Origin of the sequence: Gordonia sp. ABSL11-1, assembly GCF_030315685.1 — a bacterium.
Classification (GTDB): Bacteria; Actinomycetota; Actinomycetes; order Mycobacteriales; family Mycobacteriaceae; genus Gordonia.
The window spans coordinates 56,823-172,165 of the sequence record NZ_JASXSI010000009.1; the positions used below are offsets into that span (position 1 = coordinate 56,823).

Sequence of the window (115,343 nt, forward strand, 5' to 3'; positions counted from 1 at the left end):
ACACTGTCGTCGCCGGGCTCGCTGAGATGCACCTTGAATGCGTCGGCGAGCACGCGGGAGATCAGCCATTCGTCGCCGGCGCCGACATCCGTCCCGGCCGCGACCGTGACGCCCGAGGCGACCGTCCGACGCCACGGCATCGTTCCGGAGCCGAGGAACTGTTGCGACACAGGGCAATGTGCGATCGACGTGCCCGTTTCAGCCATGCGGGCGAGCTCTTCGTCGGTGCAGTGGACCGCGTGTGCCATGATCGTGCGCCGACCGAGCAGTCCGGCACCGCCGACGACGCTGCCGGGAAGGAAGCGGCCGTCGTACGTGTCGAGGTAGTTCTTGACGCCGAAAGTACCTTTGACCAAGTCGATCTCGCCGGTCCCCGGCCGGTTGTTCTCGTTGAGATGGGTGTGCACGTACACCCCGCGACCGGCCACGTCGGCGTAGAGTTCGCCGAGCGCGGCGAGCGTCTCGGTGGTCACCGACAACGAGAACCGCGGCACGATGGCCACCTGCAGCAGCGCCGTGGCGACATCCCCGGAGTCCTTGGCGTGCCATCGATCGATCTCGTCGGCGGTGAGCTCGATGGCGGCGGACTCCGACGTCAGCAGCGGTGCCGCCGACTCGCCCCCGACGGTCTGGATGCCGTGGCCGCTGACCAGGCGCAGGCCGGTGCGCTCGGTCTCGGAGAACAGCGCGTCCTGAGCATGCGGGAACGCGGATCCGAACACCATCGCAGCGGTGGTTCCGACGGCGACGCGGCGAGCTGTGAAGTCCCGCGCGGCGCGCGCCGCGAACACGGGATCGGCGAGCCGGGCCTCGGCCGGGAAGATGCAGTGCTCCAGCCACTCCAGCAGCTGCCCACCGCCGTACGCATCGACCGAGTAGGTCTGCGGGAAATGGATGTGGGTGTCGACGAAGCCCGGGATCAGGAACGCGTCGCCGTGGTCGTGGACCGTCTCCTCGACGACGCCATCGGGGCCGGCTGCGCTCGGTCGTCGGTCGCGCGGCCCGCAGTAGATGATCGTGCCGGTGTCGTCGACGACCAACGCGCCGTCGGGAATCCATGCCAGCGCGGTATCCGCGTCGGTGACGGTCGGTCGTCCGGCCACGTGGAAGATCCGGCCGAGGTGGGTGGTGGTCACCTGGAAACGAAAACACACGACGACCGGATCGGCCGGGTGAGCGATCGGCGCACGCGTGGGTAAAATCGGACACGGCGTGCCGGGGACGCCTCCGATGTCGACCGAAGGGTGATGAAGATGAAGCGCAGGATCTCTCTGGCCATTGCAGGTGCGGCCGTAGTGGCGGGTGTCGGCTCGGCCGTCGCACCGACTGCCGGTGCCTCCCCGCTCGAACCCCATCCGGTCATCAGCGCCGGATCGGTCACGTTCTGCATCAACATCCCGCTGGGACCGTTCAACATCAGCATCTGCTGACCACAGCGCCCTCCTTCCGGACAAGCGTCCCTGACATCCGCCGTCGAGGAGCGAATGGATGTCGGGCGCGTCCATGTCAGCTGGGGCAACCCCGAACCGGTGGGCGCTTTACCGGGTCGAATTCTCGGGCGCTTCTCCGGGGCGGTCTCCGCGGTGCCTTCCGCCGGCTCACCCGTTGTGGGCGATCTTTGGTCCCACACGCGCATTCGAACCCGCTCACACTGCGCGCGTGGTGGACTTGATGCGACGTCGATCGAGGAGACACGTGTGGGTTCGGTACTCGGAGAAGTGCTACCGCTGGCGCGGGTGTCGCGATCTCGCCCATTCCGATCATCGGTGCGATCCTCATGCTGCTGGGCAAACATGCCCGCACCACCAGCATCGGCTTCGCCGTTGGCTGGGTGCTGGACATCGTCATCGCCACCACGATCTTCGTATTCCTCGGCGGCACCATGGGTGATTCGACGTCGACCGGCGACGCCTGGATCAAGCTCGGACTGGGAATCCTGCTGCTGATCGTCGGGCTGCGTCGGTGGCGCGGACGAGGCGGTGAGCACACCCCGAAGTGGATGCGGGCGATCGACGAGATGCGGCCGCCGACCGCGCTCGAACTCGGGTTCGCGTTGTCGGCCATCAACCCCGAGAACCTGATCATGTGTGTCGCAGCCGGAGTGAGTATCGGGGGTAAGGGCATCTCCGGGTTGGGATGATCGCCCGGACAGCAGCAGGGGCCTCCCGCGAAGGAAAGCTCCTCGCTGCCATGCCCGACTGGTGCTGGGTCAGGGTGTGACCAGGGCGAAATCCGGGTCGGGCGAATCGAGATGGTTCGCCATTTCCGTGAACAACGACGCCTCGCCCTCGACGGTCACCGAACCGTTCTCGATGGCGGCGCTCAGATCGGCGCCGGCGAGGAGCAACCCGACAAGGACGGGCTTCGTCAGGGTGAAGGTCGCGTCGGCCGCCGTGGTGGCCTCGTCGTCGAGATCGAAGTGGACGAGGAGGCCGTTGCGGAGTTCGGAACGGTGACGGATGTCTTGGTCGGTGATCACCCAGTCGAGGGTGATGTGCGCGTCCCAGCTGGCCGGACCGTCGACGCGCAGGGCGATCGCATCGAAGAGTTGCTCGACAGACAGTGCTGCGATGATGTCGGGAGCTGCAGCCGTTGTCGGCGTGCCGACGCGACCGTTGCGCAACTCGTAGGCACCCATCAGGAAGAAGTTCCGCCACGTGCCGTTTTCGGCGCCGTAACCCAGCTGTTCGAGCGTATCGGCCTGTAGGTCACGCGCCGCGGCGTTCTCCGGGTTCGCGAAGATGACATAGTTGAGAACGGTCGCCGCCCAGCGGAAATCGCCGGCATCGAACGATCCCCGGGCTTTTCGGACGGCCTCGTCGGCACCGCCCATGAACTCGACATGCCGTGTGGCGGACTCGACCGGCGGATGCTCCCACAGATGGGCCGGATTGCCGTCGAACCATCCCATGTACCGCTGATAGATCGCTTTGACGTTGTGGCTCACCGAGCCGTAATACCCATGGGTGTGCCAGGCGTTGGTCAGTGCAGGAGGCAGCTGGATGTCCTCGGCGATCTCCAATCCGGTTCGGCCCTGGTTCAATTGACGCAGAGTCTGGTCGTGCACGTAGCCGTACAGGTCGCGCTGCTGCGCGAGGAATTCGGTGAGTTCGTCGGTGCCCCAGGTGGGCCAGTGATGCGAGGCGAACAGGACGTCCGAGCGGGAGGCGTATCGGTTGATGGCCTCGGTCAGGTACTTCGCCCACACGTGCGGGTCGCGGACTAGGGCGCCGCGCAGGGTGAGAAGGTTGTGCAGGGTATGAGTGGCGTTCTCCGCCATACACAATGCCCGCATCTGCGGGAAGTGGAAGTTCATCTCGGCTGGCGCCTCGGTGCCCGGTGTCATCTGGAACTCGATGGTGACGCCGTCGACGGTCTCGGTTTGTCCGGTCGTCGAGATGTCGAGGGTGGGCACGATCAGCGTGGGTGTCCCGGTCGATGTCGACTGGCCGAGACCGGCGCCGACGGCCCCGCGTGGACCGCGCGGAAGAGCCGCTCCGTACATGTACGCTGCTCGACGGCCCATTGCGGTTCCGGCGTAGACGTTCTCGGCCACCGCGTGTTCGACCATGCCGACCGGTGCGATGACGGCGCAGTCGCCGGCATCGACAGCCTCCTGCGTGGTCACACCTTTGACGCCGCCGAAATGGTCGATGTGCGAATGGGTGTAGATGACGGCCGCGACGGGCCGGTCCCCACGCTCCTGGCGGTAGAGATTCAGGCCGGCGGCCGCGGTCTCTTCGGAGATCAACGGATCGATGACGATCACGCCCGTGTCGCCCTCGACGATCGTCATGTTCGACAGGTCGAGCCCCCGGATCTGATAGATGCGGTCGGTGACCTCGAACAGGCCCTGCCGGGCGACCAGTCCGGACTGGCGCCACAGACTCGGGTTGGCGGTGGGCGGGCAGTCCTCGGTCAGGAAGCCGAATTCATCGCAGTCCCAGACCGTGTCGCCGGAAGACCCGGCGACGACCGGAGGGTCGAGTTTGGCGATGAGACCGCGGTCGGCGGCGGTGAGGTCGCGGGTGTCGTCGAACGGCAGGAACGACGTCGCAGCCGAGATCGATTCGGTCACTGTTGGAGTTGCCTCACGCGGGCTCCCCATGGAGATCACCTCTGTTGGTCGTCGTGGTGTCCGGCACCGGACACGTCCATTGTCCAGCTTTCGGCCGGTCCGCGTGGGCCACCGGTCGGATGTCTCTGGCAGTTCAGTCGGCGGACTCGCGGGCCCCGACGGTGTGCACCACGACGACCTGCGGATCCAGAAGGCGGAGGTCTTGGACGCCCGCTCGCCGGACCGGAGGTCCAGACGATCGACGAGTTCCGGGAGGGTGCGCCGTTGTCCGGCGGGAATGAGTGTCAGCATCGCGCGCAACCCTTCGTGCGACGGCGATCGCACCGCGATCGCGTGCCGCGGTGTCCTGGTGCCGGGCACCATCGAAACCCGATACCGCGACACATTTCCTCACCCGCAACGAACGATATTCCGTTCGCCGGGCCTGTGGCGACAAACCGCGTCGTATTCTCGACGGGTGACGGCACCAGCGGCACAAGTCGACGACGGAATCGCCCCGGCCAGCGCCCCGATAGTGCTGGCGGCACTGATCCTGGTGGCCGGGGTCGCCAACATCAATCTCGCGGTGGCCAACGTCGCCTTGCCCGACATCGGCAAGGATCTCGACGCGAGCTCCACGCAGCTGAACCTCATCGCGGTCGCGTACTCCCTGGGCTTGGCGGCGTCAGTGCTGTACTTCGGTGCACTCGGGGATCGGTACGGGCGCAAGCGCATGCTGGTCATCGGTATGTCGCTGTCGATACCGGCGTCGCTCGTCGCCGGATTCGCCCCCAATTTCGAGGTGCTGTTCGGTGCCCGGGTCGTCGGCGGCATCTCGGCCGGCCTCGCCTATCCGACGACCCTGGCGATGATCACCGCGCTGTGGTCAGGTGTCAAGCGCACCAAGGCGATCGCTGCGTGGTCCGCGTTCGGTGCGGCGATATCGGCGTCGGGACCGGTCATGTCCGGTGGGCTGCTCGAGGCGTTTTCCTGGCATTCGGTGTTCCTGGTGACAGTGCCGCTGGCGGTCCTCGCGCTCGTCGGCTCGTGGTGGCTGGTGCCGAGTGACAACGGGGACACCAAAGCGTCCGTCGACAATCTCGGTGGCGTCGTGTCGATCATCCTGGTGGGGGCGACGATCCTCGCGCTGAACTTCGCACCGCTCGGGGACAAACGCACCGCTGTGCTGATCCTGACGGGCATCGCCGTCGTCGCGGCGATCGTGTTCGTCATACGGCAGTTGCGCGTCCGGGTGCCGTTGTTCGATCTGCGGATCGCGCGTCGACGAACGTTCTGGGTTGCCGCGATCGGCGGTCTCATCGTCTTCGGCACGTTGATGGGCGCGATGTTCATCGGGCAGCAGTTCCTGCAGAACGTGCTCGGGTACTCCACCCTCGAGGCGGGTACGATGATCATCCCGGCGGCCGCCGCCATGGTCGTGGTCGCGCCGCGATCGGCAAAGATGGTGGAGGCGAGGGGTTCTCGCCTTACCTTGCTGACCGGATACTTCTTCATCGTGTTGGGACTCCTGCTGGCCTGGCTCACCTGGGATGAAGGGGCGTCGGTCTGGGTGGTGACCGGGGCGTACCTGTTGATCGGAATCGGTGTGGGCTTTGCCGGGACGCCCGCGTCGCACTCGCTGACGGGTTCTGTGCCCGTAGAGAGAGCCGGCATGGCGTCGAGCATGTCCGACCTTCAGCGCGACCTCGGGGGCGCGATCATGCAGTCGCTCCTCGGCGCCATTCTCACTGCGGCGTATGCGAAGTCACTGTCGGCGACCATCGCCGCGTCGCCGCACGCCGACCAGGTGACCAGCGAAACCGAATCCGCACTCACGAAGTCGTTCTCCAGCGCCGAGGTGCTCACCGAGCGGTATCCCCAGTACGCTCAGGAGATCATCTCAGCCGCGCGAGATGCGTTCGTGGACGGCGACACCCGCGCCTACGGTGCGGCGATCATCGTCGTGCTCATCGGTGCGGTCGTGGTGTTCTTCGGCTACCCGAAGCGCGACGACGAACGGGCGGCGATGGAGCGGTACGCGAAGGAGCGGTTGAGCGGGTAGGCCCTTCGTGACGGTCGCAGGCTCCCTCCTCAAAGGCCGGGTGCCTGATCCTTGAGGGGGAGCCTGCGAGCGGTTGTCGTGATCCCTGAGGAGGGAGCCTGCGACCGTCATGAAGGTCCCATCCCCATGTCCGTTTCACTCGATTCCTGGTCGTTCGACCGACCCCGAAAACTGTCGACTCCTGTTGTGCACCACATCTAACCTGGCAAAACAGCTTGACAGTGCTGTAAGGCACGCGCTAGTTTGCGAGTGGCCCAGATCACACATACCGGGATCGGGCCCGCGGATCGCCGCCGGCGATCCGAAGCACAACCGGTAACTTGTAGGCCCTCCCGGGCTGATCTGTCGTGCCCGGGGTCGGCGGGAAAGGCATGTGAGAATGCGTAGGAGAACTGGTCGGGTTCTCGCAGCGGCGGTCGCCGCAGCGTGTGTTTTCTCCGTTGTCTCGTGTAGCAGCGATGACAGCGGATCGAGCGGCGACAGAAGCGCCGTGGAGGAGAGCGGCGTCAAGGCCGCCGGTGATCCGATCAAGGTCGGACTGTTCAACCCGTCGAAGGGTCCCGCGACGCAGGCCGGCGTGAGCACCGGCAAAGACGCTGCGGTCAACTACATCAACAATCAGATCGGCGGCATCAACGGCCGCCCCATCGAGGTCGTCGACTGTGGGATCGACCAGACCGCACCCGAATCGACCATCGCCTGTGCGAATCAGTTCGTGCAGGCCGGTGTGGTCGCAGCGATCGACGGGTACAACTCGGAATCGCTGGCCGCGGTACCGATTCTGACGTCGGCGAAGATCCCGCTCGTCGGGCAGATCCCGTTCAACACCGCCACCGGCGCCAAGCCCGACAACCGTGTGTACTTCGGTCCGCCGCCCGCGGCGTTCCTGGTCGGGTTCATGCAGTCGCTCAAGGCGGCCGGCAAGGACTCGCTCACACTGGCGAATGCCGATCTGCCGCAGGCCCATCAGGTCTTCGACGGCCTGCTCGCGCCCCTCGGCAAGCAGCTGGGTATCGACGTCAAGAGTGTCTACTATCCGCCGACGGGACCGAACTTCACCGCCCTGGCAACAACTCTCGCCGAGGGCAATCCGGCGGCAGCCGGTCTCATGACGGCGCCCAACGACAACACCTGCACCAAGCTGTCGCAGTCGCTGCGATCGGTCGGCTACAAGAACACCATGTTCATGGCCGCCTGCACGGAGTTCATCGACACCATGGGCACCCAGGCGGTCGGGGCGCAGACATACTCACCCGGTTGGCAACCGCCGGCGAAGGATTCGGCTCCGGAACCGGCCAAGTCGAACCTGGCGATCGCCGAGAAGTACATCGATGACGCCGACGGCGCAGGTGGGTTCTACGCCTACGGCGCGTTCTCCACATTCGTCGACTTCGCCAACGGGCTCAACCAGGCCAAGGTCACCGACCTCACCGGGCCCAACGTGTTGAACGGACTCAAGGGTCTGACGGACTTCCAGAGCTTCCTGGGGCCCAAGCTGACCTGCAACAAGCCGACGTCACCGAACTGCACCACCGAGATGCTGCTGTTCGAGGTCACCGGTGACAAGACCACCAAACCGGTCGGCGGCGGGTTCATCACCCCGAATCCCGCTGTGCTGAAGCTCATCCCGGGTGCCGCGTAGCACCTCGAGCTCTGCTGTGAGGTAAAGAGCCGGGTCGGGCGGGCCGCTGGACAGCGTCCGCCCGACCCGCATCACCGTTCACCACTCACCGCGCCGCCTGAGCGCGCCGATCGATCGGTTCGGGTATGGGTCAATTCCTGCAGTTCGTGTTCCTCGGTCTCTCGACCGGCGCCGTGTACGCCGTGCTCGCCTCGTCGCTGGTGGGCGTCTACGCGGCGACCGGCATCATCAACTTCGCCCAGGGTGCACTGGGCCTGTGGGCGGTCTATGCCGTCGCCGCCCTCCGCACCGACGGCAGTCTCGTCCTGCCGATCGGCACGATCGGCCTCGGCAGCGCCGACGAGCCCACCCCCATGGGGCTCGCGATCACGATCGGTGTGCTCTCCACCGTCATCTGGGCGGTGCTCGCGCACTATCTGGTGTTCCGTCCGCTGCGTCAGGCGCCCGTGCTCGCGCAGGTCGTGGCCTCCGTCGGATTCATGCTGTTCCTCCAGGCCCTCGTCCAATTGCGTTTCGACACAGAGAATCTCCTCGCACTCGCCGTCCTGCCGGACAAGACGGTCGAGTTCGCCGGCGCCGTCATCAATGTGTCCGACCTGATCCTCGCCGGCCTCGCCATCGCGATCGCGGCGCTCTTCTGGGCCTACTTCCGGCTCACCAGGCTCGGCGTCGCGACCCGGGCCGGGGCCGAAGACGAACTCGCGGCGCGCCTTGTCGGCTACTCGCCGGATCGGCTCGCCGCCATCGTCTGGGTCCTGACCGGTGCCGCGACCGGCCTGATCGTCATCCTGGCCGCGTTCACCATCGGCCTGAATGTCACCAGCTACACCTTCTTCGTCATCCCTGCACTGGCCGTCGCGCTGCTGGGTCGCCTCACGTCGTTCGGGATCGCCTGCGCCGGTGGACTCACCCTCGGTGCGTTCCAGGCGGTCATCACCTGGCTGACCACCAAGGACTGGTGGCCGGAGTGGGCGCAGGCCGGGCTCGGCGACGCGGTGCCGTTCGTCGTGATCGTCGTCGCGCTGTTCCTGATGGGCGGTCGCATCCCGTCACGCGGGTCCCTCGGAGAGGTCAAGATGCCCGCGGTGCGCATCCCGCGAATCCGCCTCGTCCCGACCGTGGTCACGCTGGCCGTCGTCGTCGCCGCGATCCTGCTGACCTCGGGCACCTGGCGATTCGGGGTGGTCACCTCGATCATCCTGTCGCTGATCACATTGTCACTGGTGCTTCTCACCGGATACCTGGGTCAGATCTCGTTGGCCTCCATGGCATTCGCAGGTACCGCCGGATTCGCACTGTCGAAGCTGACGGTGAACTGGAACGTACCGTTCCCGTTCAGCATTCTGTTCGCGGCACTGATCGCGACCGCCCTGGGCGTCCTGGTGGGCATTCCCGCGCTGCGGATTCGCGGCGCACAGCTGGCGGTCGTCACGCTCGCTGCGGCGATCGCGATCCAGGGCTTCGTGTTCAACAACCCCGAGATCACCGCGTACGAGGGCAACATGATCACCGATCCCACGCTCTTCGGCTTCGACCTCGGTGTGCGCGACGGTACCAATCTCGTCACGGTGCGCTTCGCGCTGATGGTGTTGATCGTGGTGGCCGTGGCGACGCTCATCGTCATGCGGTTCATGTCCGGGTCCACCGGACGCGCCTTCCTCGCGGTGCGCTCCAACGAACGGGCGGCGGCATCGGTCGGCATCAACGTCGCCGCGACCAAACTCCTCGGATTTGCGTTGTCCGCCTTCCTCGCCGGCGTCGGTGGCTGCCTCATCGGATACAGCCGTGGCCAGCTCTCGGCCGGGTCGTTCACGGTGATGGTCGGACTGACGCTGCTCGCCATGACCTACGTCGGCGGCATCACCTCGGTCTCCGGCGCCTTCCTCGCCGGAGTGATCGGACCGCTGGGTGTGGGATACGTCTTCCTCAACCAGACCCTCGACCTCGGTGAGTACTACGAGATCATCGCCGCCGGTGGACTGCTCCTCATGGCCGTGCTCAACCCCGTCGGCGTCTCCGGCGCGATCGCCGAACTCGCCGAACGATTCCGACCGCGGACTCGACCACGACCCGACGGGCCCGGAGCGGCCACACCAGCCGTCGCGCCGACGACATCGAAGGCAGGACTGAATGTGTGACACCCTCGGCATCGATGCCACCTCTGCGACAACGACTCCGCTGCTGCAGACGCGCGGCCTGACCGTGCGCTACGGCGGGGTCACCGCCAACGCCGACATCGACATCTCCGTGGAGGCCGGCGAGATAGTCGGACTCATCGGACCCAACGGCGCCGGCAAGACCACGTTCGTCGACGCGGTCACCGGGTTCGCGCGGTCGACCGGCCACGTGGTTCTCGACGGCACACGGATCGACCGGAGGGCCCCGCACCGCCGTCGCAACGCCGGGATGGCCCGCACCTGGCAGGCCGGTGAACTCTTCGCCGACCTCACCGTCGCGCAGAACCTGGCGGTCGCGGTACAGCGAGTCGGGTTGCGCGCCTTGATCTCCGACGTCATCTCCGGCTCCCGGCCGCCCGCGGGCGTCGTCGAGCAGGCGCTCGAGGTCGTCGGGCTCAGCGAGGTGGCCGACCGTCGACCCAACAAACTGACACTCGGACAGCAGAAGCTCGTCGGTGTGGCGCGGGCACTCGTCGGCGGCACCCGGCTGCTCCTGCTCGACGAGCCGGCGGCCGGCCTCGACACCCATGAAAGCCGGGACTTCGGCGCCGAGTTGCGGCGGATCGCCGCGACCGGGATCGGCATCCTGCTCATCGACCACGACATGTCATTGGTCCTCGACGTCTGCGATCGGCTCTACGTCCTCGACTTCGGCCGGGTGATCGCGTCCGGGTCGCCCGCGGAGATCCAGGACGATCCCGCCGTCGTGGCCGCCTATCTGGGAAGTGCCGAGGTCCAGGCCGATCCCGACGCGCTCGCGCCGACCACCGAGGACACCGCCACCGGAGAGGACGCCCGATGACCAACGCCACTACGCCCGACGCGTCGACTCACGGTGCCGTAACACCCGACGCGGTCCTGACCTTCGACGGCGTCACCATCGGACACGGCGGTGTTCCGGCCGTCCGCGACTTCTCCGCTTCCGTACGGCCGGGCGAGATCCTCGCGCTGCTCGGACCCAACGGTGCCGGCAAGACGACGACTCTGCTCGCGGCCGTCGGCGCGCTGCCGACGATGTCGGGATCGATCACCGCACTCGGTCACGCCATCGACGGGCGCGTCGAACGCAACGCCCGGCGTGGCGTCACACTCGTGCCCGACAATCGCGGTGTGTTCCACCGCCTGTCCGTGTCGGACAATCTGCGCCTCGCCAAACGCAAGGGCGGCGGCAGCGTCGACGCCGTCTACGAGCACTTCCCGAAGCTGCAGAGCCTGCGCGGCCGGCGATGCGGCAACCTCTCCGGCGGCGAACAACAGATGCTCGCGCTGGCCAAGGCGCTGCTCACCAAACCGTCGGTGCTCCTGATCGACGAGCTGAGCCTCGGTCTGTCGCCGATCGCCGTGCAGGATCTGCTGCCCCGGCTGCGGACCATCGCCGACGATCAGCAGATGGCTGTGGTCCTGGTCGAGCAGCACATCGACTTGGCGCTCGGGATCGCCGACTCGGCGATCGTGCTGCATCACGGGCGCGTCGCGTTGCGAGGCTCGGCGAGCGAGCTCCGGGAGCGTCGGGATACCGTCGAGGCTGCCTACTTCGGCCGGCTGGGTGGTTCGAACAGCGTCGGCTGAGGTTCGTCGGGGGGCGCCACCACGACCCATGACCGGTCCGGACAGGCCGGCCCACGACGTTCAGCAGGAGACCACTGTGACGAAGTCCGGACGAGCCGAGGGTTCGCGACGGCGTGCACGAGGGCGCAGCACCCGCAACCGGCCGACTGACGATCAGTTGCTCGACGCCGCGCGTGCGGTGATCGCAGAAGTCGGGGTCGAGCGGTCCACGATGGACATGATCGCCGAGCGGGGCGGGACGACCCGGGTGACCCTGTACGCGCATTTCGGGTCGCGGGACGCATTGGTGGAGAAGGTCGTCGAACGTGAGCTGGCTGAGTTCACCGAGTGGATGTTCGCCGCTTACGACGACACCACCGACGTGGCCTACGGTGCCCGCGCGCGTCATTCGGTGGAGGCGACGTTCGAGTACGCCCGCCGCAATCCCGAGGGGTTTCGCATTCTCCTCGGTCATCGGCAGGAGGCCGAGGATCCGGGGCGTCGGCTGTATCAGACGCTGGAACCAAGGGTGGCTGCGCGGTTGCGGGAGAACTATGCGACTCGTGGTGCCGAGATCGCGGCGAGCGCGGACACGCTCGCGTCGTTGTTGATCGGGATCAGTCTTGATGTCGCCTATCGTGCGCTGATCGTCGATGACGCGGACATCGATGCTGCGTGTGAGGTGGCGGTCACGGCGACGATGGCAGTGTTGCGTGATGTGCGGCCGGATCAGTTGCTGGCGTTGGATGCGTCGTTGGGGAAGGGGTGAGGGGGTGGGATCCCCCCTCACTCTCTGACGGCTAAGGAGATGACCACTCGAGGCTGAGCAGGGACATTGCTTTCTGGAGAATGGGATCGTCGGCGTGGATCGGGGTGTGGTCGAGGACGTCGATATGGGGGCTGATCTCGGGATCGCCGCTGCGTTCGTACAGCGCCCACATGCGCAGTTGGTCGCCGTGGCGCGAGTCGAACTCAATCCCATCGAGGGCGCGTCCTTCGCGATCGGTCAGGGCATATATCCACCGTGAGATGGCCTGAGTGAGTCCGCGGGGGCGGCCGTCCCGGAGGGCAGCTGTGTCGAGGTCATCGAGACCGTATCGAATCGCCCGACGCCGGAATTGAGCTCGCAGCGTTGCGAGACTCTGCGTGCTGGTTGGAACCGCAAACTGTCCAGTGAGCGCACCACTGCCGAGTATCCGGGCACTGCACCATGCCCGGGGGAGTCGTCCGGGAGGCAGCGAGGGATAGTTGGTCTCATCGTCGTCCACCGCAATCTCGGCGAGGTCGGCGATCAGCTGCGGACTGGGTCGAGCGAACGCGAGGACTTCGAGGTAACAGGCGAGGGGAGTGTGCGCGCAGTACAAAGTGCGCCACACGCCTTCTGGATCATCCCAACGGCCGGCGAATCGGCCGCCGGTGGCGTACTCCCATGGCGTCCATGCCCAGGGGTTCGGTGCGTATCCGATCCGATATGTGACAGTGCCGACGTGGACTGCTGTGGCCAGCAGGCCGTGCGGGGTCTCGATCGTCGAGGCGTTGGCTTGACTCATCCCACGGCAGCGAATTGGCGGGCAGCTGCGAGGATCTTAGGTCCGATGTCTGCCAGATCCCCGTCACGCAGGAGGAGCGCTGGTGCGCGGTCGTCGAGGACCGGGTTGAGGCCTTGAAACCACGCTTGGGCGACTCCGGGAGTGTCGCGTTCGGCGATGAGGCGCGCGGCGCGGTAGGCGATGCGGAGCCGCTCAACGTCTTCAGGATCGGCGATGGCGCGGGTGCCTTCGGCCCACTGCCGGACCGCCCGAGTTTCCTTCACTCGGCCCAGGTAGGCGACGAGTTTTGCTCCCAGTAACTCGCGCAATGCGGTCACCAGTTCGGGCAAGGTCATACGTGCTGCGTCGGCGTAGGCGGCCAGGTCGGGCCGGGGATGTGCTGCAGTCATTGATTCATCACCTCTCGATCACACTATAGATCCCATGTAACTTTCCTGCCATCTCGATCCTGATGACGGGCATCTCTGGGGCATCCGAATGACGTCGCGCGTTCGAAATGGGAACATACACACCGTTATTAGCACTGCAATGACTGACTTCGTGCACGCGGTGCACATCTGGTTTCAGGGCATGAGGGTTCCGGTTTCTCGGAACGGAATGCGGCCACTCGGCCTCGCCCCTCACCCCCGATGCCCACCTACCTCGATCAGCAGCACTCCGGCGATGATGAGCCCGATCCCGACCAGCATCGTGCGGGTGAGTGGTTCATGGAAGAGGATGCGGGAGGCGATGGTGGTCAGCGCGACTCCGGCCGCGGCCCAGATGCCGTAGGCGATGCCCAGTGGCATCCCGGCTCGCAGACTTCCGGGGAGTGCGACGAAGGCGAGGACGTAGCCGACGGCGACCACCGCATAGAAGATTCGTCGTCAGCCGGCGGCGACCCTCAAGGAAACGGTCGCGACGACCTCGCTGACAATGGCGCAGACCAGGAGGAGGTATTGCACGGCTACGCTCCCGGCCCGTCGTCGACGCTCTCAGTCACCGAGGCCGGGCCCGTGTCCGAAGTGGCTCGGTCCGAGCCGGTTTCGACGAGCAGCACGCCTGCGACGATGAGGGCGATGCCGACACCCATCACGACGGTGAACGATTCACCGAACAGCACGGTCGAGAGGACGGCGGTGGCGGCGACCCCGGTGGCGCCCCAGATGCCGTAGGCCACACCGAGTCCCATGCCGGTCTTGAGGACCAGTGTCAGGAAGACGAAGGCGGCGGCATACCCGGTGACAACGACCGCGTAGAGGGCGGGCACGGTCGCGGAACCCTTGAGCGACAACGTGGCTGTGACCTCGCAGACGATCGCCCCGAGGAGATACAGCCCCGTCACCGGTTCACCCGAACTCGGCCGCGACCGCAGCGGCCCGCCGCAACTGCTCGGGATCGGAACTGGTCGGGATGAGTTGAACCTCGTCGGTGCCGATGTCAGCGAAACGTCGGAGGGTTGCGGCGAGCTCGTCCTCGGTTCCGGCCCATCCGGTGGTCGGCGCGATGGCGTCGACGAAGTCGGCGGGAATCCAGTTCATGTAGTGACGGAGATGGCGGTGCACCTGCTCGTGCGGACCGTCGCCGTCATCGCCAGTGCCGAGCGCGAACCAAAACGACGTGGCCAGGTGGGGTGCCGGATTGGCGGCGTCGGCCCACGCGGCGCGGGCGACGTCGAACAGTTCGTTCTGTTTGGCCAGATCGAGGTCGAGGGTCACCCCGGCGACGCCGCTCGCCCAGGAGGCGGCGTTGCGGATCGTCTTGGGTCCCGTGGTACCGACGTGGAGTTCGGGTCCGCCCGCCTGCACCGGACCCGGGCCGACCGGCAACACCGATTCGGTGATCTTCTCGCCGGCCCACACGCGGCGCATGATGTCGACCCGGTCGGCCATGCCGCGGATGTTCTGGGTGCCGGTGTCGGCGCCGACTGCGTGGTAGTCCTCGTGGCGCCCACCGATGCCGAGGCCGACGGTGAGCCGACCACCGCACAGCATGTCGCCGGTGGCCAGGGCCTTGGCGAGCATCACCGGGTCGTGCAACTGCGGTACGACGACGGTGGTCACCAGCCGAACGCGATGCGTCCACGCCGACAACGCGCCGAGCAGGGTGAGGGCGTCGGGGTTGTCGAACGCGATGCGCTCACCCCAGCAGAGCGAGGAGAACGGGCCGTCGTCGATCTCGGTGGCCCAGGTCCTGAGCAGGTCGGCGTCGAGGCCGGGTTCCATCACCGGCATGGTCATTCCGATGCGCATCTGCGAGTTGTAGCACGCCGGGACGTCCGGGCGGTTGCGGTGTCGGGTCGGGCGGTGTTCAGCGTTTGTCGAGGAGGAACAGGTGTTCGGTCACGTGGGCGCCGCGGCCTCGCAGGTTCCGGCTGCCGCGGAAGGTGTTGTAGCGCGACCGGAACTCGGTCACGGTGCCGAGGGCGGAGAGGATCTCGAGCATCTGCGCGGGAGGGATGAACCCCTCGTCGTTGAACGAGACAATGAGGAATCGGGCGTCGAGCGCGGCCGCGAGGTCGGCGAACAGGGTGGCCGACTCCCGGCGGACGTTGTAGCCCGACCTTTTCCAGTCGACCGGAATGCCGGACACCGGGCTGATCTCGGTGGGTCGCCGGTGATCTACCAGGAGATTGAGCATGAAGTAGTTGGAGCCGTAGGGATGCTGGTTGTACGGCGGATCGAGGTAGGCGAGGTCGACGGGGCCGACGACGTCGGGCAGCGCGTTGGCGTCGATCTGCAGCACACGCTTGGCGGCGTCGTGGCGACTCAGCACGGGTGGCGTCAGTCGGATGGCGCTGAGGATGCGCACCAGGGCGTCGTCGCCGGAACCGCCGAAGCGCCCGACGCCGGTGAGGCGATCCTTGTGGAATCCCTTGAAGATGCCGGAGGTGTTCGCGTGAATCGAGGCGGCAGAGAGCAACGGCGCCAACAGGTATGGCCGATACCGGAGGTCCGTCTGTTGGATGAGGGTCGCGTACGCGTCGAGTCGTCGGGCGTTGTCGCGGGTGTAGAAGACGCGTTCGCCCGGGCGGATGGCGAGGTCATCGGCCGGCGCGTACAGATCCTCGATGAACCCGCCGACCGAGAACCCGTCGTCGACGGTGGCGTTGATCCGGTCCATCAGCGACGCGACGGTAGCGAGGTCGACGTCGGACCGGTTGGTGAGATGACACTCGCTCATCACCCGTGCATACGACTCGAGATCGTTGGCGATCACGGTGTGGGCCCGTGATTTCAGTAGCCGGGAGACGACGCCACCGCCCGAGAAGGCGTCGAGCACGGTCATCGTGCGACCGAGTTGCGCCTGGACCTGCGCGGCGGCCCGATCGATGAGGGGGAGCAGGGCCCGCTTGTTGCCGATGTAGGTGAGGAGGTGATCGGACAGGAAACGCGGATCCTCGCGCGCGACAACGCTCATCGTGGTCGGCTCGGGATTGCGGTTCACCTGCGTGGTCACCTCGCAGCTCGGCAGATCGTCTGGGGGACTGCGACCTCATCGTCTCACGAGGAGGCACTCGTCGGGGTGCGGTCGGCCGGTTGCGTCGTCCGCGACCGTCCGGCCCGGTACAGCCGCCCATAGCTGCTGTACCAGAGCCATTCGAGCGGGCCGCGATCGAATCGCCGGAGCCACAGCCGTGAGAGCACCATCAATACCACGGAGATGCCGAGGAACAGCCCGATCGTCGCGGGCACGACCGTGGTCGGGTCGAGGCGTGCGGCCAGGCCGAGTCCCCACCCGTAACAGATGGCGCCGGCCAGTGCGTTCTGGAAGACGTAGCAGCTCAACGCCGTCCGGCCGATTGGCGAGAGGGCGCGGCCGAGTCGCCCGGGTGACCGGCCGTCGGCGTGGAAGGCTGCGATCGCCGCGAGAATCCCGAGTGCGGCGATCGGCGCGAGCAGGTAGCGGCCGAAGATCAGACCGGCGTCGCCGCCGCTGATACCGACGACGAGGTCGAGCGGAAACGCGACGCCGAGTCCGACGATCATCATCCGCCTCCGCAGCCTGCCGGCCGACGGTACGCGTGTCGTCGGCTCGAGGACGCCTGCCCGCAGGAGGGCGGCGCCGACGAGGAACAGCGCCACCGACATCGGCAGGATCAGGACGACCTCGGCGCGGAACAGCGAAATGTGCTCGGCGCGGAACGCGACCAGATCGAGGAACGAGCCGTCGGCGTACGGATTGGGGGACAGCGGTTGTGCTGGTTCGGTCGGCGGGGCGGTCGCGAGCGCGGCGACGATCAGCGTCAGCAGCAGCACGTGGATCGCCGCGGCGATGATCAGCGCGACGCGCTGTCGTCGGAGGGTCGTCGACAGGATGAACGCCACGATCAGGCCAGTGACCGCGTAGCCCATCAGGACGTCGAACTCGGTGAAGAGGAAGTAGTTGACCGTGCCGTCGACGAAGAGGAGTGCCGCGCGCCACGGATAGCCGCCGGGCCATGATTCGCCACGACGTTCCGCGGAACGTTGCTGGATGGCGAGTCCGATGCCGAACATGATCGTGAGCAGCCCGAGGAACTTGCCCTGGGCGAGTTGCTGGAGGATGTCCTGGACCGCGGCCCACGCTCCGGTGGCTTCATGCGTGCCGTTGAGATAACCGACCAGACCGTCGACGTTCGTGAAGATCCAGATGTTGGTGGCCAGCGTCCCGAGGATGGCGACGCCACGCAGGACGTCCAGGGCGGCAAAGCGTCGGGATGGCCCGGTGGGCAGGTTCGTCACGGTTCCTCCGTCGTCGGCGGGAGTCGTCCCGAAGTACGTCCAGACCGATCTTGGTGACACAACTGTGTTGGCAACGCGGCCTAAGCTAGCACAGTTGGGTTACCATGCGGAAGTGCCGAAGCTGATCGATCACGATGCCCGACGAGCCGAGATCGCGGAGGCGCTGTGGCGGGTGGTGCTCCGCGAGGGAGTGTCGGGGGTGTCGATCCGGGACGTCGCCGCCGAGGCGGGGATCTCCGCCGGGTCGTTGCGTCATGTGTTCGCCGACAAGGAGGAGATGCTCGCGTTCTCCATGCGCTTGATCTATCTGCGAGTCGGGGAGCGTGTCGTCGCGCATGGGTCTCTCCGCGACCCCCTGCGGCGCGCGGAGGCGATGCTGTCGGAGGTCCTGCCGTTCGACGATGTGCGCCGGGTCGAGATGCACGTGAACCTGGCGCTGGTCACCGATGCGGTCGCGCATCCGGGGCTGGCCGAGGCCGGGCTCGAGGCGCACGACGGTCTGCGGGCGCTGTCTCGGCGGGTGCTCACCGACCTGAGCGACCACGGGCTCGTCGACGCGCGGCACGACCTGGAGGCGGAAGCGATGAGACTGCACGCTCTTGTCGACGGGCTGGCGGTGCATCTGCTGCTCGGGCACAACGACGCGCCCGCCCGGGTGCGTCGGCTGGTCCGGGATCATTTGGGGTCGTTGCGCTGAGGGGTCCGCCCGCAGATCCCGCCCTTCCGGAACCGCTCCGCCGGAAAACCGCCCCAGGCAAACGCCCTCCGTAGCGTGGCCATCGACGCATTGTCGACGGGTTCCCTACGGAGGACGCCTTTCCGGGGCGCTTTTCCGGGGACGGCCCCGGCGGGCCGGCGAGGTGCGCCGGCCGGGCCTGCCCGGGTAGTCGCTACGACACGGCCGGCTTCTGGCTGACGCCGAGTCCGATGTCGACCGTGTTGCGCTGACCGGCGACGACCTTCACCTGAACGGCCGCGGGCTCATACATGTTGGCGACCAGCGTGAACTGGGCGTCGGTGAGACCCTCGATGCGGTAGCGGCCGTCGGCGCCGGTGGTGGCCGAGGCGACGATCGTCTGCTCGGGTCCGATCGCCGACACGGTGGCACCTTCCAGCGGCGTTCCGTCGGCGGTGCGGACCGATCCCTGGACGCCGCCGATGGCGAGCAGCACCAGATCGATGTCGGCGCGTGGGGCGCCGTCGATCGTGACCAGCTGGCTGGTCGGCTGGTAGCCGGGAGCGGATGCGGTGACCGCGACGGTGTCCCCGCCCGAGAGGCCGGTGATCGCGAACCGGCCCTGGGAGTCGGCCTGTGCCTGTGTGACAACGGCTCCCGACTGATCGGTGACGATCAGGCTCGCCGCCAGCGGACGCTGCGCGTCGCGGACGGTGCCGTGCAGTGCCGAGCCGCCGGCGAGGGCGAAGTCCCGGCGGAACACCAGGTCGCCGACGACCGAGACGGTGAGTGCCCGCGGTGAGCGACTCGGAGCGGTCGCGATGACCGTGTAGGTGCCGTCGTCGAGACCGTGCACCGCGTAGGACCCGTCGTCGTGGACCGACGCGGCGCCCGCCTGATGTCCGCGCACATCGGTGACGGTGACGGCGGCACCAGGCAGCGGAGTCCCGTCGCCGGTGGTGATGCGGCCGGCGATCCGCGGCCGATCGACCTGCGACTGAGCCGAACCCGCCGACGTCAGGCTGTGGCGCGCACCCGGCCGGGGCTCGTCGATGAGCTCCGATGGTGTCCCCACCCCGGCGTCCGCGGCGACCGCGGCCAGTTCCGCCCCGACGGTCTCCGGGGAATCGACCGCGTCCTTGGACGATCCGGTGAACAGCGATGCGACCGCACCGAGGATGCAGCAGATGAGGGCGAAGGTGAACGCCGCCGTCAATCCGTCATGGAACGGATCGCTGATCAGGTGCGGGAAGAAGTCCAGACCGGTCAGGTGATCGACGCTTGCCTGCGGAAGACCCTGCAGCGCTTGGCCGCCGACTTCACGGATGGGGTTGTAGCCGAGGAACGCGGCGAACAGGATGCCGACCGTCGGCAGATGCGCGATGCCGTCGGCGGGTGCGTTCGGCATGCCGTTGGCGGTCAGGCCGCCGAACATCGCGTCGGGCAGATGTGCGCTCAGCCCGGCGATCATCAGCGAGAAGAACAGTCCGATCGACAACACCATGGCCGCGTTCTGGAATGTCGTCATCATGCCGGCGCCCGATCCGCGGGAGGTGATCGGCAGGCTGTTCATGACCTCGGCGCGGTTCGGGGAGGCGAAGAGCCCCATGCCGATTCCGTTGATCAGCATGACCAGTGCGAACACCCAATAGTCGAAGTCCACGGGCATCGCGATGAGGGCCGCGAACGTGCCCGCGGTGATCGCCATGCCGGTCGTGGTGAACCACTTGGTACCCAGCTTGTCCGAGAGCGCTCCGGAGATGGGTGCGCTGAGTAGGAAGCCGATCGTCATGGGCACCATGTAGATTCCGGCCCACAGCGGCGTGCGCGAGTAGTCGTATCCATGCTGCGGCAACCAGATGCCCTGCAGCCAGATGATCAGGATGAACTGCAGCCCACCGCGTCCGATGGAGGCCATCAGGTTCGCGATGTTGCCGAAGGTGAACGAGCGGTTCTTGAACAGCGACAGCTCGAAAAGCGGGCTGGCGACCTTGGTCTCGATGATGACGAACGCGGCCAGGACGATCACGCCGCCGATCAGGCCGGTGAGCACCCACGGATTCGACCATCCCATGTTGGAGGTGCCGTAGGGCTGGATGCCGTAGGTGATCGCGATGAGGATGGCGATCAGGCCGACGGCGAAGGTGATGTTGCCCCACCAGTCCATCTTCGCCTTGCGGCGCTCACCGGTGTCGTGCAGCTTCAGGTAGGCCCAGATGGTGCCGACGACACCGAACGGCACCGACACCAGGAAGATGAAGTGCCACTGGATCGGTGCCAGCACACCGCCGATCAGCAGGCCGAGGAACGAGCCGGCGATGGCGGCGACACCGTTGATGCCCATGGCGAGTCCGCGCTGGTTGGCGGGGAAGGCGTCGGTGAGGATGGCCGAGGAGTTGGCCATCAGGAAGGCGCCGCCGACGCCCTGGACGATGCGCCAGAAGATGAGCCAGATCGCGGCTTCGCTGCCGTCGAACCAGGTGATGGCGAGGAAGATCGAGGAGACGGTGAAGATGGCGAAGCCCATGTTGTACATGCGGGCCCGGCCGAACATGTCGCCGAGTCGGCCGAAGCTGACCACGAGGACGGCGGTGACGACGAGGAATCCCATCATCATCCACAGCAGGTAGCTGGTGTTCTGCGGCTCCAGCGGATTCAGGTGGATGCCCTTGAAGATGTCGGGCAGGGCGATCAGGACGATCGACGAGTTGATCGTGGCGATCAACATGCCGAGTGTGGTGTTCGACAACGCGATCCACTTGTAGTTGGGACCGAGTTCGGTGAGCGATTTCTGACGCGAGCCGCGGGCCGACTCCGGTGGAGTGGCCCGTTCCGCTTCGGCGACCGAATGATTCGACATGACTGCCTTTCGGATCAAATGAGTTCTAGGTGAAATTCGGGGGGACCGCTGTGCGATGTGACCGTCAGGGTTGGACGCGGACGGCCTGGATGTCGAGGCTGACCGTCGCTGTCCCGCCGATCTGGGCGACGCCGGTGATGAGCTTGTCGTCGAAGCTGATCCCGAAGTCGGCCCGCCGCAACGACCCCGTCGCGCGGAAGCCGGCGCGGTGTCCGCCCCACGGGTCGTCGACCTCGCCGAGGTAGGTCAGCTCGAGCGTCACCGGGACCGCGGTGCCACGCAGGGACAGCGTCCCGTCGAGCGTCCACGACTCGTCGGTGCCGGGACGTACCCGGCCGGCGCGGAACTCGGCGATCGGGTACTGCTCGACGTCGAAGAACGAATCCGACCGGAGGTGGTCGTCGCGGGTCCGGTTGTCGGTGTCGATGCTGGCGGTCTTGATCTCGGCCAGCACCGACGACTGCTCGATGTCGTCGGCGACGACGATCTCGCCGGTGAAGTCGGTGAAACGTCCACGGATGGTGGCGATCCCGAAGTGACGCACGCTGATCTCGATGGCCGAGTGTCCGTTGTCGATCGCCCATCGGCCGGCCGCCGGAACGGGTGCACCGCCGGCGCGGGCCGCGCTGATCTCACCCAGGCTGACAGGTCCGGCGCCGGAGACGACGGCGACCCGCGCCGTCGGCTGGTAGCCGTCCGCGGTGATGACGACCGTGTAGGTCCCGGACTCGAGATCGCCTGTGGCGACGGCGCCGTCGGAGTTGCTCCGCGCGATCGCCTGCTGCTCGCCGGTCTGCGACATCACCGTCATCACGGCGTCGCCGAGGGGGCGCCCGCCGGTGGTCGCGACTCGTGCCGTGATCGTTCCCCTCATGCCTGCCCCCTTGCGCCGAGGACGAACTCGTGCGAGACGACGCGCCCGGCCTCGATGTCGATGGTGTCGGCCACGGGCGCATACCCGTTGGCGATGACGGTGTAATCCCCCGGTGCCAGATTGGCGAACAGATAGCGGCCCGCGTCGTCGGTGAGTGTGCTCGCGGACATCTCGCCCTCGTCGTTGAGGAGCGCGACCTGACTGTGCGCGACGGGTGCACCAACCCCGGCGCCGGCGCCGTCGGAGATCATTCCGCCGAGTTCGGCGGCCGTGTTCAGCACGACGTCGACGGTGGTGCCGCCGGTTCCGGCGACGGTGACCGTCTCGGCAACGGGATCGCATCCCGGTGCGGTGACGATGACGGTGTAGGTGCCGGAGGTGATCCCCGCGGCCTCCCACCGCCCCGCGGCGTCGGTGACGGCGGTGGCGGTGACCTGGCCGGTGTGGTCGGCGACGGCAACGGTCGCCTTCGCGACGGCCTCTCCGGTCGCCGACGTCGTCACGCTGCCGTGCAGGGCGGCCATCGAGGTGAGCACCACCTCGATGTCGATCGGGGTGCTGCCGACCGTGACCGTCACCGCCGACGGCTCGTGGCCGGCCGCCGAGGCGACGAGAACGTAGTGTCCCGCGGCGACCTGGACGACGAACGTTCCGTCCTCGTGCGCGATGGACCGTGCGGCCTGGCGTCCGCTCGGGTCGATGACCGTCACCGTGGCGTCGGTGATCACGCGACCGGACGCGCCCCGGATGACCCCACGGATCACGCCGCCTGCGATGTCGCGGGACGGTGTGACGCCGTCGCCGTCATGGTGGCCGTTGGTCTCGGGCTGCATCAGGCTCCCCCCTCGGTTGGTGTGTTCTCGGTTGTCGTGGTGCTCGCAACGGCTGACGGGTGCGGTGTCAGGTCGCACAGGGTGTCCGCGAGGAGCCGCATCGACCGTTCGACGCAGGCGCGGTCACGGGCGCCGAGTCCGTCGAGCGCGCGCTCGAACAGCTGGGACGTGCGCGACGACGCTCCCTCGATGTGGGCGACGCCCTCGTCGGTGAGGGCGAGCAGGCTGACGCGTCCGTCGTGTTCGTCGGCGGTCCGCACGACCATGCCCAGTCGCTCGAGTGAGGCCACCACCCGCGACATCGTCGGTGCCGCGACGCGCTCACGGTCGGCGAGTTCGGTCGCCCGGATCGGCGCATGCTGGGCGATGGTCCACAGTGCCGACATCTGACCTGCCGACAGCGGTCCGTCGTGCGATTGCGTCCGGACTGCACGTCCGATCCGGATGAGGTCCCGATGTACCGCCGCGGCGCCTCGCAGGGTCGTCGTCGTGGTTACCGCCGCAGGGGCGGTCACCGTCGGACCGTCCGCGAGTCCCTGGGCCATCGGGCATCGCTCCCTTTGCCAATCGTTTACTTAGCAACACTAAATTAAAATTACTTAGTCAGACTAAGTGATTTCAGACCCGGGAGACGACCCGAGATGGTGTGAGTTGGGATACATTGCGGTTGAAAAGCCGGTCAAATCAGGCTATTTCCGACATTCGGGGCGGCCCTTCGAGACGCTCGCGCGCGCTTCTCGGGGGTCGGGCTCGGGGGTCGGTGACTGCCGAGTGTGCCCTCGATCTCGCCGACTGTGCCCTGTTTTTCGCCGATCGGGTCGCGTTCTCTCGCTGATCGTGTCGAGTGGACCCGATCGGCGACAGCGAGGGCACAGTCAACGAATTCGAGGGCACGGTCGGCGAATGCTGGGGCACGGTCAGCGGGACGGGATAGATGCCCACGGCACAACGCTCGTTGAAGCGAGATATCAACAGAGACAAAAGCTTTGACCCGCTGACAGCGCGCGTTCCGTACTGTACGGTCTGCACTATGCGAAAGAATCTTCTCGGTCTCATACCTGTCATCGGTGCTGCTGCCGGGCTCGGATTCGGGGCCGGCACCGCCAGTGCTGCATTACCTCCCTTCGAGCTGTCGGAAGGAGCTGTCGGCGGAACGTCGCTGACCGTGAACGTGACCCGCGACGACGCCGGCGGAGCTCCCTACGTGTGCATCGGTGTGGCCAAGCAGCAGGGCCTGCCCGACGGTGTCAACGTCTCCATCCCGAGCAACCCGACACTCGTCGGGAGCGGGACCACCGGTGTGCGGATCGCTCCGGTCAGCCCGACCACCGACTACACGGTCACGGTCACCTGCACCGGCCTCGGCGGCGTCGCCAGCGAGTCGATCGACGTCACGACCACCACCGGTGGCGGCGGTGGCGGGGGCACTGGCAGCCTCAGTTTCTGACCATCCCCCGTCGGAGCTGCATAGCATCTGCGCGCATGGGAAAGAAGTCGAAGGAGTCGGCGAAGGCGCATTCGACGAAGCACGGGCACGGGCTTTCCGATCAGGGCCCGGTCGGTGCGGTCGCCGGCGAGAACGACTCTGCGACAGCGCCTCCGACGAAGAGCCAAGGAGTACCGCGAGCAGCTGAAGGTGCTGCACGCGGAGCTGGTCGCGATGCAGGAGTGGGTGAAGTCCGCCGGCGCCAAGGTGTACGTGCCGGTGAGGTCGTCATCTTCGACCGCAGGTGGTACGAGCGCGCCGGCGTCGAGCGTGTGAGGAGCTTCTGCACCGAGGAACAGTCCGAGCAGTTCCTCGCCGACTGCCCGGAGCTCGAACGGGCCGTCGTGCGGTCCGGTGTCATCCCGATCAAGTGCTGGCTCGAGGTGAGTGAGGATCAGCAGACCCTGCGGCTGCAGCGTCGTATCGAGGATCCGCGCAAGTACTCCGAAAGCTGTCGCCGATGGACGTGAAGTCCTACACCCACTGGGACGAGTACACCCGCGCCCGCGACGACATGTTCCGCTACACGGACATCGGATGGGCGCCCTGGTATGTCGCGCGCACCGACGACATGAAGCGTGGTCGGCTCAGCATCATCACGCACCTGCTCGACCAGATCCCGTACACGCCGCTCGAGGCCCCGGACATCGAACTGCCCCGAACGCAAGCGGAGCGGGTACGTCAGTCCCCACCTCGCGGTGACCCAGATCCCGACGCCCTTCTGAGGCCGGTGGCGGGGCGGCTCAGGCGAGCAGTCGCCACAGCCCGATCAGACCGACGACGACGATGATCGCGCGGAGCGCTGCCGGTGACAGTCGTCGTCCGTACCGTGCGCCGATCACCCCGCCTGCCAGGGAGCCGACCGCGATCACACCGGCTGCCGCCCAGTCGATCCGGTCGAAGGCCACTGCGGTGTACACGAGCGCGGCGACGACGTTGACGACCAGCGACAGCAGGTTCTTCGCGGCGTTCATGCGCTGCAGGTGATCCGGCACGACGACACCGAGCACCCCCATCAGCAGGATGCCCTGCGCAGCGGTGAAGTAGCCGCCGTAGATGCCGACTGCGAACGTCCCGGTCACCATCACCGCGATCCGCGGACCGCTCGGCGCCGGTGCGTCGTGTCCGTGGCCGACCGATCGCAGGCCGACCCATTTCTGGATTCTCGGCTGCGCGACGACGAGGATCAGGGCCGCGACGAGCAGCACCGGCACGATCGCCTCGAACACCGTCTCGGGCAGGTGCAACAGCAGCCAGCAGCCGACCACCGCGCCGGTGAACGACGCCGGGATCTGCCAGCGCAGCTGCGGCCACTGGCCCTCGAGCTCGCGACGGTAGCCCCACGTCCCCGAGACACCGCCCGCGACGAGGCCGATCGCATTGGACATGGTCGCGGTCACCGGCGGCACACCGAAGGCCACCAGCGTCGGGAACGTGATCAGTGTCCCGCTGCCCACCACGGCATTGATCGCGCCCGCCCCAACCCCCGCGAGGAGGACGGCGATCAGTTCCCAGGTCGTCACACCTGTCGAGGGTGCCCGGCCTCTCCCGCGGTCGGATCACCGGGGTCGTCGTCGGATCGGTCGGACTCTGCCGGACGATTCGCCGCCAACGCCCTAAGCTCGGTGTATGAGCACCACTGACGAGGTTGTCGAACAGATCCTGAGCACCTACGACACGATCACCGTCGTCGGTGCGAGCGTCAATCCGTCGAAGGCGGCCAACGAGGTCCCGGCCTACATGGCCGAGCACGGCTGGCGGATCATCCCGGTCAACCCGCATGCCGACGAGATCGTGGGGCAGAAGGTGTACCGCACCCTCGCCGACATCCCCGAGCAGGTCGGCCTGGTCGACGTGTTCCGTCCGTCGGAGGATGCGGCCGAGGTCGCGCGGCAGGCCGTCGCGGCCGGTGCCTCCGCGCTCTGGCTGCAGTTGGGCATCCGGTCACCGGAGGCGCGTGCCATCGCCGAGGAGGCCGGCCTGAGCTACGTCGAGGACCGCTGCCTGATCATCGAACAGCGTCGCACCGGCCTGACGGCGCCGACGGCCCCGACGGCCTGACGGCCGACCGCCCGCGGCACGAGCTGATCGGGGACGCCTCCCGTGCATTTCGAGACCGCCGACATCACCGGCGACCGACTCCCGCTGTTCCTGCTCTTCTTGTCGTTCGTGATCACCTTCCTGACGACACGGTTGATCACCCGCCTCATCCGCGCGGGCAAGGGTCCCTTCAAGAACAATGTGCGAGGCGGAGTGCACATCCACCACGCGGTGCCCGGCATCATCCTGACCGTCGCCGGCGCATTCGTCTCGGTGGCCGTCGACGGCGCGCGGCCCGGCGCGGAGATCAGCGCGGTCATGATCGGCATCGGGACGTCGCTGGTGCTCGACGAGTTCGCGCTCATCCTGCATCTCGAGGACGTCTACTGGTCGCGCGAGGGACAACTGTCGGTGCAGGTGGTGTGTTTGACGATGGCCGGGCTGGGGCTGTCGGTGCTGGGGCTGAACCCGCTGCGCTCCGACGCCGACGACACGGTGACGATCGGACCCGTCGCACTCTCGGTGAATCTGCCGATCACGATCGCGTGCCTGCTCATCTGCGTGGCCAAAGGGAAGTACTCGACGGCGGCCATCGGCGCGTTCATCGCGCCGGTCGCCTGGGTCGGCGCGATTCGGCTCGCCCGACCGAGGTCCCGGTGGGCGCGCAAACGGTATTCGACCGAGAAGCGTGAGCGCGCGCGAGTTCGTGCCGAGGCCTTCGACAAGCGTTATGGCTCTTGGGGTCTCGACGTCGAGGATTTGGTCGCGGGGCGCCCGACCGACGACGGTCAACAGACTCAGCCCGCTGCGGCCACCTGAGATCCGCCGTCCCCGAACGCGGTCCGGGCCAGGTCCAGGAATGCCTCGACGGCGGGACCGGCCGTGGCGCGCGACACGAATCCGAGGGACGCGCGATCGTCGACGCCGCGGATGGGTCTGCCCAGCACGACATCCCCGCGGTCGGCCACGAGCGACTCGCTCAGGATTCCCACTCCGAGTCCGCACACGACGAGCTCGATCACGGCGTCGGGCGACGACGCCTCCAGCGTGGTCCGCACATCGCCACTGCCGCGGTCGAAGGCGGCCCGGATGCCGGCACCGCGCGGCAGCCCGACCACCGTGGCGTCGCGCAGATCCCGCAACGACACCGTCGATCTCGCCGCCAGCGGATGACCATGCGGGATGACCGCGACGACACGCTCCCGGATGACCGGGAACTCCGCGACACCGGCGGGGAGATCGCCCGCGTACCCCGCGAGCGCGACGTCGAGCTCACCGCGCATCACCCGCTCGACGAGGAGGTCGGACGCGGCCTCGGTCAGCGACAGCCCGACGCCGGGGTGTGCCGTCCGGAATTCGCCGAGTGCGGCGAACAGCGGGCGCACCGTGCAGCCGTCGACCATACCGACCGCCAGGTTCCCGCGGAGCACCTGATTGACGTCGGCGACCGCCTGCCGCACCGACTCGGCGGCGGCGAGCGCGTCTCGGGCGGCCGGCAACGCGGCGCGCCCCGCCTCGGTGAGGGCGACCCGACGTCCGGCGCGATCGAACAGGGCTGCACCGAGCTCACGTTCGAGTCCCCGGATCTGTGCGCTGATGTTGGGCTGGGTGGTGTGGACGCGAGTGGCGGCGCTGGTGAAGTTGGCGTCGGTCGCCACCGCGACGAAGTACTCGAGCTGTCTCAGGTCCATAATTGGTGATGATACTTCGCATGGTTCGAATCAGTTGGACTTCTCATTTCGCGGGCGGCATTCTCGAGGAAGAGCACGAGTTGAAGACCAGGAGAGTCCCGCTGCGTGCGGGAACCGAACCGAAGGAGATGTCATGACCGACGAGAAGTCCGTACCCGTGGCGACGGCGCCCGAGGAGATCACCCGGCTGTTCGTGGAGTTCTCGAACGCAGGTGACGCCGATGCCGTCGCGTCGCTCTACCACCCGGACGCCGTCATGGCCTACCCGCCGGGGCAGGTGACCCGAGGTCGCTCCGAGATTCGCGAACTGTGGGCGTCGGTGCTCGCACACCGGCCGACGTTCACCCCCGAGGAGCCGCTCCCGACACTGTATTTCGGCGACGACCTGGCCCTGACCTCCACGCCGCCGCGGGATGGTGCCGGCGCGCGGGCGCAGGTCGTCGGCCGTCAGGACGACGGCTCATGGGTGCGCATCATCGATCAGCCGGAGTTCCAGACGCCCACCGCGTAGTCGCCCGGCACACCGATGGCGCACCAATCAATCGCGCGCGATCAAAGTTGTAGACTCGGCGTCACGACCGCGGACGACGAGGAGTGTGCGAACGATGACGGGCAAGGTGACGACGGACCCATCCGTCGGTGACCACGCACTCGGCGACAACCCGCTGCTCCTCGAGAAGCAGGTGTGCTTCGCGCTCGCCGTCGCCAACAGGTCCGTTCTCAAGATCTACCGGCGGCTGCTCGAACCGCTCGGGCTGACCCATCCGCAGTATCTGGTCATGCTCGCGCTGTGGGAGCAGTCGCCGCGCGCGGTCAAGGACATCGGGCAAGTGCTGCAACTGGATTCGGCGACACTGTCGCCGTTGCTGAAGCGGCTCGAGACCGCGGGGCTCGTCGTCCGGCAGCGCCGAGGCGACGACGAACGCAACGTCGACATCGCGTTGACCGGTCCGGGCCGTGATCTGCGGACGCAGGCGTTGGGAATCCCACCCGCCGTCGTCGACGCCCTCGGGGTCGACCTGGCCGATCTCCAGGAGTTGCACTCCGTCCTGACTCGGGTCAATGCCGCGGCGGTGCGTGCCGATTCGCGCTGAGCTGGGTACCCGATCGTGTCGTGACGACGAGAGGGCTGTGGGCGCACGCGCACGGTGCTAGCGTCGGACAGAGGTGTCGTCGATCGCCCCAAGGAGGCAGATCATGACCTCTTCTCGCGTTCTCGGTTCTCGCGGTCGTGCCGGATCGATCACGGTCGTCGCGCTGCTCGCGGTGCTGCTCGGAGTCGGTGCGCTCGCCGCTCCGGCCAACGCCCAGATCGACATCAAACGCGGTCAGACCGGCGGTGTCATGCTCGCCAAACAGGCGGACTGCCGGCTGTCGCCGAACGGACTCACCGCCCGCGACGCACAGTTCACCGTCTTCGCGCCCGGACGCACGACGGGCGCGAACGTGCGCACCAGGGTCGTGCGTATCATCGACGGCACGGCAGTGCAGATGCCGGGCACCCGCTGGTCGGGCTGGCAACAGGTCCTGCCCGCCAAGCCTGTCCAGTTCCGCGGCGGATACGTGTGGACCGGCAAGGTCCGCGCACGCCTCGAAGTCGCGCACCTGGTCGAATTCTGGGGTCTGCGTGGCGGATTGATCGGTGCCACGCTCGCCGTGCAGAACCGGTATCTGACCACCCAGAGCAGCGCACCGGACTTCGGTTCACTGGGCCCCTGGCTGCCGGTGCAGCGGTACTGCCAGACGCCACGTCGCTGACCCGAACGCGGACCTCCGGGGCCTCCTCGGCGTCGGGGACTATGGTCGACCCATGGGAACGATCGCAATCGTCGTCATCGTGATCACCATCGTGGTCGCGCTGTTCATCCTCGGCGGCGCGGTGTGGTTCGCCTGGGATTCGGACAAGCGGGTCAAGACGTTCGCGCGCTCCACCGACCTGATCCCCGGCAAACCCGGACACGCCCCGGAGGGCTGGACGTCGGCCACGTCGACGGAAGCGTTGCTGCACCAGCGGATCCGATACGCGATCGCCGATGTGCATGCCAATCCGGCGATCCCGCACGACGGTGATCTGGTCGCGGCGCGAGACCGGCTCGACGACGCCGTCTTCGACCTCGACGACAAGCTCATCGCCACCGCCGATCTGTCCGACGACGACGACAAACGCGCCCGCCTGTCGTCGGCCGAGTCGGCGGTCGTCGTGCTCGAAGAGCTCCCGAAGAAATTGTGGGAGGCACCGAAAGACACCCAGCTCACCGACCTCGAGAAGGTGACCGCAGCGCTCGCCCGCGTCTGATCGGGCACGGCTGCCCGACTGGCGCGCAGGCCCACTGATGGCCGACGGCTCCCACGGCCACGACGAACCGGCCGGCGATGCCGGCGTCGACGATGACCTCCTCACCGGCCGCACGCTCTGGGTCATCCTGCTGCTGGCCGTGATCGCCGGGGCCGTCGCGGGTTTTCTCGGCAGCGCGTTTCGGTGGCTGCTCGAACACATCGGCGCCTGGCGTGGCGAGCTCGTCGAGTGGTCGCACGGCCACTCGGCCTGGGCGTGGCTGGTTACCGGTCGCCGTGTCCGCTGTTGCCGCCGCGATCGCACGATGGCAGCCGCTGTCGGCGGGCAGCGGCATCCAGCACGTGGAGGCCATCGACCGCGGTGAGGACACTGTTCGCGACCATCGTCCGCGCGCCGTTCACCGGGCTCGTGCTGGTGATCGAGATGACCGCGGTGACCTCGGTGACGATCCCGATGCTGGTGTCCGGTGCGATGGCGGTGGTCATCGCGTCGCTGCTGCGGTCCTCACCGATCCACGACGCCTTACAGGTGCGGATGCTCGAGCGTGGTGTCGGGGGCGAGCGGGATCAGGCGTCCTGATCGGCCAGGTCGATCAGCTTCTGCACGGTCTTCAGATTGCGGCCGGTGCCCTGCACGCCCAGTCCTTTCGCGATGACGGGCGCGGTGAGCTTCGAGACGCCGGCGCCCTCGTCGTACCGGATGTGCAGGTCGTTGCCGATGACGGTGAACTCGTCGGAGCCGAACTGTCGGTCGGCGAAAGCCGCCACCTTCTCGGCGGACGGCGTGCCGGTCAGACAGTAGACATAGGAGAACTTCGGGTCCTGGATCGGGAACGGATGTGCCTCGAGGGCGGTGGCCAGCTCGTCGCGTGAGCGGCTGATGACCTCGCGGGAGTAGCCGAACCGCTCGGTGATCGCCTTCTCCAGGGCGTGGTCGAATGTCGTTGCGGCACCGGATGGTTCGCACAGCAAGTTCCCCGAGGCGATGTAGGTCGAGATGTTGGTGGCGCCGAACTCCGCGGCCATGGCGCGAAGATCGGCCATGGGGAGCTTGGCGCCACCGACGTTGACCGCACGGATCAACACCACGCGACGCGGCATGGTCCTCCTCGGTCGGTGCGGGTCAGATGACCGTCGGACGTGGTGGCGGATCCGGTTGTGGAGGGCCGGGATTCGGCGGGCCCGGGTCCGGCGGTGGGGGAGCCGGGATGGGTGGCTCCGGCGGTGGTTCGGGGATCGGCTCCGGTGCCGGCATCGGATCGGGCGGCGGCTGCGGGGGAGGGACTGGCTGGCCCATGATCACTCCTCACTGAGCGGGAGGCCGACGACGTTGCTGGCCGCCGGTGGTGGGATCGGCCCACCTGCCCGACGTTACGCCGACGATCGCGGTCCGGCCACGTCATACGTCAGATGTGTCACCAGCGGAGTGGCGCGTGCCGACGTCGGTGTGAGCGTCACCTCCTCGAGGCCGTCGAAGAGGTTCTCGCCGGCGCCGGCGACGAACGGCGCCACGTGCAACCGCAATTCGTCGACGAGTCCGGCGATCAGATACTGGCGCAGCGTCTCCGTTCCGCCGGCGATCGAGATCGAACCGTCGTCACCGACGACATCGACGGCGCGCGCAAACGCGTCCTCGATACCATCTGTGACGAAATGGAAGACGGTGCCGCCGTCCATCTCCAGTGGATCACGCGCGTGATGGGTGAGGACGAAGACCGGGGCGTGGTACGGCGGTTCGGGCCCCCACCACCCCTTCCAGGCGCCGTCGTCCGGCCATTCGCCCCTGATCGGACCGAACATGTTGCGGCCCATGATGTACGCGCCGTGTCCGAGGATCGCCTCGATCTCCGAGGCATTCTCGTCGGCGGCGTCGAACATCCACCGGTGCGCCTGCTCGAACCCGGTGCCCATCGGGGTGTCCTCGGTCTGGCCGGGTCCGGCGCCGTATCCGTCGAGCGAGATGGCGATGTCGGCGGTGACTCGTGGCATTGATCCTCCTGCGGTCGATGGTCCGTCAGGTCAGACTCGCGACGCGCCGCAAAGTCATCGGTGTCGACGCGGTGAATCCATGACGCGGGTCAGCGGACCTTGGCCAGGTCGGTCTTGATCAGCATGACGTTGTAGTCGTCCCACCGCGACGCGACGAAATACAGCATCTGCCCCGTCGCCCGCGGATGGATGTACGGCGCGTACAGACCCTGGGTCTGGGCGGCCGGCACGATCACCTTCGGGCCGCTCCACGGTCCGACCGGGGTGGGCGAGGTCCGCAGCAGGATGCTCCCGGCCTGTTCCGAGAGCATCACGAACCGGCCGAGATAGCTGTTCCAGGCGACCGAGATCTCGCTCATCGGTTGCCGCACGATCGGCGTGGCGTCGGCCGGGCGCCTCGACCACGCACCGCCCCGGAAGTACTCGTAACGATCGAGATTCAGGATGTCGGCCGGACGGGCGCGGGACACGAATGCGGCACCGAATCGACCGTTCGGGGTCCCGTACTGATAGACGTAGCGCCCGGACCGTAGGAACGCCCCCATCTGGAATCGGCCGTGCCCCTGGGCGACCTGACTCACGCCCGGCAACGAGAGGTCGACATTCGCGCGGATGGTCCGGTTGTCGGTGGTCCACGTCTGCCCGTTGTCATGGGAGACGGCGATAGCCGAGTAGTTCGTCTCCCAGCGGCCCGGGCCGACCCAGCGATGGATCGACATGTAGCTCATGAACTGCGTGCCACCGATCGCGATACCGCCCGTCGGGATCTTCCCGACCTCGGTGTTCCGCACTCCGATCGCGTTGAGCATCGGCTGCGCGAACGTCGGGTGTGCCGGTGTGACCGACGCCCCGGAACGGACGGACCCCGGGATCGCGTTCGGGAACGTGATGCCCTTGTCGAGGTCGGCGTTGCCGTTGCTGCGCAGCATGGTGTTGTGGCGCCACACCATCTGACCGGCACACTTGCCCCAGGTGTCGCCGAAGGCCATCAGCACCTGGCCGGATCCGTTGTCCCACGGCACTCCGACGTCGGTCGCGGTGATCGAGAACCGCTGGTCGGTCCGGTTCGGGCTACGCGGTCCGGTCACCCATTGCACGGCCCGGCTGGCACCCTTCAACCTCACCAGAGGCCCCTGGGGCTTCTTGCCGTCGGCTCGATAGCTGCCGAAGTCGAGGCTGCCGAGTCCGATGTCGCTCGATCCGCTGCTGCCGGTGCTGCCGACGTCACCGCCATGAAAGCCGACAGCGCTGCAGATCGAGGCGTGCGCAGGTGATGACACCGTCGCCAGACCCGTGGTCGCCAGCGCGGCGACGGACGTTCCGACAACGAGCAGACGCCATCTGGACATGCGACGACCCCCTGCGTACCGGTGACTGATGGTGCCAGTGTTGCAGAACTCGGGGGATCTCCACAGGTCGTGGTCCGAACCGAGACGCAGGCGTTATCGGCGGGTCAGGTCTCGGCGGTCGGTGTGGGTGACGGTCCGATGTAGCGCGCCCGCGGCCGGATGATCTTGCGTGAGCGTGCCTGCTCGGCGATGTTGGCGCACCAGCCGACGACCCGACTCACCGCGAACGTCGGCGTGAACATCGATCGCGGTATGCCGCAGGCGTCCATCACGACTCCGGCGTAGAACTCGACGTTGGCGTAGCGGGGCTGATCGGGGTGTGCCTCGCGCAGGACGTCGACGACACGCCTTTCCACGTCGACGGCCTGCTCGACCGTGGGTCCGCCGAGGTCGACGGCGATGGCGCGCAACAACTCCGAGCGCGGGTCGACGGTCCGGTAGACGGCATGGCCGAAGCCCATGATCCGTCGACGAGCCGCCACCTGCTCGCGTGCCCACGCGGTGGCGTCCCCGTGGCGGGCGATCTCGTCGAGGGAGTCGAGGGCGCGGTCGGGAGCACCGCCGTGCAGAGGTCCGGAGAACGCGCCGAGCGCACCGCAGACCGCGGCATAGACGTCCGCGCCCGTGGATGCGATGACCCTGGCGGTGAACGTCGACGCGTTGAAACCGTGGTCGGCTGTTGCGATGAGGTACTGCTCGACGGCGCGCACGTGCTCGGACCCGGGTCGTCGTCCGGTCAGCTGATACAGCCAGTTCGCCGCCACCGACAGGTCGGGATCCGGGGCGACGGGCTCCTCGCCCGTGCGGATGCGATGGAGTGCGGCGAGCACCGTCGGCGTCAGTGCGGCCACCCGCATCGTGTCGTGCCGGATCGTGTCGGGATCGGCGTCCCAGAGCGGCCGCGCGTGGGCCGCCGGGCCCGCCGCCGACAACACCGTCCGCAGTCCGGCGAGAGTGTCCTGGTCGTCGCCGAGCAGTGCGGCGGTGCGGAGCAATCCGGTGAGTTCGTCGGGGATGTCGCTCAGTGCTGTCGTGGTACTGCGGAACTGGTCGAGCTCGGCGGGACCGGGTAGCTCGCCGTGCACGAAGAGGTACCAGACCTCCTCGAAGGATCGGGTGCGCGCGAGGTCGACCGCCGAGTGCTCCCGGTAGTGATAGAAGCCCTCGTCGCCGCGCACGTCGCCGATCTCGGTGTCGGCGACGACGACGTTCGCCAGGCCCTCGGGTGCGATCAACTGTTCCATCTCGCCCTCCACTCATCCACGGCCGCAGAATGTTCCGCGACGACAACCCCCACGATGAGCGGTGTTGATCATCATCGTCAATGTTGATTTCATCAACATGTGAAGCGCACGCACACGAGGCGATTTCCGACGCCGATCCACCACGACGGCCGGGACTACCTCACGACCGAGCAGGTGGCCCGGTTACTCGGCGTGAAGGTGGCCACCGTGTACGCCTACGTCAGCCGGGGGCGCATCACCAGTGCGCGGATCGACGGGGTCGACGGCAGCGTCTTCGCCGTCGAGGAGATCGACGATCTCGTGTCCGGCCGGCGCAGTCGCGCACCCGCGGGCGTCGTCGAACGCATCCAGACCCGCCTCACCCTGCTGCACGACGACCGGCTGTTCTATCGCGGACGTGACGTCGGCGAGCTGGTGCGTTCCATGCGGTTCGAGGACGTCGCGAACCTGTTGTGGGACAACGATGTCGACTGGCAATCGCCACTTGTCTACCGGGATGATCTGCGCGGTCTGGTCCGGGCTGCCGGTGGTCCGGACGCGCGCGGTCTGGACCTCATCCGTCTGACGGTCGACGTCCTGGGCGCGCGCGATCCCGGCCGTCATCGTCGAGAGTCGTCGGCGGTGGCGGAGACCGCGGCACGCATCGTCGGCGCGTGCGTCGACGTCCTCGGTCCCGACGGCGACCGGGTCGGGGGTCCGGGTGGGAGGGCATCGATCGCGGCCCGCCTGTGGCCGTGTCTCACCGACGAACGACCGACGCGGCGCAAGGTCGACCTCCTCGACACCGCGCTGATCCTGCTCGCCGATCACGACCTCGCCGCGGGGACTGTCGCGGCGAGGGTCGCGGCCAGCGCACGCGGCAGCATCTATGCGGTCCTGGGGGCCGGGCTCGGCGCGTTCGACGGCCCGGTCCACGGCGGTGCGACCACGCTGGCCCATCGCTTCTTGTCCGACGCCCTCGACGCCCCCACCGCCGCCCTGACCGAGCAGCTCTACCTCGGCAGACCCGTCCCGGGGACCGGGCACATCGTCTACCGCCACCGCGACCCACGAGCCGAGATCCTCATCGAGGTGCTGCGCACTTCCACCGGTGGCGACCGGCGCGTCATGCCCGCCGTCGACGAGATCCGTCGGCAACTCCCCGACGGCACCTTCGTCAACTCCGACTTCGCGCTCGCGGCGCTCGCACTGCGTCACCGGATGGCCCCGGACGCGGCTGAGACGATCTTCGGGCTCGCCCGCATGGTCGGCTGGACCGCCCACGCGCTCGAGGAGTACGGCGAGCGTCGACTGCGGTTCCGTCCGGAAGGCGTTTACACCGGCGTCCGCGCCCGGACCCAGCCGCAGACATAGCGGGAATCGTCTGTCAGCGACGATTCCCGCTACGTCTGCGGGCAGGGGGGAGGGGGAGATGGGGAATGGCGCGTGTCACGTTGTGCTCGGACGGTCGTCACGAACAATGAGTGGATGACCTCTGACCCGGAGCAGTCCGGCCGCATCGCGGCGAGTCGGTGGTGGCATGCGATCCTCGCCGCCGTCATCGTCGGCTCGCTGATCCTCCAGCTGTGGCTGATCCTCTCCGGCGGCGCGGACGCGAACTCCGGCGACAGCGGTGAGGCGGTGAGAATGCCGGTCCGACTGTGGCGACTGTTCAGCTACTTCACCATCGACAGCAACATCGTGGTCCTCCTGGTCAGCGTGTTGCTCGTGCTCGATCCGCTCCGCCACGGCACGTGGTGGTCGGTGGCCTGGCTGAACGCACTGCTGGCGATCACCATCACCGGCCTCGTCTTCGACATCGTGCTCGCTCCCGACGTACACCTCACCGGCGGCGCCCTCGTCGCCACGATCGGCTTCCACTACATCGCGCCCTGGGCGGCCGTCCTGGGGTGGCTGATCTTCGGTCCCCGACCGGCGTTCCGGTGGTCGACGATCCCGGGCGCGTTCATCCTGCCGGTGATCTGGCTGATCTACACCTTCACTCAGGGCGCCTTCACCGACTGGTACCCGTACCCGTTTCTCGACGTCACCGACATCGGGTACGTCCGTGCGATCGTCAACGCGATTCTCGTCGTCGTCCTCGGTCTGATCCTCGCGGCCGCCTTCAAGGTCGTCGACGGCGTCCTCCCGTCACTGCTGCGACCGCGTCAGGGCGGGACGGATCAGGACGGGGCGGATCAGGACGGGGGAGCGGCCACCGCGAACGTGCGGCGGAACGGCAACACCGTTCCCCACGACTTCGGTGGATAGGCCTCGCGCAGGCGCTCTTTGAGCTCGGCGACGAACGTCTCACGGTCGCCGTCGTCGAGCGACAGCAGGTACGGGCGCGCAGCGGTTCCGGAGATCCAGTCGTAGACCGGGTCGGTGCCGTGCAGCACGTGCATGTACGTCGTCGACCATGCGTTGGTGAAGAAACCGCGGTCGGTGAAGAACTCCAGGTAATCCGCGGCATCGAACGCGGGCAGTCGTCGGACACCGCCGAGGCGGTCGGCGAAGCGCGGGTCGTCGGCGAGCTCGGCGAGACTGCGGTGAGTGGGGGAGTCGCTGTTGTCGGGGACCTGCAACGCGAACACGCCGCCCTCGGTCAGATAGGCGAGCAGGCGATCGATCGCCTCGAACTGATCGGGCACCCACTGGAACATCGCGTTCGAGATGATCAGGTCGACCGGCTGATCCGGTGTCCACTCGGAGGCGTCGGCGATGTCGTAGTTGGCGTGGGCGTCGGTGTTCTCCCGGATCGCCTGATCGATCATCGTCGGCGACGAGTCGATGCCGAGAACCTGCGCCTCCGGCCACATCGCACGCAGGTGACGGGTGAGATGGCCTGGACCGCAACCGAGATCGATGATCGTCGACGGCGCCGTCGGGATCTGGGCGATGAGATCGAGGTAAGGCCGTGCGCGGTCGTCGGCGAACTGGAGGTAGCGATCCGGATCCCACGTCTGCATGCACCCACCCTAGTGTTTCGGACACCCACTCGGCAGGGGTGAGAGGTTGCCGGTGGCCGAGCACCGGGTGTCCGATCAGGGTGGGGGTACCCTTCCTTGCGTGACCGACGCAGTGTTCGACGACCCTCACCTCGCCACCCTCGACACCTCCGGTGACCGACCGTCGTCGGACCCGACCGACGTCGTCGAGATCTCCACCGACGGTGCATGCCTGGGCAATCCCGGTCCCGGTGGGTGGGGCGCGATCCTGCGCTATCGGGGCAAGGAGAAGCGCATCTCCGGCGCCGATCCCGCGACCACGAACAACAAGATGGAACTCACCGGCGCCATCGAGGCGCTGGCCGCGCTGACCCGGCCGTCGACCGTCGTGCTCTACACCGACTCCAGCTATGTCCGCAACGGCATCACCACATGGGTCGCCGGGTGGCAGCGCAACGGCTGGAAGACCTCCGACAAGAAACCGGTGAAGAACGCCGACCTGTGGCGGCGCCTCGTCGACGAGGAGAAGCGTCACGAGGTCACCTGGAAGTGGGTGAAGGGCCACGCCGGCGATCACTACAACGAGATCGCCGACGAACTCGCCACGTCGGCCGCCCGACAGATCGCGGACGCCCGATGAGCGGGGCCGACACCGGGCAGCAGCTCGCGGTTGCCGTGGAGCCCGACCGCGACGAGCATCTCGTCGCCGCCGTCGAGCAGGCGGGTGGCCGGGTCGTCGGCCTCGACGACGCGCGGGTCCTGGTGTGGATCGGGACCGTCGACGCGTTCCCCGATCTGCCCGATCACATCGAGTGGGTCGCACTGAAGACCGCGGGCATCGAGGAGTACGTCGACGCCGGCACTCTCGACGACCGTCGGCTGTGGACCAATGCGTCCGGCTTCTACGCCGACAACGTCGCCGAGCACGCCCTCGCGCTCCTGCTGGCCGGCCTGCGGCAGATCAACACCGCCGTCGTACGTCACTGGGACAAACAATCGATCGACACCGCCGTCCGCTCGCTGCACGGGTCGACGGTCGCGATCATCGGTGCCGGAGGGATCGCGGCCTCCCTGATCCCGCGACTGTCCGCGTCGGGTGCCCGCGTCATCGCGGTGAACCGGTCGGGCCGACCGGTCGACGGCGCCGCGGTGACCCTGCCGTCCGACCGCACCGGCGAGGTATGGGGTCAGACCGACCATGTCGTGCTCGCCGCGCCCGCCACGGCCGAGACGCGGCACCTGATCAACGCGGAATCGCTCGCCGCCCTGCCGTCGCACGCCTGGGTCGTCAACGTCGCACGCGGACCGCTCGTCGACCAGAATGCGCTGGTCACCGCGCTGCGGGAGGGGCAGATCGCCGGAGCCGCCCTCGACGTCACCGACCCCGAGCCGCCCGCCGACGACGACCCGCTCTGGTCGCTGCCGAACGTGATCATCACGCCCCACGTCGCGAACCCGTCGTCGGGGCTGACGCGCACGATGGCGCCGTGGCTCGCCGAGAACATCCGGCGCTACCTCGCCGGCGAGGAGATGCTCGCGCGGGTGACCCCGGGCAGCGACTACTAGGCACGCGGACGCACGATCGGCCGGCAGAAACCTAGAACGTGTTTCAGTTTCGCTGATTCGGTGGCATCCTCAGGGGCGTGATCCTCGACAGATTCCGTATCGACGACAAGGTTGCGATCATCACGGGCGCCGGCCGTGGGCTGGGGGCGGCGATCGCCGTCGCCTTCGCCGAGGCCGGTGCGGACGTGGTGATCTCCGCACGCAGTGAGGCCGAACTCGACAAGGTGGCGGCCCGGGTCGCCGAGATCGGGCGGCGGGCCGAGGTCGTCGTCGCCGACCTCAGCGATCTCGACGCCGCAGCGGCACTCGCCCAGCGGGCCGTCGACACCTTCGGCCGCCTCGACATCCTCGTCAACAACGTCGGTGGCGCGTTGCCCCGGCCGTTGCTCGACACCACGCCCAGACACCTCGCACAGGCCTTCGACTTCAACGTGACCAATGCGCACGCGCTGGTCACGGCGGCCGTACCGCACATGCTCGCCGACGACGCGCGGACGGGTTCGATCATCAACGTGACGTCGGCGGTCGGACGACTGCCGGGCCGCGCCTACGCCGCCTACGGCACCGCGAAGGCCGCACTCGCCCACTACACGCGGATCGCGGCGATGGATCTGAATCCGCGCATCCGCGTCAACGGCATCGCGCCCGGGGCGATCCTGACGTCCGCACTCGACATCGTCGCGTCCGACGACGACATGCGGTCGGCGGTCGAGTCGGCGACCCCGCTGCACCGGCTCGGCGACCCCGACGACATCGCCGCCGCCGCGCTCTACCTGGCCTCGCCCGCGGGAGCGTATGTCACCGGCAAGATCCTCGAGGTCGATGGCGGCATCATCACGCCGAACCTCGATCTGCCGATCCCGGATCTGTAGTACGAACCGGCTCACCGCGCGTGTTCGTACTACGAAACCGGGCGGGTCGTCGTCGGTACGATCGAACTCGTGAACGAGGTGCTCGACTTCGCCAAGGACTACTGGTGGCTGATCTTTCCGATCGGCGGCGTCGCCGGTGGGTGGGCCACGCGTGTCGGCGCCTACAACGAGAAGCGCCGGCGTGACAAGATCGAGCTCGCGCGGATCAAGGCGTCGGCCCAGACCGAGCAGACGAGGATCACGCAGACGAGCAGAACCGCGATCCAGAAGGCGTTCGCCCGCCACGACGGCGTCAACGCGCGATGGTTCGGCTACGAGGTCGACCTGGCCACTCTCATCGACTATCCGATGATGACCGACCTGCGCGAGCCGCTGACCCTCGCCTTCCATCGGGCCAAGCTGCGCGCCGACGACCTGCGCCCCATCGACGCCGACGAACTCCTCGACCCGGCCGCCTTCGCGGAGTACCGCGACGCGGTCGGCGAGTACGCGACGTCGTTCGACGCGGCCGAGCGCGAGGCGCGTCGTCGGCGGCAGTCGGATTTCTCACCCGTCGAACGCGAGCGGCTCGAACGGGCCCGACGGCTGGTCGCCATCGCGGCCGACAATGCCGCGACTCCCGCCGAGCGACAGGCCGCCTATCGCAAGGCCCGCGCCGAACTCGACGGATTGATCGCCGTGCCACCTGCGGCGAGCGAGCAACTCGAGACGCGGATCGCCGCCGCGCTCGAGCCCCGCCGCGACTGAGGCCGTCTACGGCCACCACGTGAGAGTGCGCTCGCGACAACAGTTGTCGCGGCCCTCCTCTGGCACTGCTCTGGCGACGACCTGGCCGCCGACCTCCGACCGCCGACTACGGGCCGACCGGCTCGTCGATCCGATCGGCATCGGGGTGTTCGGGATCGACGGTTTCGGCATCGACCGGCCCGGCGAACTGACTGTTGTAGAGGCGGCAGTACGCGCCCCGGGTGGCGAGCAGTTCGTCGTGCGTACCCTGCTCGACGATGTGCCCGTCCTCCATCACGACGATGACGTCGGCGTCGCGGACCGTCGAGAGTCGGTGTGCGATGACGAAACTGGTGCGGTCGGTGCGCAGGTTGGCCATCGCCTGCTGGATCAGCAACTCCGTACGGGTGTCGACGGAACTGGTCGCCTCGTCGAGGATGAGGATGGTCGGCTTGGCGAGGAACGCACGCGCGATCGTGATCAGCTGTCGCTCACCGGCGCTCACCCCGCCGCCTTCCTCGTCGAGGACGGTGTCGTAGCCGTCGGGCAGCGTCCGCACGAAATGGTCGACGTGGCTGAGTTCGGCGGCCTGCATGACCTCCTCGCGTGAGGCGGTCGGGTCGCCGTAGGCGATGTTGTCGTAGATGGTCCCGCCGAACAGCCACGAGTCCTGCAGCACCATGCCGGTCCGCTCGCGCAGATCGTCGCGGGTCATCTGCCGCGAGTCGACGCCGTCGACGAGGATCGCACCCGAGTCGACGTCATAGAACCGCATGATGAGGTTGACCAGCGTCGTCTTGCCGGCGCCCGTGGGTCCGACGATGGCGACCATGTGACCGGGCTGCGCCACCAGCGACAGATCGTCGATGAGTGGCTTGTCGGGCAGATAGCGGAAGGACACGTCGTCGAAGACGATGCGACCGTGGTCGTCGGCGGGTGACACCGGATCGGCCGGATCGCTCGACTCCTCCTCGGCGTCGAGGACGTCGAAGATGCGTTCCGCCGACGCCACACCGCTCTGCATCAGGTTGAACATGGACCCGATCTGGGTCAGCGGCTGGGTGAACTGTCGCGAGTACTGGATGAACGCCTGCACCTCACCGAGACTCAGCGACCCCGAGGCCACGCGGAGACCGCCGACGACGGCGACCGCAACATAGTTCAGGTTCCCGAGGAACATGACGGTCGGCATGATGATCCCGGAGATGAACTGGGCACGCCAGCTCGACTGATAGAGCTTCTCGTTGCGCTCGTCGAAGGTGGCCTCGACCTCGGCCTGCCGACCGAACGCCTTCACCAGTTCGTGTCCGGTGAACGCCTCTTCGATCTGCGCGTTGAGGGCGCCCGTCGACGACCACTGCGCGATGAAGTGCGGCTTCGACCGTTTCGCGATGATCGTCGTCGCGATGATGGCCAGCGGGACGGTCGCGATGGCGATCAGGGCCAGCAGCGGCGACACCCAGATCATCGCGATCAGCAGCGCGATGACCATCAGCACCGAGTTGAGCAGTTGGGAGATCGTCTGCTGCAGGCTCTGTGTGAGGTTGTCGAGGTCGTTGGTGACGCGGCTGAGCAGATCGCCGCGTGCCGAGGCGTCGTAGTAGCGCAGCGGAAGTCGGTGGACCTTGCGCTCGACCTCGGCGCGCAGGCCCTGGATGGTGCCGACGACGACGTTGTTGAGCAGGTACGCCGCCACCCACGACAGTGCCGACGCGATCGCGTACAGCAGCGCGGCGAACAACAGGACGCGCGCGACGTCGCCGAAGTCGACACCGGTTCCGGGTGTCACGTCCATCGAGTTGACCATGTCGGCGAAGGTGTTCTGCCCGTCCGCCCGCAACCGGGCGACGGCCTCGGACTTGGACTGACCGCCCGGCAGCATGCCGCCGATGACGCCGTCGAAGACGAGGTTGGTCGCGTGACCGAGGATGAGCGGCCCGACGGCGGTCAGGGCGACGCCGACCACCGTCGAGGCGAGGATCGTGAGCATCGACCAGCGGTGTCCGAGGAGCAGTCGGACGAGCCGTTTCACCGACGGCCCGAACGACCGTGGCTTCTCGACGGGTCCGTCCGGCCGCATCGGCGGCCCGCCCGGGCGCGTCATGACGCCTCCGCGATCGCCAGCTGGGACTCGACGATCTCCGCGTAGGTCGTGCACGTCGACAGCAGGTCGTCGTGCCGGCCGAGCCCGACGATCCGGCCGCGGTCGAGGACGACGATCTGGTCGGCGTCGACGATGGTGGAGATCCGTTGGGCCACCACGATGACCGCGGCGTCGCGGGTGACCGGACGTAGTGCGGCGCGGAGTCGGGCGTCGGTGGCGAGGTCGAGCGCGGAGAACGAATCGTCGAAGACGTAGATCGACGGGCGTCGGACGATGGCCCGGGCGATCGCGAGTCGCTGCCGCTGACCTCCCGAGACCGTGGTGCCGCCCTGCGCGATCGGGGTCTCGAGGCCTCGCGGCATGCGCGTGACGAAGTCCTCGGCCTGCGCGATGCGCAGCGCCTCCCAGATCTCGTCGTCGGTGGCGTCGGGTTTGCCGTGCCGGATGTTCGACGCGACGGTGCCGGAGAACAGGTACGGCCGTTGCGGGACCAGCCCGATGACCCCGCGCAGGGTGTCCGGGTCGAGCTGTCGCACGTCGGTGCCACCGACGAACACGGCGCCGTCGGTGGCGTCGATGAGTCGCGGTACCAGGCTGGTGACCGTCGTCTTGCCGGAACCGGTGGACCCGACGATGGCCGTCGTCGTCCCCGGTTCCACGCGGAAGGTGATGTCGCGCAACACCGGATCGTCGGCGCCGGGGTAGCGGAACTCGGCCCCACGGAACTCGATGCGGGATGGGTCGTCGGCGAAATCGGCGGGTGTCGTCGGCGGGCAGACCGATGTCTCGGTGTCGAGGACCTCGCAGATCCGTTCGGCGCAGACGGCGGCGCGCGGGGCCATCATGGCCAGGAACGACGCCATCATCACCGACATCATGATCTGCATGACATAGCTGATCATCGCGGTCAGCGCACCGATCTCGACGGTGCCGTTGGCGACCGCGTGCCCACCGAACCAGATGATCGAGACGATCGTCAGGTTGGTGATCAGCATGACGAGCGGCAGCGCCAGCGCCATGATCTTGCCGACCCGGTAGGTGGCGTCCGAGAGCGAGTCGTTGGCGCCCGAGAAACGGTCGATCTCGTATCGTTCGCGCACGAATGCACGGACGACGCGGATGCCGGTGATCTGTTCGCGCAGGATGCGGTTGACCATGTCGATGCGTTCCTGCATGGCGCGGAAGGCGGGCACCATCCGGCTGATCAGGACGGCGACGGTGATCGCGAGCACCGGTACCGCGACCGCGAGCAACCAGGACAGGCTCGGTGCGACGTGGATGCCCATCGCGACGCCGCCGATGCACATGATCGGTGCCATCACCAGGATGGTCGTGCTCATCACGATCATCAGCTGGACCTGCTGCACGTCGTTGGTCGTGCGGGTGATGAGCGACGGCGCGCCGAAGGTGCCGATCTCGCGCGCGGAGAAGTTGTTGACGCGGTGGACCAGGTCGTGGCGGATGTCGCGGCCCGCGCCGAGGACGGCGCGCCCGCCGAAGTACTGCGCGATGATCGTCACGACGACCTGGACGACCGTCACCACCAGCATCCAGCCGCCGGTGCTGAGGATGTAGCCGGTGTCGCCGCGCGCGACACCCTTGTCGATGATGTCGGCGTTGAGCGTCGGCAGATACAGCATCGCGCCGGTGGCGACGAGTTGCAGCGCCACGACGGCCGTCATGTACGAGCTGTAGCGCGCCAGGTACATGCGGATGAGACGGGTCAGCATGGCGAGATCACTTGTACGACGCTAGCAACCCGCGGGCCGGGCCTGCGACGTGATCTCGATGCTCCTCGACACCATCCTGGGCGTTTCGACGGCACGCCGACGGGGATCACACCCCGCTGAACGTGAACGGGACGACGGCCTCGGGCGTGTAGGTGAGGTAGGTGAAGGTCTCCTGGAAGTACAGCGTCACCGAGTCGGCGTCGTGGTGGTCGTAGCCGATCGACACGTCCTGGCCGATGCTCATCTCGAAGTCGCCGCCGCGGGTGCTGAGCAGGAAGGCCCCGGAGATCGCAGGAGCCCACACGATGTCGCCACCGGCGACGAGCAGCCGCTGCAAGTGATCGCGGATCGGCACGCCGTGGTTGGAGGTCTCGTTGACCAACGTGTACACGTCGGCCGACAGCGCCAGCGAGTACGGACCCTCGACCGACGCGAGCCGAAGTGCGGTGGTGGCCTGCGTCAACGCTTCCGGATAGTCGCGGACGTCGGCCGGCAGTTCGATCGGCGTCGCCGACGCCTCGGACCGAAGACCTGTGATGCCGCCGGCCAGGTAGCCCTCGAAGATCGCCTGATCCTCGGCGCGCGCCAGTTCGGCCGCGGCGTCGCGGACCGGATCCCAGTCGGAGTCCTGCGAGCCGCGCTCGACGTCGTCGATGGCCTCACGGGTGAGTGTGAACGGTACCTTCAGTTCGATCAGCGGCTGCGCCTTACGGGTGAAGGCGATGATGCCGTCGGCCGGAGAGTCGATCTTCGAGCGGTGGCCGAGGGTGACGGCGGCGGCGTCGTTGCCCAGCGGACCCTTGACGTCGACCAGACGCCGGGCCGCGCTGTTGCGCTTGAACGAGCGCGTCGCCTCCTCGTCGATCTCGGCCCAGGCGGCCTCCGATATCGGTGCGAGTTCGCGATGCAGATTGCTCATGGTGGCCTCCTGGAGGTCGGGTCGGTCGTGTGGACGGGTGGGGTGGTTGGGTGGCGCGTTGTTGTCGAGTCGTCAGTGCAGGGAGCCGATGCCGAGGGAGCCGTCGGTGGGGCGGTCTGGGGGTGTGGCGGGATCTCGGTCTGCGGCGTGGTCTCGATACGCGTCGGGCTCGCTTCGCTCGCTCGTCGCCACTCGATCAGCGGGGGGCGGATCGGGCAGGTCTTCGAGGAAGTCGAGGGTCGGGGTGAAGAACTGGGAGCCGGTGACCGCGGTGGTGAAGTCGAGCAGGCGGTCGTAATTGCCGGGCGGGTCGCCGATGAACATCTTCCGCAGCATCTCCTCGGTGACGTCGGGTCCCGCGGAGTAGGCGATGTAGAAGGTGCCGCGCTCGCCGGTGCCGGAGACGTCCCCGTAGGGCATGTTGTCGCGGACGACGTCGATCTCCTCGCCGTCGGCGCCTTCGACGACGTTGAGCGCGATGTGCGAGTTCGACGGCTTGACGTCGTCGGACATCTCGACGTTGTCGGTCTTGGTCCGCCCGATCGCGGCCTCCTGCTCCTCGACAGTGAGTGAACCCCACGCGCCGAGGTCGGTGATGTAGCGCTGGATCGCGACGTAGCTGCCGCCGGCGAAGGCGGGGTCGTCGTCGCCGACGGTGATCGCGTCGATCGCGGCCTGACCGACCGGGTTCTCGGTGCCGTCGACGAATCCGATGAGGTCACGAAGGTCGAAATAGCGGAAGCCGTGCACCTCGTCGACGACGGTGACCGCATCGCCGAGGGCGTCCATCGCGAGCCGGCCGACCTCGAAGCACAGATCCATCTGGTCGGCCTTGATGTGCAGCAGCAGGTCGCCCGGGGTGGCCGGCGCCGTGTGTACCTCGCCCTCGTAGGGGACGAACGGCCGCAGCCCGCGGGGGCGTGCGCCGGTGAAGAGGCGGTCCCAGGCATCCGAGCCGATCGACACGATCGCGGCGAGCGCGGCCTCGGGTGCGCGCGACGACACGGCACGGGCCAGCGACGGCAGATCCGACAGGAGGTCGCGGACCGCGGACTCCCCGCCGTCGTCGATGGTCAGGACGAGGAACAGGGCCTGTTTTGTCTTGCGCGTGAGGATCGTCTGCGGGACCGGCACGGCGTTCACTGTACGCGACGGGTGGATCGTCGCCGGAGTGCCGTGTCCGGTCGAATGGGCAGGTGAGGCAAACCTTTTCGGCCCGGTGCCGGTGTCGGAGGCGGATCAGCCGCGGGCGATCGCACGGCCCGCCGCGCGCCCGGAGAAGATGCAGCCGCCGAGGAACGTGCCCTCGAGCGAGTTGTACCCGTGCACGCCGCCACCACCGAACCCGGCCACCTCGCCGGCTGCGAACAGTCCGTCGAAGGCGGTGCCGTCGGGCCGCAACACCTGCGACTCGAGGTTGGTCTCCAAGCCGCCCAACGTCTTTCGGGTCAGAATGTTCAGCCGGACGGCGATGAGCGGACCATGCTCGGGATCGAGCAGGCGATGCGGCTTGGCCACCCGGACGATCTTGTCGCCGCGGTACTGGCGGGCATTGGTGATCGCCATCAGTTGGGCGTCTTTGGAGAACCGGTTGTCGATCTCCGCGTCGCGGGCCGAGATCACCCGCTCGATGTGCTGGAGATCGAGTTTCGGTCCCCGCGAGATCTCGTTCATCCCGGCGACCAGCTCGGAGAGGTTGTCGCGCACCACGAAGTCCACCCCGTGCTTGGTGAAGGCGTCGACCGGTCCGGGGGCGCCCTTGGCCAGCCTGCTCTTGGCCGCGAACTTGAGGTCCTTGCTGGTGATGTCGGGATTCTGCTCGGAACCGGAGAGCGCGAACTCCTTCTCGATGATGCTCCGCGTCAAGATGAACCACGAGTAGTCGTACCCGGTCGACAGGATCGCCTTCATGGTGGAGTTGGTGTCGAACCCCGGGAAGTTGGGCGGCGCCAGACGGTTTCCGTCGGCGTCGAGCCAGAGGGACGAGGGTCCGGGGATGATACGGATCGCGTGGTCGGGCCAGATCGGATCCCAGTTGTGGATGCCCTCGGTGTAATGCCACATGCGGTCGCGGTTCACGAGGCTGGCCCCGGCGTCCTCGGTGATCCCCAGCATCCGGCCGTCGACATACGCGGGCACACCGGAGATCATCGTCTTCGGCGCCGGACCCAGTCGTTCGGTCGGCCAGTTCCGGCGGATCATGTCGTGGTTGTGGCCGATGCCGCCCGAGGCGACGATGACGGCGCCGGCGCGGATCTCGAAGTCCCCGACGACGTCGCGCGACGACGCCACACCACGGTCGAGGTCGGTCGGGGCGAGGACCGCACCGCGCACGCCCACCGCGGCGCCGTCGTCGACGACGAGGTCGTCGACGCGATGGCGGAAGCGGAACTCGACGAGCCCGTTCTTCTCGGCCTCCAGTACCGGCTCGGCGAACACCCGGACGACCTCGGGCCCGGTGCCCCAGGTCAGGTGGAATCGGGGGACGGAATTGCCGTGACCGTCGGCGAATCCGCCGCCGCGCTCGGCCCATCCGACGACGGGGGTGATGCGCAGACCGAGGTCGTGCAGGTACTGACGTTTGATCGTGGAGGCGAAGTCGACGTAGGCGCGCGCCCACTGCCGGGGCCAGAAGTCCTCGTCGTCGCGGTCGAATCCGGCCGAGCCCATCCAATCCTGGAGGGCGAGTTCGGCGGAGTCGTGGATCCCGAGCCGACGCTGCTCCGGGGTGCCGACGAGGAACAGCCCGCCCAGGGACCAGAAGGCCTGCCCACCGAGATTCGCGCGGTTCTCCTGATCGACGACGATGACCTTGCGCCCCGCGCGGATGAGCTCGTAGGTCGCGACCAACCCCGCCAATCCCGATCCGACGACCACCGCATCGGCCTGCTGCTCGCTCACGCGCCCCTCCTCGTCCGGTGTGTTGTCGTACCTTAGCGCCCGGTGGGGCCGCTCAGAGCGCGATGTCGGCGTACCGGTGCACCCATGGTGCGGCCTGTTCGAGCTGGGCGGCAAGGGCGAGGAGATCGCCGTCGGTGCCGAGCCGTCCCACGAACTGCACCCCGAGTGGCAGACCGCTCGACGTCCAGTGCAGGGGCACGCTGATCGCGGGCCGCCCGGTGAGGTTCGCGAGCTGGGTGTAGGGCACCCAGCCGAGGCTCTGCTCGATCAGGTCGTCGAGGATGCCGGTGCGGGCGAGCAGGTTTCCGCCGTGCACCTTGGCGATCACCCTCGACGCGTTCTGCAGCATCGGCGGGGTGGCGGTGGCGCCGACCGGCAGCGGTGGCGTGGCCAGTGTCGGCGTCAGGAGCAGGTCGAACCGCTGGTGGAACCGTTCGAGGGACAGGACGTAGTCGTTGACCTTGCCGAGGGCCGTCAGCGCCGCGACGACCCCGGCCGACCGTCCGAGCTCGGCGATGGCGAGGGTGTCGGCCTCGAAGTCCCGGTCGGAGGCGCCGGTCAGCGCGCGCGCCTCGTCGACCTCGGTTGCCAGCACCGCGAACCAGATGGTCAGGAAGTCGCGGGCCAGCGCGGCGTCGTCGTAGGGCTGGGGGACCTCCTCGACGCGGTGGCCGAGGCCGGTGAGTACCGACGCCGCGTGCTCGACGGCGGCGACCGCCTCGGGGTCGGGAGTCGGGTTGATCGAGGACGCCGTCGAGTACCCGATCCGAAGGCCGGCCGGCGGGGTGGCGATGCGGGTGGTGAACGGGACGTCGGGGGTGGCGATCGGGTACACCGAACCGTCGGTGGGGCCGACGATGGCGTCGTAGAGGCCGGCGGCGTCGCGGACGGTCCTCGACACGACACCCTGCACGGCCATCCCGAACATCGACTCGCCGGTCGCGGGACCGTACGGGGCCAGACCTCGCGTCGGCTTGAGTCCGACGAGGCCGTTGCACGCGGCCGGGATGCGGATCGACCCGCCGCCGTCGTTGGCGCCCGCGGCGGGCACGATCCCGGCGGCCACCGCGGCACCCGATCCGCCCGACGACCCGCCCGGCGTGTGGTCGGTGTGCCAGGGATTGCGCGCCGGACCCCACAGATCGGGTTCGGTGACACCCTTCGCGCCGAACTCGGGGGTGTTGGTCTTGCCGAAGATCACCAGACCGGCGTCGAGGAACCTGCGCACGACGTTGGAGTGTTCGGGCGCCACATACCGCGACAGCGATCGTGAGCCCGACGACGTCGGGTAGCCGCGGTACTCCTGGGCGAGGTCCTTGATGAGGAAAGGGACGCCGGCGAACGGCCCGGTGAGGTCGTCGTCGGCGATGCGGCCGTCGGCGGCGTCGTCCATCCGTCGGACGATCGCGTTCAGGCGTGGATTCACCTGATCGGCACGTTGCCGGGCCAGGGCGAGGAGCTCGGAGGGAGTCACCTCACCGTCGGCGACGAGGCGGGCGAGGTCGGTGGCGTCGTGGCTCAGGTACTCGCTCAGCTTCACCCGGCCACACTACGACGCGGCACACGGTGTCGGAAGGCCCGCGATCCCCGTCGTCGGACGGTTTGTCACCGTTGGTCCAGCAAACCGATAACAGCCAGGTTGAGCTGGACGATCGTCCCAGGAACAGCACGGCCGGGACCATGCGCGCACCGGGGTGTTTATGCAGGTGGGGCCGTATAGGGAGGGGTGGATGTCGCATTCGCGCCGGTCAGGGGCCTCGTCCTCGGGCTTTGCCGGAGTGTTATAGAGCCGTTACACTGCCTGACGACGGGTATCTCGGGGGCCTGCGAGCCATAGAATCCCGTGAGAATGACCCCAGTGAGAATGACCTGGCCCATCTCGAGGTCAATACCGATAAGGACAAAGTGAATGCTGACTCGCGCCCGTAAGCGCCTGGTCGCCGGACTCGTGGCCCTCATGGCCGTCTCGGGTGCGACCCTGGTTGCTGCGCCCACCGCCCAGGCAGCCGGAGCCACCGAGTACGTCTACTCGGCGGCGATGCATCGCAGCATCCCGGTGCGCATCGTCGACGGTGGCGGCGGCGGGCCGAAGCCCACCTTGTATGTCCTGGACGGTCTGCGTGCGCCGAACAACAACAGCGGCTGGCTGATCAACACCGACGTCGACGACTTCATGGTCGGCAAGGGCACCAACGTCGCGATGCCGTTCGGCGGCGCCGGCAGCTTCTACACCGACTGGGAGCGCGCCGACCCGAAGCTGGGCGTCAACAAGTGGGAGACCTTCCTGACCCGCGAGCTCCCCGCGTACATGAAAGCCCGCCACAACAGCGACAACCGTCGCAACGGCATCGCCGGTCTGTCGATGTCGGGCACCTCGGCACTGAACCTCGCGTCTCGCCATCCCGGCTTCTACGACGCCGTAGCCTCCTACAGCGGCTACCCGACCGTCACCGCCCCCGGTTTCACCCAGGGCATCCAGGTCGCGGTCGCGCAAACCGGTGGCAACGCCACCAACATGTGGGGCTTCTTCCCGGCCGGTGAGTGGTTCGCCAATGACCCGTTCCTGAGCGCCAACAACCTGGCGGGTAAGCACGTCTACCTGTCGTCGGGCACCGGACTGGGCAGCAAGTACGACAGCTCGGTCAACCCGGCCAGCGGCAACTTCGACCCGGTCAAGTTCTCGCAGATGGTTCCCCTGGAGACCGCCGCCTCGGTGAGCACCCAGCTGTACATCCCGCGCGTCGCGGTCGTCCCCGGCGTCAAGCTCACCACCAAGGTGACCCCGGACGGCGTGCACTGGTGGGACTACTGGCAGAACGACTTCAAGCAGTCGTGGGCCACCACGTTCCGGCCGGCGTTCTTCTGATCGGCTGAACGAGTAACTCACGGCGGCGGCCGGTGACCTTCGGGTCATCGGCCGCCGTTGTCGTGTCGGTAGCCGCACGGGTTCCTACCATCCGCCGACGTTGCACAGCGTGCGGGTGGTAGGCCGGTGGGCAGTCGGGATCGCCGTGCAACCGATCGCCGGGTTCGTGCGTCCAAACCACATGACAGCGTTTCCCCCGCCGGACCGATACGGCCTCATCCACAGAGCGGACGCCATCGCGGCCGCATACTCCGACAACGAGCTGCACCGGGCGTGCAAACAGTCGTTGCTGGAGAAAGTCGTTCGTGGAACGTACGTCGTTCCCGATGAACGCTCGCCGGAGGAGTAGCACCGACTGCTGGCGATCGCGGTACTTCACCGTCATGATGACCGTGCTCAAGCGTCGTCGGCGGGGTGTTGCGCAGGCGCGACGGGCACTCGACCACGCCGATCAGAACTCGGAGAACCCGGGTGAGTCATGGGGGCGCGCGCCCAGATGATCGAGGCCGGGCTACCCATTCCGCGTCTGCAGCACAAGTTCTTTGACGGACGGGGAAAGTTCGTCGCGCGGACCGACTACGACTGGGGAGGAAAACTGGTCGGGGAGTTCGACGGCGACGTCAAGTATCGGAAGTTCCTCCGCGACGGCGAGACACCATTCGACGTCATGAAGCGGGGAGAAACAACGCTAGGACGACCTGAGGCGCCTCGGCGTTGCCGTCATCAGATGGACCTGGGCCGACCTCGAAGCGGGCCGTGTCGTCGCGATGGGGCAGGAGTGGATCGAACGCCTCGAGTTGGCGGCGGCCTGACTACCGGAGTCCTACCATCTGCGCAGCCTGCACAGTGCGCAGATGGTAGGAACCGGTGCGGATAGGCCGCGCCGCTACTCCGCCGGAGGCCGACGGAACGTCTGCGTCTCGCCGTCCTCGGCGGGCGGGGGTGTGAACGACCGCGTGGCGCTGTCATCGGCGGGGGTCTGACCGGGGTCCTTCACGACAGGGATCTGCTCGGTCGGCCGGTCCCAGGGATCCACCGACGCCGACGGCCCGGCCGCTGCGGCTCCACCGGTGCCCGCCGCACCGGCACCCGAGGCGGTCGCCGTGGTCGGCGGGGTCGGATCACCGGCGCGGTCGCCGAGCCATGACGTCGTGTCGTCGTCGGGCGGCGGGGTGTCGTCGGCGCCCTGACGGCGAGTGCGCCAGAACAGGAATGCCCACACCGCCAGCAGCAGGACACCGACGATACCGAGGATCAGCGGCAACCAGAACCCGCCGAGCTTCAGGAGTCCGACGTAGTGGTCGGCCTTGGCAGTCTGGTTGCTGACCGTCTGATCCGACCACTTGAAACGCGCCTTGAGCACGTCCATCCGGAAGTCGCGGACCGGTGCGGGCGTGTCCGAACTCTGGTCCGGTGAACGGAAGTACTGGTGCTGGTTCTCCAGCCCGTCGACGATGGTGCCGGTCTCCGGCTCGACGAAGACGTGCCGAGTGGCCGTCGCATACCTGTGCATCGTGATCTTGTCGTTGGGCTGCACGCCACGACCGGAGATGCCCCACCAGCTCGCGGGCATCGTCAGCATGGTGCCGAGGGCGGCCTCGCCCTGCGCGTTCGGCAGACCCGACACATCGGTCTCGGGGACCTCGCCGACGAACTCGTAGGTCTTCACACCGTTGATGGTCTTCTCGGCGACGAAGTTCACCGGGATGTCCTGACGGGTGTTCGTGTCGTAGTAGAGGTACGACCGCTTCTTCACGTCGAAGCCGAACTTGTACTGGAAGCCCTTGCGGTCGGGGAGATCCACCGACACGTCCTTGGCGTCCACGCCCTCGGGCGCGGCTTCGAGCTGCAGCGAGCTCACCGTCCCGTTGGGCACCGACGTCTTGCGGTTCACCGACACCCGGTCGATGTTCGCGGTGAGTAGCCCGTCGTCGCACTTGCGCTCGGCGTCGGCCGCGGCCATCGACGGATCGGTCTCGTTGCCCTGCGCGTCGCGATAGCGGTCGATCTGCACCGTCTGCGCCGACTGCACGGTCGCCTGCCGACGATCCGACGGCTCGACGATCACCGACCGACGCTGCTGCGTCAGGTTCGCGTCGACGACCCGTGCCTTGCGCTGACTCACCGAACAGCGGTCGAAGATCTCGGCCGGGAACCGTTCCCCGGTCGAGCCGTCCTCGGGCACGGTGTTGGCCACCGACGTGATGTCGAGGTCCAGTGGCACCACCCGGAGTTGCGGCACGAGGAACAGCGGTATGGCTATGGCGGCGGCAATGCACGCGGCGCCGAGGAACGCCGGCAGCGCCAGCCAAAGTCGTCTCATTCTCCACTCCTGTTATCCGGCTCAACGCCCCAACCCTAGCTGCGCCCTTCGTCAGAGCCGAAGGACACTCGGGCATTCATGACAGTGATGGTGTGATCCGCTATCCGCCGAGCCGGTCGCGATCTGCGCGCCGATCCCGCTCGGCCTCTTTCATGATGCCCGCCATGTAGGCGTAGATCTCCTTGTCCGACATGGCCTTCCATCGAGGAGCCAGGAGCTTCATGTACTTCTCCACGTACAGGAGTTGCTTGCCGACGAGGACCAGTTCGCGGGGCAGTCGGGCGTCGTGGGCCTTCGCGACGGCGGCGAGTTGCCGTCCGAGATCCGTGTACGACATCGAGCCGAGGTCGGTCGTCGACAACGGCATGGTGACCTTGCGGATGTCGTCGGCGCCCTCGGCCGTCGAGCCCGGCTTGTGGACGGCGCCCAGCAGGAAGATCGCCCGCCCGGCCGACTCGTAGTCGCCGCGCACCAGGAGGTCGACCACGAGCTGACGCAGAATCCGTCGTGTCCGCTTGGTGAACCGGCCGACGATGCCGAAATCGAGGAGCACGAGGGTGCCGTCGGCGTCGACGAGGACGTTCCCCGCGTGCAGGTCGCCGTGGAACAGTCCACCGTGGAATGCGGACTCGAGGAGCGACAGCAAGAGGTTGCGGCACAGCGCGACGCCGTCGTGGCCGGCGGCACGGACGGCGGTCGCGTCATCGATGCGGACGGCGTAGATGCGTTCCATGGTGAGCACGCGGGACGTGGTGAAGTCGTCGTAGACCTTCGGGACGCGGACGCGATCACCGAACGGGCCGGGGCGTAGGCACTCGTACCACTCCCGCATGGTGTCGGCCTCGTTGCGGAAGTCGAGCTCGGCGGCGAGTCCGTCGGCGAAGTCCTCGACGACGTGCCGCGCGCTCAGCATGCGTCCGTACTCGGAGATCTCGGCCAGACCGGCGAATCGCTCGAGCAGGGCCACATCGGGAGCGAGGCGGCCGGTGATCCCGGGTCGCTGGATCTTGACGACGACCTCCTCACCGGAATGCAGGGTGGCGGTGTGCACCTGCGCGATCGAGGCCGAGGCGATCGGGACGACGTCGAAGGTGGCGAACACCTCCTCGGGCGGTCGGCCGATCTCGTCGATGAACAGCGCACGGATGAGCGCGGGATCGGCCGGGGAGACCCGGTCGAGCAGCGACTCGAATTCGTTGGACAGCGTCTCACTGAAGACGCCGGGGCTCGACGCGATGAGCTGGCCCAACTTCACGTACGTCGGCCCGAGGTGTTCGAACGTGGACCGGATCTCGTGCGCGACGCGCTGCGCGGTCGGCGGTTTCCCGCGGACGGCGTCCCCGACGGTGTGGAGCACGAATCGCCCGACGCCCGCCGCAGCATGTGCGGTCGCCGTGCCGAATCGGGAGATCTCGGCCATCGTCGACACGCGGGGCAGCTGCGCGCGGAGGTCGGTCGGCTGGGCCGCGGAGGGGCCGTCGTCGACAGAGTTCTGCATCGTCACCATCGGCAAGTGTAACGATCTACGGTGCACGAATCCCAGTCCGACGCGGTGTCAGGCGGGCGTGAGCGAGGTGCGTCGATGCGCCAACCAGCTGGTCAGGAGGCCATTTCGGGGTGCGAACAAATAGATCAGCGTGAACATCACACCTTGCGTGAGAACGACCATGCCGCCGGGCGAGACGTCGGCGCCGTAGCTGATGTAGATGCCCACGACGGTCGCGCCGACGGCCAGCGCCGGGGCGATGAGAAGCATGTGGCCGAAACGATCCGTCAGCAGGTGTGCCGCCGCGCCGGGGATGATCAGCATCGCGACGACGAGGATCACGCCGACCACCTGCAGCGCGACGACACAGGTCAGTGCGAGCAGACCGAGGAGCAGGGCACCGAGCCGCCGACGCGACAGGCCGATCGCGTGCGCGTGGACAGGGTCGAAGGCGAACAGTGTCAGGTCACGGCGGCGGGCGATCAGCACGAGCGCGACCACCGCGCCGAGGATCACCAGCTGCCACAGATCGGCGCCGGAGACGCCGAGCACGTTTCCGAACAGGATGTGGTTGAGGTCGGTCTGGCTCGGGGTGGCCGACACCAGGACCAGACCGAGCGCGAACAGTGTGGTGAACACGATGCCGATCGCGGCGTCCTCCTTCACCCGGCTGGTGTCACGGATGGTGCCGATGAGGGTCACCGCCAGGAACCCGAAGACGACCGCGCCGATCGCGAACGGCACCCCGATGATGTAGGACAGCACCACGCCCGGCAGGACCGCGTGCGAGACGGCATCGCCCATCAGCGACCATCCGATCAGCACGATCCAGCAGCTGATCAGTGCGCACACCGCGGCCGCGATCGCGCTGGCCACAAACGCATCCCGCATGAACGTCAGGGTCCAGGGCTCGATGAGGAAGTCGATCACGACGCCACCTCGGAGTTCCGGATATCTTGTCGCGTAATGCTTTTCGCAATGCCGCCGGTGTGTGCGTCGCCGAGGACGTCGAGGCCGAAAGCGAGCGCCAGATTCTCCGGCCGTAACGCCTCATCGGGTGTGCCGTGGACGAGGACGCGTTGCATGAGCAGGACCGCCTCGGTGGCGAAGGACGGCAACGTCGACAGATCGTGGGTGGAGATGAGGATGGTCCGACCGTTCGCGGCGAGTTCGACGAGGAGGTCGATGATCGTTCTCTCCGAACGCTTGTCGACGCCGGCGAACGGTTCGTCGAGCAGAAGGATCTCCGCACCCTGCGCGATGCCGCGGGCGACGAACGCCCGTTTGCGCTGACCGCCCGACAGTTTCCCGATCTGACGGTCGGCGAGGTCGGTGAGGCCCACCTTTTCCAAGGCGTCGTCGACACTGGCGCGATCGCGGCTGCTCGCACGGCGGAAGATGTTCTGGCGTCCGTAGCGTCCGGTCATCGCGACCTCTCGTACGGAGATCGGGAACTCCCAGTCGACGGCCTCGGCCTGCGGTACGTAGGACACCAGGCCGCGCGAGCGCGCTTGATTCGGGCTGCGTCCGGCGATGCGGACGTGCCCCGACGCCGGGCGGACCAGTCCCATGATCGACTTGAAGAGAGTGGATTTGCCCGATCCGTTCATCCCGATGAGCCCACAGATCCGGCCCGGCTGCAGTGTCAGCGACACGTCGCGCAACGCGGTGACCTGGCCGTAGCGGACGGTGAGATCGGCGATCTCGAGCGCGGGGACCCCGGAGGTCTCGGAGGTCTCGGAGGCGCGGTCGTCGCGTTCGGGGTCGTCAGGCATGATCGGCCTCCGTTCTGGTGAGTCCGTCGACGACGGTGGTGATGTCGTGGCGGAGCAGGTCGAGGTAGGTGGGGACCGGGCCGTCGGACTCGGAGAGGGAGTCGACGTAGAGGGTCCCGCCGAATCGTGTGCCGGTGGCCCGCTGCACCTGCCGCATCGGCGCATCGTTGACGGTGGACTCACAGAACACGGCCGGCACCTGGCGATCCCGGACGAAATCCACCGTGCGGCGCATCTGCTGAGGTGTTGCCTCCTGTTCGGAGTTCACCGGCCAGATGTAGAACTCGGTGAGCCCGGTATCGCGGGCGAGGTAGCTGAACGCGCCCTCGCAGCTCACCAGCGCACGCTCGTTCGGTGGGAGTGCCGCGACCGCCGACGTCAGCCGCCGATGTTCGGTGTCGAGTCGCGCGCCGTAGGCGGCGGCGTTCTCGCGGTAGGCATCCGCATGGTCCGGATCGATCCGCGCAAGCGCGCGAGAGATGTTGTCGGCGTATGTCTTCACCGCCACCGGCGACATCCAGGCGTGCGGGTTGGGTGGCGCTGCGCTGCCCGGTTGTTCGCCGGCGCCGGGGATGTCGGTGATGTGCATGGGCTCGACGCCGTCGGACGCGACGATCCGCGGGACGTCGATGTCGGCGAGGAAGCGCTCGAACCAGTCGTCGAGGTGGAGGCCGTTGACGACGACCAGGGAGGAGCCGACGGCCTTGTGCAGGTCTCCCGGGGTGGGTTCGTATCCGTGGATCTCGGCGCCGAACTTCGTCAGCGACACGACGTCGGCGTGTTCGCCGGCGACGTTCCGCGCGACGTCGGCGAGCACGGTGAACGTTGTGAGGACCTTGGGCCGGTCCCGCGCGGGTTCGGCAGTGCATGCGCCGACAACCAGCATCACGGCCACGGCGAGGAGCGCGATCGCGGGTCGGCGGGCTGCTGACATGGGCCAACTTTAAGTTCGGCCAGCCGAACTTGCAAGTTAGCGATACCAAAATTCAGTTCGCACGGCCGCGTTTTCGGTGCTCGCACGCAGATGACGGCGATCGTCACGCCGAGCGTTACGTTCACCGTCATCTGGTCAGCTGCGCCGGGCTCTGTCCGATACGGCCCGAGCGAACCGGCCTCAGTCGTGGACCGGCTCCCCGGTCACCCGATGATCGGCATGATTCAGCGCCTCCTCGATGAGGCGGCTCAGGTGCCCGTCGCGGAGGCGATAGATCATCCGTCTGCCCTCGCGACGGGTGTCGACGAGTCCGGTGAATCGAAGCTTCGCGAGGTGCTGGCTGACCGCGGTCCGCGATGCGCCGGTGGCCTCGGTCAACGCGGTGACGTCGGCTTCGCCGTCGGAGAGCAGCCACACGATGTGCAGCCGGGTGGGGTCGGCGAGCATCGCGAACACGGACGTCGCCGCGCTCAGCAGGGCCGGATCGGGCTCGACGGCGTGGTGGAGACTGACGGGGTCGCGCGGTGACGCCATCTCGTCCATCGTCGACAGACCTCCTCGCGGGACCGGCGCCCCGTGTGCTCGACGAGCTCAGCCGGCCGGTGCCGTTGTTGTCATGGTAGGCGATCGATGTGCGCGAACCGGTCTCGACGACGCCGCCCGCGACCACGTCCGCCGCGCGGCGATAGCGGCCGCCGCGGCCAGGACGGCGAGGATCACGGGGGTCGCCCACGGTCCGACGAGGGCAGGCCCCCACCCCGCTGCCGGATAGGTCACGAGGAATGCCGCGTGCGACAGCGAGAACTGTGCGGTGAACACCGCCTCGCGGTCGGCGGCGGCGGTGTGGTCGCGGAGCATCCGGGTGGATGCGGTGTTCACCAGCGACGTCGCTGCCCCGAGGACGAACCACAGGACGAGAACTGCACCGATCGTCGGTGCGATCGCCGTCATCAGTCCCACACCCGCGAGAGCGGCCGCACATCCCAGCGCACCTCCGCCGACGACCCGCCCCGCGGCGACCCTCCGCAGCAACCACGGCAACGCCACCGCCGCCACGATCGATCCGGCCCCGAAGACGCCCAGCGCAACCGCGAGCACCGAGTCGCCCAGACCGAGTTCGGCGCGGACATAGACCACCGAACCGACCACCACGACGGACGTCGCCGCGGCGGTGGCGATGTTCGCCCACAGAATGCCGCGGAAGACCGGGCGGGACAGCATGATCCGTAGGCCTGCGGTGGTCCGCGACCAGAAGTCGCCGACGGAGCCCGCATGCTGCGACGGGATCCGAGGTCCGGACGTCGCCACGAGGGCGGCCGAGGCGGCGAAGCCCACCGCGGTCCCCACGAACAAGAACGAGTAGCCGACCACCCCGAGCAGCGCGGCCGCGATCATCGGACTGACCACGGACTCGAGGTCGTAGGCGATCCGCGACGCCGACACCGCCCGGGTGTAGACGTCGCGGTCGGTCACCACCGTCGGGATGACCGACTGGAAGGTGGGTGTGAACGTCGCCGACGCAGACTGTAAGGCGAAGACGAGGACATAGATCTGCCAGACCTCGCCGACGACGGGCAGCGCGGCTGCCATCGCGATGCGGATGACGTCGGCGCCCACCATCACCGAACGCGCCGACCACCGTGCGCAGACCGCGCGCATCACCGGGGCCATCACCACGTACGCGACCATCTTGATCGCGAGCGCGGTACCGAGCACGGTCCCGGCGTCCGAACCCGCGAGGTCGAAGGCCAGCAGGCCGAGAGCAACCGTCATCAGGCCCGTTCCCAGCAGGGAGACGACCTGCGCGGCGAACAGTCGACGGAACGTCGGGATGCGGAAGAGTGCGGCCACAGCTCGATAGTAGATACGAGTGCGCATATGCGCACATAAATATTCCTGAATGTGATCTATTCGCCCGACGTCCCACGCGACCACCGATCTCCGCAACACTGGAGTGGGTGCGGGGAGACCCGCCGCGGGCGTCGGCGACCACGATCCGACCCGCGCATCTGACGCCGATCCGAGGGAGCACTCATGCCTAGCACCGTCAACGCCTACATCGCGACCGCCTCTGATCAGCCACTCGAGGCGACCACCATCGAGCGTCGCGACCCGAAGCCGCACGACGTCGTCATCGACATCGCCTACGCGGGCATCTGCCATTCCGACATCCACACCGCCCGCGGCGAGTGGGGCCGGACCGCATTCCCGGTCGTGCCCGGTCATGAGATCGCCGGCATCGTCTCGGCGGTCGGATCCGACGTCACCCGCTACTCCGTCGGAGACCGCGTCGGCGTCGGATGCTTCGTCGACTCGTGCCGCGAATGCGAGCCGTGCAAGGCCGGCGACGAACAGTACTGTGAGCGCGGGATGACCGGCACCTACAATGCCGTCGACCGGGATGGACAGCCCACCCACGGTGGCTACAGCACGGCCATCGTCGTCGACGAGAACTACGTCTGCGGCATCCCCGAAGGCATCGGGCTCGATGAGGCCGCACCGCTGCTGTGCGCCGGGATCACTCTGTTCTCGCCGTTGCGCCACTGGAATGCCGGGCCGGGCAAGAAGGTCGCGATCGTCGGGCTCGGCGGTCTCGGACACATGGGTGTCAAGATCGCGCATGCGATGGGCGCCGAGGTGACCGTGCTCTCGCAGTCACTCAAGAAGATGGAGGACGGGCTGCGCCTGGGCGCCGACCACTACTACGCCACCAGCGACCCGGACACCTTCGACGATCTGCGCAACGAGTTCGACCTGATCATCAACACGGTCTCGGCGAATCTCCCGATCCAGAAATATCTCGGCATGCTCGCGATCAACGGCACGCTGGTCGAGCTCGGCCTGCCCGAACATCCCATCGAGATCCCGGCATTCGCCGTCACGGCGAACCGACGCAGCTTCGCCGGGTCGATGATCGGCGGCATCGCCGAGACCCAGGAGATGCTCGACTTCTGCGCCGAGCACGGTATCGGCTCCGAGATCGAGGTCATCGGCGCGGACAAGATCAACGAGGCCTACGACCGCGTGGTCGCGAGCGACGTGCGCTACCGGTTCGTCATCGACACCGCCACCCTGTGACCTGGTGATCGGGACCTCCGCGGGGATCGGGGCGCGGTGACACCCGCCTTCCGGCTCGCCGAGATCCGCGGGGCGCGGATCGCGTGGAATCAGACCGGTCGGGGCCCCGCCGTGGTGTGGGCGCACGGGATGAGCTCGAGCGGCTACCGGCAGGAGTCCTCCGGCCAATTCGATTGGCGGGCTGTGTCATCGGCGCATCGGCTGATCCGCTACGACGCCCGCGGGCACGGGCGGTCCTCGGGTGGTCGGTCGGCGCAGGAGTACACCTGGCCCGAACTCGGCCGCGATCTGTCGGCGGTACTCGACGTCGCCGCCCCGGGTGAACGTGTCGGCGCGATCGGTTCGTCGATGGGCACTGCCTCGATCCTCTATGCCGCCCTGGCGCAACCGGATCGGTTCACCCGACTCGTCCTGACCACCCCGCCGACGATCTGGCAGACGCGTCGTGCCCAGATCCCGATCCGGATCGCGTCCGCGGACCTGATCGAACACCACGGACTGGCCGCGCTGGAACGACTGACCGTGGACGCCCCGGTATCACCGGCGCTCGCCGACGCGAAACGCTTCGTCAGCCCGGTCGCCGTTCGAGCGTCGATCTATCCCTGGGTGTTGCGCGGATCGGCGATCTCGGATCTACCGCCGCCGGAAGAACTTGCCGCCCTGGATCTCCCGGTCCTGATCCTCAGCTGGACCGGCGACGACACGCATCCGGTGAGCAGCGGGCGGCTGCTCGCCGACGCCTTACCCGATGCGCGACTCGAGGTGGCGGCGACACCGGCGGAGTTGCGTCGGTGGCCGGGGATGGTGGTGGAGTTCCTGGACAGCGCACCGACGACTACGCGCTGAGAGCGGCGTCCACCGGGCGCGTCATTGCTCCCACTCTGCGTGGTTCCCGAGCCTTGACGTATACCCCCTAGGGGTATAGAACGGGGGCATGAAGCACAACACTGTGTCCGGATCGACCGGTGCCCGCGACGGTCATGCCGCGACGCATCACGAGGACGTCGACGCGCATCGTGGCCACGCGGATCGCGGCGGTCATGGCGACCACGGCGGCCATGACGCCCACGCCGGCCACGGCGATCACGTCGCCATGTTCCGCCGACTGTTCTGGGCCATGACGGTCCTCGCCATCCCGGTGGTGATCGCCAGTCCGATGTTCGCCGACCTGATCGGGTACGCGCTGCCGTCGTGGGGGATCGTCGACTGGATCTCGCCGGTCCTGGGAACGGTCATGTTCGTATGGGGCGGCCGCCCCTTCCTCGCCGGGGCGGTGGGCGAGTTGCGATCTCGCGCACCGGGGATGATGACGCTCATCGCGCTCGCCATCTCGGTGGCGTTCGTCGCGTCGTGGGGTGCGTCGCTCGGGGTGCTGCACCACGAACTGGACTTCTGGTGGGAGCTGGCGCTGCTGATCGTCATCATGCTGCTCGGTCACTGGATCGAGATGCGGTCGATCGCGCAGACGACGTCGGCGCTGCAGTCGCTCGCCGCCCTGCTGCCCGATGAGGCTGAGCGTGTCGTCGGCGATGAGGTGACGACAGTCCCGCCGTCGGAGCTGAGTGCGGGCGACGTCGTGATCGTGCGGCCGGGCGGACGTGTCCCGGCCGACGGCGAGATCGTCTCCGGCACAGCCGATGTCGACGAGTCGATGATCACCGGAGAATCGGCGTTGGTGACACGCACGGTCGGCGACAAGGTCGTCGCCGGCACGATCAGCGCCGACACCGCCATCCGGGTACGGGTCACCGCCGTCGGCGACGACACCACCCTCGCCGGTATTCAGCGCCTCGTCGCCGACGCGCAGAACTCGACGAGCCGCGCACAACGCCTGGCGGATCGCGCGGCAGGCTGGCTGTTCTGGTTCGCCCTCGGCGCCGCCGTGCTCACCGCAGTCGTGTGGACGGCGGTAGGGCAGCCCGACAACGCGGTGATCCGGACGATCACCGTGCTCGTCATCGCCTGCCCGCACGCGCTCGGCCTCGCGATCCCGCTGGTCGTCGCAATCGCGACCGAACGCGCGGCGACGATGGGTGTCCTGGTGACCGACCGGATCGCGCTGGAGACACTGCGCCTCGCCGACGTCGTCCTGTTCGACAAGACCGGGACACTCACCAAGGGTGAGCCCGCCGTGGTCGACGTGGTGGCGGGCTCGGGAACCGGTGCCATGTCCGGCGACGAGGTGCTGGCCCTGGCGGCTGCTGCAGAGTCCGACAGCGAGCATCCGCTCGGCGCCGCCGTGGTGCGCGCGGCACGCGGTCGCGAGCTCACCATTGCTGTCGCCCAAGACTTCTCGTCGAGCGCGGCAGTCGGGGTGCGGGCCGTGGTGGACGGGCTCGAGGTCGCAGTCGGCGGACCGCGGTTGCTCGAGGATCGCCGACTCGACGCCATCGGTGGTGCCCACCGCCTCGTCGGCAACGGCAACACGGTCCTGCATGTCGTCGTCGACGGCCGGGTCGTCGGTGCGCTCGCGCTCGCCGACGAGGTGCGTCCGGAGTCGGCCGAGGCCGTGCGGGCGCTGGGTCGGCGTGGGGTCGAGGCCGTGATGGCCACCGGCGATGCGCGTGACGTCGCCGAGCGGGTGGCCGCCGAACTCGGCATCGACCGGGTCTACGCCGGAGTGCGTCCAGAGGACAAGGAGTCGATCGTCGCCGACCTCCAGGACGAGGGCAGTACCGTCGTGATGGTCGGGGACGGCGTCAACGACGCACCCGCGCTGGCCCGCGCGGACGTCGGTGTGGCAATCGGCGCGGGAACCGATGTCGCGATCGGCTCGGCGGGCGTGGTGCTCGTGGGCGACGACCCGCGGACGGTGGTGTCGGCGATGAACCTGTCGGCACAGGCCTACCGGAAGATGACCCAGAACCTATGGTGGGCCGCCGGCTACAACCTGATCTCCGTGCCGTTGGCCGCCGGTGTGCTGGCGCCGATCGGATTCGTCCTGCCGATGGCGATCGGCGCGATCCTCATGTCCGCGTCGACGGTGATCGTCGCGCTGAACGCCCAACTCCTTCGCCGGGCGGATCTGTCCGTGCATTGACGGCCCTCTGACGGGTAGAGTTTTCGACTGGGAATCGAAAACGCCGTGTCGTCGTTGACCAGATCGACGAAGCCCCGTCCCGGAGAGGTGCGACATGACCGATACGCGAGCAGATCGGAACATCATCGGCGATGAGTCGCGCGCCGACCTGGTCGTGGTCGGCGCGGGGGTCGCCGGCATCACTGCCGCGCTCACCGCCGCCGAGGCCGGGTTGCGCGTCGTCGTTCTGACCAAGGGCCGCGTCTGGCCGGACCCGGCCCTTCGGTCGGATGCGGAGCAGCCGACGGCGACCCACTACGCGCAGGGCGGCATCGCCGTCGTCATGCCCGACGTCCCCGGTGACTCCGTCGACCTGCACGTCGCGGACACCGTCGCCGCCGGTGCCGGCCTCACCGATCCGCAGACGACCCGCCCGATCCTCGGCGACGGGTGGTCGGCCGTGAATGAACTGATGGCGCGGGGTGCCGAGTTCGACCGCGACACCGTCGGCTCGCCGGCCCGGACCCGCGAGGGCGGTCACTCGGTCCGCCGCATCATCCACGCCGGCGGTGACGCCACCGGTGCCCAGGTGCAGCGCGCCCTCGGCGCCCGGCTGCATGAGGCGTCGCGGCACCTGGCGATCACGTGCCACGACGACGCCGTGGCGACCGAGATACTGCGCGCCGACGGGCAGACCGCGGGCGTCGTGTTCCGGTCGGCCGGACGCCGCCACGTCGTGCGCGCTCCCAGCGTCCTGCTGGCCACCGGTGGGAGCGGGCACCTGTACGCGTCCACCACCAACCCGGCCGGCGCGACCGCCGACGGCCTCGCGCTCGCCCTTCGTGCCGGCGCGGTCGTCGCCGACATGGAGTTCATCCAGTTCCACCCGACCATGCTGTATGTCGACGGCGCGCGCGGACGTCGCACGCTGATCAGTGAGGCGGTGCGCGGCGAGGGCGGTCGGCTCGTCGATGCCGCCGGTCGCCCGGTGACCGCCGGCGTTCACCCCCTGGGCGACCTGGCACCGCGTGATGTGGTCGCCAACGCCGTCGAGGCCCGACTGACCGAGTCGGGCGATCCCTGCGTGTTCCTCGACGTGCGCAGCATCCCCGACTTCGCGACCCGTTTTCCGACGGTGACTGCCGGTGTCGTCGCCGCCGGCCTCGACCCCGATGCCGGCCTCATCCCGGTCGTCCCCGGTGCGCACTACCTCTGCGGCGGCGTTCTCACCGACGTCGACGGCCGGACGGCGATCCCCGGTCTGCTCGCGGCGGGCGAGGTCGCGCGGACCGGCCTGCATGGCGGCAACCGGCTGGCGTCCAACAGTCTGCTCGAAGGACTCGTCATGGGTCGGCGGGCTGCTGCGGTCGCGGTGGTCCGCGCCGGCCGACCGGTCGCCGACGCCTCACCGTCGGATGTTCGCGCAGAGCCCGCCGTGGATCGATATCTGTTGCAGAACAACATGTCCCGATCGGTCGCATTGCGACGCGACGCCGACGGGCTGGGTCGTGTGGCGGCGCTTCTCGAGCACGCCCCGATCCGGCAGCACGTCACCGACCGTGATGTCGAGGATTCCGCACTGACCCTCACCGCGCGGGTCGTGGTGGCGGCGGCAGCGGCACGGACCGAGTCCCGCGGCTGCCACTCGCGGACCGATCACCCGACGACCGATCCGGTCGCGCGCAGCAGGTGCTTCGGGTTGATCGACGGCGAGATCTCCGACTGCGAGGGAGCCGAGTCGATCGTGGCGATCGACGCCGTCGCACTCTGATATCGGGTCTTGATGACGGGTGCTGACCGCGAGTGCCCGCACGCGGTACCGTCGGCGGTCATGACCGCGCCCGGCCGTATCGACGTCGACCTCGGCCACATCCGGCTGCATGCGCTGACCTGGGGTGAGGAGCCCGCACCACTCGCTTTGTGTCTCCACGGATTCCCCGATTCGGCGTGGACGTGGCGCCATCTCGGGCCGGTGCTGGCGGAGGCCGGTTATCGGGTCGTCGCGCCGTTCACGCGGGGCTACGCCCCGTCAGCGATTCCCGCCGACGGCGACTATCACGTCGCAGCACTGGTCGACGACGCACTCGCGGTGCATCGCGCGCTCGGCGGCGGCGACGACGCCGTTCTCATCGGCCACGACTGGGGAGCCCTCACGGTCCACGGCATCGCGTCCCGCGCCGACAACCCGTTCCGGCGGGTGGTCGCGATGGCCGTCCCGCCGATCGCCGCGATGCGGCAGGCCGGGACGTCGGTGCGCACCCAGTTGCGGCTGCTGCTGAGGCAGATGGTCATGAGCTGGTACATGGCCTTCAACCAGGTGCCGGTGCACCCGGGGACACACCGGTGCGGGCACGGGCGCACAATCGGATCCATGCCGACCTCGACGACGCCGCCCGACGAGATCGACTTCACCGGCGTCGGCGGCATCACAGTGCGCGCCGACGAATGGCGTCCACCCTCCGACGACACCGGCAGCGCCGGCTACAGCGCCACCGACAGTGACCGGCCGACCGGACCGACGATCCTGCTGCTGTACGGCGGCGGTCAGACCCGGCATTCCTGGAAGAAGACGGGCCATCTCCTCGCCGACGCGGGTGCCCGGGTCTTCTCGCTCGACACACGGGGCTCGACACACGGGGACAGGGCCGCAGCGCCTGGTCGCCCGACGGTCACTACGGCCTCGACCTGTTCACCGGTGATGTCGTCGAGGTCGTCCGGCAGATCGGCCGGCCGGTCACGCTCGTCGGAGCCGGCGTGGGTGGGCTCAGCAGCAGTCGAAGCACTCGTCCTCGTCGACGTCGTACCGCGGTTCGATCAGCAGGGCAGCGCCCGCATCCGCGACTTCATGACCGGCAACGTCGACGGATTCGACACGCTGCACGACGACGCCGACGCGATCTCCGCCTATCTCCCGCACCGCGACAAGGTCTTCGATTCGGAAGGGCTCAAACGCAACCTGCGTCAGGGAGACGACGGCCGCTGGTACTGGCGCCGGGACCCGGCGTTCGTGCGCTCGAGACCCGGCGACGACCGGTTCGTGCGAGCCGAACATCTCGAGGAGCAACTGGCATCGCTGTCGGTGCCGATCCTGCTCATCCACGGCAAGCTGTTCGACGTCGTCCCGGCCGACGCTGTCGAGGGCTTCCGCGCGGTCGTCCCGAAGGCCGAGGTCGTCGAACTCTCGGATGCCGCACACACCGCGGCCGCCGACGACAACGACGCGTTCACCGGTGTCGTCCTCGACTTCATCCGTGCACGCAGATAGCCCGCGACCGGACCGCCGGCGCATCGGCGGCACATATTTGCGCCGCGTCTATGGCGGGGAGGGTCGGATTATTCGTACACTGACCGCCGGGGGAGAGAATCGGTGTCGCGTGTTGACGGCGTGCCAGGACGTCCCCATGTCCCGTGCCACGAACGCGAGCGCAGGGAGCAGACCGTTTGACCGATTGCGTGTGCGCGGTGAGCGCGAAGGAGAGGCCGGATGAACGGCGAAGGCTGCTGGTCGACGGTCGTCTGCACGCCCGCGGAACGCGCGGCACTGGGTTTGACGGGACAATCGGAGTGGTTGCTGCACTGCCGGCTCGCCGCAGGCCACCGCGGTAATCACGCGTCGGACGCGAGTGTGCGTCCGCGCACCGACCGACGTCTGTGGCTCGAGTGGAACGACTTCGACGACCACGCCCAGTCGCTGATCGAACGCAACCCGTGTTCCTTTCGCTCGCAGCACGGCGCGGCCTGCCTCTACTTCGAAGGTCACGGCGGCACGCATTTCTTCGCGCCGTCGAACGGTCACGCCCCGGCTCCCGCGCGAGGTCCGCAGAGCGGCGCCATGCCCGGTCAGGGGCCGGTCCAGCAACCGGGGCAAGCACCACAGTCCGGCCTGATCCCGCCGGGGCCGCCGCCGCTGCCGCCCCAACAGCGGCCCGGTCACCAGTCGGGTCCGATGCAACCGCCGCTGCCGCCGCACCAGCCACCGCCCCCGATGAATAGCCCTGCGCCGCCATCTCCGCCATCTCCGGCATCGCCGATCTCGGCGACACCATCATCGGTGCCGCCCGCGGCCAGACGTCGTGCAGAACCGGCCTCTGCGACCGCCACCCAGGAGTCGTCGCAGGTCATGCCGCAGGCGTCCATGGGACGCCCGCCGGTCGCGGCCGGTGCGCATGCCTCCGGCGGTCCTCACGACGGCTACCGTCCGGGCCGTCGGTCGACGGGTGCCGAGCCGCCCACCACTGCTGCGCGCGCCGGCAGCCGTCATCGATTGCCGGACGCCGACGACCAGGAGCCGCAGTCCGAAGCGCCGGCGACACCGCCGGGCCCGCAGCCGGCCCGCTCGCAACCGGTCACCCCACCACCCGCCGCACCTCCCGCATCGTCGACCGCTGGTCCGGCCGCGAATGCCGCATCGTCAGCCGGTCGATCGGACGCGGAGATCGCTGCGGCGCTGCGTGACGTCGCCGCCGCGCTCGAACGGCTCGCCGCCGCGATGCGGTAGTCGGGCCTTCCGTCACGATCCGCTGTCGGGGCCGGTCGCCCGGCGAACCGATCCACCCCTGAACCGATCCACCCCGAATCCACAACACCACCCTGAAAACACAACGGGTGGTGTTGTGGATTCAGGGTATCTGCCTGGGCGTGTGCCGTCGGACCTGCGACGGCAACCGGCTGGGTGACCTATACCCCATGGGAGTACCGGTATCTGCACGAGACTGGTATACCTGGAGGGGGTATTGACCACGACGCCAGGGGTACACGGAGGATCTGCGACATGGAGCATGCGCAACACGGCTACATCGGCCGCAAGGACGACTATCTGCGCCGGCTCCGGCGGATCGAGGGTCAGGCCCGCGGTTTACAGCGGATGGTCGACGACGAGGCCTATTGCATCGACATTCTCACCCAGGTCTCCGCGATGACCAAGGCCCTGCAGGCCGTCGGCCTGGGCCTGCTCGAGGAGCACATGAACCACTGTGTCGTACACGCCGCACAGGAGAGCGACTCCGCCGGCCGGGAGAAGGTCGACGAGGCGATGCAGGCCATCGCCCGACTCGTGAAGTCCTGATCAAGTAACCACAAAATACATTGTCCGACAGAACTTTTCGACGGCACCGTCAGAGCTGTCCAGTCGGGTGATCGCAGACCACGAACCTCAAGGAGGAAGCCATGACCACCACGACCTACACCGTCACCGGGATGACCTGCGGCCACTGCGTCGCATCGGTCCGTGAAGAGGTCGCCGGCATCAGCGGTGTCGTGCAGGTGGACGTCGCCCTCGACAGCGGCGCGGTGGAGATCACCAGCGATCGCGAACTCGACCGCAGCGAGGTCGAGGCCGCCGTGGCCGAGGCAGGCTACGCACTGGCATGAGGCCGACCTACCGGATCGGCGGCTTCCTGATCGCGATGGTGGCGGTGTTCGGCATCGCCTTCGGGATCGGGCGCGCGGTGGACCCCGGGATCGGTGAGCCACCGCAGCAACTGCCGGTCCATCAGCAGCACACGGAGTGAATCGATGACCAGTGTCGAACGGATCGACTTCGACATCGACGGCATGACCTGCGCGTCGTGCGCCAACCGGATCGAACGCAAACTCAACAAACTCGACGGGGTGAATGCGTCGGTCAACTACGCGACCGAGCAGGCCCACGTCGAGTATCCGTCCGGACTCGGCGCCGACGACCTCATCGCGGTCGTGCGGGGTGCCGGCTACGATGCCACCCGGGTGCCGGGCGCCGCTGAGCCGTCCGCCGACGACGCGGCCGGCCCCACGACGGGCGACCGCGCCGATCGCGAGCTCGACGCCCTGCGTCAGCGTCTCGTCGTGTCCGCGGTGCTCACCGTTCCTGTCGTGCTGATGGCCATGGCGCCCGCCCTGCAGTTCACCTACTGGCAGTGGATGTCGCTGACGCTGGCCGCTCCCGTCGTGGTGTGGGGTGCCTATCCGTTCCATCGCGCTGCGTGGGTGAACCTGCGGCACGGTTCGACGACGATGGACACCCTGGTGTCCGTCGGAACACTCGCCGCGTTCGGCTGGTCGTTGTATGCGTTGTTCTTCGGCACCGCAGGCGAACCCGGCATGCGCCACGGATTCGACCTCATCGCCTCGCGCGGCGAGGGTGCCTCGATGATCTACCTCGAGGCGGCTGCGGGCGTGACCACGTTCCTGCTGGCCGGCCGGTACTTCGAGAAGCGCGCCAAGCGGCGCGCGGGTGACGCTCTGCGTGCCCTGCTCGAGATGGGCGCCAAGGACGTCGCGGTTCTCGTCGACGGTCGTGAGCGACGAATCCCGGTGGGGGAGCTCGCCGTCGGCGACGAGTTCGTCGTCCGTCCGGGTGAGAAGATCGCCACGGACGGCGTCGTCGTCAGCGGGGCCTCGGCGGTCGACGCGTCGATGATCACCGGTGAGTCGATGCCGGTGGAGGTCACCGAGGGCGACGACGTCATCGGCGCCACCGTCAACACGAGCGGACGGCTGGTCGTCCGAGCGGGGCGGGTGGGCGCCGACACGGCGCTCGCGCAGATGGCGACGATGGTCGCCGACGCGCAGGCCGGCAAGGCGCAGGCACAACGTCTGGCGGATCGGATCTCGGCGTTCTTCGTGCCCGGCGTCATCACCATCGCCGTTGCGACGCTGGGGTTCTGGCTCGGCGCCGGGAGCAGCGCGAGCGGGCCGGATCTGCTCGGCGCCGGGAGCAGCGCGAGCGGGCCGGATCTGCTCGGCGCCGGGAGCATCACGTTCGCGTTCACCGCCGCGGTCGCCGTGCTGATCATCGCGTGCCCGTGCGCGCTCGGCCTGGCGACGCCGACAGCGCTGATGGTCGGCACCGGTCGCGGAGCCCAACTCGGGATCCTGCTGAAGGGGCCCGAGGTCCTGGAGTCGACGCGCCGCGTCGACACCATCGTCCTAGACAAGACCGGAACCGTCACGACCGGCGAGATGACCTTGGACTCGGTCACCGTCGTCGGCGAGAGTCCGGACGAGGACACGGTTCTCACGTATGCCGCTGCGGTCGAGGAGGCCTCGGAACATCCGATCGGGGCGGCGATCGTCCAGGGAGCCCGCGCGCGATACGGCTCGACTGCGCCCGCGGTCCAGGGGTTCCGGGCCGTCGACGCCACGGGTGTCGTCGGAACAGTCGGCGATGTCCGCGTGGAGGTGACGAACCCCGGGCGACTCGATACTGCACTGCCCGAAAAGCTTTCGGACGCAGTGCGCACGGCGCAGGCAAACGGTGCGACCGCGGTCGTCGTCTCGTTCGACGGCCACCCGGTCGGTGTCGTCGCGGTCGGTGACCGCGTGAAGCCGACGTCACGTGCGGCGATCGCGGAGCTGCGACGTATGGGCCTGACGCCGGTCCTGCTGACCGGCGACAACGCCGGAGCGGCCGAGCACGTCGCACGAGCCGTCGGCATCGACACCGTCATCTCGGGCGTCACCCCGTCGGGAAAGGTCGACGCGATCGCCGAACTCCGGGCGCAGGGCCATTCGGTGGCCATGGCCGGCGACGGCGTGAACGACGCGGGAGCGCTGGCCACGGCCGATCTCGGGATCGCGATGGGCACGGGCACCGACGTCGCGATCGAGGCGAGTGATCTCACCGTCGTGAGCGGCGACCTGTGGGCTGTCGTCGACGCGATCCGGCTCGCCCGGCGCACCCTCGGCACCATCAAGGGCAATCTGTTCTGGGCGTTCGCGTACAACGTGGCCGCGATCCCGGTGGCTGCGGCAGGCCTGCTCAACCCGATGCTCGCCGGCGCCGCGATGGCGTTGTCGTCGGTGTTCGTCGTCGCCAACAGCCTGCGGCTGCGCCGGTTCCGCCCGCATCGGCGCGGACGTGCCCGGAACTAGAACATGTTCTAGTCGATCGTCTACCCTGTGACCATGGCAGGAACTGAGATCCCGGACACCATCGCTCTGGACACCGTGGAGTCGTTCTCCGACGAGATCGACGTGCTGGTCATCGGGTGTGGTGTGGCCGGCGGGAGTGCCGCGGTCGAGGCCGCGACGGCCGGCGCCTCGGTGCTGGTCCTCGAGCGCGCGGCGGCCGCCGGCGGTACCAGCTGTATGGCGGGCGGACACTTCTATCTCGGCGGTGGCACCGCCGTGCAGGAGGCGACCGGGCATCCGGACAGCGCCGAGGAGATGGAGAAGTACATCACCGCGGTCTCCCGCGAGCCGGAGCCGGAGAAGATCCACGCCTACTGCGTCGACAGCGTCGACCACTTCGACTGGCTCGAGTCCCTCGGGTTCAGTTTCGAGCGCAGCTTCTACCCGGAGAAGGCGGTCATCCAGCCGCAGACCCAGGGGCTGATGTTCACCGGCAACGAGAAGGTGTGGCCGTTCAAGAACATGGCCGTCCCGGCCCCGCGTGGACACAAGGTGCCTGTGCCGGGCGACACCGGTGGTGCATCCATGGTGGTGGACCTGCTCGTCAAACGACTCACCGAGCTCGGCGCCGAGATCCGCTACGAGACCGGCGCCCGACAACTCGTCGTCGACGAGTCCGGCCATGTCGTCGGTGCTGCCTGGCGCACACCGGGCGAGCAGGGGGTCGTCCGCGCGAAGTCGGTCATCATCGCGGCCGGTGGCTTCGTGATGAACGAGGAGATGGTCGCGCGCCACGTGCCGCACGTCGCCGAGAAACCGTTCACCCTGGGCAGCACCTACGACGACGGCCTCGGCATCCGGCTGGGTGAGTCGGTCGGCGCCGCGCTCAAGCACATGGACCAGGCGTTCGTGACCGCGCCGATCTACCCGCCCAGCCTCCTGCTCACCGGCATTGTCGTGAACAACAACGGCGACCGGTTCGTCGCGGAGGACTCGTATCACTCGCGGACATCGGGATTCGTGATGGATCAACCGGATTCGGCCGCGTTCCTGATCGTCGACGAGGCGCACATGCACCGTCCCGAGGTGCCGCTGATCAATCTGATCGACGGCTGGGAGACGGTCGAGGAGATGGAATCCGCGCTCGGTATCCCCGAGGGACGCCTGCAGAAGACCCTCGCCGACTACAACGAGAACGCCGCCCGCGGTGAGGATCCCGACTTCCACAAGTCGGCCGAGTTCCTCGCTCCGCAGGACAACGGTCCGTGGGGCGCCTTCGACCTCAGCCTCGGCAAGGCGATGTACTCGTGCTTCACCATGGGCGGGATGGCGACGTCGGTGGACGCGGAGGTCCTCGACGCCGACGGCACGCCGATCGTCGGGCTCTACGCCGCCGGTGCCTGTGCAGCCAACATCGCGCAGGACGGCAAGGGATACGCGAGCGGCACGCAGCTCGGCGAGGGGTCGTACTTCGGCCGGCGGGCCGGTCGGCACGCCGCGCAGCGGTCGTCGGAGGCAGCGCCCGCCTGACCTTCACCGAGCGGACGATGCCGACCGCCCGGGCCGAAACCGAGGTATCAAGGAGTGTGACCTCGACCTCGCCTGCATCCTCCGGTCTCTGGCCGGCGACGATAGCCGGTGTGGTCGCTGTCGGCGCCGGGCTCGCGGGTGGGGAGTTGCTCGCGGTGACCGTCGATCCGAACGCTTCGCCGTACGTCGCCGTCGGGTCCGCCGTCGTCGACCACAGTCCGACAGCGGTCCGCGAGTTCGCGATCAACACGTTCGGAACGTCCGACAAGGTGGCCCTGTTCACCGGGATGACCTTTCTGATCGTGGCGCTCGCCGCCGCCTGTGGGGTCGCGCAACGTCGATGGCCTCCGGCGGGAACGGTGGTCATCGGACTCTTCGGGCTGGTCGGTGCGGTGGCGGCGCTCGGTCGTCCGGACGCGGTGTGGACGTACGCCCTTCCCTCGGTGGGTACCGCGCTGATCGCGATCGTCGTCCTCAAGGTGCTACTCGGAATGCTGCCCGGTTCGGCATCGACATCCGACGCGGTGCCGGCCGGCTCCGCCGCCACCACAGCCACCCCCGACGACGCCGCCGACACCGGACCGGTCGTCGGCCGACGTTTCGTGCTGACCGCGGGAGGGGTGGCCGCGCTCGCCGTCGTCGTCGGTGTGATGGGTCGCCGCATCCTCGCCGACACCGCCCGTACCGTCGCCGACCGCACGAAACTCGTTCTCCCGCCGCCACGTTCGCCCGCGCCGCCGGTGCCGCCGTCGGCCGACATCGCGGTGCCCGGCGCCACCCCGTTCGTCACCTCCAATGCGGACTTCTACCGCATCGACACCGCGCTGCAGGTGCCCAACCTGACGACCGCCGACTGGTCACTGCGCATCCACGGCATGGTCGACAACGAGATCCGCATCGGCTGGGACGAGCTCCTCGCGATGCCGATGACCGAACGGATCGTCACCCTGACCTGCGTGTCGAACGAGGTCGGCGGCGATCTGATCGGGAACGCACGCTGGTTGGGCGTGCCGATGTCGACGTTGCTCGAGCGGGCGGGCGTCCGTCCTCAGGCAGACATGCTGTTGTCCACCAGCTCTGACGGCTGGACCTGCGGCACACCGGTCTCCGCGGTGACCGACGGACGCGATGCGCTCCTGGTGGTCGGGATGAACGGGGAGCCGCTCCCCCTCGAACACGGCTACCCGGTCCGGCAGGTGATCCCCGGACTCTACGGCTACGTGTCCGCGACGAAGTGGGTCGTCGACTGGGAGCTGACGCAGTTCTCGAAGGCGCGGGCCTACTGGACCTCACGCGGATGGTCGGCGCTCGGCCCGATCAAACTCGCCTCGCGGATCGATCGCCCGGACTCCCGTTCCGAGCACCCGCGCGGCGATGTCGTGATCGCCGGGACCGCCTGGGCGCAGCACACCGGCGTACGCGCGGTCGACGTCCGCATCGACGACGGCCCCTGGCTACCGGCTGACCTCGCCGCGCAGTACTCCACCGACACGTGGCGCCACTGGCGCTTCACCTGGTCGGCGACCCCCGGCGAGCACACGGTCGCCTGCCGCGCGGTCGACGCCGACGGTCGGGCGCAGGTGGAGGAGTACGCGTCGCCCGTGCCCGACGGTGCAACCGGTCTGGACGCCCGCACGTACGCCATCACCTGAACCGAACGAAGCGGATCCCTGGACACCAGACTGGACAAGTGTCTGTTCTTGGTGGAACTTGTTCCGTCAAGGGATAAGTGAGCAATCTGACTGCATCGACCCTGGCAGATGAGGTCATGCTATGTTCGTCGCACGTTTTTTGTGAGCCGGATGACAATGCACCGTTCCGGCCCATCGCACCGCGATCCGACTGCGATGGAAGGCGACCGCTGGGTCCGGTCTGCCAGGTGCGTACCTGACCATGAACTAAGGGTGAGAACTATGAGTGTGGGTGTCGTGCGCGAATCCGCCCAGGGAGAGCGTCGGGTGGCGTTGGTCCCGAAAGTGGTGGGTTCGCTGGTCGGGAAGGGTGTCCCGGTCGTCGTGGAGTCGGGTGCCGGTCTGGAGGCCTTGATCCCGGACGAGCACTATGTGGATGCCGGCGCCACGATCGGCGATCCGTATTCGGCGGATGTGGTGGTGCGGGTGGCGCCGCCGTCGGACGCCGAGATCGGCAAGTTGCGCAGCGGGCAGAAGCTGATCGGCTTTCTGGCGCCGCGCAATGCCGACAATCAGATCGGTGCGCTCAAGGCTGCCGGTGTCGAGGCGTACGCGGTGGAGGCGATCCCGCGTATCTCCCGCGCGCAGGTGATGGATGCGCTCAGTTCGCAGGCGAATGTGTCGGGCTACAAGTCGGTGATCGTGGCGGCGGATCTGTCGACACGGTATTTCCCGATGATGACCACGGCGGCCGGCACGGTGAAGCCGGCGACGGTGTTGGTGCTCGGAGTCGGGGTGGCCGGTTTGCAGGCGTTGGCCACGGCCAAGCGTCTGGGTGGTCGTACGACTGGTTATGACGTGCGCCCGGAGGTGGCCGAGCAGGTGCGGTCGGTCGGTGCGCAGTGGCTGGATCTGGGGATCGACGCGGCCGGTGAGGGCGGGTATGCCCGCGAGCTCACCGACGACGAGCGCGCGCAGCAGCAGCAGGCGCTCGAGGACGCGATCAAGGGTTTCGACGTGGTCATCACGACGGCGTTGGTGCCCGGGCGTCCGGCGCCGCGGTTGGTGACCGCGGCGGCGGTCGAGGGGATGAAGGCCGGCAGCGTGGTGGTCGATCTGGCCGGGGAGACGGGAGGCAACTGCGAGTTGACCGAGCCGGGACAGACCGTGGTCAAACACGACGTCACGATCTCCTCGCCGCTGAATCTGCCGGCCACGATGCCTGAGCATGCCAGCGAGTTGTATTCGAAGAACCTGTCGGCGTTGCTGGAGTTGATGCTCGACGACAACGGTGGTTTCACACCGGATTTCGACGATGAGGTGCTCGCCGGGGCGTGTGTCACCCGTGACAAAGAGGTGGTGGCCTGATGTACAACGAGCTGTTGGCGAATGTGGCGATCCTGGTGTTGGCCGGGTTCGTGGGTTTCGCGGTGATCTCGAAGGTGCCCAACACGTTGCACACGCCGTTGATGTCGGGCACCAATGCCATTCACGGCATCGTCGTGCTCGGTGCGCTGGTGGTGTTGGGTTCGTTGCCGGCAGATGCGAATTGGGGTGTGCGGATCATCGCGTTCGTCGCGTTGGTGTTCGGAACGCTCAATGTAGTCGGTGGTTTCGCGGTGACCGACCGCATGCTGGGTATGTTCAAGGGTAAGAAAGAGGCCGCCAAGTGACTACGTCTGTGCTTCATGTGGCGGCTGATTCGGCCGGTCAGGTGTCCGAGGGCCTCGGTTACGGCGTGACCGTGCTCTACATCGTGGCGTTCTCGCTGTTCATCTACGGCCTGATGGGGCTGACCGGGCCGAAGACCGCGGTGCGGGGCAACTGGATCGCCGCGGCCGGTATGGGTATCGCGATCGTTGCGACCCTGCTCGGGGTGTACAACAACGCCGGTGATGCCGGGGTGCCGTCGATCAACTGGGTGTTGATCGTCGTCGGTCTGTTGCTCGGTGTGGTGCTGGGTATCCCGCCGGCGCTGAAGACGAAGATGACCGCGATGCCGCAATTGGTGGCGCTGTTCAACGGGGTCGGTGGCGGTACCGTCGCGCTGATCGCGTGGGCGGAGTACATCGAGACCGACGGGTTCACCGCGGTCGCCGAGACCCCGGATGTGCACGTCATCGTCGGCTCACTGTTCGCCGCGATCATCGGATCGGTGTCGTTCTGGGGTTCGCTGGTGGCGTTCGCCAAGCTGCAGGAGATCATGCCCAAGGGCTTGGAGAAGACGTTCGTCTCCAACGCCAAGCTGTTCCAGTTCGCCAACATCGTGCTCGCCGTGGTGGCGGTCGTGGTCGCGATCATCATCGGCGTCTCGGCCGATTCGTCCGAGACCACCCCGTGGTTCTGGATCGTGCTCCTGCTGGTGGCCGCCGGGGTGATGGGACTGTTCGTGGTGTTCCCGATCGGTGGCGCGGACATGCCGGTGGTCATCTCGCTGCTCAACGCGCTGACCGGTCTGTCGGCTGCAGCGGCGGGTCTGGCGCTGAACAATCAGGCGATGATCGTGGCCGGCATGATCGTCGGCGCATCGGGTTCGATCCTGACCAACCTGATGGCCAAGGCGATGAACCGGTCGATCCCGGCGATCGTGTTCGGTTCCTTCGGAGGTGGCGACGACGCCGCCGCCGGTGGTCCGGGGGCGGCCGCCGGCACGGTCAAGGCGACCTCGGCTGCCGATGCCGCGATCCAGATGGCGTATGCCAATCAGGTGATCGTGGTGCCCGGCTACGGGTTGGCCGTCGCGCAGGCCCAGCATGCGGTCAAGGAGATGGCGGCGTTGCTCGAGGGCAAGGGCGTCGAGGTCAAGTACGCGATCCACCCGGTCGCCGGCCGGATGCCCGGACACATGAACGTGTTGCTGGCCGAGGCCGACGTCGCCTACGACGCGATGAAGGAGATGGACGACATCAACGGTGAGTTCAACCGCACCGACGTCGCGATCGTCATCGGCGCCAACGACGTCACCAACCCGGCCGCCCGTAACGACCCGAGCAGCCCGATCCACGGCATGCCGATCCTCAACGTCGACGAGGCCCGCTCGGTCATCGTGCTCAAACGCTCGATGAGCTCCGGCTACGCCGGCATCGAGAACCCGCTGTTCTACGGCGACGGCACCAGCATGCTCTTCGGCGACGCCAAGAAGAGCGTCGACAGCGTCATCGAGGAACTCAAAGCCCTGTAACGGACTGCGGCTCCCCGGGTGTCACGACAGATACCCGCACGTGGTCAATCCACCTTGGTTCACAACAAGGTGGATTGACCTTTTCGGGGTGGATGAGAACGGTGTCGACGGCGACCGATGAGTTCTCCGACGCGGTGGTGTCTATCCCAGCACAACACCACACCACCATCCCGGAACAGAGGAGCTCGTCATGGTCACCGCAACCGCCACCCCGTCCACCGACCGCAGCACCACCGCCACCCGCAGCGTGCGGCACATCGCCGGAGTCGTCATCAGCGTCGTCGTCGGCGCCTTCCTGGCCTTCGACGTCGTCGGCAAACTGACCCGGCCCGAGGCCGTCATCGAGGGCACCGCGAAGCTGGGATTCCCCATCGAGCAGGCCTACGTGATGGGCACAGTGTTGCTCATCTGCCTTGTCGTGTACGCGATCCCGCGCACCGCGGTGCTCGGCGCGCTCGGCATCACCGCCTATCTCGGCGGTGCCGTCACCGCCAACATGCGGGTCGAGTCGCCACTGATCAGCACGACGCTGTTCGCCGTCTACTTCGGTGTGCTGATGTGGGTCGGCCTGGTGCTGCGTCGCCCGGAACTGCTCAAGGTGGTCGGTCTGCGCCGATGATCTCACCGGCCCCGACGTGCCGCTGACGGATACCCCCGTCGGCGGCATCTCGGCGTCTGGTGGTCGCCGACCGCGGTGGTGGCTAGGGTGGCGGAGGACAGTGCTGGACGAGTGTGGAGGAGTTCGACGATGCTGATCGATCTCACCGGGAAGGTCGCTCTGGTCACCGGTTCGACGCAGGGCATCGGAGCTGCGATCGCCACCGGGCTCGCCGCCGCCGGCGCGCGGGTGGCGATCAACGGACGGTCGGAAGAATCGGTGGCCCAGGCGATCTCGCAGATCTCCGCCGATGTCGAGAATGCCGACCTGGTGGCCGCACCGGCTGACGTCAGCACGAGCGCCGGTGTCGATGCGCTGGTGGAGAACCTACCGGCGGTGGACATCCTGGTGAACAACCTCGGGATCTTCGAGGCGGTGCCCGCCCTGGAGATCGACGACGACGAGTGGCGGCGGTTCTTCGAGGTGAACGTGCTCAGTGCGGTCCGGCTGATCCGCACCTATCTACCCGGCATGGTCGAACGGAGCGCAGGGCGCGTGCTGAACATCGCGAGCGACTCGGCGGTCGTCATCCCAGAGGAGATGATCCACTACGGGACGTCCAAGACCGCACTGCTGGCGGTGTCGCGCGGATTCGCCAAGCAGGCCGTGGGTACGGGCGTCACGGTGAACTCGGTGATCGCGGGACCGACGCACACCGGGGGTGTGGAGGACTTCGTGTACCAGCTCGTCGATCGCGCACTCCCGTGGGATGAAGCGCAGCGCGAGTTCATGCGTCGGCACCGTCCACAGTCGCTCATCCAGCGGTTGATCGAACCCGACGAGATCGCGAACCTCGTCGTCTATCTCAGCTCCGACTTCGCTTCGGCGACAACGGGTGGGGCGGTGCGCGTCGACGGAGGTTATGTCGATTCGATCCTGCCGTGACGGTGCGCGACGATCCCGCAACCAGGTGAGGCGGGTGTCGCAGCCCGTTTCGGTCGTTACCGATCTGTCACGACACAGGTGCCCAGGCGTTGCGCACGCACCCTACTGTTACGCAAGTGACAAATGTGACCAGAGCGAATCGTCGTCGTGCCACTGCGATGGCGGTGATCGCGTGCGCCGGTATCGGTGGAGTCGCGATCGGCGCGATGCCCGTTGTCGCCGAGCCGCACGTGACCACCGTGGCGACCGCGGTCGATCCGGCCACGCTGTACAACTCCGCGCAGCAGAAGTTCGCGGCGGGCGATGTCGCCGGTGGCCTCGAGGCCATCAAGCAGGCGCTGGCCATCATCCCCGTGGACCCGGATGCCCTCGCGCTACAGGCGATCTGGTCGGAGCAGGCCGACGACGCGGCGACCAGCCGCGCCGCTCTGAATCGACTCGGTGGGGTGAATCCCGCACTGGCCACAGCAGCGCGGAACATCATCGACGGCGTCAACGCGGCCGCGCAGATCGTACCGGACACCTCTCCGAAGACGGTGGCGGGGCGCGCGGCGATCGTCGTCCTCGGTTATGGGCTCAATCGTGACGGCACGATGGCGCCTGAACTCGTCAAACGCGTGAGCGCCGGCAAGTCGCAGGCCGAGACGACGACCACGCTGCCCATCGTCGTCACCGGTGGGGTGCCGAAGGCCGGTATCACCGAGGCCGCTGCGATGAAGAAGTGGTTGGTGTCGAACGGGATCGACGCCGCCCGTGTCACCGAGGAGAGCAGGTCGGGGTCGACGGTGGCCAATGCGCAGAACACCGCCGAGATCTTGCGTGGGCAGGGGATCAGCAACATCGTGCTGGTCACGTCACCGAACCACATCCGCCGTGGTGCAGCGGATTTCGCAGCGGTGGGACTGAAGACCGTGGCGACGGTGACCACCGAGACCGATCTCGCGAAGTACTCCAAACCTCTGATTCGAGATCAGCAGAAGGGGATTCGGCTCGAGGCGACCCGGACGGCGAAGATCCCGGCCACGCGTCAACTGGGGCTGCCGCTGCCGCAGGACCTGCCCGACACCGGACCGGGGCTGATCGTGGAGTTCGGCAGCAAGCTGCTCGAAACTCTTCTGGGCACAGGATCGTCCGCGGCAAACTGAGTGAACGCTACGGGAGCGGCAACGGCAAAACCAGTGCACGCGAATCTCTTTACCGGAAGTTCATCTGCGGCGGTGACCTGACCCACTCGTGTCCGCGGCAATTGCGGTTTCTCACAGATTTCGAAGGTCTCGCGCAGCATCTGCTTAACACCGGATCGGTACGTTCGTACCCATGAATGTGTCGGAAATGCCCTCTTTACACGAAGTGCGTTCCAACCTCAGATACGACTTGCCGGCATCGCTGGTCGTGTTCCTGGTCGCATTGCCGCTCTCCCTGGGGATCGCGATCGCCTCGGACGCCCCGGTCATGGCGGGACTCATCGCCGCGGTCGTCGGCGGTATCGTCGCCGGTCTCGTCGGCGGTAGTCCGCTGCAGGTGTCCGGCCCGGCGGCCGGCCTGACGGTGGTGGTCGCCGAACTGGTCGCGAACTTCGGCTGGCAGGTGACCTGCGCGATCACCGTCGCGGCCGGGGTACTCCAGATCCTGTTCGGTATCAGCCGAATAGCCGGGGCCGCCCTCGCGATCGCGCCCGTGGTCGTGCACGCCATGCTCGCCGGCATCGGCATCACCATCGCACTCCAGCAGATCCACGTCCTGCTCGGCGGTGAATCGGGGAGTACCGCCTGGGAGAACGTGTCCGGCCTGCCCAGCCAGCTCATGTCGCTGGACTGGACCAGCGCGTTGATCGGCGGTCTCGTCGTCGCGATCATGTTGTCGTGGCCGAAACTGCCCGCCTCGGCCCGTAAGGTGCCCGGCCCACTCGTCGCCATCGTCGCCGCGACCCTGATCTCGATCGTGTTCGGGATGAACATCGAGCGGATCACTCTGGACGGTAATTTCTTCGACGCGATCGCACTGCCCGAGCTGCCGACCGGCAACTGGGGAGCGGTCTTCCTGGGTGTGCTGACCGTGGCGCTGATCGCCAGCGTCGAGTCGCTGTTGTCGGCGGTCGCCGTCGACAAGATGCACGACGGTCCGCGCAGCGATTTCAACCGCGAGCTGCTCGGTCAGGGCAGTGCCAACATCACCTCCGGACTGCTCGGCGGTCTGCCGGTCACCGGCGTGATCGTGCGCAGCACCACGAACGTCAACACGGGTGCACGCACACGTATGTCGGCTGTCCTGCACGGTGTCTGGGTCCTCGTGTTCGCCGTCGTCCTGACCGGACTCGTCGAGCAGATCCCGACCGCGGCTCTTGCCGGCCTCCTGGTGGTCATCGGTATCCAACTCGTGAAGATGGCACACATGAAGACCGCACTGCGCACCGGTGATCTGTGGGTGTACGCGGTGACGGTGCTGTCGGTCGTCTTCCTCAACCTGCTCGAAGGCGTCGGGATCGGTCTGGCATTGGCTGTCGCACTGGTGGTCTGGCGTGTCGTACGCGCCGAGTTCGTCTCCGAACCGTTCGGCACCGAGGGCTCGCGCCAGTGGTTGGTGCGGGTGCGCGGCTCGTTGAGTTTCCTGTCGCTGCCGAAGCTGAACAAGGCGTTGGGCGCGGTGCCCGCGGCCGCTCATGTGACCCTCGAGCTCGACACCGACTTCCTGGATCACGCGGCGTCGGAGATGATCGAGGACTGGGTGCGCGCACATGAGGCGAACGGTGGTTCCGTCGTCATCCTGGAACGTGGCAAGGCGCGGATCGAGGACGCACCCAAGGCGCCGCCGCGCCGACACTCGATGACCGCCATCGGCCTGACCCCGTGGCGCAGCCGACGATCCGAGGCCGAGGGGGTCCCCGACGACACTCCCGCGACCCTGCGCGCGATCATGGGAGGCGTCAGCGAGTACCACCGCGACCATGCGGAGACATTGCGCGCCACCACGAGTGACGTCACGCACTCGCAGGACCCGGACTCGTTGTTCCTGACCTGTGCGGATTCGCGATTGATGCCCAACATCATCACCTCGAGCGGGCCGGGTGACCTCTTCACCGTGCGCAACGTCGGCAATCTGGTGCCGCCGGAGTCCGCCGACGACATGTCGGTCGAGGCCTCCCTCGAGTTCGCGATCGAGGAGCTGGGTGTCAGTTCGGTTGTGGTGTGCGGACATTCGTCCTGCGGCGCGATGAACGCGATACTCGCCGACGAGGCGATCGACGAGAGCGGCACGTCGGCGAGCCCGGTCCGGCGCTGGCTCGCGCACGCGGTCCCGAGCCTCGTGGCCTACCAGCTGGGCCACCCCGCAGGCCGGGCCGCCGCCGACCTCGGTTTCGGTGACGTCGATCAGCTGGGCATCGTCAACGTCGCCAAGCAGGTCGAGACGTTGAGCCGGCATCCGTTGGTCGGCAAGGCGTCGGCAGAAGGACGTCTGCGCATCGTGGGGCTGTTCTTCGACATCCCGACCGCGCGGGTCTTCGAGGTCACCGGTACGGATGTGCGGCCGGCCGGCGTCGGCCGCGGTGTCGAGGCGGAGGTCCTGGTGGAATAGGGGCGGCCGTCGGAGATCTCGATACGCTGCCTCGCCTGGCGGCTCGGGAGCTACTCGATCAGCGGTGGGGTGCGTATCGAGACCACCCGCCTCAGAACATCACCGAACGGAAGTGTGAGATCAGCCGCCAGGCGTCGGGGCCGTCGTCGAGGCCATGCAGAACGTGGAACGCGATGCCCGGCGGCTGACCGCGGTTGATGACCTCGCTGCCCTCGAACGGCAGGTTGAGGGTCGACGCGACGCCGGGTGCGATGGCGAGGGGACGGCCGGCGAACGACGTGACTGCCGGGGTGTGGGCATGACCGCAGACGAATCCGACGATGTTCGGATGCTCGACGACGAGCGAGGCGAGTCGGTCCTCGCCGGTCTGACGGATGGTGTCCATGAACGGCATCTCCAGCACGACCGGCGGATGATGAAACGCCATGATGACCGGTGTCCGCGGTCCGGCGGCGACGATCTGCTCAGACGCCCAGGCGAGCGTCTCGTCGGTCAGGTGGCCGTCGTTGCGGTCGGGGATCGAACTGTCGCACACGACGAACAGCACCCCGTTGATGATCTCGGCGCTGTTGACCGGGGCGCTGCTCTGCGCGCCGAGCAGGCCCGCGGTGAACCGTTCGCGATGGTCGTGATTACCGGCGGTGATCAGCATCGGCAACGGGCTGTAGAGAACGCCGTGCGCCTCCCGGTACTCCGACTCGCTGCCCTCGTCGGTGATGTCACCGGTCACCAGTAGTACATCGATGCCCTTCGCGCGGGCATGGATGTAGTCCAGCGTTGCCTCGATCCGGCGGCGGTTGTACCGCGTGCCGTTGAAATGCAGGTCGCTGATGTGGGCGACGACGAACACACAGGCTCCTTGATCACTGACTCACCTGAGGCTAGCCAAGCAGGCCGCGCTCGGCTCGATGAGGCCCGCGACATGCCGCCGTCCACACCGCGGTGGCGCCGTGACGACAGTAGTGACACCCTCTCCTCGCGGGTGCGACCGTCAGCGGATGACACGACGACGGCGAGGGGGCCGGCGGATTCGACGGCCGGACCTTCTATCTGTCCGGGCAGGGGGTGCGCACCGCCTACGGCGCCGACCGGCTCGCCGCGGAGGCATTGGTCGCCGTCGAACGTGACAAGGCGCTGCTCGTCGTACCCGCGCAGGCTCGGGCGGCGTGGCGCTTCGCCCGCGTCGCACCGACCGTGATGCGGCGGATGACCACCAGATTCGTTGCCCAGCAGCGGCAGCGTCAGGGACTCTGACAGTCTTCGCAGCAGCACCTCACGACGACAGGCGGAACCGATGATCGAGCAACTCCCGGAGCCGACGGTCCTGCTGCGCGGGCGGTCGATGGTCGAATCGGCGCGGTGGCACGACGGCCGGTGGTGGTTCGCCGACTGGGGGACCGGCGAGGTGATCGCGGTCGACACCGACGGCGTCGCGGAGGTGGTGGCCACCGGTCCGCCGCCGCCACGGGATGGTCGATCGAGTGGTCGCCGACCGGACAGTTGCTGACGACCGGACCGGACGTCAGCGTCCACGTGCCGGACGCGGCGCCCACCGTCCGGAGTGGTCGCGGCGGGAACGAGATCGTCGTCGCGCCGCAGGGTTACATCTACGTCAACGGCGCCGACTTCGACTTCGTCGGCGGTGGTGCGCCGGTCCCCGGCTGGATCAGCATCGTCGAGCCCGACGGCCGCCATCGTCAGGTCGCCGGTGACATCGACTTCCCGAACGGCATGGTGATCACCCCCGACGGGACGACCCTGGTGATCTCGGAATCGATGGGTGGGCGTCTCACCGCCTTCGACATCGCCGACGACGGGTCGCTCACCGGACGTCGGATCTGGGCCGAGGGGCTCGGTCCGGACGGGATCTGCATCGACGCGGACGGCGGCATCTGGGCCCAGACCGCGGACACCGCAGCACACACCGGCGATCCTGCGGCGCCTGGCGGCGCCTGCGTCCGCGTTCTCGAGGGCGGCGAGATCACTCATCGTGTGAAGACCGAGCTGCCGTGCTTCTCCTGCGCGCTCGGCGGCGCCGGGGGCCGACAACTCCTGCTGTTGTGCAACGAGTTCGGTGGTGTCGACCAGATGGTCGAGGTGCAGGCACGCCGATCGGCGCGCGTCCTCGTCGTCGACGCGCCCGTGCCGCGGGAGTCCTGATCCTGCTGACAGGTCGTGGGTCCTCGACGCCGGGTCAGTATCCGGCGTCTCGACATGTCGATGTATCGATGGTCCCGTCTGAGCGCAGTCGAGTGAACTCACTGTCGGCCGGGCCGCTGCCGATCGAGGCGACGGGCATGCTGAATCCAGCTGCGCCACAGAGTGCGTCGGCCGCCTGGCCGCGTGAACACAGGTCGCGCAGCTGTGCCGGGTCGCTTGTCGACGCCTCGGGGTCGGGCGGAACGGCCAGGCCGGATTCGGTGCAGAACGTCGCGTCCGCGTCCCCGACGGAACACAGGTAGACCAGCTGTGCGCGGACAGCGCCCGACCCGCCGGCCTGTTCGGGTGTGGTCGGGGTGCCCTTCTGCGGGACCGCACGAGGTCCGGGCGCCGGCCGCGCGGCCTCGGCCGAGTGCAGGACATGCGAGGTGGTCCCCGACGATCCCGTTCCCAGACGGGCCGCTCGCTTCGTTCTCGGTTCCGCACGCGGCGAACACCGGTGTGGCGACGAGCAGGCCTGCTGCCAGCAGTCCCATGCCGAGGTGTCGGTTCACGCTGTACCTGCTTCCGTTCGTCCACCGCCTCCGTCGATAGCCAATGAATCAGATCGCGGCGGCTCCTGTCGGCGAACGCGGTGGATTCGCGCGCGGTCGATTCACTCAGCTCAACCTGCGGGTGAACAACGCCCGCAGGTCCTCGAAATGTCGTTCCGTCGCCTCCGGATGGAACACCGCGGTGTCAGACATGGTGTAGCCGTGGTGCGCGCCGCCGAACACCGACGCCGAATGGGTGACGCCGCTGGACGTCAGCGCGTGCTCGAACGCGGCCACCGACTCGGGCGGCAGGGAGTGGTCCTCGTCGGCATGGATCGCCAGGATGTCGGCACGAACCTGCGGCAGCCGTAGGTGAGGGCTGGACGGGGTGTCGGTCACCAGTCCGCCGGTATGGAACATGCCGATCGCGCCGACGACATCAGAACGTGTCGCTGCGGCCAGCAGGGCGAGGCGGCCACCCATGCAGTAGCCCGTCGCGCCGACGTCGCCGTCGGATACGCCGTCGAGACCGCGAAGCGTGTCCAGGTAGACCGACAGGTCGTCCGTCGCGAGGTCGTCGGTGAGTCCGTGGACGCGCGGCATCGCCTCCGCGAAGAACGCAGTACGGGCATCCGGCTCGGTGAGATCCACGGTGGGTTCGAGATCGGCGGCGGTGCCGTTGCGGTAGAAGAGGTTCGGCGCCAGCACCACATATCCCCACGAGGCGATCCGGTCGGCCATCTCCGTGGTCCGGGGGCGCAATCCGATGGCGTCGATGAGGAACAGCACGCCGGGGAGCGGCCCGCCGGCGTCGTCGGGCCGGGTGAGGTAGGCCTCCGCGGTGCCGCCCGGTGCGGCGATGCTGATCATCTGGTGGGTCACGGGATTCCCTTCGGGTCAGAGGTCGCCGGGAAGTTTGTCACGGCGGATTCCGCGCCAACTCGGGTGGCGCAGATGGCCCGTCGTGGTCCAGTCCATGAACCGGACCTCGCCGACGATCTTCGGCAGCACCCACACCGCGTTGGACGCGACCGGCCGGTCGAGTCTGTCGACGAACGGGCAGGTCTTGATCTGCAGGGGTTCGAGTTCGGCGGCGAGCGAACGCAGTTGCGCGTCGGAGAAGCCGGTCCCGACCCGTCCGATGTACCGCAGTCCGGTGTCCTCGGGAAGGCCGAGTAGCAGAGAACCGATGGTGTGCGAACGGTTCCCACGTCCCGGCCGGTATCCTCCGACGACGACCTCGATGTCACTCCAGTTCTTGTGCTTGAGCCACTGGGTCGTTCGTCGGCCCTGCTGATAGGTCGACGACCGCCGCTTGGCGACGACACCCTCGTATCCCTGCTCGCGACTGTGCTCGACCGCGGCGCGTCCGGGTCCGTCGAGGAGCGGCGGCACCTCCGCGTACGGGGAGCGGGCGAAAGCCGGTGCCAACTCCTCCAACAGTTCTCGACGCTGCGACCACGGCCGGCGCAGCAGCGACGTCCCGTTCAGGTAGAGGATGTCGAAGAGATACAGCTTCACGGTGAGGTCGTCGGTGTTGTTGCGTGCCGCCAGCAGGGTGAAGTTGGTGCGTCCGCTCGCGTCGAGCGCCACCACCTCGCCGTCGAGGACGACGTCGATCAGACCGAGATCATCGGCGAGGGTGCGGAGTTCGGGAAAGTCGGCGGTCATGTCGATGCCCGAGCGTGATGTCAGGCGGAAGTTACCGTCGATGTAGCGCAACAGGATCCGGTAGCCGTCCCATTTGCCCTCGAACGCCCAGTCGTGCCCGTCGAGCTTCTCGATGGACTCGTCGGTCGCCAGCATCGGTCGCGGATCGCGCAGACTGTCGGGCAGGATCGGGCGCGGTTCGTCGCTCATCAGGTGCGCCAGCCAGTTCTTGTCACCGGTCTTGATCAGCGCGTAGCGGCCCTGCACCCGTTCCCCGTACAACCGGACGATCACCTCGTCGGGCCGCCACTTCTCCGTCTCGTATGTCCCGCGGTCCCAGATCTCCACGTGCCCACCGCCGTACTCGCCGTGCGGGATGTCGCCTTCGAAGTCGGCGTAGTCCATCGGATGGTCCTCGGTGTGCACGGCGAGCCGGTTCTGACCCGGATCGTCGGGCAGGTTCTTCGGGATCGCCCACGACACGAGGACACCGTCGTGTTCGAGCCGGAAGTCGTAGTGCAGGCGTCGGGCGTGATGCTCTTGGATGACGAAGATGGGCGCCGACGACTCCTCGGTGTCCCGCTGCTGGTGAAAAGCGTCGTCGCCGAACGGCTCCGGCGTCTTGTCGGCGTCTCGCTTGCGTCGGTACTCGCGCAGACTGACGACGGCGCTCGCCTGTACCGGGTCGGGAGGGTCGTCGGAGTGGGCCGTGTCGATGACGTCGGCCTGCGGAGCAGGATCGCTGTCGTCGGGATCGGCGTCCGCATCGTGAGGCGCGTCGAGGTCGCCGAGAAGGTCACCGTCGGAGGACACGCGGTCGAGCACCTCGTGGAACAGCAGTTGCCGGATGCCCGGGTCGGTCAGCTCATCCCAGCTGCGCGGCGCGGCGACCCACGGCTCCTCGCGCCCCCGCATCGAGTACGGCGCCAGCGTCGTCTTCGATCCGCTGTTCTGACTCCAGTCGATGAACACCTTGCCCTCGCGCAGCGACTTCGACATGGTCGCGGTGATCGAGTCCGGGTGCGACGCCGCGAGGCTCGTCGCGATCTGTTTGGCGACCGTCCGGGCCGAGTCGGGTGCGACCGGCCGCTCGAACCGGGCATACAGGTGCAGACCTTTCCCGCCGCTGCTGACCGGATACGCGGTCAGGCCGGCCGCCTCCAGCATGTCGCGGATCATCAGTGCCACCTCGGCGCACTGCGAGAGCGCAACCCCGGGCCCGGGGTCGAGATCGAGGACGAGCCGGTCCGCCTTGGGCGGCGTGCCGTCGGTGCGCGGCACACGCCACTGCGGCGTGTGCAGTTCCAGGGCGGCCATCTGTCCGAACCAGACCAGGTCGGCCCTCGACGTCGCGAGTGGATAGGTGATGACCCGCTTGCTGTGCTGCTCTCCGAAACGCTCCAGCCAGTCGGGCGCCGAGGAGGGCAGATCCTTCTCGAAGAACGGCATCGAGTCGACACCGTTGGGCCACCGCTTCCGCGTCACCGGGCGCCCGGCCAGGTGCGGCAGCATCACCGGGGCGATGCGCGTGTAGTAGTCGATGACCTCGTACTTCCGGGTGCCGGTCGCCGGATACAAGATCTTCTCGAGGTTGGTGATCGGGATGCGACGACCGTCGACGTCGAGACTGTCACCAGCGGCCATGTCGACCATTGTCCACGTTGTGCCCCGAGGTTTGCCGGTTCCGGTGGCACAATGAACACCATGCGCTCGATCTGGAAGGGCGATCTGAGCTTTGGCCTGGTCAACGTGCCGGTCAAGGTCTATTCGGCCACGGAAAGCCACGACCGGAAGTCCTACCAGGTCGATTCCAAGGACGGTACCCGAATTCGCTATCGGCGCGTCCGCGAGGGGACCGACACCGAGGTCGACTACTCCGACATAGCGAACGCCTATGAGACGGACGCCGGCGAGACGGTGATCCTGACCAAGGAGGATCTGGCGACGCTGCCGGTGCAGAAGAGCCCGGAGATCTCCATCCTGGAGTTCGTGCCGACCGAGCAGGTCGACCCGATCTACTTCGACAAGCCGTATTACCTGGAGCCCGCGTCGAAGTCGCCGAAGGCCTACGCGCTGTTGGCGCAGGCGCTGCAGAAGACCGACCGGCTGGCGATCGCGAACTTCACTCTCCGCAACCGGACCCGGTTGGCGGCGTTGCGTGTCGTCGACGGCGTGATGACGTTACAGACGCTGCTGTGGCCGGACGAGGTGCGCGCCGCCGACTTCGACTTCCTCGGCGACGAACCCGAGATCCGCCCGCAGGAACTCGAGATGGCAGCGTCGCTGATCGAGACCATGGCCAAGGACTTCGACCCTGCCGAGTTCGAGGACCGCTACCAGAACGAGCTCACGAAACTGGTGGCGGCGAAGGCGGAGGGCACCGAGGCCTTCCCGGAGGGCGAGGACGAGCCCGAGGACGACGACTCCGAGGTCGCTGACCTGCTCGCCGCGCTCCGAGCCTCGGTGAAGGACAAGGACTCCGGCGGTTCGTCATCATCATCGTCCTCGTCCGACGACGACGGGAAGTCCACCGCGAAGAAGGCGCCGGCGAAGAAGGCCGCTGCCAAGAAGGCGCCCGCGAAGAAGGCAGCCGCCAAGAAGGCCGCTGCGAAGAAGACGACGGCCAAGAAGGCCCCGGCGAAGAAGGCTGCGGCGAAGAAGTCGGCGTGAGGGTCGGATACAGCTGCGGTCACAGCGCCTCGGGCCGTCAATAGTTGACGCGGTGGCTCGCTGTTGCTGCAACTGTGACGGCCGGCGAACGCAACACCGAAGGGACCGCCGGCCAAGGCAGGAGTCTGGGCCGAAAATCGCTGGCCGCACCTCCCCGGAGTCCGGCAAGCTGGACAGGTGAGCACATCGGTCGGCGGCGGACAACAGACCCGTCTGCCCACAGCGCTGAAGCCTTTCGCGCTGCGGCAGTACCGGCTGCTCGCGCTCGGCCTCGTGCTGGCCATGTTCGCCGACGGCGTCTGGACCGTCGGCGTGGTGTGGCAGGTCATCGAGATGGGTGGTGGTCCCGGGCAGTTGTCGATGGTGACCGGCATTGCAGCCGTGGGCATGGTCATCTCGACGCTGGCCGGCGGTGTGCTCGCCGACCGGGTCTCGCAGCGTCTGATCATGATCGGACTCGAACTGGTGAAACTCGCCGCGTTCGCGATCGTCGGTGTCGCCGGGATGACGGGCGTGCTGTCGTTGCCCGTGTTGGTCGGGGCATCGCTGCTCGGTGGCATCACGATGGGGATGTACTACCCGGCCTACTCGGCACTGCTACCCGGTGTCGTCGAGGCGGCACAGTTGCAGGCCGCCAACGGGATCGAGGGATTCCTGCGTCCCGTCATCTTCCAGGCGATCGGCCCGATGGTGGCCGGTGGCGTCATCTCGATCGCCTCGCCGGGCCTCGCGATCGTGCTCGCGGGCGTCGCGAGCGCGTCGTCGGCGCTGTTCTACGTGGCGATGAGGCCGGTCTCGGTGCGGCGCGATCTGACCGAGGTGACGGGACATCCGGTGCGAACGGTCGTCACCGACATCGCCGAGGGATTCGCCTACATGTGGCGGACACCGTGGCTGTGGGCGACGCTGTTCTTCGCCTGCATCCTCGTGCTCGCGACGATGGGGCCGATCGAGGTGTTGGTCCCGTTCGCTCTGCGTGAGCGGGTCGACGGTGGCGCCGGCGACCATGCCTTCGTGTTGGCGGCGTTCGGGATCGGGGCGGCGTCGGCGTCGCTGGTGTTCGCGTCGGTACCCATGCCGCGGCGGTACCTGTCGGTGATGTTCGGGATCTGGAGCGTCTCGAGCGTGCCGTTGGTGATCATGGGACTCGCGGACGCGACATGGATGTTCGTGGTGGCGGGATTCCTCATGGGGATCCTGTTCGACGGCCCGATGGTGTTGTGGGGCACGCTGTTGCAGCGTCGGGTGCCACCGGAACTCCTCGGTCGTGTGGCAAGCCTCGACTTCTTCGTGTCGGTGGCGCTCATGCCGGTGTCGATGGCGTTGGCCGCGCCGGTGAGTCACGCGATCGGACTCACCGCGACGTTCGTGGTCGCCGGCCTGCTGCCGGTTCCGGTGGCTGTGGTCTTCTACATCGCAGCCAAGTTGTGGCGCGACGAGACCGACCACCCGCTGACCGTTCGGATGGCCGAGAACGTCACTGCGACGGGCTGATCCGGGCCGGCGGCACGAGGTGGTCGGCGGCCGCCGCGACGGTCAGCTCGGTGAGGGCGTCGAGAATGGGTGAGCTGAGTTTCCAGTACTGCCAGAACAGTGGGACGTCGACGTGATGGTCGACGATGCGGATGACCCGGCCGGCCTCGAGCGCGGGGGCGATCTGGGCCTCGGGGACCGCTCCCCAGCCGATACCGAGCTCGACCGCCCGATAGAACTCGGTGGAGGACGGGACGTAGGTGATCGGCGGTGTCACCGGTTGCTCGGCGAGGGCTGTCAGCACGTTGCGCTGGATGTAGTCGTTGCGATCGAACAACACCATCGGCGCGCGTGACAGCGCCGTCGCCGACGGCCCGTCGGGCAGCCACCGCGCGACGAAATCCGTTGTCGCGACCGGAAGATAGCGCATCGACCCGAGGGGGGCAATGGTGCAGCCACGGATGCCGAGCGGGTCGGAGGTGATGGCGCCCAACACCTCTCCGGACCGCAGGAACCGGCTGTTCTGGCTCTCGTCGTCGCGGAGCACCTCGATCGCCACCGGATGGGCATGGTGCATCTCGGCGATCACCGGCAGGAACCAGGTGGCCAGCGAATCGGCATTCGCCGCGATCGGGAGATGGATGCGGGACTCGTCGGCGTCGTCGTCGGAAGTGGACCTGCCGAGCAATTCGACGCGTGCCTCGTCGATCAGCAGTTCCCACTGCTTGGCGAGACGGACCAGCACCTCACCGTCGGGGGTGGCGGTCGCGGGTTTGGTCCGGCGCACCACGACCCGGCCGACCGACGTCTCGAGGGCCTTGATGCGTTGACTCACCGCCGACGGCGTGATGTGCAGGACGGAGGCGGCGCCGTCGAAGGTGCCCTCGCTCAGGACCGCGGCGAGGGTCTGCAGGCCCTCCTGACTGATCTCCATCTCGTCATCGTAAGTTCTGCTGATGATTCATGAAAAACATTCGCTGGTTTATCGGGTCGACTCCTCATAGCGTCGATGCCATGACCACCTATGCCCTCGCCGCCGTCGCCGGCCTCCTCACCGGCGCCGGGCTGATCATCGCGATCGGTCCCCAGAACGTCTTCGTGCTCCGTCAAGGGGTCGCGCGAGCGCATGTGGTGCCGGTCGTCGTGGTGTGTGCGGTGTCCGACGTGGTGCTGATCGTCGCGGGTGTCGCGGGCCTCGGGGCTCTCGTCAGCGCACATCCGGCGGTGGTCACGATCGCCAAGATCCTCGGCGGCGGCTACGTCATCGTGCTCGGACTGATGGCGGCCCGACGCTGTCTGCGCAGCAGCGACGCGATCGTCACCAACGCGGCCGAGGCGGCAACCGTCAGCCGCTGGACCGCGATCGGCATGACACTGGCGCTGACCTGGCTGAACCCGCACGTCTACCTCGACACCGTGCTGACCATGGGTGCAATCGCGAACAGCCACGGAAATGCCAAGTGGGCGTTCGCGATCGGAGCGTGCGTCGCGAGCCTTCTCTGGTTCGCCTCGCTGGGCGGCGGGGCGTCGAAGCTCGCCCGCTACTTCGCCTCGCCGCGGGCGTGGCGACTCCTCGACGCCGTCGTCGCGGTGGTCATGCTCGCCATGGGCGGCATGCTGATCGCGTCGGTGTGAGGAGGCCGCTCACCTGATCCCTGAGGAGCCCGGAGCCTGCGGACGGTGTCAACACTTCAGGGAGAGCTTCGGCCGCAGATCAGATCTTTGCCGGCTCCGGCTCCCACAGTTTCGGATCGATGTGGTTCTCGATCGGGATCTCGCGGATCGCGGTGCCCTCGACGTCGACGTTCGGCACGATCCGGTCGAGCCAACGGGGGAGCTTCCATGCGGTGTCGCCCAGCAGCGTGATCACCGCCGGAACCACGACCATGCGGATGATGAAGGCGTCGAAGAACACCGCCGCCGCGAGGGCGAAGCCCATCATCTTCGCGATGGTGTCGGGTGCGAGCATGAACGCTGCGAACACCGAGATCATGATGACGGCCGCCGACGCCACCACACGGGCGCCGTGCTGATATCCGATGATCACCGAGTCCTTCGCCGAGACGCCGTGCACGTATTCTTCGCGCATTCGCGTCACCAGGAACACCTGATAGTCCATCGCGAGTCCGAACACGACTCCGACCAGGAAGATAGGCAGGAACGAGATGATCGGTTTCGTGTGATCGATGATCCCGAAGTCACCCTCCTGGAAGATCGCGACCGTCGCGCCGAATGTCGCGCACACCGAGAACAGGAACCCGAGGGTGGCGATCAGCGGGACGAGCAGCGACCGGAACACGATCGTCAGGATGATGAACGCGAGTCCGACCACGACGATGAGGAACGGGATCAGCGCCGAACTGAGCTTCGACGAGATGTCGGACATGATCGCCGTCTGTCCGCCGACGTTGACCGTCGCGCCGATCGGCGCCTGGGCTCCGTAGTCACGGATCTGTTCCATCAATGTGTGGGTCTGCGGGCCGCTGGGTGACTGCTGTGGCGTTACCGAGATGAGCGCGGCGGTGGCGCCTGCCTGCGGGTTGGCGGGGTCGGTGCCGTTGCCGATCCAGGTGATCTGGGTTGGGTTGGCGACGTTGTCCAGGGTCTTCACCTTCTCGACGACGGCGTCGGCCGCTGGGGCGACGTTGCCGCCTTCAGCGCCGCTGACCACCACGAGCAGCGGTCCGTTGACGCCCTCACCGAAGCCCCGCTTGAGGAGCTGGGTGGCGGCGTACTCGCTGTCGGTGGTCGACTCCATGCCGAGTTCCATCTTCGTCATGGGGATGGCGGCGATCGCGAGCAAGACCAGGCCGACGAGCGCGACCGGCAGCGGGAACCGGGTGATGAACCGGGCGAAGCGCAGGCCGTTCGACGGTTGCGTATCGGGTTCGTCGCCGTGCCGGACGCCGGGGATCTGGGGTTTGAAGGCGAAACGACCGAATGCACCGAGCAGCGCCGGGATCAGGGTGATGGCGCCGAGCACGGCGACGAAGACCGCCACTGCTGCGGCGACACCCATCTGGGTGATGAACGGAATGCCGACGACGGCCAGCGCCGCGACGGCGATCATCACCGTCAGACCGGCGAACACCACTGCCGATCCCGCCGTTCCGACGGCTCGTCCGACGGCCGCCTCCCGACTGCCGCCCAGGTTCAGCTCCGAGCGGTAGCGCGACACGATGAACAGTGCGTAGTCGATCGACACCGCGATGCCGAGCATCGTGATGATCGTCGTCGCGCTCTGCTGCACGTCGATGATCTTGGCGCTCAACGTCACCAGCATGATCGTGATGCCGACACCGAGTAGACCGGTGACGAGCGGGATGAACGCGGCGATCAGCGCGCCGAACGCCACGATCATGATCACGAACGCGACGGCGAAGCCCAGCAGTTCGGAGACACCGCCCTGCTCGAAGACCTGCATCAGCGAGCCGGTGCCCTCGACCTGCAGACCGCCCTTGCCGTTGAATTCGGCCAGCAGTTCTTTGAATTGGTCCATCTCGGCGCCGGTCAGATCCTGCATCGGGATGTCCTGGCGGATCTGGATCAGGCCCACCTTGCCGTTGTCGCCGAGCACCGCCGAAGCCACCGCCGGATTCTCCTGCGCGGCGGTCACCGGATTGACGACTGTCTGCGGGTCGATGACCTTCGGCAGGGTGCGTGCCTTCTCAACCAGCTGATCGATCCCGGCCGTGTGATTCGCGAGGCCGTCGTCGGCGGCGACCAGGATGCTGGTCGAGGCCTTGAGCTGTTGCTCGTTGACGGCAGCGAAGTCAGTCTTCATCACGGACATCGCACGGTCGGAATCGGTTCCGGGGAGTTCGAAGTCGGTGGAGAACTTCGGTGCCACCGCACTGACGATGACTCCCAGCGCGATCAACACCGCGAGCCACGCACTGACGAACCACCACTTGTGGCGGAACGCGAAACGACCGAGCCGATACAACCCCAACGCCACGGCAGGAACCTTCCGTTCGAATGTTGCAGCCAGCGTATCGGCCCGTGCCGCGACGCGATGTGACACGGCGCACAGGCCGCCGACGGCAACTTCCTATGATGTGCCCATGATGGCCGCTACGAGCGTGGAGTGCTGACCGTGAGCGATACAGATGCCGTGGGTCCGGTCCCCGGCGCGGGACGGGTGCGACAGAACGAGATCTACACGCAGGGCGTCCACGGGCGCCGCCCACGGGTCCCGACCGACCACGCCGAACTCGAGCGGCGTGCGCGGCGGGCGATGTCGACGCGCGCGTGGGCCTACATCGCCGGTGGCGCGGGCGAAGGCTCGACGATGACCGCGAACCGTGCTGCCCTCGACCGGTGGGCGATCGTGCCACGTGTGTTGCGTGATGTGTCGTCGCGGTCGCTTGACATCGAGCTGTTCGGCAGGCGCCTTCCCGCGCCGGTACTGTTCTCGCCGGTGGGTGCAGGCGCACTGGCCGCTCCGGAGGCCGACGTCCACATCGGCCATGCGGCGGCCGAACTGGGCGTGCCCTACATCTTCTCGAATCAGGGCAGTGCGCCGATGGAGACGGTCGCGGCCGAGATGGACGGCGTCCGCGCCGGCGCACCACGCTGGTTCCAGCTCTACTGGTCGACCGACGACGATCTCGTCGACAGCCTGCTCGGACGGGCGGAGGCGATGGGCGCCGACGCCGTGGCCGTCACGCTCGACACCACGATGCTCGGTTGGCGCCCACAGGATCTCAACATCGGCTCGCTGCCCTTCGCGCGCGGCGAGGGGATCGATCAGTACACGTCGGATCCGAGGTTCCGGGACATCGTCGCCGACCGCGTGAGGGCGGCCGCGGCGGGGGAGCGGCCGGAGATCTCGCTCGGCGCGATCAAGACGCTGTTCTCGATCGCCCGCAACGCGCCGGGATCCCTGCTGAAGAATCTGACGGCGCCCGAACCGCGGGTCGCGGTGCAGACATTCCTCGACATCTACTCACGTCCATCGCTGAACTGGGATGACGTCGCGGGGCTGCGCGAGCGCACGTCGCTGCCGATCGTGCTGAAGGGGGTGCTGCACCCCGACGACGCCCGACGGGCAGTCGATGTCGGCGTGGACGGCATCATCGTGTCCAACCACGGCGGACGGCAGATCGACGGAGCGATCGGGTCGATCGATGCCCTGGCGGCGATCGCACCTGCGGTCGACGGCCGGATCAAGGTTCTCGTCGACTCCGGGATCCACACGGGCGCTGACGTCTTCAAGGCGATCGCACTCGGAGCCGATGCCGCCTGCATCGGCCGTCCGCACATGTACGGTCTGGCCCTCGCCGGTGCCGACGGTGCGCGCGACGTCGTCGCCAACATCATCGCCGAGCTCGACCTGACACTCGGACTGGCCGGGTGCACGTCGGTCACAGAAGTCAATCGTGATGCGCTGAAATTGATTTCGTAGTACGAAGACGCGATATTCGCGTGCACGTACTACGTAATCGTGGTCACACCAGCGGGCGACCGGTCCGGATTCGCCAGCGCACGTCCCACAGCAACACGTTGAACGGGAACTCGCGCAACGGTTTCGGCAGCCGATCGGTGATCGCCTTGGCCAGCTTGTTGTGGGCGTCGAACACCCTGCGCTGCCACGGCGTGAACTCCAGGCCCATCTTGTCCCGGAAGTTCTGCGGCAGGAATCCGATGGTCAGCAGTTCGAACCACCACCCGAAGACGATGCTGAACCAGCGCGGCAGGAACTCGGCGCGGACGATCGACATCAGATGATCGCGGATCACCGGGTCGATCTCGAAGGTCTCCACGGTCTCGTTCCAGTAGACCTCGAAGTCGGCGCGCGTCGCGGGCCACATCTCGCGCGGGACCTGCAGCGTCGTACCGAGCACCGCACCATTCTGGTACGCCTCCTCGGTGATGTCGGCCGGATCGCCGTAGATGAGCTGCATGTCCTCCCATCCCTTGTACAGGCAGGCGGCCACCCACAGCTGCAGCTTCGGGTCGAAGGCGTTGTACTTGACCGGGCTGTCGGCGGTCGAGCGGACCTTCGCGTGTGCCGAGCCCACGGCCTTGCGGTACAGCCGACGATCGCGCGGGCTGCCCATCGAGGCGACGGCCAGATAGCTGAGAGTGGTCCGCGTCCGCTTGATGGGGTGCTTGAACAGGTTCCCGCTGTCGACGCGGCTCTCGTACACGCCGTATCCGACGGCGGGCATCGCGAGCTGCATGATCACGTTGGCCGGGCCGGCCAGGGCGGAGATGCCTTTCATCTCGTTCTGGCGGGTCGGCAATGCGTCGAGTTCGCCGCGGGTCATCCGCGTGATGGGTGGCAGGTACTCGGTGTCCGGTTCGGTCGCCGCGAACGCGGCCGGCAGTTCGACGTCGGTCTCGATCGGCTCGCTCATGATCGGTTCGGTACTCACCATGGCCCCCTGACTTCGGCGTCGTCATATTCTGACAACAAACGTTTTCTCTTTCATTCAACGTTGACAAGGTTGCTGGTGTCAAGATGGACACGTGGTGAACGCATCCCGGACAACTCCGACCACGGGTCCCGCCGCCGGTGGCAGCTCGACCGAGAGCCTGCGTGCCTACGGCGGTGAGGACGGCGACAGCCGGGTCGCACGTCGTCGGGCCACTCTCGTCGACGCGGCGCTCGAGCTCCTCGGCGCCTCCGACGGCGGATCCGTGACCGTGCGGGGTGTGTGCCGGGAAGCCGGCCTGACCACGCGCTACTTCTACGAGAGCTTCGATTCCATCGAGGCGCTCGTCGTGGCAGCGTTCGACGAGGTGACCGCCGAGATCTCGGCTGATGCCCTCCAGGCCTTCGCGGCCGCCGACGAGGTCGAGGACCGGGTCACCGGAGCCATCGCGGCGATCGTGCGGATCATCGACGAGGATCGTCGCAAGGGGCGGCTGCTGTTCTCCCAGGCGCTGCTGAGTCCGACGATCGCCGCCAAGCGGATGGAGTCGACGGAGTTGTTCGCCGCGCTGACGCTGCAGTCGGCGTCCGGCGTGCTCGAGGTGCGCTCGGCGCAGCACGCGCTCGCGGCCGCACATTTCCAGGTCGGCGGGCTCGCCCGGGTGCTCGCGGCGTGGCTCGACGGCCACCTCGACATCGACCGCGAGGGGGTCGTCGACGTCGCTGTCGGCCTCATGATGGCGATCGCCGACGGGGTCGACCGCTTCGGCGGCTGAGCGCCGCGCGGCGGGTGCGCGACTCTGCGACCGGGCGGTGACGCTATGTTGGAACCCATGAGCAGCGGGACCGACGAGACGGATGTACGTCCAGATTCTCTCGGTCAATGGCGAGACTACGGCGCGGCGGAACTGCCGGTGCCCCTGGCTGCAGCCCTCGCGGCCTTCGCCGAACACGGATATCACGGCACGTCGGTCCGGGAGATCGCCGCACGCGCGAACCTGTCGGTGCCGGGCCTCTATCACCACTACCCGTCGAAGCAGTCGCTGCTGCAGGGGCTGCTCGAGCGCACGATGACCGACCTGCTCGGCAGGTCCGAGCAGGCGATCGCGGAGGCGGGAGATCAGCCCGTCGATCAGTTCGATGCCGTGGTCGAGTCCCTGCTGCGATTCCACATGTATCGCCGCGAGCAGGCGTTCGTCGGGTCCACGGAGATCCGCAGCCTCGACGACTCCTACAAACAGACCTACATCGGGCACCGCGACCGCCAACAGCACATGGTCGACGAGATCGTGTTCGCCGGTGTCGAGGCGGGCGACTTCGCCACCCGCTATCCCAAGGACGCCAGCCGCGCTGTCGCGACGATGTGCGTCGGGGTGTCCACCTGGTTCAAGCTCGACGGTGAACTCGGCGCCGACGAACTGATCGCCCGCAATCTGCAGATCGCGCGGGAGACCGTCGGCTACCGCGGCGCCGGCCGGGTCACTGCGCACTGACGCGTCTCGTCGCCTCCCGTCGACTTGACCGTCGACGCCGCAGCTGGCAAGGTTGCGGACGCCGAACGATCGCTCGGTCGGCGCACCGATGAGGAGAAGCGATGCCCGTTGACCTGAGTTACGCCCCCGACGTCGTCGACATCGTCGAGAAGACGAACCGGTTCGTCCGCGATCACATTCTGCCGATCGAGAACGAGTATCGCGGCGACATCACCGTCGCGGGTGGCGACGATCTCCGCCGGGAGATGAACGCCAAGGCCAAGGCGGAGGGGATCTTCGCCCCGCACGCACCCGTCGAGTTCGGCGGACTCGGCTTGAACATGTCTGACCGCGTACCGGTGTTCGCCGCCGCAGGCTATTCGACATTCGGGCCGGTCGCGTTGCACATCGGCGCCCCCGACGAGGGCAACGTGCACATGCTCGCCCACATCGCGAGCGACGAGCAGAAGCACAAGTACCTCGCCCCGCTTGCCGCCGGCGACGTCCGGTCGGCGTTCGCGATGACCGAACCATCACCCGGCGCCGGCTCCGACCCGAATGCGCTGCGGACACTGGCCGTGAAGGTCGACGGTGGATGGAAGATCAACGGCGAGAAGCGCTTCATCACCGGCGCCGACGGCGCGGGCTTCTTCATCATCATGGCGCGCACGGCTGGCTCACCCGGCGACCGCGGCGGCGCGACGATGTTCCTGGCCCCGGCCGACACCCCTGGCATCTCCGTCGACCGGCACATCGTGACGACCGACCGCTCGATGATCGGCGGGCACTGCGAGGTCAGCTTCACCGACGTGTTCGTCCCCGACGAGGACATCCTCGGGGAGGTCGACGAGGGCTACCGCTATGCGCAGGTGCGTCTCGGCCCGGCACGTATGACCCACGTGATGCGGTGGTTCGGCTCGGCTCAGCGGTGCCACGACGTCGCCGTCGACTACGTCTCGCGACGAGAAGGGTTCGGCGGCAGGCTCGGTGACCTCGGCATGATCCAGCAGATGGTCGCCGACAACGAGATCGATCTGGCCGCCAGCATGTCACTGCTGGTCAAGGCCTGCCACGACCTCGATCAGGGCAGTCACGCCTCCAGCGAGACGTCGATCGCGAAAACGTTTGCGGCCGAGGCCTACACGCGCATCGCCGACCGCAGCATCCAGATGTGCGGTGGTCTCGGTGTCTCCGACGACCTCCCCCTGGCGCGGCTGCAACAGGAGCTGCGGCCGTTCCGGATCTACGACGGCCCCTCCGAGGTCCACCGCTGGGCGATTGCCCGTCGCGCCATCGGCCGGGCGAAAAAGTCTGCGCACCAAGCGGCGTCGGCGGGATCGAACCGGTGAGCGGCGGCCACCCGGCGCTCGACGCGGCACTGCTGCGTCGATTCCTGGTCGAGCGCGACGTTCCCGTGGTGGGTGATCTGCGGATCGACCTCATCAGCGGCGGCAAGTCCAACCTGACCTTCAGTGTCCGTGACGACGAGTCGCACTGGGTCGTGCGGCGTCCGCCGACCAGCGGTCTGACCCCGTCCGCGCACGACATGAATCGCGAGTGGGCGGTCACCAGCGCCCTGCAGTCCACCGATGTGCCGGTCGCACCGACCGTCGCGATCGATTCCGACGGGGAGGTGCTCGGAGCGCCGTTCACCGTCGTCGGCTTCGTCGGCGGTCAGGTCATCCGTACCGCTGACGATCTGAAGACGTTGTCGGACAACGATGTCGAGCGCAACCTCGACGGCCTCGTCGAGACCCTCGCTCGTCTGCACGAGGTCGATCACGTCGCCGTCGGACTCGGCGAGTTCGGACGGCCGGACGGTTTCGCGGCACGACAGGTGAAACTGTGGGCCCGGCAATGGGGCCACGTGAAGACCCGCGAGCTCGACGACGTCGACCGGCTCGTCACCGCGCTGTCCGAACGGATCCCCACCGACACCCGCAACACGATCGTGCACGGCGACTACCGCGTCGACAACACCATCATCTCCGCCGATGACGCGGGAGTGGTTCGCGCCGTGGTGGACTGGGAGATGTCGACGCTGGGTGACCCGCTCACCGACATCGCGCTGATGTGCGTATACCGTCGCCCCGGTTTCGATCGGGTGGTCGGTTTCGAGGCGGCGTGGACCAGCGATCGTTATCCGTCCGCCGACGAGATCGCGCAGCGCTACGCCACCCGCTCCGGACGCGACCTCGGCGACTGGGACTTCTATCTGGCGCTGGCCAATCTGAAGCTCGGCGTGATCGCCGAGGGCATCACGCACCGGGCACGTGCGGGCGCGGCGTCCGAGGGCGCCGAGACGGCGGCCGAGGCCACCGCAGAGTTCATCGCGGCAGGGCTGGGACAGCTCTCCGGGGCCACGAGGGGATAAGACGATGTCGGACAACAAGGTTGCACTGGTCACCGGGGCATCGCGCGGAATCGGCGCGGCGATCGCGGAACGATTCGCCGCCGACGGGTGGGATCTGACGATCAGCTCGCGCGGCCGGGAGGCCCTCGAACAGCGGGCCGGTGAACTCGCCGAACGCGGCGCCGGTCGCGTCGAGGTGATCCCCGCCGACATGACCGATCCCGATGCAGTCGAGGCGTTGGCGGCCGGCCACGTCGAGGCCTTCGGGCGTACCGACGCACTCGTCATCAACGCAGGTATGGGGCAGAAGGGTGCTGTCGCCGACCTTCCGGTCCGACGGTTCGACCGGCTGTATCAGGTGAACGTGCGGGCGCCGTACATCCTCCTGCAGAGCCTGATCCCGACGCTGCGGTCGACCGCGGAGGCGCACGGGGCCGCCAAGGTCATCGCCGTCGCGTCCATCACGGGTGTGTACCCGGAACCGGAGTTGTCCGCCTACGGCGCCACCAAAGCGGCGCTGATCTCGCTGTGCGAGACGTTCAATCTCGAGGAGTCGGTGAACGGCGTGAGCGCGACGACGATCGCGCCCGGCTACGTCGACACCGACATGTCCGACTGGCTCAAAGACGAGCTCCCCGGGGACGAGATGATCACCGTCGGCGACGTCGCCACCATCGCACACTCGGTGACCCAGCTGTCGCGATTCGCGGTGCTGCCCAACGTGATCCTGACGCGTCCGGGGAGCAATCTGCATCGGGCGTGAGTACGAAGGGCACCTCACCGGTACGTCGCGACCCCACCGTCACGGTCGGCGAGGTGCGCGTGTTCGTTGAACGACACCACCGACACACCGCTGCGTCCGACGATCAGCTTGGACACCGAGGCATTGACCATCGTGCGGGAGAGGGCGGGCCACCGCTCTGACGGGATGCCCCAGATATGGCCGAGCCACTGGGTGATACTTCCCGCAGACGCGACGACGACCACGGTCTGCCCCGAACCGGCGAGTGCGGTCGCCCGGTCGGCTGCGGCGAGCACCCGGGCGCTGAAGACCTTGTATGTCTCGCCCCCGGCCTCGTGGTGCTCTCTCGTATCGGCGATCCACTCGGCCAGTCCGGCGTCGAGCCGTTGCTGGTAGCCGCGCCCGTCGCCGTACTCTTCGGCAGTCGCGGTCCCGACAAGCGCGGGTAGCGCGTACTCGTTCCAATCCGGATCGACCTCGGGTGCGGGAGCCGCGTCGAAGGCCGACAGCACGCCCTGCAGGGTCTGGGCCTGACGGGGAAGGTCACCGCTCACCGCGGCGGTCACCTTGCCGGTGAGCCCGGACAGCAGGACGCCGGTCAGCCGTGCCTGCATGACGCCGGTGTCGGTGAGGCCGCCTGGTCCGTTCGGCGCCGGGTCGTCGCTGCCGGCGATGCCGTACGCATTCGGGTCGGCCTGTCCGTGCCGGACCAGATAGATCACACCCATGACCCACACCCTATGGCGTGCCGGCGCCGACCGATGAGTTCGGGACGGCCGTTCGGTCCGTATCCACGGGGAAGCCGAGATCCAGAGCAGGAGTGTCCGACGTTGTCGACGATGTTGTTCGTCAATCTGCCCGTGACAGACGTGGCGAGGTCCCGTGCGTTCTACGCGAGGCTGGGTTTCCGGTTCGACGCCATGTTCTGTGATCAGGGCACGCTGTGCATGGAGGTCAACGAGTCGACGAAGGTCATGCTGCTCTGCCGCCGACGGTTCGCCGGGTACGCCGCCGGCCCGGTGGCCGAGCCCGACAAGGCGCGCGAGGTGCTGCTGGCCGTCTCCGCCGAGTCCCGCGCCGACGTCGACCGGCAGGTCGACGCGGCGATACTGGCCGGGGGAACCGAACTCCGGCCCACCGAGGACCTCGGCTTCATGTACACGCGCACATTCTGCGATCCCGACGGTCACGGGTGGGAGGTCCTCTTCATGGACCCGGCGTCGATCCCGCAGACGGCCGTCGACTGACCGCCCGCGGGGCACCGCCTCAGTGCCAGGGGCTGGGCGCCGAGCGTGCGGGGGCGTCGTAGGGCGTGGCCGGCAATCCGAAGCGCTCGAAGTCGGCCTCGAGATCGTCGCTGAAGAACGCCACGACGTAGGAGACCTTGCCGTCGGCGCCGAAGTCGACGACCTGCAGCTGGAACGGGCGATGCACGCCATCGGGTTCCCGCATGTACAGGCCGAACGCCGGCTGCCCATTGGCGACGGCGGGGAGCAGAATCTGATCGCCGGGTCCCTCGGCCGGGCAGTTCTTGCGGATGAGCGCACCGATGTCGGCCGGGCCCTGATACCAACCGGTGAAGGGCGGCATCTCCCAGATCGCCTTGTCGGTGAACAGTTCGATGATGGCCTCGACGTCGTAGCGTTCGAATGCCGACACGTACTTGGCCAGCAACTCGCGCTTGGCGTCGTCGTCGAGCTCGGTTGGTGAATCCTCCTGCGGCGACGCGTTCTTCAGCTGCTCACGTGCCCTCTGCAACAGGCTGTTGACGGTGGCGGTGGTGACCCCGATGGTGTCGGCGACCTCGGCGGCCCTCCACTGCAGGACGTCGCGCAGGATCAACACCGCACGCTGACGCTCCGGGAGGTGCTGAAGAGCGGCGATGAACGCGAGCCGGATGGACTCCCGGGCCCCGATCACATAGGCGGGGTCGGCGTCGTCTCCGGGCGCGACCTCGTCGACCGTCCCGGCGAACGGCTCGAGCCACGGCACCTCGTGGTTCTGCAGGAGGTCGTCGGTCGGATCGAAGGCGTCACCGCCGAGGCCCGACGGTAGCGGCCGACGCTGCCTGCTCTGCAGCGCCGTCAGACAGGTGTTGGTGGCTATCTTGTGAAGCCAGGTCCGGACCGAGGCCCGGCGGTCGAACTTGTCGTATCCCCGCCACGCGCGCAGGTACGTCTCCTGCATCAGGTCCTCGGCGTCGTGGTGCGAACCCATCATGCGGTAGCAGTGCGCGAGGATCTCGCGGCGGAACGGCTCGGAGACCTCGAGGAACTCGGCGTCGGAGGTGGGACGCGTGGTCGTGGTGGACATGTGACCAAGATTACGGGATGACGCCGACAGAGGCGGCCAGTCTGACCTCCGGAGATGCCCGATGGAACCGGTCGGCGGGTTTCGTGCGTCCAATGGGTAACCGACGTGGTGGCCGAACGGCTCTCACCGACCCGGCGATCAGAGGGGGACCGCCGGAGCGGCAGGAGGCCGTGCAGGCCCCCACGTCGGCCCGGGAAGGGACGGGGAGGCTCGCTGAACCGAGTGCCGAGAGGGCCTCGGACGCCTTTGGAATCAGCGTGCGCGTAAGGGAAGCGGACGAGGCGTCGGCGCCCTATATTCGCCGGTGAACGCCTATGTTGGTGGTGATGACGACGCTCCCGGTGTGACCATATCGGGGTTGCCACCGCCGTGTGCGCGTTGCTAGCTTGATCGACATGACGAGTCGCCAGCCCTACGTCCCAGAGGTCACCTATGTGACAACTGCTCTGGGCTGTCGGCTGCCGTTCGCTCGTGTTCTGTGTTGTCGCCGAATGCGCTGAATCCAGCATTCATCCCCGGGCCGACGATGGCCCGATCACCATTCGCTCATCCGAGCGGTCCTGCGCCGGAGTGCTCCGCGACGCGGACCGGGACCGGATGTGGCACATTCGATGAGGACACACAGATGACCGCCACGCTCGACCACGCCATGACCACCCCCGCACCCGTCCGACCGCAGGCTCGCCGATCCTCCGGAACCCGGGCGCCTCGGCCCCTCGCCTATGGGTCGCCGCGGAAGGGAGCCTCCACGATTCACATCGTCACCCCGCAGCTACAGCTGTCGTCGAAGCCGGCGGCACTCGTCCTGCGTACCGCGCGACTGTCGGGGCCCGTCTTCCGCGACGACGCCGCCGAGCAGACCGGCCTGAGCATCTCCACCGTCAATCGACAGGTGGGGGCGCTACTGAAGGCCGGACTGATCCGCGAGCGTGCCGACCTCGCACCCGCGGGGGCCATCGGGCGCCCACGCCTGCCGTTCGAACTCAACGTCGCCGATTTCCTCACCCTCGGCATCCACATCGGCTACAAGGTCACTTCGATCACGACCCATGACCTGCTGCACCGCGTCGTCGGGGCGATCCAGATCCCCACTCCCGTGGCCGACAGCCCGGAACAGACCCTCGCCGCGATCGGCGTCAGCGCTCGCCGTTTCGTCGGGCGGTGGGCCGGTCGCCGTGTGCTGTGGGCCGGCGTCGCGCTCGGTGGCCGGGTCGCGTCCGGCGGCCTCGTCGACCACCCGCGTCTCGGCTGGTCGGCGGCCCCGGTCGGGCGGATCATCGCCGAGACGGTCGGACTGCCGGTCTCGGTGGCCAGCCATGTCGAGGCGATGGCGGCCGCCGAACTCGTCGTCAACCCCGAGCAGAAGAAGTCGAGCTTCCTGTACTTCTACGCCCGTGAGATGGTCGGTACCGCGTTCTGCGTCGACGGGATGGTGCACACGCCGAGTGCCGGACCGCCCGTGATCGGTCACTTCCCGACCGGACCGACGACGTTGCTCGACCCGGAGAAGACCGGACGACTGGAGCCGACCGCCAGTGATACCGGTGTCGTGGATGCCGCTGTCGCGCTGGGCCTGTCGGTTGACGACATCGAAGGCGTCCACGAGCTCGCCCGCGGTGGCGATGCGACGGCGCGGGCGTTGCTCGAGGAGCGCGCCGAGGTCCTCGGTCGGACGGTCGCGCTGATCGCTGATATCTTCAATCCGGATCACATCGTGCTGGGCGGTCAGGCGTTCACGGATTTCCCGGCGACCCTGCCGACCGTTGCCAAGGCGGTCAAGACCACCTCGGTGGTTCCCAATCGTGATGTCCGCGTGTCCCACTCCGGGACCACGGTCCAGCAGCAGGCGGCCGGGGCGGTGTCGCTCGACGCGATCTACACCGACCCGCTGGATGCTCTCGCGATCACTGCGTAGCGCCTCGGCAACAGTCCCCCGATCCCGGAAGGGCCGGTCGTCGCTCCTCCGGGATCGAGAGTGGCTTGCAGGCTCAGTCCGAGGTGCGCTTGTTGTAGGCGCGCAACGCGAACGGCGCGAAGACGATCGTCAGCACGATCGACCAGATGAGCGTCGCCAGCTCGGGGTGCTGCAGGGGCCACGGCGATCCGGGACCGGCCGCCGGACCGTTGCCCCACAGCACGCGCATGGCCTGTACCAGCGATGAGATGGGATTCCATTCGGCGATGGTGCGCAGCCAGGACGGCATGGGTCCGGTCGGGACGAAGGCGTTCGAGAGGAACGTCAGCGGGAACAGCGTGGTGAACATGAATCCGTTCACGGCCTCTACCGACGTCAGCCAGGAGCCGACCAGGATGCCGAACCAGATCATCGCGAACCCGAACAACAGGAGCAGCGCGAACGCCAGGACGGCCTCGCCGAACCCGTTGTGGATCCGCCAGCCGATCGCGAGGCCGGTCACGGCCATCACCACGATGCCGATGGACGAGTGCAACAGACTCGCGATGCTGCGCCCGACCAACACCGAGGACCGGCGGATCGGCAACGACCGGAACCGGTCGATGATGCCCTTCTCGAGGTCCGCGGTGATACCGGTGGACACGATGAACGCGGTGAACACGATGGTCTGGCCCATGATGCCGGGCAGCAGGAACTCCTTGTAGGAGACCCCGCCGGTGTTCGTGATCGACGCACCGAACACATACGCGAACAGCAACACGAACATGATCGGCTGGATCGTGACATCGGAAAGCATCTCCGGCATCCGCTTGGTGTGGATCATGTTGCGCTTCACCATGATCCAGGACTGCTGCCAGATGCTGGTCTGATGGATCTCGGGGCGCTGGGTCACCGATGCGCCGGTGGTGGCGGTGGTGGTCATGCGGATTGCTCCTCTTCGGGGGCCGAGGCGTCCTCGGCGCGGTGACCGGTGAGTGACAGGAACACGTCGTCGAGACTGGGCCGGGCCAGGCCGAGATCGTCGACGGCGATCCCGCTCTCGTCGAACCAGGCGACGACCCGGGTGAGGTCGGCGAGACCCTCGGCGGGGGCGGTGAGGCGGCGGGCGTTGTGATCGACGAACACCTCGGCTCCCGTCTTGCGCAGCAAGGCCTCGGCCTCGGGGATGTCGTCCGGGTCGGACACCGTCAGCACCAGGCTCGCCGAGCCCGCCTGCTGCTTGAGCTGCAGCGGCGTGCCGTGGGCGATGATCTTGCCCTTGTCGATCACGACGATGTCGTCGGCGAGCTGATCGGCCTCCTCGAGATACTGCGTGGTCAGCAGTAGGGTCGTGCCGTCGGCGACGAGTGTCCGCAGCACATCCCACAACTCGGAACGGCTGCGTGGGTCGAGTCCCGTCGTCGGCTCGTCGAGGAAGAGCACCGGTGGCGCCGCGAGCAGGCTCACCGCGAGGTCGAGACGGCGCCGCATGCCACCCGAGTAGGACTTGACCTGCTTGTTGCCGGCATCAGTGAGGGAGAACTGCTCGAGCAGCTGATCGGCGCGACGGGCCAGTACCTTGCGGTTGATCCCGTAGAGCCCACCGATCATCCGGATGTTCTCACGGCCGGTGAGGATCTCGTCGACGGTGGCGGCCTGCCCCGTCAGTCCCATGCTGCGCCGGACCATCTCGGGCTCGGTCGCGACGTCGTAGCCGGCGATCCGTGCCGAGCCGCTCGTCGGTGGGGACAGTGTGGTCATCATCCGGACCGTGGTGGTCTTGCCTGCGCCGTTGGGGCCGAGCAGGCCGAGGACCGAACCCTGCGGCACGGTGAAACTGACGCCGTCGACCGCGGTGAAGTCGCCGAACCTCTTCACCAGATCGACGGCCTCGATGGCGACGTCACGCGTTGATTGCTCCCCCGGCAGCACGGCCGGGACGGTAGGTGAGCTCATGTTTCTCCACGTTATCGATGGGGTCTGACAGTTGGCGAACGATTTTTCGGTGACCACGGCGCCACGGGTGGCGAGACTCCGTCACAGCGACAGACATACGCACCCGCAGAAAATCATCGCCCGACATCGACCGATTGTCCGAATTGCCAGGACCAGGCTAGGGCCTCACGTGCAGTTGACGTCAAGAACACCCTCTTTTTCCGCATTCACGGTCTCTGGAATGGGAAATGTCCGAGGATACGGATACGCTCGGCCGGTGGCAGAGATACGGATCCGTGACGCCGCCGAACTGCTCGGAGTCAGTGACGACACCGTCCGGCGCTGGGTTGCGTCCGGCCGGCTCGCAGCGAACTCCACCGACAACACCGTCACGACGGTCGACGGGGCAGAACTCGCCGTACTCGCCCGAGAGCGGGCGGGCACACCGCCTGACGACGGGTCGGGAGTGTTGCGATCTGCGCGCAACCGCTTCACCGGTCTGGTCACCGACGTCATCGCCGACGGGGTGATGGCACAGGTGACCCTACAGTGTGGTCCGTTCGAGGTGACGTCGTTGATGAGCTCGGACGCGGCCCGCGAACTGGCCCTGGAGCCCGGTGTGGTCGCCACCGCCGTGGTCAAGGCGACCACGGTGATCGTCGAGACGAAACGAGAAGGACAGTCATGACAAGGACAGTGTCGCGGACGTCAGTGACGAGGGTACTGGCAGCGCTGGCCGCCACGGGGTTGCTCGTCATCGCAGGGTGTTCGTCGTCGGACGATGAATCGTCGTCCGGGTCCCAGGCGCCCGAGTCGACGACGCTGAACGTCTCGGCGGCGGCGTCGTTGAAGAAGACGTTCACCGCGATCGCGGATCGGTTCGAGAAGGACAACGCCGGCGTCACGGTGAAGCTCTCGTTCGACGGGTCATCGACCCTGGTGAACCAGATCAAACAGGGGGCTCCCGCCGACGTCTTCGCGAGCGCGGATCAGAAGAACATGGACAAACTCGGCGATCAGGCCGTCGACCCGAAGATTTTCGCGACCAACACTCTGGTGATCGTGACAGCGCCCGGGAATCCCAAAGGGATCAACTCGTTTGCCGATCTGAACAAGCCGGGTGTCACGACGGTCGTGTGCCAGCCCGCGCAGCCCTGTGGAAACGCGACCGAGACGGTCGAACGCAACACCGGGATCACGCTCACCCCGGCGTCCGAGGAGCAGTCGGTGACCGCCGTGCTCACCAAGGTGACTGCAGGACAGGCCGATGCGGGACTCGTCTACGTCACCGACGCGAAGGGTGCGGGCGACAAGGTGACGACCGTCGTCGACCCGGCGTTCGCCGCCGTCGTCAACGAGTACCCCATCGCCACGGTGCGGGGGGCGGCCGATGAGGCCACCGCCAAGCAGTTCGTCGATGCCGTGCTGAGTCCGTCGGGTCAGCAGATCCTCGCCGATGCCGGCTTCGGGAAGCCTTGACGGGCAGCAGATCCGCATCGTCGGGCATCCCGTCGTGGCTGTATGTCCCGGCGGCACTCGGGGTGGCCCTGATCGTGCTACCGCCGATCGCACTGCTCGCCAAGACCCCATGGCACACATTCGTCGAGCAGGTGACCTCGGAGTCGTCGCGGCAGGCCCTGGTGCTCTCCCTGCAGACCGCGACGATCAGCACCGCCCTGTGCATCTTGCTCGGCGTGCCGATGGCGGTCGTGTTCGCACGGCACGACGGCGTCCTCACACGAGTGCTGAGATCCCTTGTGCTGCTGCCGCTCGTGCTGCCGCCGGTCGTCGGGGGTATCGCATTGCTGTACACCTTCGGCCGGCTCGGACTCGTCGGCTCACCTCTTCGTGACATCGGCATCGACATCGCGTTCAGCACCACGGCCGTCGTGCTGGCGCAGACCTTTGTGGCACTGCCGTTCCTCGTGATCAGCACCGAAGGCGCGCTGCGCGTCGTCGGTACCCGCTATGAGGAGGTCGCCGCGACTCTCGGTGCCGGACCGACCAGGACGTTGTGGAGGGTCACGATCCCGCTCGTGGTGCCGTCGTTACTGGCGGGCATCGTCCTCGCGTTCGCTCGGGCGATGGGAGAGTTCGGCGCGACGATCACCTTCGCGGGGAACGCCCCCGGGATAACGCAGACCGCGCCGCTGGCGATCTATGTGGCCGAGATCGACGATCCGACCGCCGCGATACCACTCTCACTGGTGCTCGTGGTGGTGTCGCTGGTGGTGGTCGTCGCCGTCCATGCGCGTCGGCGCGCGCCGGAGCGGAGCGCCCTGTGAGCGCGCCCGAGGCGGATTCCGCGACCGCCGACGGTCTGCGGCTGCGGGCCGACAGTCGCGTGCCGTATCTCGATCTCGAACACCACTTTCCGCTGGGCAGTACGACCGCTGTGCTCGGCCCGAATGGTGCGGGAAAGACGACCTTGTTGCGGATCATCGCGGGGTTGCACGACAGCGGTGGTGACACTCGTGTGAACATCGGCCGTGAGATCTTGCGGGACAGAGGGCATCGGGTCCCGGCACATCGTCGCGGGGTGGCGATGCTGTCGCAGGAAGCTCGCCTCTTCCCCCATCTGACAGTCCGCGCGAACGTGGCCTTCGCGCCGTCTGCGCAGCATCTTTCAGCAGCGGTGGTCCGCGAGCGTGTCGAGAAATGGCTGGAGGTCACGGAGGTCACCGACCTCGCCGATCGCAAGCCCGCCCAGCTGTCCGGGGGGCAGGCGCAACGGGTCGCGATCGCGCGGGCGCTTGCTGCCGAGCCGCGAATCCTCTTGTTGGACGAACCTTTCCGGGCGCTCGATGTCGATGTGGCGGGACGGGTGCGGGCGTTGCTGCGAGATGTCCTCTCCGATCACTCGAGGATCACGGTGATGGTCACCCACGATGTCGTCGACGTCGTCACGCTGGCCGATCGCGCGATGGTGATCGACGCCGGCCGCCGCGCCGGTGAGGGCCCAGTGGGCGAGATGCTGGCGAACCCGGTGAACGACTTCGTCGCCCGCCTGGCGGGACTCAATCTCGTGTCCGGGGAATGGGACGGCGTGGCCGTCGTCGGTGCGGGTGTCGCCGTGTTCGGCACCCTCGCCGAGCCGGTCCATCGGCATCAGCGGGCGACCGCGGTGTTCGCCCCCGATGCGGTCGCGGTGTTCACATCTCCGCCTGCCGACACCAGCTTTCGCAACGTGTTCACCACGACGGTGGAACAGGTCGTCCCGCACGGCGATCGAGTGATCGTCCGTGGCCGCGTCGGCGACGTGACGATCGGTGCAGAGGTGACCGGCAGCGCATTGCTCGACCTCTCGCTCACCGTCGGCGATCGTGTCCACTTCGCCGTGAAGGCCACCGCGGTCCGCGTCTACTGATCGTGATGCCTGTTGACCTCGAGGGCCTTGGCCTTCAGCCGCTTGTAGCCTCGGACACTCAGCGGCGGAATCGATTTCAGATACCACCGGTCGTCGTCAGCGAGGGTGTCGCCCATCGACTCGTCGACAAGGGTGGTACCGGGGCGGGCCGACCCGGACAGGCGTGCCGCCACATTCACGGTCTCGCCGAACACATCGCCGAGACGGCTGAGGACATGGCCACGCGCGAGTCCCACTCGCAGCGGCGGAATGCGCTCGTCCGTCGACAGTTCGTGTAACGCCAGAGCGATCGCCGCCGCGTCCGTCGGCTCGTGGCAGGTGAACATCACCGCATCGCCCAGGGTCTTGACCACATGGCCGCCGTTGGCGGTGACGATCTCGAACGTGTCCTCTTCGAACGACTCCAACAGTGCTTCCAGCTCGTCGAGCGCGATACGCCGCGACAGACTCGTGTAGCCGACGATGTCGGCGAATCCGACGATGAGGTCCATGCTCTCGTCCGACTCGTGCTCGACGTGATGCTCCAGCGCCAGCGCGAGGTGCCGTCGCCAGATGAGCTGCTGGATCTGGCCCAGCGCCGCGCTCATCTGGTCGATGGTCCACGGGACGTCGGGGTTGCGGTCGAGTTCGCGGAGTTGATCGGCCTGCCAGTCTGCGAGCCGGGCCATCGTCTGACCGATCGCGCGAGCGGTGGCGACCTGGGCGTCCTGGGGCATCGTCGTCTCGGAGTCGGCGAACAGCCGCAGTGCGTCGAGATCGTCCTCGCCGAAGATCTTGTCCGGGGTCGACTGCCGCGCGAAACCGAAGGCGTTCCACACCTTTTCCGCGTAGTCGGGGGAGAGGCCGAGTTCGGCGATCAGTTCGTCGCGGGTGTAGCGGGGAGCGCGTCTGTCGTCGGAGGCGGTCACGGGCTCAGCATAGAGAACGATCGCCGAACGTGGTCTCGATACGGCGCCTCGCTCCGCTCGGTGCCACTCGACCGGCAAGTGACCCCTCAGACCGCCAGCACGCCCTTCATCAGATACGCCATCTGAGCCCCGAACTCGGGCCGATGGACACCGCGGCGCATACGGATCGCGTCGTTGACGATCGACAGCGCGGCGTGGACGGTGACGGCGGCGCGTTCGCGGGAGATGCCGGGGTCGGCTTGCATGAGCAGATCCATCCAGCGGGCGACGTACCGACGCTGGATGTCGAGCAGATCTGTCGCGGTCGGCTGCCCGGCAAGAGCATGTGAATTGTTGAACGACGCCGAGAGATCCTGCGTGGAGGTGATCACGTTGACGTAGGAATCAACCAGCAGTGCAAGAAGTTTCGCCGGATCCGCGGTCGAGGCGTAGGCGGCCATCACGCCGGCCTCCAGCCGTGCCGCGCTGCGATGGCCGATCCCGGCCAAGATCGCAAGCTTGGAGCTGAAGTGTTTGTACACGCTGGGCCCGGTGATGCCGACGGCGGCACCGATGTCATCGACGCCCACCCCGGCGTAACCGCGCTCGGCGAAGAGTTCGGCTGCGGCGTCGAGGATCTCGTCCCGGCGGGTCGGCTCCCCGGCGCCGGCGGGCGGCATGGGGGGCAGCGGCGGGGCGGACGCGGGATGCAGTGCGATCACGCGACGCACGAGCATGTCGATCTCGCCCAGCGCGCGGGTCGTCGGAATCCGGGTGTTGTGGACCGACAGGCTGCCCGCGACACTGAGTACCGCCCAGGCCAGGGTCACGGCCTCGCGTTCGGAGAGGTCGGTGCCTTCGGCAAGCGCGCCGGCCCAGCGGTGCAGGATGCCGCGGGTGCGCAGCACCACCTCCCGGTTCTGCTCGTCGGTCAGGTGCTGACTCGCCCACCGCCACAACGAGGTGGACTGCGGTCGGCGCACACCGAGGGCGCAGACCGTCGAGATCAGGTCCGTAGTCGGCGGGTGGTCATCACTCAGGGCGCGGTCGGTGCAGGCCTCGAGGTCGTCCACACCGGCGAGGACGGCGGCGGCCAGCAGGGAACGCTTGTCGTCGAAGTGCCGGTACACCGACGGCGCGGTGACACCGGCCGCACGGGCGATGTCGGCCAACGACACCTGCGTGTATCCGCGGTCGGCGAACAGCGCGGCCGCATGCTCGACGAGCTGCACCTTGCGGTCGGCCGGCCGCGTGCGCCGGGTTGGTTTCTCGGAAGCCATGGTGAATCGACCATAGCGCATCTTCAGCGGTGCGAGTGAGTGCCTGACCACCCGGTATAGCCAAACAAGTTATTCCGCGTTAGCCTCGTGGGGTAACCACACATGGTTCATGCGAAAGGAACACTCAACGTGGCTGATCAAGCATTCATCTACGAGGCGATCCGTACGCCCCGTGGCAAGCAGCGCGGCGGTTCGCTGCACAGCATCAAGCCGGTCGATCTGGTCTCCGGCCTGATCGACGAGGTCCTGTCCCGCCACGGCGGTCTCGACCCCGCCGACGTCAACGACGTCATCCTCGGTGTGGTGTCGCCGGTGGGTGAGCAGGGTGCGGTCATCTCCCGCACCGCTGCCCTCAACAGCGGTCTGCCCGAGAGCGTCCCCGGCACCCAGGTCAACCGCTTCTGCGCCTCCGGCCTCGAGGCCACCAACCTCGCCGCCGCCAAGGTCGCGTCCGGCTTCGACGACCTGGTCCTTGCCGGTGGCGTCGAGTCGATGTCGCGCGTGCCGATGGGCAGCGACGGCGGTGCACTGTTCACCGACCCGGCCACCGCGTACGACAACTACATCGTCCCGCAGGGCATCGGTGCAGACCTGATCGCCACCATCGAGGGCTTCAGCCGCGAGGACGTCGACGCCTTCGCCGCC

The 115,343-nt window shown here is 67.7% G+C and carries 106 protein-coding genes and 4 pseudogenes (2 of these 110 cut by a window edge); 65 read left to right on the top strand and 45 right to left on the bottom strand.

Going from position 1 to position 115,343, the window contains the following annotated elements; translation table 11 throughout:
* A protein-coding gene (locus tag QSJ19_RS11965; protein WP_286320644.1) for an amidohydrolase family protein crosses the window boundary here: on the bottom strand, positions 1-1,136 show its 5' portion. It extends 286 nt beyond the left edge of the window; the window shows 1,136 of its 1,422 coding nt (coding positions 1-1,136); it begins with the start codon at positions 1,134-1,136; its stop codon lies off the left edge, out of view.
* 117 nt (positions 1,137-1,253) lie between these two features.
* Between QSJ19_RS11965 and QSJ19_RS11970 the strand changes: the two genes are divergently transcribed.
* Both QSJ19_RS11970 and QSJ19_RS11975 read left to right on the top strand, forming a co-directional pair.
* On the top strand, positions 1,254-1,430 hold the full coding sequence (locus QSJ19_RS11970) for a hypothetical protein (protein ID WP_286320647.1): 177 nt from the start codon (positions 1,254-1,256) through the stop codon (positions 1,428-1,430).
* Between the two features lie 347 nt (positions 1,431-1,777).
* Positions 1,778-2,140: a GAP family protein gene (locus QSJ19_RS11975; protein WP_502876145.1), complete on the top strand. Its 363-nt coding sequence runs from the start codon at positions 1,778-1,780 to the stop codon at positions 2,138-2,140.
* Positions 2,141-2,209: 69 nt separating this feature from the next.
* Here the strand turns inward: QSJ19_RS11975 and QSJ19_RS11980 are convergent, their stop codons facing one another.
* Entirely contained in the window at positions 2,210-4,108 is a 1,899-nt protein-coding gene (locus tag QSJ19_RS11980) for an alkyl/aryl-sulfatase (RefSeq protein ID WP_286320649.1), read from the bottom strand.
* Positions 4,109-4,535: 427 nt separating this feature from the next.
* On the opposite strand from QSJ19_RS11980, the gene QSJ19_RS11985 reads away from it, so the two are divergent.
* The 6 genes from QSJ19_RS11985 (at position 4,536) to QSJ19_RS12010 (ending at position 12,255) form a co-directional block, all read left to right on the top strand.
* A complete protein-coding gene (locus QSJ19_RS11985) occupies positions 4,536-6,119 on the top strand; it encodes an MFS transporter (RefSeq protein WP_286320651.1) in 1,584 nt (527 codons plus the stop codon).
* A gap of 379 nt (positions 6,120-6,498) precedes the next feature.
* Positions 6,499-7,761, top strand: a complete 1,263-nt coding sequence (locus QSJ19_RS11990) for an ABC transporter substrate-binding protein (RefSeq protein WP_286320652.1) — start codon at positions 6,499-6,501, stop codon at positions 7,759-7,761.
* Positions 7,762-7,886: 125 nt separating this feature from the next.
* Complete coding sequence (locus tag QSJ19_RS11995) at positions 7,887-9,899, top strand: ABC transporter permease (RefSeq protein WP_286320654.1); 2,013 nt, start codon at positions 7,887-7,889, stop codon at positions 9,897-9,899.
* Entirely contained in the window at positions 9,892-10,740 is an 849-nt protein-coding gene (locus QSJ19_RS12000) for an ABC transporter ATP-binding protein (protein WP_286320655.1), read from the top strand. The genes QSJ19_RS11995 and QSJ19_RS12000 overlap by 8 nt, the downstream gene beginning before the upstream one ends.
* A complete protein-coding gene (locus QSJ19_RS12005; protein ID WP_286320656.1) occupies positions 10,737-11,507 on the top strand; it encodes an ABC transporter ATP-binding protein in 771 nt (256 codons plus the stop codon). Before QSJ19_RS12000 ends, QSJ19_RS12005 begins: the two co-directional genes overlap by 4 nt.
* A 76-nt stretch (positions 11,508-11,583) precedes the next feature.
* The gene (locus tag QSJ19_RS12010) at positions 11,584-12,255 is read left to right on the top strand and encodes a TetR/AcrR family transcriptional regulator (RefSeq protein ID WP_286320657.1); all 672 of its coding nucleotides are present in this window, start codon (positions 11,584-11,586) and stop codon (positions 12,253-12,255) included.
* Positions 12,256-12,286: 31 nt separating this feature from the next.
* On the opposite strand, the gene QSJ19_RS12015 is transcribed toward QSJ19_RS12010, so the two are convergent.
* The 7 genes and pseudogenes from QSJ19_RS12015 to QSJ19_RS12045 all read right to left on the bottom strand — a co-directional run bounded on the left by QSJ19_RS12015 (position 12,287) and on the right by QSJ19_RS12045 (position 17,730).
* Positions 12,287-13,036, bottom strand: coding sequence for an RES domain-containing protein (locus QSJ19_RS12015; RefSeq protein WP_286320658.1), 750 nt, complete (start codon positions 13,034-13,036; stop codon positions 12,287-12,289).
* Entirely contained in the window at positions 13,033-13,425 is a 393-nt protein-coding gene (locus QSJ19_RS12020; RefSeq protein WP_286320659.1) for a hypothetical protein, read from the bottom strand. Before QSJ19_RS12020 ends, QSJ19_RS12015 begins: the two co-directional genes overlap by 4 nt.
* 231 nt (positions 13,426-13,656) lie before the next feature.
* Positions 13,657-13,980 (bottom strand): annotated as a pseudogene (locus QSJ19_RS12025) (DMT family transporter).
* Positions 13,981-13,982: 2 nt separating this feature from the next.
* Entirely contained in the window at positions 13,983-14,360 is a 378-nt protein-coding gene (locus QSJ19_RS12030) for a DMT family transporter (protein WP_286320661.1), read from the bottom strand.
* Between the two features lie 4 nt (positions 14,361-14,364).
* Complete coding sequence (locus QSJ19_RS12035; protein WP_286320662.1) at positions 14,365-15,267, bottom strand: LLM class flavin-dependent oxidoreductase; 903 nt, start codon at positions 15,265-15,267, stop codon at positions 14,365-14,367.
* Between the two features lie 58 nt (positions 15,268-15,325).
* Positions 15,326-16,462, bottom strand: a complete 1,137-nt coding sequence (locus QSJ19_RS12040; RefSeq protein WP_286320663.1) for a DNA adenine methylase — start codon at positions 16,460-16,462, stop codon at positions 15,326-15,328.
* A gap of 56 nt (positions 16,463-16,518) precedes the next feature.
* Complete coding sequence (locus QSJ19_RS12045; RefSeq protein ID WP_502876152.1) at positions 16,519-17,730, bottom strand: DUF418 domain-containing protein; 1,212 nt, start codon at positions 17,728-17,730, stop codon at positions 16,519-16,521.
* Positions 17,731-17,851: 121 nt separating this feature from the next.
* Between QSJ19_RS12045 and QSJ19_RS12050 the strand changes: the two genes are divergently transcribed.
* Positions 17,852-18,436 (top strand): TetR/AcrR family transcriptional regulator, encoded by a 585-nt coding sequence (locus tag QSJ19_RS12050; protein ID WP_286320665.1) that lies wholly within the window; start codon positions 17,852-17,854, stop codon positions 18,434-18,436.
* Positions 18,437-18,629: 193 nt separating this feature from the next.
* Here QSJ19_RS12050 and QSJ19_RS12055 read toward each other — a convergent pair whose 3' ends face one another.
* The 4 genes from QSJ19_RS12055 to QSJ19_RS12070 all read right to left on the bottom strand — a co-directional run bounded on the left by QSJ19_RS12055 (position 18,630) and on the right by QSJ19_RS12070 (position 23,527).
* Positions 18,630-21,275, bottom strand: coding sequence for an MFS transporter (locus QSJ19_RS12055; RefSeq protein ID WP_286320666.1), 2,646 nt, complete (start codon positions 21,273-21,275; stop codon positions 18,630-18,632).
* 64 nt (positions 21,276-21,339) lie between these two features.
* The gene (locus tag QSJ19_RS12060; RefSeq protein WP_286320667.1) at positions 21,340-22,149 is read right to left on the bottom strand and encodes a YceI family protein; all 810 of its coding nucleotides are present in this window, start codon (positions 22,147-22,149) and stop codon (positions 21,340-21,342) included.
* Positions 22,146-22,982, bottom strand: coding sequence for an MSCRAMM family protein (locus QSJ19_RS12065; protein WP_286320668.1), 837 nt, complete (start codon positions 22,980-22,982; stop codon positions 22,146-22,148). Before QSJ19_RS12065 ends, QSJ19_RS12060 begins: the two co-directional genes overlap by 4 nt.
* A complete protein-coding gene (locus tag QSJ19_RS12070; protein WP_286320670.1) occupies positions 22,982-23,527 on the bottom strand; it encodes a MarR family winged helix-turn-helix transcriptional regulator in 546 nt (181 codons plus the stop codon). The genes QSJ19_RS12065 and QSJ19_RS12070 overlap by 1 nt, the downstream gene beginning before the upstream one ends.
* Before the next feature lie 485 nt (positions 23,528-24,012).
* On the opposite strand from QSJ19_RS12070, the gene QSJ19_RS12075 reads away from it, so the two are divergent.
* Together QSJ19_RS12075 and QSJ19_RS12080 are read left to right on the top strand one after the other, a co-directional pair.
* Positions 24,013-24,429 (top strand): hypothetical protein, encoded by a 417-nt coding sequence (locus QSJ19_RS12075; RefSeq protein WP_286320671.1) that lies wholly within the window; start codon positions 24,013-24,015, stop codon positions 24,427-24,429.
* Between the two features lie 35 nt (positions 24,430-24,464).
* Positions 24,465-25,193: pseudogene (locus tag QSJ19_RS12080) on the top strand (polyphosphate kinase 2 family protein).
* Positions 25,194-25,211: 18 nt separating this feature from the next.
* On the opposite strand, the gene QSJ19_RS12085 reads toward QSJ19_RS12080, so the two are convergent.
* Entirely contained in the window at positions 25,212-25,991 is a 780-nt protein-coding gene (locus tag QSJ19_RS12085; protein WP_286320674.1) for a sulfite exporter TauE/SafE family protein, read from the bottom strand.
* Between the two features lie 106 nt (positions 25,992-26,097).
* On the opposite strand from QSJ19_RS12085, the gene QSJ19_RS12090 reads away from it, so the two are divergent.
* Together QSJ19_RS12090 and QSJ19_RS12095 are read left to right on the top strand one after the other, a co-directional pair.
* The gene (locus tag QSJ19_RS12090; RefSeq protein ID WP_286320676.1) at positions 26,098-26,529 is read left to right on the top strand and encodes a CoA-binding protein; all 432 of its coding nucleotides are present in this window, start codon (positions 26,098-26,100) and stop codon (positions 26,527-26,529) included.
* A gap of 42 nt (positions 26,530-26,571) precedes the next feature.
* Positions 26,572-27,327 (top strand): hypothetical protein, encoded by a 756-nt coding sequence (locus tag QSJ19_RS12095; protein ID WP_286320677.1) that lies wholly within the window; start codon positions 26,572-26,574, stop codon positions 27,325-27,327.
* On the opposite strand, the gene QSJ19_RS12100 is transcribed toward QSJ19_RS12095, so the two are convergent.
* Entirely contained in the window at positions 27,306-28,199 is an 894-nt protein-coding gene (locus QSJ19_RS12100) for a LysR family transcriptional regulator (RefSeq protein WP_286320679.1), read from the bottom strand. The genes QSJ19_RS12095 and QSJ19_RS12100 overlap by 22 nt on opposite strands.
* 133 nt (positions 28,200-28,332) lie before the next feature.
* Between QSJ19_RS12100 and QSJ19_RS12105 the strand changes: the two genes are divergently transcribed.
* From QSJ19_RS12105 to QSJ19_RS12130, 6 genes are all read left to right on the top strand, one after another.
* Positions 28,333-28,710, top strand: coding sequence for a YybH family protein (locus tag QSJ19_RS12105; protein WP_286320681.1), 378 nt, complete (start codon positions 28,333-28,335; stop codon positions 28,708-28,710).
* 94 nt (positions 28,711-28,804) lie between these two features.
* On the top strand, positions 28,805-29,293 hold the full coding sequence (locus tag QSJ19_RS12110; RefSeq protein WP_286320683.1) for a MarR family winged helix-turn-helix transcriptional regulator: 489 nt from the start codon (positions 28,805-28,807) through the stop codon (positions 29,291-29,293).
* A 103-nt stretch (positions 29,294-29,396) separates the two neighbouring features.
* Positions 29,397-29,957, top strand: a complete 561-nt coding sequence (locus QSJ19_RS12115) for a hypothetical protein (protein ID WP_286320685.1) — start codon at positions 29,397-29,399, stop codon at positions 29,955-29,957.
* 52 nt (positions 29,958-30,009) lie between these two features.
* Positions 30,010-30,495, top strand: coding sequence for a hypothetical protein (locus QSJ19_RS12120; RefSeq protein ID WP_286320686.1), 486 nt, complete (start codon positions 30,010-30,012; stop codon positions 30,493-30,495).
* A gap of 37 nt (positions 30,496-30,532) precedes the next feature.
* Positions 30,533-30,859 (top strand): hypothetical protein, encoded by a 327-nt coding sequence (locus tag QSJ19_RS12125; protein WP_286320687.1) that lies wholly within the window; start codon positions 30,533-30,535, stop codon positions 30,857-30,859.
* Complete coding sequence (locus tag QSJ19_RS12130; protein ID WP_286320689.1) at positions 30,856-31,074, top strand: hypothetical protein; 219 nt, start codon at positions 30,856-30,858, stop codon at positions 31,072-31,074. Before QSJ19_RS12125 ends, QSJ19_RS12130 begins: the two co-directional genes overlap by 4 nt.
* Here the strand turns inward: QSJ19_RS12130 and QSJ19_RS12135 are convergent.
* The 4 genes from QSJ19_RS12135 to QSJ19_RS12150 all read right to left on the bottom strand — a co-directional run bounded on the left by QSJ19_RS12135 (position 31,062) and on the right by QSJ19_RS12150 (position 35,076).
* Complete coding sequence (locus QSJ19_RS12135) at positions 31,062-31,595, bottom strand: DUF1697 domain-containing protein (RefSeq protein ID WP_286320690.1); 534 nt, start codon at positions 31,593-31,595, stop codon at positions 31,062-31,064. The genes QSJ19_RS12130 and QSJ19_RS12135 overlap by 13 nt on opposite strands.
* A gap of 270 nt (positions 31,596-31,865) precedes the next feature.
* Entirely contained in the window at positions 31,866-32,483 is a 618-nt protein-coding gene (locus tag QSJ19_RS12140; RefSeq protein ID WP_286320691.1) for a dihydrofolate reductase family protein, read from the bottom strand.
* An 89-nt stretch (positions 32,484-32,572) separates the two neighbouring features.
* Complete coding sequence (locus tag QSJ19_RS12145) at positions 32,573-33,832, bottom strand: glycoside hydrolase family 183 protein (protein ID WP_286320692.1); 1,260 nt, start codon at positions 33,830-33,832, stop codon at positions 32,573-32,575.
* Positions 33,833-33,936: 104 nt separating this feature from the next.
* Positions 33,937-35,076, bottom strand: a complete 1,140-nt coding sequence (locus QSJ19_RS12150) for a citrate/2-methylcitrate synthase (protein WP_286320694.1) — start codon at positions 35,074-35,076, stop codon at positions 33,937-33,939.
* A gap of 99 nt (positions 35,077-35,175) precedes the next feature.
* Between QSJ19_RS12150 and QSJ19_RS12155 the strand changes: the two genes are divergently transcribed.
* Entirely contained in the window at positions 35,176-36,429 is a 1,254-nt protein-coding gene (locus QSJ19_RS12155; protein ID WP_286320695.1) for a citrate synthase, read from the top strand.
* Positions 36,430-36,543: 114 nt separating this feature from the next.
* Complete coding sequence (locus QSJ19_RS12160; RefSeq protein ID WP_286320697.1) at positions 36,544-37,326, top strand: Pr6Pr family membrane protein; 783 nt, start codon at positions 36,544-36,546, stop codon at positions 37,324-37,326.
* Here the strand turns inward: QSJ19_RS12160 and QSJ19_RS12165 are convergent.
* On the bottom strand, positions 37,254-38,024 hold the full coding sequence (locus QSJ19_RS12165; protein ID WP_286320699.1) for a methyltransferase domain-containing protein: 771 nt from the start codon (positions 38,022-38,024) through the stop codon (positions 37,254-37,256). The genes QSJ19_RS12160 and QSJ19_RS12165 overlap by 73 nt on opposite strands.
* 190 nt (positions 38,025-38,214) lie before the next feature.
* On the opposite strand from QSJ19_RS12165, the gene rnhA reads away from it, so the two are divergent.
* The 4 genes from rnhA (at position 38,215) to QSJ19_RS12185 (ending at position 41,188) form a co-directional block, all read left to right on the top strand.
* The gene (rnhA, locus tag QSJ19_RS12170) at positions 38,215-38,643 is read left to right on the top strand and encodes a ribonuclease HI (RefSeq protein WP_286320822.1); all 429 of its coding nucleotides are present in this window, start codon (positions 38,215-38,217) and stop codon (positions 38,641-38,643) included.
* Entirely contained in the window at positions 38,640-39,569 is a 930-nt protein-coding gene (locus QSJ19_RS12175; protein WP_286320700.1) for a D-isomer specific 2-hydroxyacid dehydrogenase family protein, read from the top strand. Before rnhA ends, QSJ19_RS12175 begins: the two co-directional genes overlap by 4 nt.
* Before the next feature lie 77 nt (positions 39,570-39,646).
* Positions 39,647-40,441, top strand: coding sequence for an SDR family oxidoreductase (locus QSJ19_RS12180; protein ID WP_286320701.1), 795 nt, complete (start codon positions 39,647-39,649; stop codon positions 40,439-40,441).
* Positions 40,442-40,510: 69 nt separating this feature from the next.
* On the top strand, positions 40,511-41,188 hold the full coding sequence (locus QSJ19_RS12185) for a hypothetical protein (RefSeq protein ID WP_286320702.1): 678 nt from the start codon (positions 40,511-40,513) through the stop codon (positions 41,186-41,188).
* Positions 41,189-41,294: 106 nt separating this feature from the next.
* Here QSJ19_RS12185 and QSJ19_RS12190 read toward each other — a convergent pair whose 3' ends face one another.
* The 6 genes from QSJ19_RS12190 to QSJ19_RS12215 form a co-directional block, all read right to left on the bottom strand.
* The gene (locus QSJ19_RS12190) at positions 41,295-43,271 is read right to left on the bottom strand and encodes an ABC transporter ATP-binding protein (protein WP_286320704.1); all 1,977 of its coding nucleotides are present in this window, start codon (positions 43,269-43,271) and stop codon (positions 41,295-41,297) included.
* Complete coding sequence (locus QSJ19_RS12195; RefSeq protein ID WP_286320705.1) at positions 43,268-45,001, bottom strand: ABC transporter ATP-binding protein; 1,734 nt, start codon at positions 44,999-45,001, stop codon at positions 43,268-43,270. Before QSJ19_RS12195 ends, QSJ19_RS12190 begins: the two co-directional genes overlap by 4 nt.
* Before the next feature lie 106 nt (positions 45,002-45,107).
* On the bottom strand, positions 45,108-45,920 hold the full coding sequence (locus QSJ19_RS12200; protein WP_286320707.1) for a family 1 encapsulin nanocompartment shell protein: 813 nt from the start codon (positions 45,918-45,920) through the stop codon (positions 45,108-45,110).
* Positions 45,921-45,992: 72 nt separating this feature from the next.
* The gene (locus QSJ19_RS12205; RefSeq protein ID WP_286320709.1) at positions 45,993-47,054 is read right to left on the bottom strand and encodes a Dyp-type peroxidase; all 1,062 of its coding nucleotides are present in this window, start codon (positions 47,052-47,054) and stop codon (positions 45,993-45,995) included.
* A gap of 105 nt (positions 47,055-47,159) precedes the next feature.
* On the bottom strand, positions 47,160-48,821 hold the full coding sequence (locus tag QSJ19_RS12210; RefSeq protein WP_286320711.1) for an FAD-binding dehydrogenase: 1,662 nt from the start codon (positions 48,819-48,821) through the stop codon (positions 47,160-47,162).
* A 52-nt stretch (positions 48,822-48,873) separates the two neighbouring features.
* Entirely contained in the window at positions 48,874-50,361 is a 1,488-nt protein-coding gene (locus QSJ19_RS12215; protein ID WP_286320713.1) for an amidase, read from the bottom strand.
* A gap of 369 nt (positions 50,362-50,730) precedes the next feature.
* On the opposite strand from QSJ19_RS12215, the gene QSJ19_RS12220 reads away from it, so the two are divergent.
* The gene (locus QSJ19_RS12220; RefSeq protein ID WP_286320714.1) at positions 50,731-51,687 is read left to right on the top strand and encodes an alpha/beta hydrolase; all 957 of its coding nucleotides are present in this window, start codon (positions 50,731-50,733) and stop codon (positions 51,685-51,687) included.
* Between the two features lie 886 nt (positions 51,688-52,573).
* On the opposite strand, the gene pgfA is transcribed toward QSJ19_RS12220, so the two are convergent.
* The 7 genes from pgfA to QSJ19_RS12260 all read right to left on the bottom strand — a co-directional run bounded on the left by pgfA (position 52,574) and on the right by QSJ19_RS12260 (position 60,056).
* Positions 52,574-54,010 carry a cell envelope lipid trafficking protein PgfA gene (gene pgfA, locus QSJ19_RS12230; RefSeq protein WP_286320716.1) on the bottom strand — a complete coding sequence of 479 codons (1,437 nt, stop codon included), beginning with the start codon at positions 54,008-54,010 and terminating at the stop codon, positions 52,574-52,576.
* Between the two features lie 100 nt (positions 54,011-54,110).
* Entirely contained in the window at positions 54,111-55,514 is a 1,404-nt protein-coding gene (locus QSJ19_RS12235; RefSeq protein ID WP_502876153.1) for an ABC1 kinase family protein, read from the bottom strand.
* Positions 55,515-55,565: 51 nt separating this feature from the next.
* Complete coding sequence (locus tag QSJ19_RS12240) at positions 55,566-56,387, bottom strand: metal ABC transporter permease (protein ID WP_286320824.1); 822 nt, start codon at positions 56,385-56,387, stop codon at positions 55,566-55,568.
* A gap of 35 nt (positions 56,388-56,422) precedes the next feature.
* Positions 56,423-57,271 carry a metal ABC transporter ATP-binding protein gene (locus QSJ19_RS12245; RefSeq protein WP_286320720.1) on the bottom strand — a complete coding sequence of 283 codons (849 nt, stop codon included), beginning with the start codon at positions 57,269-57,271 and terminating at the stop codon, positions 56,423-56,425.
* On the bottom strand, positions 57,264-58,205 hold the full coding sequence (locus QSJ19_RS12250) for a metal ABC transporter substrate-binding protein (RefSeq protein ID WP_502876146.1): 942 nt from the start codon (positions 58,203-58,205) through the stop codon (positions 57,264-57,266). Before QSJ19_RS12250 ends, QSJ19_RS12245 begins: the two co-directional genes overlap by 8 nt.
* A 180-nt stretch (positions 58,206-58,385) precedes the next feature.
* The gene (locus QSJ19_RS12255; protein WP_502876147.1) at positions 58,386-58,739 is read right to left on the bottom strand and encodes an ArsR/SmtB family transcription factor; all 354 of its coding nucleotides are present in this window, start codon (positions 58,737-58,739) and stop codon (positions 58,386-58,388) included.
* A 57-nt stretch (positions 58,740-58,796) separates the two neighbouring features.
* Positions 58,797-60,056 carry an MFS transporter gene (locus QSJ19_RS12260; RefSeq protein ID WP_286320722.1) on the bottom strand — a complete coding sequence of 420 codons (1,260 nt, stop codon included), beginning with the start codon at positions 60,054-60,056 and terminating at the stop codon, positions 58,797-58,799.
* Positions 60,057-60,239: 183 nt separating this feature from the next.
* Between QSJ19_RS12260 and QSJ19_RS12265 the strand changes: the two genes are divergently transcribed.
* The 20 genes and pseudogenes from QSJ19_RS12265 (at position 60,240) to QSJ19_RS12360 (ending at position 83,590) form a co-directional block, all read left to right on the top strand.
* Positions 60,240-61,283: an NAD(P)-dependent alcohol dehydrogenase gene (locus tag QSJ19_RS12265; protein ID WP_286320724.1), complete on the top strand. Its 1,044-nt coding sequence runs from the start codon at positions 60,240-60,242 to the stop codon at positions 61,281-61,283.
* Between the two features lie 36 nt (positions 61,284-61,319).
* A complete protein-coding gene (locus tag QSJ19_RS12270) occupies positions 61,320-62,129 on the top strand; it encodes an alpha/beta fold hydrolase (RefSeq protein ID WP_286320726.1) in 810 nt (269 codons plus the stop codon).
* An 88-nt stretch (positions 62,130-62,217) separates the two neighbouring features.
* Positions 62,218-64,323, top strand: coding sequence for a heavy metal translocating P-type ATPase (locus QSJ19_RS12275; protein WP_502876148.1), 2,106 nt, complete (start codon positions 62,218-62,220; stop codon positions 64,321-64,323).
* Positions 64,324-64,417: 94 nt separating this feature from the next.
* Positions 64,418-66,073, top strand: coding sequence for an L-aspartate oxidase (gene nadB, locus QSJ19_RS12280; protein WP_286320728.1), 1,656 nt, complete (start codon positions 64,418-64,420; stop codon positions 66,071-66,073).
* Positions 66,074-66,133: 60 nt separating this feature from the next.
* Positions 66,134-66,595 (top strand): annotated as a pseudogene (locus QSJ19_RS12285) (alpha/beta fold hydrolase); the annotation flags it as partial.
* A gap of 78 nt (positions 66,596-66,673) precedes the next feature.
* Positions 66,674-67,567, top strand: a pseudogene (locus QSJ19_RS12290) (alpha/beta fold hydrolase).
* 219 nt (positions 67,568-67,786) lie between these two features.
* On the top strand, positions 67,787-68,800 hold the full coding sequence (locus QSJ19_RS12295) for a hypothetical protein (protein WP_286320730.1): 1,014 nt from the start codon (positions 67,787-67,789) through the stop codon (positions 68,798-68,800).
* Between the two features lie 273 nt (positions 68,801-69,073).
* Complete coding sequence (locus QSJ19_RS12300; RefSeq protein WP_187589791.1) at positions 69,074-69,367, top strand: metal-sensitive transcriptional regulator; 294 nt, start codon at positions 69,074-69,076, stop codon at positions 69,365-69,367.
* A gap of 101 nt (positions 69,368-69,468) precedes the next feature.
* Positions 69,469-69,672: a heavy-metal-associated domain-containing protein gene (locus QSJ19_RS12305; protein WP_286320732.1), complete on the top strand. Its 204-nt coding sequence runs from the start codon at positions 69,469-69,471 to the stop codon at positions 69,670-69,672.
* Positions 69,669-69,812: a hypothetical protein gene (locus QSJ19_RS12310; RefSeq protein WP_286320734.1), complete on the top strand. Its 144-nt coding sequence runs from the start codon at positions 69,669-69,671 to the stop codon at positions 69,810-69,812. Before QSJ19_RS12305 ends, QSJ19_RS12310 begins: the two co-directional genes overlap by 4 nt.
* Before the next feature lie 4 nt (positions 69,813-69,816).
* Positions 69,817-72,153, top strand: coding sequence for a heavy metal translocating P-type ATPase (locus QSJ19_RS12315; RefSeq protein WP_286320735.1), 2,337 nt, complete (start codon positions 69,817-69,819; stop codon positions 72,151-72,153).
* Positions 72,154-72,186: 33 nt separating this feature from the next.
* Positions 72,187-73,662: an FAD-binding protein gene (locus QSJ19_RS12320; protein ID WP_286320736.1), complete on the top strand. Its 1,476-nt coding sequence runs from the start codon at positions 72,187-72,189 to the stop codon at positions 73,660-73,662.
* Positions 73,663-73,679: 17 nt separating this feature from the next.
* Positions 73,680-75,314, top strand: a complete 1,635-nt coding sequence (locus QSJ19_RS12325; protein ID WP_286320738.1) for a molybdopterin-dependent oxidoreductase — start codon at positions 73,680-73,682, stop codon at positions 75,312-75,314.
* A 261-nt stretch (positions 75,315-75,575) separates the two neighbouring features.
* Positions 75,576-76,661 carry a Re/Si-specific NAD(P)(+) transhydrogenase subunit alpha gene (locus tag QSJ19_RS12330; RefSeq protein ID WP_286320740.1) on the top strand — a complete coding sequence of 362 codons (1,086 nt, stop codon included), beginning with the start codon at positions 75,576-75,578 and terminating at the stop codon, positions 76,659-76,661.
* Positions 76,661-76,966 (top strand): NAD(P) transhydrogenase subunit alpha part 2, encoded by a 306-nt coding sequence (locus QSJ19_RS12335; protein ID WP_187590262.1) that lies wholly within the window; start codon positions 76,661-76,663, stop codon positions 76,964-76,966. Before QSJ19_RS12330 ends, QSJ19_RS12335 begins: the two co-directional genes overlap by 1 nt.
* A complete protein-coding gene (locus QSJ19_RS12340; protein WP_286320741.1) occupies positions 76,963-78,474 on the top strand; it encodes an NAD(P)(+) transhydrogenase (Re/Si-specific) subunit beta in 1,512 nt (503 codons plus the stop codon). The genes QSJ19_RS12335 and QSJ19_RS12340 overlap by 4 nt, the downstream gene beginning before the upstream one ends.
* Before the next feature lie 190 nt (positions 78,475-78,664).
* Positions 78,665-79,093: a DoxX family protein gene (locus QSJ19_RS12345; protein ID WP_286320742.1), complete on the top strand. Its 429-nt coding sequence runs from the start codon at positions 78,665-78,667 to the stop codon at positions 79,091-79,093.
* Positions 79,094-79,222: 129 nt separating this feature from the next.
* Positions 79,223-80,017: an SDR family NAD(P)-dependent oxidoreductase gene (locus tag QSJ19_RS12350; RefSeq protein WP_286320744.1), complete on the top strand. Its 795-nt coding sequence runs from the start codon at positions 79,223-79,225 to the stop codon at positions 80,015-80,017.
* A 158-nt stretch (positions 80,018-80,175) separates the two neighbouring features.
* On the top strand, positions 80,176-81,162 hold the full coding sequence (locus tag QSJ19_RS12355; protein WP_286320829.1) for a YdcF family protein: 987 nt from the start codon (positions 80,176-80,178) through the stop codon (positions 81,160-81,162).
* A 172-nt stretch (positions 81,163-81,334) separates the two neighbouring features.
* Positions 81,335-83,590 carry a SulP family inorganic anion transporter gene (locus QSJ19_RS12360; protein ID WP_286320746.1) on the top strand — a complete coding sequence of 752 codons (2,256 nt, stop codon included), beginning with the start codon at positions 81,335-81,337 and terminating at the stop codon, positions 83,588-83,590.
* Between the two features lie 91 nt (positions 83,591-83,681).
* Here QSJ19_RS12360 and QSJ19_RS12365 read toward each other — a convergent pair whose 3' ends face one another.
* The gene (locus QSJ19_RS12365) at positions 83,682-84,440 is read right to left on the bottom strand and encodes a metallophosphoesterase (protein WP_286320747.1); all 759 of its coding nucleotides are present in this window, start codon (positions 84,438-84,440) and stop codon (positions 83,682-83,684) included.
* 215 nt (positions 84,441-84,655) lie between these two features.
* Here QSJ19_RS12365 and QSJ19_RS12370 point away from each other — a divergent pair, with 215 nt between their 5' ends.
* The 3 genes from QSJ19_RS12370 to QSJ19_RS12380 are packed head-to-tail and all read left to right on the top strand — an operon-like array spanning position 84,656 to position 85,750.
* Positions 84,656-84,844: a hypothetical protein gene (locus QSJ19_RS12370; RefSeq protein ID WP_286320748.1), complete on the top strand. Its 189-nt coding sequence runs from the start codon at positions 84,656-84,658 to the stop codon at positions 84,842-84,844.
* Between the two features lie 40 nt (positions 84,845-84,884).
* Positions 84,885-85,097, top strand: coding sequence for a hypothetical protein (locus tag QSJ19_RS12375; protein ID WP_286320750.1), 213 nt, complete (start codon positions 84,885-84,887; stop codon positions 85,095-85,097).
* Positions 85,091-85,750 carry an SMP-30/gluconolactonase/LRE family protein gene (locus QSJ19_RS12380; protein WP_286320753.1) on the top strand — a complete coding sequence of 220 codons (660 nt, stop codon included), beginning with the start codon at positions 85,091-85,093 and terminating at the stop codon, positions 85,748-85,750. The genes QSJ19_RS12375 and QSJ19_RS12380 overlap by 7 nt, the downstream gene beginning before the upstream one ends.
* 659 nt (positions 85,751-86,409) lie before the next feature.
* Here QSJ19_RS12380 and QSJ19_RS12385 read toward each other — a convergent pair.
* A complete protein-coding gene (locus QSJ19_RS12385; RefSeq protein WP_286320755.1) occupies positions 86,410-87,165 on the bottom strand; it encodes a dienelactone hydrolase family protein in 756 nt (251 codons plus the stop codon).
* A 15-nt stretch (positions 87,166-87,180) separates the two neighbouring features.
* The gene (locus tag QSJ19_RS12390; RefSeq protein WP_286320757.1) at positions 87,181-89,577 is read right to left on the bottom strand and encodes an ATP-dependent DNA ligase; all 2,397 of its coding nucleotides are present in this window, start codon (positions 89,575-89,577) and stop codon (positions 87,181-87,183) included.
* A 60-nt stretch (positions 89,578-89,637) separates the two neighbouring features.
* Between QSJ19_RS12390 and ku the strand changes: the two genes are divergently transcribed.
* Both ku and QSJ19_RS12400 read left to right on the top strand, forming a co-directional pair.
* Positions 89,638-90,603, top strand: coding sequence for a non-homologous end joining protein Ku (gene ku, locus QSJ19_RS12395; protein WP_286320759.1), 966 nt, complete (start codon positions 89,638-89,640; stop codon positions 90,601-90,603).
* A 177-nt stretch (positions 90,604-90,780) separates the two neighbouring features.
* Entirely contained in the window at positions 90,781-92,097 is a 1,317-nt protein-coding gene (locus tag QSJ19_RS12400; protein ID WP_286320760.1) for an MFS transporter, read from the top strand.
* Here QSJ19_RS12400 and QSJ19_RS12405 read toward each other — a convergent pair.
* Positions 92,081-93,010 (bottom strand): LysR family transcriptional regulator ArgP, encoded by a 930-nt coding sequence (locus tag QSJ19_RS12405; RefSeq protein ID WP_286320764.1) that lies wholly within the window; start codon positions 93,008-93,010, stop codon positions 92,081-92,083. The two genes, QSJ19_RS12400 and QSJ19_RS12405, sit on opposite strands and share 17 nt — an antisense overlap.
* An 80-nt stretch (positions 93,011-93,090) precedes the next feature.
* Here QSJ19_RS12405 and QSJ19_RS12410 point away from each other — a divergent pair, with 80 nt between their 5' ends.
* Positions 93,091-93,711, top strand: a complete 621-nt coding sequence (locus QSJ19_RS12410) for a LysE/ArgO family amino acid transporter (protein ID WP_286320766.1) — start codon at positions 93,091-93,093, stop codon at positions 93,709-93,711.
* 79 nt (positions 93,712-93,790) lie between these two features.
* Here QSJ19_RS12410 and QSJ19_RS12415 read toward each other — a convergent pair whose 3' ends face one another.
* Positions 93,791-96,034, bottom strand: a complete 2,244-nt coding sequence (locus QSJ19_RS12415; protein ID WP_286320767.1) for an MMPL family transporter — start codon at positions 96,032-96,034, stop codon at positions 93,791-93,793.
* 138 nt (positions 96,035-96,172) lie between these two features.
* Between QSJ19_RS12415 and QSJ19_RS12420 the strand changes: the two genes are divergently transcribed.
* On the top strand, positions 96,173-97,483 hold the full coding sequence (locus QSJ19_RS12420) for an alpha-hydroxy-acid oxidizing protein (RefSeq protein WP_286320768.1): 1,311 nt from the start codon (positions 96,173-96,175) through the stop codon (positions 97,481-97,483).
* Between the two features lie 43 nt (positions 97,484-97,526).
* On the opposite strand, the gene QSJ19_RS12425 is transcribed toward QSJ19_RS12420, so the two are convergent.
* Positions 97,527-98,438 (bottom strand): oxygenase MpaB family protein, encoded by a 912-nt coding sequence (locus QSJ19_RS12425; protein ID WP_286320770.1) that lies wholly within the window; start codon positions 98,436-98,438, stop codon positions 97,527-97,529.
* Positions 98,439-98,550: 112 nt separating this feature from the next.
* Here QSJ19_RS12425 and QSJ19_RS12430 point away from each other — a divergent pair, with 112 nt between their 5' ends.
* The 5 genes from QSJ19_RS12430 to QSJ19_RS12450 all read left to right on the top strand — a co-directional run bounded on the left by QSJ19_RS12430 (position 98,551) and on the right by QSJ19_RS12450 (position 103,043).
* Entirely contained in the window at positions 98,551-99,231 is a 681-nt protein-coding gene (locus QSJ19_RS12430) for a TetR/AcrR family transcriptional regulator (RefSeq protein ID WP_502876149.1), read from the top strand.
* Between the two features lie 57 nt (positions 99,232-99,288).
* Positions 99,289-99,948 (top strand): TetR/AcrR family transcriptional regulator, encoded by a 660-nt coding sequence (locus QSJ19_RS12435; RefSeq protein ID WP_502876150.1) that lies wholly within the window; start codon positions 99,289-99,291, stop codon positions 99,946-99,948.
* Between the two features lie 101 nt (positions 99,949-100,049).
* Positions 100,050-101,276, top strand: a complete 1,227-nt coding sequence (locus tag QSJ19_RS12440) for an acyl-CoA dehydrogenase family protein (RefSeq protein ID WP_286320773.1) — start codon at positions 100,050-100,052, stop codon at positions 101,274-101,276.
* A complete protein-coding gene (locus tag QSJ19_RS12445) occupies positions 101,273-102,301 on the top strand; it encodes a phosphotransferase family protein (protein WP_286320774.1) in 1,029 nt (342 codons plus the stop codon). The genes QSJ19_RS12440 and QSJ19_RS12445 overlap by 4 nt, the downstream gene beginning before the upstream one ends.
* 4 nt (positions 102,302-102,305) lie before the next feature.
* A complete protein-coding gene (locus QSJ19_RS12450) occupies positions 102,306-103,043 on the top strand; it encodes an SDR family NAD(P)-dependent oxidoreductase (RefSeq protein ID WP_286320775.1) in 738 nt (245 codons plus the stop codon).
* A 14-nt stretch (positions 103,044-103,057) separates the two neighbouring features.
* Here QSJ19_RS12450 and QSJ19_RS12455 read toward each other — a convergent pair whose 3' ends face one another.
* Complete coding sequence (locus QSJ19_RS12455; RefSeq protein ID WP_286320776.1) at positions 103,058-103,750, bottom strand: histidine phosphatase family protein; 693 nt, start codon at positions 103,748-103,750, stop codon at positions 103,058-103,060.
* A gap of 102 nt (positions 103,751-103,852) precedes the next feature.
* On the opposite strand from QSJ19_RS12455, the gene QSJ19_RS12460 reads away from it, so the two are divergent.
* Positions 103,853-104,269: a VOC family protein gene (locus QSJ19_RS12460; protein ID WP_286320777.1), complete on the top strand. Its 417-nt coding sequence runs from the start codon at positions 103,853-103,855 to the stop codon at positions 104,267-104,269.
* 19 nt (positions 104,270-104,288) lie between these two features.
* Here the strand turns inward: QSJ19_RS12460 and QSJ19_RS12465 are convergent, their stop codons facing one another.
* The gene (locus QSJ19_RS12465) at positions 104,289-105,335 is read right to left on the bottom strand and encodes a sigma-70 family RNA polymerase sigma factor (RefSeq protein WP_286320778.1); all 1,047 of its coding nucleotides are present in this window, start codon (positions 105,333-105,335) and stop codon (positions 104,289-104,291) included.
* 625 nt (positions 105,336-105,960) lie between these two features.
* Between QSJ19_RS12465 and QSJ19_RS12470 the strand changes: the two genes are divergently transcribed.
* Positions 105,961-107,250 (top strand): ROK family transcriptional regulator, encoded by a 1,290-nt coding sequence (locus QSJ19_RS12470; protein WP_286320779.1) that lies wholly within the window; start codon positions 105,961-105,963, stop codon positions 107,248-107,250.
* 73 nt (positions 107,251-107,323) lie between these two features.
* Here the strand turns inward: QSJ19_RS12470 and QSJ19_RS12475 are convergent, their stop codons facing one another.
* Complete coding sequence (locus tag QSJ19_RS12475; protein ID WP_286320781.1) at positions 107,324-108,172, bottom strand: ABC transporter permease; 849 nt, start codon at positions 108,170-108,172, stop codon at positions 107,324-107,326.
* The gene (locus QSJ19_RS12480) at positions 108,169-109,185 is read right to left on the bottom strand and encodes an ATP-binding cassette domain-containing protein (RefSeq protein WP_286320783.1); all 1,017 of its coding nucleotides are present in this window, start codon (positions 109,183-109,185) and stop codon (positions 108,169-108,171) included. The genes QSJ19_RS12475 and QSJ19_RS12480 overlap by 4 nt, the downstream gene beginning before the upstream one ends.
* Positions 109,186-109,441: 256 nt before the next feature.
* On the opposite strand from QSJ19_RS12480, the gene QSJ19_RS12485 reads away from it, so the two are divergent.
* The 4 genes from QSJ19_RS12485 to QSJ19_RS12500 are packed head-to-tail and all read left to right on the top strand — an operon-like array spanning position 109,442 to position 112,531.
* Positions 109,442-109,852 carry a TOBE domain-containing protein gene (locus QSJ19_RS12485; RefSeq protein ID WP_286320786.1) on the top strand — a complete coding sequence of 137 codons (411 nt, stop codon included), beginning with the start codon at positions 109,442-109,444 and terminating at the stop codon, positions 109,850-109,852.
* Complete coding sequence (gene modA / locus QSJ19_RS12490; protein ID WP_286320788.1) at positions 109,849-110,643, top strand: molybdate ABC transporter substrate-binding protein; 795 nt, start codon at positions 109,849-109,851, stop codon at positions 110,641-110,643. The genes QSJ19_RS12485 and modA overlap by 4 nt, the downstream gene beginning before the upstream one ends.
* Positions 110,640-111,449, top strand: coding sequence for an ABC transporter permease (locus tag QSJ19_RS12495; RefSeq protein WP_286320790.1), 810 nt, complete (start codon positions 110,640-110,642; stop codon positions 111,447-111,449). The genes modA and QSJ19_RS12495 overlap by 4 nt, the downstream gene beginning before the upstream one ends.
* Positions 111,446-112,531: a sulfate/molybdate ABC transporter ATP-binding protein gene (locus tag QSJ19_RS12500; protein WP_286320792.1), complete on the top strand. Its 1,086-nt coding sequence runs from the start codon at positions 111,446-111,448 to the stop codon at positions 112,529-112,531. Before QSJ19_RS12495 ends, QSJ19_RS12500 begins: the two co-directional genes overlap by 4 nt.
* On the opposite strand, the gene QSJ19_RS12505 is transcribed toward QSJ19_RS12500, so the two are convergent.
* A complete protein-coding gene (locus QSJ19_RS12505; protein ID WP_286320793.1) occupies positions 112,525-113,439 on the bottom strand; it encodes an adenylate/guanylate cyclase domain-containing protein in 915 nt (304 codons plus the stop codon). The genes QSJ19_RS12500 and QSJ19_RS12505 overlap by 7 nt on opposite strands.
* 86 nt (positions 113,440-113,525) lie before the next feature.
* Positions 113,526-114,698 (bottom strand): TetR/AcrR family transcriptional regulator, encoded by a 1,173-nt coding sequence (locus tag QSJ19_RS12510; protein WP_286320795.1) that lies wholly within the window; start codon positions 114,696-114,698, stop codon positions 113,526-113,528.
* 129 nt (positions 114,699-114,827) lie between these two features.
* Here QSJ19_RS12510 and QSJ19_RS12515 point away from each other — a divergent pair, with 129 nt between their 5' ends.
* Positions 114,828-115,343, top strand: partial view of an acetyl-CoA C-acetyltransferase gene (locus tag QSJ19_RS12515; protein WP_286320797.1) — the 5' end (the start) only. Its footprint extends 696 nt past the window's final position; 516 of the gene's 1,212 nt are visible here — the first part of the coding sequence; its start codon is at positions 114,828-114,830; the stop codon falls past the right edge of the window.

Excerpts from the sequence above, each read along its gene's own strand:
- QSJ19_RS11970 (WP_286320647.1), top strand. The coding sequence starts at position 1,254 with ATGAAGCGCAGGATCTCTCTGGCCATTGCAGGTGCGGCCGTAGTGGCG.
- QSJ19_RS11975 (WP_502876145.1), top strand. The coding sequence starts at position 1,778 with ATGCTGCTGGGCAAACATGCCCGCACCACCAGCATCGGCTTCGCCGTT.
- QSJ19_RS11980 (WP_286320649.1), bottom strand. The coding sequence starts at position 4,108 with ATGGGGAGCCCGCGTGAGGCAACTCCAACAGTGACCGAATCGATCTCG.
- QSJ19_RS11990 (WP_286320652.1), top strand. The coding sequence starts at position 6,499 with ATGCGTAGGAGAACTGGTCGGGTTCTCGCAGCGGCGGTCGCCGCAGCG.
- QSJ19_RS11995 (WP_286320654.1), top strand. The coding sequence starts at position 7,887 with ATGGGTCAATTCCTGCAGTTCGTGTTCCTCGGTCTCTCGACCGGCGCC.
- QSJ19_RS12000 (WP_286320655.1), top strand. The coding sequence starts at position 9,892 with ATGTGTGACACCCTCGGCATCGATGCCACCTCTGCGACAACGACTCCG.
- QSJ19_RS12005 (WP_286320656.1), top strand. The coding sequence starts at position 10,737 with ATGACCAACGCCACTACGCCCGACGCGTCGACTCACGGTGCCGTAACA.
- QSJ19_RS12015 (WP_286320658.1), bottom strand. The coding sequence starts at position 13,036 with ATGAGTCAAGCCAACGCCTCGACGATCGAGACCCCGCACGGCCTGCTG.
- QSJ19_RS12020 (WP_286320659.1), bottom strand. The coding sequence starts at position 13,425 with ATGACTGCAGCACATCCCCGGCCCGACCTGGCCGCCTACGCCGACGCA.
- QSJ19_RS12035 (WP_286320662.1), bottom strand. The coding sequence starts at position 15,267 with ATGCGCATCGGAATGACCATGCCGGTGATGGAACCCGGCCTCGACGCC.
- QSJ19_RS12055 (WP_286320666.1), bottom strand. The coding sequence starts at position 21,275 with ATGTCGAATCATTCGGTCGCCGAAGCGGAACGGGCCACTCCACCGGAG.
- QSJ19_RS12060 (WP_286320667.1), bottom strand. The coding sequence starts at position 22,149 with ATGAGGGGAACGATCACGGCACGAGTCGCGACCACCGGCGGGCGCCCC.
- QSJ19_RS12065 (WP_286320668.1), bottom strand. The coding sequence starts at position 22,982 with ATGCAGCCCGAGACCAACGGCCACCATGACGGCGACGGCGTCACACCG.
- QSJ19_RS12070 (WP_286320670.1), bottom strand. The coding sequence starts at position 23,527 with ATGGCCCAGGGACTCGCGGACGGTCCGACGGTGACCGCCCCTGCGGCG.
- QSJ19_RS12075 (WP_286320671.1), top strand. The coding sequence starts at position 24,013 with ATGCGAAAGAATCTTCTCGGTCTCATACCTGTCATCGGTGCTGCTGCC.
- QSJ19_RS12090 (WP_286320676.1), top strand. The coding sequence starts at position 26,098 with ATGAGCACCACTGACGAGGTTGTCGAACAGATCCTGAGCACCTACGAC.
- QSJ19_RS12100 (WP_286320679.1), bottom strand. The coding sequence starts at position 28,199 with ATGGACCTGAGACAGCTCGAGTACTTCGTCGCGGTGGCGACCGACGCC.
- QSJ19_RS12105 (WP_286320681.1), top strand. The coding sequence starts at position 28,333 with ATGACCGACGAGAAGTCCGTACCCGTGGCGACGGCGCCCGAGGAGATC.
- QSJ19_RS12110 (WP_286320683.1), top strand. The coding sequence starts at position 28,805 with ATGACGGGCAAGGTGACGACGGACCCATCCGTCGGTGACCACGCACTC.
- QSJ19_RS12115 (WP_286320685.1), top strand. The coding sequence starts at position 29,397 with ATGACCTCTTCTCGCGTTCTCGGTTCTCGCGGTCGTGCCGGATCGATC.
- QSJ19_RS12120 (WP_286320686.1), top strand. The coding sequence starts at position 30,010 with ATGGGAACGATCGCAATCGTCGTCATCGTGATCACCATCGTGGTCGCG.
- QSJ19_RS12125 (WP_286320687.1), top strand. The coding sequence starts at position 30,533 with ATGGCCGACGGCTCCCACGGCCACGACGAACCGGCCGGCGATGCCGGC.
- QSJ19_RS12135 (WP_286320690.1), bottom strand. The coding sequence starts at position 31,595 with ATGCCGCGTCGCGTGGTGTTGATCCGTGCGGTCAACGTCGGTGGCGCC.
- QSJ19_RS12140 (WP_286320691.1), bottom strand. The coding sequence starts at position 32,483 with ATGCCACGAGTCACCGCCGACATCGCCATCTCGCTCGACGGATACGGC.
- QSJ19_RS12145 (WP_286320692.1), bottom strand. The coding sequence starts at position 33,832 with ATGTCCAGATGGCGTCTGCTCGTTGTCGGAACGTCCGTCGCCGCGCTG.
- QSJ19_RS12150 (WP_286320694.1), bottom strand. The coding sequence starts at position 35,076 with ATGGAACAGTTGATCGCACCCGAGGGCCTGGCGAACGTCGTCGTCGCC.
- QSJ19_RS12160 (WP_286320697.1), top strand. The coding sequence starts at position 36,544 with ATGACCTCTGACCCGGAGCAGTCCGGCCGCATCGCGGCGAGTCGGTGG.
- QSJ19_RS12165 (WP_286320699.1), bottom strand. The coding sequence starts at position 38,024 with ATGCAGACGTGGGATCCGGATCGCTACCTCCAGTTCGCCGACGACCGC.
- QSJ19_RS12175 (WP_286320700.1), top strand. The coding sequence starts at position 38,640 with ATGAGCGGGGCCGACACCGGGCAGCAGCTCGCGGTTGCCGTGGAGCCC.
- QSJ19_RS12190 (WP_286320704.1), bottom strand. The coding sequence starts at position 43,271 with ATGACGCGCCCGGGCGGGCCGCCGATGCGGCCGGACGGACCCGTCGAG.
- QSJ19_RS12195 (WP_286320705.1), bottom strand. The coding sequence starts at position 45,001 with ATGCTGACCCGTCTCATCCGCATGTACCTGGCGCGCTACAGCTCGTAC.
- QSJ19_RS12200 (WP_286320707.1), bottom strand. The coding sequence starts at position 45,920 with ATGAGCAATCTGCATCGCGAACTCGCACCGATATCGGAGGCCGCCTGG.
- QSJ19_RS12220 (WP_286320714.1), top strand. The coding sequence starts at position 50,731 with ATGCTGACTCGCGCCCGTAAGCGCCTGGTCGCCGGACTCGTGGCCCTC.
- pgfA (WP_286320716.1), bottom strand. The coding sequence starts at position 54,010 with ATGAGACGACTTTGGCTGGCGCTGCCGGCGTTCCTCGGCGCCGCGTGC.
- QSJ19_RS12240 (WP_286320824.1), bottom strand. The coding sequence starts at position 56,387 with ATGCGGGATGCGTTTGTGGCCAGCGCGATCGCGGCCGCGGTGTGCGCA.
- QSJ19_RS12245 (WP_286320720.1), bottom strand. The coding sequence starts at position 57,271 with ATGCCTGACGACCCCGAACGCGACGACCGCGCCTCCGAGACCTCCGAG.
- QSJ19_RS12250 (WP_502876146.1), bottom strand. The coding sequence starts at position 58,205 with ATGTCAGCAGCCCGCCGACCCGCGATCGCGCTCCTCGCCGTGGCCGTG.
- QSJ19_RS12255 (WP_502876147.1), bottom strand. The coding sequence starts at position 58,739 with ATGGCGTCACCGCGCGACCCCGTCAGTCTCCACCACGCCGTCGAGCCC.
- QSJ19_RS12265 (WP_286320724.1), top strand. The coding sequence starts at position 60,240 with ATGCCTAGCACCGTCAACGCCTACATCGCGACCGCCTCTGATCAGCCA.
- QSJ19_RS12275 (WP_502876148.1), top strand. The coding sequence starts at position 62,218 with ATGAAGCACAACACTGTGTCCGGATCGACCGGTGCCCGCGACGGTCAT.
- nadB (WP_286320728.1), top strand. The coding sequence starts at position 64,418 with ATGACCGATACGCGAGCAGATCGGAACATCATCGGCGATGAGTCGCGC.
- QSJ19_RS12295 (WP_286320730.1), top strand. The coding sequence starts at position 67,787 with ATGAACGGCGAAGGCTGCTGGTCGACGGTCGTCTGCACGCCCGCGGAA.
- QSJ19_RS12300 (WP_187589791.1), top strand. The coding sequence starts at position 69,074 with ATGGAGCATGCGCAACACGGCTACATCGGCCGCAAGGACGACTATCTG.
- QSJ19_RS12305 (WP_286320732.1), top strand. The coding sequence starts at position 69,469 with ATGACCACCACGACCTACACCGTCACCGGGATGACCTGCGGCCACTGC.
- QSJ19_RS12310 (WP_286320734.1), top strand. The coding sequence starts at position 69,669 with ATGAGGCCGACCTACCGGATCGGCGGCTTCCTGATCGCGATGGTGGCG.
- QSJ19_RS12315 (WP_286320735.1), top strand. The coding sequence starts at position 69,817 with ATGACCAGTGTCGAACGGATCGACTTCGACATCGACGGCATGACCTGC.
- QSJ19_RS12320 (WP_286320736.1), top strand. The coding sequence starts at position 72,187 with ATGGCAGGAACTGAGATCCCGGACACCATCGCTCTGGACACCGTGGAG.
- QSJ19_RS12325 (WP_286320738.1), top strand. The coding sequence starts at position 73,680 with ATGCCGACCGCCCGGGCCGAAACCGAGGTATCAAGGAGTGTGACCTCG.
- QSJ19_RS12330 (WP_286320740.1), top strand. The coding sequence starts at position 75,576 with ATGAGTGTGGGTGTCGTGCGCGAATCCGCCCAGGGAGAGCGTCGGGTG.
- QSJ19_RS12335 (WP_187590262.1), top strand. The coding sequence starts at position 76,661 with ATGTACAACGAGCTGTTGGCGAATGTGGCGATCCTGGTGTTGGCCGGG.
- QSJ19_RS12345 (WP_286320742.1), top strand. The coding sequence starts at position 78,665 with ATGGTCACCGCAACCGCCACCCCGTCCACCGACCGCAGCACCACCGCC.
- QSJ19_RS12350 (WP_286320744.1), top strand. The coding sequence starts at position 79,223 with ATGCTGATCGATCTCACCGGGAAGGTCGCTCTGGTCACCGGTTCGACG.
- QSJ19_RS12355 (WP_286320829.1), top strand. The coding sequence starts at position 80,176 with ATGGCGGTGATCGCGTGCGCCGGTATCGGTGGAGTCGCGATCGGCGCG.
- QSJ19_RS12360 (WP_286320746.1), top strand. The coding sequence starts at position 81,335 with ATGAATGTGTCGGAAATGCCCTCTTTACACGAAGTGCGTTCCAACCTC.
- QSJ19_RS12375 (WP_286320750.1), top strand. The coding sequence starts at position 84,885 with ATGATCGAGCAACTCCCGGAGCCGACGGTCCTGCTGCGCGGGCGGTCG.
- QSJ19_RS12390 (WP_286320757.1), bottom strand. The coding sequence starts at position 89,577 with ATGGCCGCTGGTGACAGTCTCGACGTCGACGGTCGTCGCATCCCGATC.
- ku (WP_286320759.1), top strand. The coding sequence starts at position 89,638 with ATGCGCTCGATCTGGAAGGGCGATCTGAGCTTTGGCCTGGTCAACGTG.
- QSJ19_RS12405 (WP_286320764.1), bottom strand. The coding sequence starts at position 93,010 with ATGGAGATCAGTCAGGAGGGCCTGCAGACCCTCGCCGCGGTCCTGAGC.
- QSJ19_RS12410 (WP_286320766.1), top strand. The coding sequence starts at position 93,091 with ATGACCACCTATGCCCTCGCCGCCGTCGCCGGCCTCCTCACCGGCGCC.
- QSJ19_RS12425 (WP_286320770.1), bottom strand. The coding sequence starts at position 98,438 with ATGAGCGAGCCGATCGAGACCGACGTCGAACTGCCGGCCGCGTTCGCG.
- QSJ19_RS12435 (WP_502876150.1), top strand. The coding sequence starts at position 99,289 with ATGAGCAGCGGGACCGACGAGACGGATGTACGTCCAGATTCTCTCGGT.
- QSJ19_RS12440 (WP_286320773.1), top strand. The coding sequence starts at position 100,050 with ATGCCCGTTGACCTGAGTTACGCCCCCGACGTCGTCGACATCGTCGAG.
- QSJ19_RS12450 (WP_286320775.1), top strand. The coding sequence starts at position 102,306 with ATGTCGGACAACAAGGTTGCACTGGTCACCGGGGCATCGCGCGGAATC.
- QSJ19_RS12455 (WP_286320776.1), bottom strand. The coding sequence starts at position 103,750 with ATGGGTGTGATCTATCTGGTCCGGCACGGACAGGCCGACCCGAATGCG.
- QSJ19_RS12465 (WP_286320778.1), bottom strand. The coding sequence starts at position 105,335 with ATGTCCACCACGACCACGCGTCCCACCTCCGACGCCGAGTTCCTCGAG.
- QSJ19_RS12470 (WP_286320779.1), top strand. The coding sequence starts at position 105,961 with ATGACCGCCACGCTCGACCACGCCATGACCACCCCCGCACCCGTCCGA.
- QSJ19_RS12475 (WP_286320781.1), bottom strand. The coding sequence starts at position 108,172 with ATGACCACCACCGCCACCACCGGCGCATCGGTGACCCAGCGCCCCGAG.
- QSJ19_RS12480 (WP_286320783.1), bottom strand. The coding sequence starts at position 109,185 with ATGAGCTCACCTACCGTCCCGGCCGTGCTGCCGGGGGAGCAATCAACG.
- modA (WP_286320788.1), top strand. The coding sequence starts at position 109,849 with ATGACAAGGACAGTGTCGCGGACGTCAGTGACGAGGGTACTGGCAGCG.
- QSJ19_RS12510 (WP_286320795.1), bottom strand. The coding sequence starts at position 114,698 with ATGGCTTCCGAGAAACCAACCCGGCGCACGCGGCCGGCCGACCGCAAG.